The sequence below is a fragment of the Rouxiella sp. T17 genome (assembly GCF_036663475.1).
Classification (GTDB): Bacteria; Pseudomonadota; Gammaproteobacteria; order Enterobacterales; family Enterobacteriaceae; genus Rouxiella.
In genome coordinates this window covers 1-115343 of the sequence record NZ_JAWUEA010000030.1, presented here as the reverse complement: position 1 = coordinate 115343, position 115343 = coordinate 1, and the positions used below count along the sequence as shown (strand labels likewise).

Annotated in this window: 84 protein-coding genes and 1 riboswitch (1 of these 85 running past the window's edge); of the genes, 24 read left to right on the top strand and 60 right to left on the bottom strand. The window is 52.7% G+C overall.

The annotated features are described in order from the left end of the window. From SC206_RS10920 to alkA, 3 genes are all read right to left on the bottom strand, one after another. Positions 1-32: the 5' portion of a cytochrome ubiquinol oxidase subunit I gene (locus SC206_RS10920; RefSeq protein WP_332737078.1), read on the bottom strand. The gene continues 1387 nt to the left of window position 1, outside the view; only the first 32 of its 1419 coding nucleotides appear in the window; the start codon lies at positions 30-32; its stop codon lies beyond the left edge, outside the window. 193 nt (positions 33-225) lie between these two features. Beyond that, entirely contained in the window at positions 226-693 is a 468-nt protein-coding gene (locus SC206_RS10915) for a DUF2946 domain-containing protein (protein ID WP_332737076.1), read from the bottom strand. 202 nt (positions 694-895) lie between these two features. Beyond that, positions 896-1729: a DNA-3-methyladenine glycosylase 2 gene (gene alkA / locus SC206_RS10910; protein ID WP_332737074.1), complete on the bottom strand. Its 834-nt coding sequence runs from the start codon at positions 1727-1729 to the stop codon at positions 896-898. A 390-nt stretch (positions 1730-2119) separates the two neighbouring features. Between alkA and SC206_RS10905 the strand changes: the two genes are divergently transcribed. The 3 genes from SC206_RS10905 (at position 2120) to yegD (ending at position 5223) form a co-directional block, all read left to right on the top strand. Continuing rightward, positions 2120-2383, top strand: a complete 264-nt coding sequence (locus tag SC206_RS10905; RefSeq protein WP_332737072.1) for a helix-turn-helix transcriptional regulator — start codon at positions 2120-2122, stop codon at positions 2381-2383. After that, positions 2380-3714 (top strand): type II toxin-antitoxin system HipA family toxin, encoded by a 1335-nt coding sequence (locus SC206_RS10900; RefSeq protein WP_332737070.1) that lies wholly within the window; start codon positions 2380-2382, stop codon positions 3712-3714. The genes SC206_RS10905 and SC206_RS10900 overlap by 4 nt, the downstream gene beginning before the upstream one ends. 156 nt (positions 3715-3870) lie before the next feature. After that, positions 3871-5223, top strand: coding sequence for a molecular chaperone (gene yegD, locus SC206_RS10895; protein ID WP_332737068.1), 1353 nt, complete (start codon positions 3871-3873; stop codon positions 5221-5223). 433 nt (positions 5224-5656) lie between these two features. On the opposite strand, the gene SC206_RS10890 is transcribed toward yegD, so the two are convergent. Next, positions 5657-6613: an aldo/keto reductase gene (locus tag SC206_RS10890; protein ID WP_332737142.1), complete on the bottom strand. Its 957-nt coding sequence runs from the start codon at positions 6611-6613 to the stop codon at positions 5657-5659. Positions 6614-6914: 301 nt separating this feature from the next. On the opposite strand from SC206_RS10890, the gene mdtD reads away from it, so the two are divergent. The 10 genes from mdtD (at position 6915) to SC206_RS10840 (ending at position 19013) form a co-directional block, all read left to right on the top strand. Next, positions 6915-8369 carry a multidrug transporter subunit MdtD gene (gene mdtD / locus SC206_RS10885; protein WP_332737064.1) on the top strand — a complete coding sequence of 485 codons (1455 nt, stop codon included), beginning with the start codon at positions 6915-6917 and terminating at the stop codon, positions 8367-8369. Then, on the top strand, positions 8366-9757 hold the full coding sequence (gene baeS / locus SC206_RS10880; RefSeq protein ID WP_332737062.1) for a two-component system sensor histidine kinase BaeS: 1392 nt from the start codon (positions 8366-8368) through the stop codon (positions 9755-9757). Before mdtD ends, baeS begins: the two co-directional genes overlap by 4 nt. Then, positions 9757-10500 (top strand): two-component system response regulator BaeR, encoded by a 744-nt coding sequence (gene baeR / locus SC206_RS10875; protein WP_332737060.1) that lies wholly within the window; start codon positions 9757-9759, stop codon positions 10498-10500. Before baeS ends, baeR begins: the two co-directional genes overlap by 1 nt. A 118-nt stretch (positions 10501-10618) precedes the next feature. Continuing rightward, positions 10619-10978, top strand: coding sequence for a YegP family protein (locus tag SC206_RS10870; RefSeq protein WP_332737058.1), 360 nt, complete (start codon positions 10619-10621; stop codon positions 10976-10978). A gap of 300 nt (positions 10979-11278) precedes the next feature. Next, positions 11279-12670 carry a prephenate-dependent tRNA uridine(34) hydroxylase TrhP gene (trhP, locus tag SC206_RS10865; RefSeq protein ID WP_332737056.1) on the top strand — a complete coding sequence of 464 codons (1392 nt, stop codon included), beginning with the start codon at positions 11279-11281 and terminating at the stop codon, positions 12668-12670. A 567-nt stretch (positions 12671-13237) separates the two neighbouring features. Further along, positions 13238-14137: a lipid kinase YegS gene (yegS, locus tag SC206_RS10860; protein WP_332737054.1), complete on the top strand. Its 900-nt coding sequence runs from the start codon at positions 13238-13240 to the stop codon at positions 14135-14137. A 203-nt stretch (positions 14138-14340) separates the two neighbouring features. Continuing rightward, complete coding sequence (gene manD, locus SC206_RS10855; protein WP_332737052.1) at positions 14341-15555, top strand: D-mannonate dehydratase ManD; 1215 nt, start codon at positions 14341-14343, stop codon at positions 15553-15555. Positions 15556-15590: 35 nt separating this feature from the next. Further along, the gene (locus SC206_RS10850) at positions 15591-16610 is read left to right on the top strand and encodes a Zn-dependent oxidoreductase (protein WP_332737140.1); all 1020 of its coding nucleotides are present in this window, start codon (positions 15591-15593) and stop codon (positions 16608-16610) included. A gap of 237 nt (positions 16611-16847) precedes the next feature. After that, complete coding sequence (locus tag SC206_RS10845) at positions 16848-18137, top strand: MFS transporter (RefSeq protein WP_332737050.1); 1290 nt, start codon at positions 16848-16850, stop codon at positions 18135-18137. Between the two features lie 189 nt (positions 18138-18326). After that, positions 18327-19013, top strand: coding sequence for a GntR family transcriptional regulator (locus SC206_RS10840; RefSeq protein ID WP_332737048.1), 687 nt, complete (start codon positions 18327-18329; stop codon positions 19011-19013). A 22-nt stretch (positions 19014-19035) separates the two neighbouring features. On the opposite strand, the gene thiD is transcribed toward SC206_RS10840, so the two are convergent. The 11 genes from thiD to SC206_RS10785 all read right to left on the bottom strand — a co-directional run bounded on the left by thiD (position 19036) and on the right by SC206_RS10785 (position 43108). Continuing rightward, positions 19036-19854, bottom strand: coding sequence for a bifunctional hydroxymethylpyrimidine kinase/phosphomethylpyrimidine kinase (gene thiD, locus SC206_RS10835; RefSeq protein WP_332737046.1), 819 nt, complete (start codon positions 19852-19854; stop codon positions 19036-19038). Further along, on the bottom strand, positions 19854-20672 hold the full coding sequence (thiM, locus tag SC206_RS10830; RefSeq protein WP_332737044.1) for a hydroxyethylthiazole kinase: 819 nt from the start codon (positions 20670-20672) through the stop codon (positions 19854-19856). Before thiM ends, thiD begins: the two co-directional genes overlap by 1 nt. A gap of 34 nt (positions 20673-20706) precedes the next feature. Next, positions 20707-20803, bottom strand: a riboswitch (TPP riboswitch). 157 nt (positions 20804-20960) lie between these two features. After that, positions 20961-22208, bottom strand: coding sequence for an ATP-grasp domain-containing protein (locus tag SC206_RS10825; protein WP_332737042.1), 1248 nt, complete (start codon positions 22206-22208; stop codon positions 20961-20963). A 525-nt stretch (positions 22209-22733) separates the two neighbouring features. Then, the gene (locus SC206_RS10820) at positions 22734-23960 is read right to left on the bottom strand and encodes an HlyD family type I secretion periplasmic adaptor subunit (protein WP_332737040.1); all 1227 of its coding nucleotides are present in this window, start codon (positions 23958-23960) and stop codon (positions 22734-22736) included. Then, complete coding sequence (locus tag SC206_RS10815) at positions 23957-26140, bottom strand: type I secretion system permease/ATPase (protein WP_332737038.1); 2184 nt, start codon at positions 26138-26140, stop codon at positions 23957-23959. The genes SC206_RS10820 and SC206_RS10815 overlap by 4 nt, the downstream gene beginning before the upstream one ends. Further along, positions 26137-27588 carry a TolC family outer membrane protein gene (locus SC206_RS10810; RefSeq protein WP_332737037.1) on the bottom strand — a complete coding sequence of 484 codons (1452 nt, stop codon included), beginning with the start codon at positions 27586-27588 and terminating at the stop codon, positions 26137-26139. The genes SC206_RS10815 and SC206_RS10810 overlap by 4 nt, the downstream gene beginning before the upstream one ends. Before the next feature lie 76 nt (positions 27589-27664). Then, a complete protein-coding gene (locus tag SC206_RS10805; protein ID WP_332737035.1) occupies positions 27665-38413 on the bottom strand; it encodes an Ig-like domain-containing protein in 10749 nt (3582 codons plus the stop codon). Between the two features lie 1107 nt (positions 38414-39520). Beyond that, positions 39521-40669 carry an acetylornithine deacetylase gene (argE, locus tag SC206_RS10800; protein ID WP_332737033.1) on the bottom strand — a complete coding sequence of 383 codons (1149 nt, stop codon included), beginning with the start codon at positions 40667-40669 and terminating at the stop codon, positions 39521-39523. Next, on the bottom strand, positions 40662-41336 hold the full coding sequence (locus SC206_RS10795) for a DUF1028 domain-containing protein (RefSeq protein WP_332737031.1): 675 nt from the start codon (positions 41334-41336) through the stop codon (positions 40662-40664). Before SC206_RS10795 ends, argE begins: the two co-directional genes overlap by 8 nt. Beyond that, entirely contained in the window at positions 41333-41803 is a 471-nt protein-coding gene (locus SC206_RS10790) for a RidA family protein (RefSeq protein ID WP_332737029.1), read from the bottom strand. The genes SC206_RS10795 and SC206_RS10790 overlap by 4 nt, the downstream gene beginning before the upstream one ends. A 27-nt stretch (positions 41804-41830) precedes the next feature. Continuing rightward, entirely contained in the window at positions 41831-43108 is a 1278-nt protein-coding gene (locus SC206_RS10785) for a flavin-containing monooxygenase (protein ID WP_332737027.1), read from the bottom strand. A gap of 267 nt (positions 43109-43375) precedes the next feature. Between SC206_RS10785 and SC206_RS10780 the strand changes: the two genes are divergently transcribed. Further along, on the top strand, positions 43376-43816 hold the full coding sequence (locus tag SC206_RS10780) for a GNAT family N-acetyltransferase (protein WP_332737025.1): 441 nt from the start codon (positions 43376-43378) through the stop codon (positions 43814-43816). Positions 43817-43921: 105 nt separating this feature from the next. On the opposite strand, the gene otnC is transcribed toward SC206_RS10780, so the two are convergent. From otnC to guaB, 4 genes are all read right to left on the bottom strand, one after another. Continuing rightward, complete coding sequence (otnC, locus tag SC206_RS10775; protein WP_332737023.1) at positions 43922-44560, bottom strand: 3-oxo-tetronate 4-phosphate decarboxylase; 639 nt, start codon at positions 44558-44560, stop codon at positions 43922-43924. A 29-nt stretch (positions 44561-44589) separates the two neighbouring features. Then, the gene (locus SC206_RS10770; protein WP_332737021.1) at positions 44590-45357 is read right to left on the bottom strand and encodes a DeoR/GlpR family DNA-binding transcription regulator; all 768 of its coding nucleotides are present in this window, start codon (positions 45355-45357) and stop codon (positions 44590-44592) included. A gap of 377 nt (positions 45358-45734) precedes the next feature. Continuing rightward, complete coding sequence (guaA, locus tag SC206_RS10765) at positions 45735-47312, bottom strand: glutamine-hydrolyzing GMP synthase (protein ID WP_332737019.1); 1578 nt, start codon at positions 47310-47312, stop codon at positions 45735-45737. A 303-nt stretch (positions 47313-47615) separates the two neighbouring features. Continuing rightward, a complete protein-coding gene (guaB, locus tag SC206_RS10760) occupies positions 47616-49082 on the bottom strand; it encodes an IMP dehydrogenase (protein ID WP_332737017.1) in 1467 nt (488 codons plus the stop codon). Positions 49083-49264: 182 nt separating this feature from the next. Here guaB and xseA point away from each other — a divergent pair, with 182 nt between their 5' ends. Further along, on the top strand, positions 49265-50641 hold the full coding sequence (xseA, locus tag SC206_RS10755) for an exodeoxyribonuclease VII large subunit (RefSeq protein ID WP_332737015.1): 1377 nt from the start codon (positions 49265-49267) through the stop codon (positions 50639-50641). A gap of 112 nt (positions 50642-50753) precedes the next feature. On the opposite strand, the gene katE is transcribed toward xseA, so the two are convergent. The 12 genes from katE to SC206_RS10695 form a co-directional block, all read right to left on the bottom strand. Further along, on the bottom strand, positions 50754-53012 hold the full coding sequence (gene katE / locus SC206_RS10750; RefSeq protein WP_332737013.1) for a catalase HPII: 2259 nt from the start codon (positions 53010-53012) through the stop codon (positions 50754-50756). 251 nt (positions 53013-53263) lie between these two features. Then, positions 53264-54745, bottom strand: a complete 1482-nt coding sequence (der, locus tag SC206_RS10745) for a ribosome biogenesis GTPase Der (RefSeq protein WP_332737011.1) — start codon at positions 54743-54745, stop codon at positions 53264-53266. A 227-nt stretch (positions 54746-54972) separates the two neighbouring features. Beyond that, positions 54973-56154, bottom strand: a complete 1182-nt coding sequence (gene bamB / locus SC206_RS10740) for an outer membrane protein assembly factor BamB (protein WP_332737009.1) — start codon at positions 56152-56154, stop codon at positions 54973-54975. Positions 56155-56165: 11 nt separating this feature from the next. After that, positions 56166-56786, bottom strand: coding sequence for a YfgM family protein (locus SC206_RS10735; RefSeq protein WP_332737007.1), 621 nt, complete (start codon positions 56784-56786; stop codon positions 56166-56168). Between the two features lie 13 nt (positions 56787-56799). Next, a complete protein-coding gene (gene hisS, locus SC206_RS10730) occupies positions 56800-58086 on the bottom strand; it encodes a histidine--tRNA ligase (RefSeq protein ID WP_442976069.1) in 1287 nt (428 codons plus the stop codon). Positions 58087-58235: 149 nt separating this feature from the next. Continuing rightward, positions 58236-59357: a flavodoxin-dependent (E)-4-hydroxy-3-methylbut-2-enyl-diphosphate synthase gene (gene ispG, locus SC206_RS10725; RefSeq protein WP_332737005.1), complete on the bottom strand. Its 1122-nt coding sequence runs from the start codon at positions 59355-59357 to the stop codon at positions 58236-58238. 119 nt (positions 59358-59476) lie between these two features. Further along, complete coding sequence (gene rodZ / locus SC206_RS10720) at positions 59477-60463, bottom strand: cytoskeleton protein RodZ (RefSeq protein ID WP_332737003.1); 987 nt, start codon at positions 60461-60463, stop codon at positions 59477-59479. Further along, positions 60453-61211 carry a type IV pilus biogenesis/stability protein PilW gene (gene pilW / locus SC206_RS10715; RefSeq protein ID WP_332737001.1) on the bottom strand — a complete coding sequence of 253 codons (759 nt, stop codon included), beginning with the start codon at positions 61209-61211 and terminating at the stop codon, positions 60453-60455. The genes rodZ and pilW overlap by 11 nt, the downstream gene beginning before the upstream one ends. A gap of 174 nt (positions 61212-61385) precedes the next feature. Further along, positions 61386-62621, bottom strand: coding sequence for a bifunctional tRNA (adenosine(37)-C2)-methyltransferase TrmG/ribosomal RNA large subunit methyltransferase RlmN (locus SC206_RS10710; RefSeq protein WP_332736999.1), 1236 nt, complete (start codon positions 62619-62621; stop codon positions 61386-61388). A 244-nt stretch (positions 62622-62865) separates the two neighbouring features. Further along, positions 62866-63291: a nucleoside-diphosphate kinase gene (gene ndk, locus SC206_RS10705; RefSeq protein WP_017490187.1), complete on the bottom strand. Its 426-nt coding sequence runs from the start codon at positions 63289-63291 to the stop codon at positions 62866-62868. Positions 63292-63474: 183 nt separating this feature from the next. Continuing rightward, positions 63475-65838, bottom strand: coding sequence for a peptidoglycan glycosyltransferase PbpC (pbpC, locus tag SC206_RS10700; protein WP_332736991.1), 2364 nt, complete (start codon positions 65836-65838; stop codon positions 63475-63477). Between the two features lie 18 nt (positions 65839-65856). Continuing rightward, entirely contained in the window at positions 65857-70926 is a 5070-nt protein-coding gene (locus tag SC206_RS10695) for an alpha-2-macroglobulin family protein (protein WP_332736990.1), read from the bottom strand. 242 nt (positions 70927-71168) lie between these two features. On the opposite strand from SC206_RS10695, the gene SC206_RS10690 reads away from it, so the two are divergent. From SC206_RS10690 to SC206_RS10680, 3 genes are all read left to right on the top strand, one after another. Further along, positions 71169-71792: a helix-turn-helix transcriptional regulator gene (locus tag SC206_RS10690; protein ID WP_442976075.1), complete on the top strand. Its 624-nt coding sequence runs from the start codon at positions 71169-71171 to the stop codon at positions 71790-71792. 13 nt (positions 71793-71805) lie between these two features. Further along, on the top strand, positions 71806-72771 hold the full coding sequence (locus SC206_RS10685) for a threo-3-hydroxy-L-aspartate ammonia-lyase (RefSeq protein WP_332736987.1): 966 nt from the start codon (positions 71806-71808) through the stop codon (positions 72769-72771). A gap of 87 nt (positions 72772-72858) precedes the next feature. Further along, complete coding sequence (locus tag SC206_RS10680) at positions 72859-74031, top strand: alanine racemase (RefSeq protein WP_442976074.1); 1173 nt, start codon at positions 72859-72861, stop codon at positions 74029-74031. Positions 74032-74116: 85 nt separating this feature from the next. Here SC206_RS10680 and sseB read toward each other — a convergent pair whose 3' ends face one another. The 5 genes from sseB to trmJ all read right to left on the bottom strand — a co-directional run bounded on the left by sseB (position 74117) and on the right by trmJ (position 79225). Further along, entirely contained in the window at positions 74117-74974 is an 858-nt protein-coding gene (gene sseB, locus SC206_RS10675) for an enhanced serine sensitivity protein SseB (protein WP_332736983.1), read from the bottom strand. Positions 74975-74993: 19 nt separating this feature from the next. After that, positions 74994-76301: an aminopeptidase PepB gene (gene pepB, locus SC206_RS10670; RefSeq protein WP_332736982.1), complete on the bottom strand. Its 1308-nt coding sequence runs from the start codon at positions 76299-76301 to the stop codon at positions 74994-74996. Between the two features lie 27 nt (positions 76302-76328). Beyond that, entirely contained in the window at positions 76329-77495 is a 1167-nt protein-coding gene (locus SC206_RS10665) for an IscS subfamily cysteine desulfurase (RefSeq protein ID WP_332736980.1), read from the bottom strand. Positions 77496-77770: 275 nt separating this feature from the next. Then, positions 77771-78265: a Fe-S cluster assembly transcriptional regulator IscR gene (gene iscR / locus SC206_RS10660; RefSeq protein ID WP_045049306.1), complete on the bottom strand. Its 495-nt coding sequence runs from the start codon at positions 78263-78265 to the stop codon at positions 77771-77773. A gap of 204 nt (positions 78266-78469) precedes the next feature. Next, positions 78470-79225: a tRNA (cytosine(32)/uridine(32)-2'-O)-methyltransferase TrmJ gene (gene trmJ, locus SC206_RS10655; protein ID WP_332736977.1), complete on the bottom strand. Its 756-nt coding sequence runs from the start codon at positions 79223-79225 to the stop codon at positions 78470-78472. A 208-nt stretch (positions 79226-79433) separates the two neighbouring features. Here trmJ and suhB point away from each other — a divergent pair, with 208 nt between their 5' ends. Continuing rightward, a complete protein-coding gene (suhB, locus tag SC206_RS10650) occupies positions 79434-80237 on the top strand; it encodes an inositol-1-monophosphatase (RefSeq protein ID WP_332736975.1) in 804 nt (267 codons plus the stop codon). A gap of 148 nt (positions 80238-80385) precedes the next feature. Here suhB and SC206_RS10645 read toward each other — a convergent pair whose 3' ends face one another. From SC206_RS10645 to SC206_RS10635, 3 genes are all read right to left on the bottom strand, one after another. Further along, on the bottom strand, positions 80386-81453 hold the full coding sequence (locus tag SC206_RS10645; protein ID WP_332736974.1) for an acyltransferase family protein: 1068 nt from the start codon (positions 81451-81453) through the stop codon (positions 80386-80388). 329 nt (positions 81454-81782) lie between these two features. Continuing rightward, complete coding sequence (locus SC206_RS10640; RefSeq protein WP_332736973.1) at positions 81783-82835, bottom strand: nickel/cobalt transporter; 1053 nt, start codon at positions 82833-82835, stop codon at positions 81783-81785. Continuing rightward, positions 82826-83431: a DUF1007 family protein gene (locus tag SC206_RS10635; protein ID WP_332737136.1), complete on the bottom strand. Its 606-nt coding sequence runs from the start codon at positions 83429-83431 to the stop codon at positions 82826-82828. The genes SC206_RS10640 and SC206_RS10635 overlap by 10 nt, the downstream gene beginning before the upstream one ends. Positions 83432-83678: 247 nt before the next feature. Here SC206_RS10635 and csiE point away from each other — a divergent pair, with 247 nt between their 5' ends. Further along, positions 83679-84959: a stationary phase inducible protein CsiE gene (gene csiE, locus SC206_RS10630; protein WP_332736972.1), complete on the top strand. Its 1281-nt coding sequence runs from the start codon at positions 83679-83681 to the stop codon at positions 84957-84959. A 401-nt stretch (positions 84960-85360) separates the two neighbouring features. Here csiE and glyA read toward each other — a convergent pair whose 3' ends face one another. From glyA to SC206_RS10550, 16 genes are all read right to left on the bottom strand, one after another. Next, positions 85361-86614, bottom strand: coding sequence for a serine hydroxymethyltransferase (glyA, locus tag SC206_RS10625; RefSeq protein WP_332736970.1), 1254 nt, complete (start codon positions 86612-86614; stop codon positions 85361-85363). A gap of 302 nt (positions 86615-86916) precedes the next feature. Continuing rightward, the gene (glnB, locus tag SC206_RS10620; RefSeq protein WP_009638933.1) at positions 86917-87255 is read right to left on the bottom strand and encodes a nitrogen regulatory protein P-II; all 339 of its coding nucleotides are present in this window, start codon (positions 87253-87255) and stop codon (positions 86917-86919) included. Positions 87256-87410: 155 nt separating this feature from the next. Beyond that, complete coding sequence (gene glrR / locus SC206_RS10615; protein ID WP_332736966.1) at positions 87411-88751, bottom strand: two-component system response regulator GlrR; 1341 nt, start codon at positions 88749-88751, stop codon at positions 87411-87413. Between the two features lie 51 nt (positions 88752-88802). Next, positions 88803-89438 carry a two-component system QseEF-associated lipoprotein QseG gene (gene qseG / locus SC206_RS10610; protein ID WP_332736964.1) on the bottom strand — a complete coding sequence of 212 codons (636 nt, stop codon included), beginning with the start codon at positions 89436-89438 and terminating at the stop codon, positions 88803-88805. Between the two features lie 150 nt (positions 89439-89588). Next, positions 89589-91031 (bottom strand): sensor histidine kinase, encoded by a 1443-nt coding sequence (locus SC206_RS10605; RefSeq protein ID WP_332736962.1) that lies wholly within the window; start codon positions 91029-91031, stop codon positions 89589-89591. A 629-nt stretch (positions 91032-91660) separates the two neighbouring features. After that, on the bottom strand, positions 91661-93607 hold the full coding sequence (mrdA, locus tag SC206_RS10600; RefSeq protein ID WP_332736960.1) for a penicillin-binding protein 2: 1947 nt from the start codon (positions 93605-93607) through the stop codon (positions 91661-91663). A gap of 241 nt (positions 93608-93848) precedes the next feature. Next, positions 93849-94214 (bottom strand): hypothetical protein, encoded by a 366-nt coding sequence (locus SC206_RS10595; RefSeq protein ID WP_332736957.1) that lies wholly within the window; start codon positions 94212-94214, stop codon positions 93849-93851. Between the two features lie 249 nt (positions 94215-94463). Continuing rightward, positions 94464-95582 carry a mandelate racemase/muconate lactonizing enzyme family protein gene (locus tag SC206_RS10590; protein ID WP_332736955.1) on the bottom strand — a complete coding sequence of 373 codons (1119 nt, stop codon included), beginning with the start codon at positions 95580-95582 and terminating at the stop codon, positions 94464-94466. A gap of 47 nt (positions 95583-95629) precedes the next feature. Then, positions 95630-96424, bottom strand: coding sequence for a GntR family transcriptional regulator (locus SC206_RS10585; protein ID WP_332736954.1), 795 nt, complete (start codon positions 96422-96424; stop codon positions 95630-95632). A gap of 50 nt (positions 96425-96474) precedes the next feature. Beyond that, positions 96475-97857 carry a dihydroorotase gene (locus SC206_RS10580; protein ID WP_332736953.1) on the bottom strand — a complete coding sequence of 461 codons (1383 nt, stop codon included), beginning with the start codon at positions 97855-97857 and terminating at the stop codon, positions 96475-96477. Further along, complete coding sequence (locus SC206_RS10575) at positions 97857-98792, bottom strand: ABC transporter substrate-binding protein (protein WP_332736951.1); 936 nt, start codon at positions 98790-98792, stop codon at positions 97857-97859. The genes SC206_RS10580 and SC206_RS10575 overlap by 1 nt, the downstream gene beginning before the upstream one ends. Then, entirely contained in the window at positions 98785-99864 is a 1080-nt protein-coding gene (locus tag SC206_RS10570) for an alpha-hydroxy acid oxidase (protein WP_332736949.1), read from the bottom strand. The genes SC206_RS10575 and SC206_RS10570 overlap by 8 nt, the downstream gene beginning before the upstream one ends. Next, positions 99851-101365 (bottom strand): amino acid ABC transporter permease/ATP-binding protein, encoded by a 1515-nt coding sequence (locus SC206_RS10565; protein ID WP_332736947.1) that lies wholly within the window; start codon positions 101363-101365, stop codon positions 99851-99853. Before SC206_RS10565 ends, SC206_RS10570 begins: the two co-directional genes overlap by 14 nt. 116 nt (positions 101366-101481) lie before the next feature. Next, positions 101482-102375 (bottom strand): transporter substrate-binding domain-containing protein, encoded by an 894-nt coding sequence (locus SC206_RS10560; RefSeq protein ID WP_332736945.1) that lies wholly within the window; start codon positions 102373-102375, stop codon positions 101482-101484. 179 nt (positions 102376-102554) lie between these two features. Continuing rightward, on the bottom strand, positions 102555-102953 hold the full coding sequence (locus tag SC206_RS10555) for a RidA family protein (protein ID WP_332736943.1): 399 nt from the start codon (positions 102951-102953) through the stop codon (positions 102555-102557). Positions 102954-104066: 1113 nt separating this feature from the next. Beyond that, positions 104067-104912 carry a VOC family protein gene (locus SC206_RS10550; RefSeq protein ID WP_332736941.1) on the bottom strand — a complete coding sequence of 282 codons (846 nt, stop codon included), beginning with the start codon at positions 104910-104912 and terminating at the stop codon, positions 104067-104069. A gap of 406 nt (positions 104913-105318) precedes the next feature. Between SC206_RS10550 and SC206_RS10545 the strand changes: the two genes are divergently transcribed. The 4 genes from SC206_RS10545 to SC206_RS10530 all read left to right on the top strand — a co-directional run bounded on the left by SC206_RS10545 (position 105319) and on the right by SC206_RS10530 (position 109625). After that, positions 105319-106602 carry an L-lactate MFS transporter gene (locus SC206_RS10545; protein WP_442976065.1) on the top strand — a complete coding sequence of 428 codons (1284 nt, stop codon included), beginning with the start codon at positions 105319-105321 and terminating at the stop codon, positions 106600-106602. A 164-nt stretch (positions 106603-106766) separates the two neighbouring features. Then, a complete protein-coding gene (locus SC206_RS10540; RefSeq protein WP_332736940.1) occupies positions 106767-107021 on the top strand; it encodes a hypothetical protein in 255 nt (84 codons plus the stop codon). A gap of 471 nt (positions 107022-107492) precedes the next feature. After that, a complete protein-coding gene (locus SC206_RS10535; RefSeq protein WP_332736938.1) occupies positions 107493-108788 on the top strand; it encodes an HAAAP family serine/threonine permease in 1296 nt (431 codons plus the stop codon). 567 nt (positions 108789-109355) lie between these two features. Next, on the top strand, positions 109356-109625 hold the full coding sequence (locus tag SC206_RS10530) for a hypothetical protein (RefSeq protein ID WP_332736936.1): 270 nt from the start codon (positions 109356-109358) through the stop codon (positions 109623-109625). 136 nt (positions 109626-109761) lie between these two features. Here SC206_RS10530 and SC206_RS10525 read toward each other — a convergent pair whose 3' ends face one another. The 5 genes from SC206_RS10525 to SC206_RS10505 all read right to left on the bottom strand — a co-directional run bounded on the left by SC206_RS10525 (position 109762) and on the right by SC206_RS10505 (position 115050). Beyond that, positions 109762-110826 (bottom strand): DUF1615 domain-containing protein, encoded by a 1065-nt coding sequence (locus SC206_RS10525; protein WP_332737133.1) that lies wholly within the window; start codon positions 110824-110826, stop codon positions 109762-109764. 207 nt (positions 110827-111033) lie between these two features. Further along, positions 111034-112002 carry a WD40 repeat domain-containing protein gene (locus SC206_RS10520; RefSeq protein WP_332736934.1) on the bottom strand — a complete coding sequence of 323 codons (969 nt, stop codon included), beginning with the start codon at positions 112000-112002 and terminating at the stop codon, positions 111034-111036. Between the two features lie 130 nt (positions 112003-112132). Beyond that, on the bottom strand, positions 112133-113548 hold the full coding sequence (locus SC206_RS10515) for a heavy metal sensor histidine kinase (RefSeq protein WP_332736933.1): 1416 nt from the start codon (positions 113546-113548) through the stop codon (positions 112133-112135). Beyond that, positions 113545-114219, bottom strand: coding sequence for a heavy metal response regulator transcription factor (locus SC206_RS10510; RefSeq protein ID WP_332736931.1), 675 nt, complete (start codon positions 114217-114219; stop codon positions 113545-113547). Before SC206_RS10510 ends, SC206_RS10515 begins: the two co-directional genes overlap by 4 nt. A gap of 63 nt (positions 114220-114282) precedes the next feature. After that, positions 114283-115050 carry an alpha/beta hydrolase gene (locus SC206_RS10505; RefSeq protein ID WP_332736929.1) on the bottom strand — a complete coding sequence of 256 codons (768 nt, stop codon included), beginning with the start codon at positions 115048-115050 and terminating at the stop codon, positions 114283-114285. Between the last annotated feature and the right edge of the window lie 293 nt (positions 115051-115343).

Genomic DNA, 115343 nt, shown 5'->3' with positions numbered 1-115343 from the left:
CTTGCAAGATCCAGTGCAGTTAAGCCAAACATGGCATTACCTCAGATTGCATAGAAAGTTTCATAAGACAGACAGTCAGTTTGTTCAAAAAAAAGTCGCACCAGTTTCGGCACAAATAGCGCCTTCACTCTTTGACTAAAATTAAAAATAAAGTTACTGCTTTGTAAAATCCTGGTGTGGAAATCCACGATATAGCACGATGTCTGTATGTATAAACGCAGGTGATCAATTAAAAGGTGGTGCGCGGGGTTGAAACTCCGACTGCTTAATAAAGTCAAACAGCGGAAAATCGAAATATTCTCTGGATATAAAAGCGCTAAAGATACCCGGCCATTGAAGCAATGAATCATCAAGGTTGATAGCAACCAACTGATCGATGATTCCGCAATAAGAACAGGATAAATCTTCATGCACCGAGACATCATTCGCCGACGCGTTCAGCTGCATTTGCATGTGGCCAAGTTGGTCTGAGATTGATGACTGATGGTCTTTCATGCCCGTTGCAGCCACGCGATTTTCAGCCGAGTCAAATCCCGCTACAGAGCCCGTCATGACTGACGAATTCTCGGCGCCCAGAGTCGAGTGTTCAGGCGATCGCGAGATGGCCGGAGCAAACAACACTATCAGGATCGCGAAGATACCCCACCACGCAGGCGAGAAACTTCGAGAGGAATTGATCTGGATTAAAGACACGTTCAACCTAATGCTGTAGAGACAATTTCGATTCGCATGAATTGTACGTGTATTTCTTTAGAAAGTTAAAAAACTTTCGGCCACTTTGTGCGGTTTTTTGATTTCAAATCCTATTAATGTAAATAGGATTTCATTTATTTAATATATTTATCCTTGCGGATACTGTGGGATAACATTTGTTATCATTAAATTTAACAAATGATTATTTTAGTTTCCAATTCGCATTATTCCAAATAAGTAACGTTGCGTAACTTCTCCAGGGTTTCCATATTTTCGCGTAACGATTAATTGTCGCGGGTGTCATATTTGGAAACCTTTGCTTAATTAAATAGTCGCTATGTAAAAAGATATCCCTTTCGCCCCATGCGCGCATGGCGATGTAGTTGGCCGTCCACGCGCCGATGCCCGGCATGGCGATCAGCTGCTTAATCCCCTCCCCCGTATCTTGAATGCTATATAACGGCAGCTCGCCATCGCGCACGGCTCGCGCCACGTTGATCAGACACGCCGCGCGTTTGGCCTGCACGCCGATGGCGCGTAAATCGTCGACGTTTAATGTGGCGATACGAGCAGGCGTCGGAAACAGCCGCGTAAGCTCGGCGAAGGGCGTGTTAATGGGCTCGCCCCAACGCTCGGCCAGTCGGGCGCAAAACGTTGCCGCCATCTTGACGCTAACCAGCTGGCCCAGAATTGCCCTGACGGTGAGCTCAAAACTGTCGATAGCACCAGGCAGCCGTAATCCCGCCGACTCACCCACCAGCGGCCCCAGCGTTTCTGCTATCTGCTGCGGATCGGCGTCTAAATCGAGCAGGTTCCTGACGCGTTTAATAACTGCGTCGCGATGAATATCCAAAGAGGGAGAAAGCACGAGCGCGACAACATTTTGCTCGGGTAGAGGCTGCCACGTCAGCCAGCCGGTCACGATTTCATTTTCAATCGAAAGTGACAGAGTGCGGCGATACGTCACAGTCCCGTTTTCGTGATGCTCAAAATGCTCGATACCCGCCAGCGCCCTCGCCCCTAAAAAGGGGGTCATCTACGTCCAGTCATAAGGCGCTGTATAAGGAAGAAAATAAGAGCAAGTATTAGAAGGAGAATGCTGAATGTTCTGCACCGACGCGATCCTTTTCAATGTAAGCCACTATTGTGCAGCGGCTAGTCTAAAACCTAGCGAATCAATCCGTTCAAAAAGCTTCTTAACTTTAGCAGAAGAGCCTAGTAGTAGAAGAGGACGGTAGTTGAAGTGGACGGTAATAGAAGAACACTGCGACAAAAGCCTATTAATGCAGCGGCCTAAGGCGCTGGAATGAGAGAGTTGTGCTCGAAATTTCAATTTGTTTAATAAATAAACAAACACCTTTCCTTTATGTATCTCACAAGTTACATTTAAGCGATTATTCTGTTTTATGTATCCTAGGAGCTACATTTGACAACGCTATTCGATGTTGCCACTTTAGTTAAAAATGCTCGCCGTGAAGCTGGATTATCCCAGGCAGAATTGGCGGCAAAAGCGGGAATTTCCCGCGTTACAGTAGCTCGCATGGAAACTTTAGCCAAAGGAGACATGAGCGTATCGATACTTATTCGCCTGCTCGAAGCGACCGGTTACGACCTTAAAGCCGTAAAAAATGGGCATGTACGCACGCTCGAAGACATCCTTGAAGAGCAGCGCAAAGGCGATGAATTGTGAAATTAGACGTTCAAGTCTTGGGAAAAAAAGTCGCATCATTATTTCGCGAACGCGACGAATATGTCCTGCAATATTTACCAGAAGCCACCAAGCACGATTTTATCAGCCTGACTATGCCCGTTCGTGAAAAAGCATGGCGATGGCCGAGAGATTTGCATCCTTTTTTTCGCCAGAACCTGCCGGAAGGCTATTTGCTTGGCGTCATTCGCGAAGAGTTTGGCCCGTTATTAGATGGTACCGATCTATCACTCTTAGCTGTTATCGGTGGCAACGGGATTGGACGAGTAACGATTACACCTCAAGACGCCACTCTTGGTTCGGAACATGAACCTTTGCAAATCAGTGAGCTACTGAAAGGCCATAATTCGACACTGCATTTTGAGTCTTTGGTCCGACGTTATGCTCGCTCAGCCATATCAGGCGTGGTACCAAAATTTATTGCACCTTCAGAACAGGATTTGCCTTTAGTAGGTAAACCTACAATCAGAACCCGCCAGCATATTATCAAAGGTTCAGACGACCTTACCCCCTTCTTAGGTTTTAACGAGTTTTATACTCTACGCGTACTCGAAAGACTGAATGTCACACCCGTTGCAAAGAGCCTTATGTCGGAAGATGGACGTATCCTTGTGGTCGATCGTTTTGACGTCGACGATGATGGGCAGCCTTTATTTGGTTTAGAAGACTCTTGTGGTTTATTAGGTTTGCCGCCTCACGAAAAATATGCTCCAACCATGGAAAAAGTATTAAACGCTACTAAAGTATATCTTCCAAGCACTGTAATCAGAGAGCAATCTGAAGCTTTAGGCTGGTTAATTTTAACTAATTTTATTGTCCGCAATGCTGATTGTCATGCTAAAAATATTGCCTTGTTCTATTCCACATTGGCAGATGTTGCCTATACTCCCGCTTTTGATTTGGTAACGACTCAGGCCTATCCGCGTTTTTCACAAAATTCGCCCGCTTTGTCCATAGAAGGTAGACAAACTTGGGTGGCCAGAAAATCTTTGGAGCGCTTCTTCAATGGTCGATTAGGAATAACGCCAAGACGTTTCAGCGAAATGTTAGAAATGTTGTGCGAATCCGCCGTCGAGACAGGTAAAGAGATGGTCGAAGCTTCGAAAAATGAGCCGCAATGGCGAGATCTTACCAAACATATGCTTCATGCCTGGAATGACGGAATAAACTCACTGCGTAACAGTAAATTTCAACAAGAAGCTTGCGGGATTAAAGCGTTGATAGAAAATGCAGAGTTTTCAGGTATCCGCGTATTAGTGAAGGATAAAACCCATTATGGACGCTCCGAGTTATTAGGCACTCGGCGAAAATAATAGGCTCATTCACTGCGACAAAAGCCTATTAATGCAGCGGCCTAAGGCGCTGGAATGAGAGAGTTGTGCTAATTTCCGGCGCTCGAGAGCTGAGTTCTTGCCTGCTGGCGGTGAGTCCGGTAAAGTCGCCCCCCTTCTTTGGCATGGGGAACCGTGATGTTTATTGGATTTGACTACGGAACGGCGAACTGCTCCGTTGCCGTGATGCGTGACAACAACGCAGAACTTTTAGCACTGGAAAATGGCGGTGCCTATCTTCCTTCCATGCTGTGTGCGCCAACGCGTGAAGCAGTAAGTGAATGCTTACACCGTTTCTGGCAAGTGCCGACCGGCAGCGACGACAACCAGCAATTGCTGCGTCGCAGCATTAATTTCAATCGCGAAGAAGACATTCAGGTTAACACGCACAGCGTTAACTTTGGCCTCTCTGCGCTTGCGACCTATATGGAAGACCCGGAAGACGTCTACTTCGTGCGTTCACCGAAGTCGTTTTTGGGTGCCAACGGCCTGAAACCCCAGCAGATTGCCCTGTTTGAAGACTTGGTTTGCGCCATGATGTTCCACATCAAACGCCAGGCCGAATCGGTAATCGAGCAGACGATTGAACAAACCGTGATTGGTCGTCCGATTAACTTCCAGGGGATGGGCGGCGAAGAGGCCAACCGTCAGGCACAGGGAATTCTTGAACGTGCGGCGGCGCGCGCCGGATTCCGCGACGTCGCCTTCCAGTTCGAGCCGGTGGCGGCAGGTCTGGACTTTGAAGCAACCTTAACGGAAGACAAAACGGTGCTGGTGGTGGATATCGGCGGCGGTACGACTGACTGCTCAGTGTTGCTGATGGGTCCAAGCTGGCGTGACAAGGCCGAGCGCCAAAACAGCCTGCTGGGCCACAGTGGCTGCCGCGTGGGCGGTAACGATCTCGACATCATGACCGCGTTCAAACAGCTGACGCCACAGTTTGGCATGGGTAGCGAAACACAAAAAGGCATCGCGATGCCTTCCCTGCCGTTCTGGAATGCCGTAGCAACCAACGACGTGCCCGCGCAGCAAGATTTCTACAGCGTGGCGAATGGCCGCATGCTGCGTGACATGATTCGCGACGCGGCTAATCCGGATCAGGTTAAGCGCCTGCTTAAGGTTCAACAGCAGCGTTTGAGCTATCGTTTAGTGCGCGCCGCCGAAGAGAGCAAGATTGCGCTTTCCGAGCGCCAGAGCGTGTCGGCCGCGCTGGACTTTATCGAAGCCGGTTTGGCGGAAGAGATAAGCCAGCAGCAGCTCAGCGACGCTATCTCCCAGCCGCTGGAACGTATTCAGGAGCAGGTTAACATCGCGCTTGCGAGCAGCGAAATCAAACCAGACGTGATTTACCTGACCGGCGGCAGCGCGCGTTCTCCTCTGTTGCGCAGCGCTTTGCAGGCACAGCTGCCGGGTATTCCACTGGTCGGTGGCAATGATTTCGGCTCCGTCACCGCCGGACTGGCGCGCTGGGCCCAAACCCTGTACCGCTAATTGCTGTTTAAAGGCTCATATTTTTATGAGCCTTTCTTGTTTATCAAGCCCGATAAATTCAAATACTTATAAAACGCTCATCTATCCAAGCACACATTGACCTCATCATCATTCTGTATAGAATTCGTACAAGACTATTAATTTGTGAGCAGGAAAAAAAGGACGTTGCTAAAGGTTGATACTGCTACCCGACACATTACTCCTTCCGACGGTAATATTTTCATAGATTTGGGGTTTCCCACTGAGCAGGCAACGATACTTTTGGCTGAGTCAAAAAAGCAAATTGCCAACTTATCTTCAAAGAAATTTTTGTCATAAGCTTAATAAATTAAAAATTTTGCCATAAAAAAGCGCCAAACTTTCGTCGGCGCTTTTTACTGTTTTAACACTTAATAATCATGATGCTAAATGATAATGCTAAAGAAAGAACAGCTTACTTATAGGCGCTTGCTTGATTAAGAGTTTCGATATCTTGCGGGTCAAGCTTGAGCTGGGTGGCAAGTGACAGCTCTTTAAGCTGGTCCAGCGAGGTGGCGCTGACGATAGGCGCAGTGATGCCCGGACGTGCGATAAGCCAGGCCAGTGAAACCTGAGTTGGAGAAGCGCGATGCTTCTCGGCTACGTCGTCCAGCGCCTTGAGAATTTTATGGCCGCGATCGTTGAGATATTTCTCCACCACGCCCGCGCCGCGCTTGCTCTTGCTGGCGTCTTCCTTGCTGCGATACTTGCCCGACAGGAACCCGCTCGCCAGTGAATAATAGTTAATGACCCCGAGACCATTTTCCGTAATCACCTTCTCCAAACCTGACTCATAATCCTGACGATCGTAGAGATTATATTCCGGTTGCAGCGTTTCATAGCGCGCGATGCCCTGCTCTTTCGAGACGTTTAGCGCCTCTTGTAGACGGGTCGCGCTATAGTTTGACGCGCCGATTGCCCGCACTTTCCCTTCTTTGACTAACTGATCGAAGGTGGCGAGTGTATCGGCCAGCGGCGTATCTTCGTCGTCTTTATGTGCCTGATAAAGGTCGATATAATCCGTTTGCAAACGCTTGAGCGAGTTTTCTACCGACTGGCGGATATAGGTTGGCGACAGGCCTTTTTGCCCTTCACCCATTTCCATGCCGACCTTGGTCGCCAGAATGATTTTGTCGCGCTTGCCGCTTTTCTTCAGCCAGTTACCGATGATGGTTTCCGACTCCCCGCCTTTATTTCCTTCGGCCCAGCGCGAATAAACGTCTGCCGTGTCGATGAAATTAAGCTGGTGCTCCAATAGCGCATCGAGGACGCTGAAAGAGGTAGATTGGTCGATAGTCCAGCCGAACACGTTGCCGCCAAACGTCAGCGCGGGAACCTCAATACCGGAACGACCCAATTCTCTTTTACTCATCATGCTCTCCTTTTTCTGATGATTCACTTTGAATGAAGAATTTGCCTTGGCTGCAAATTGCACTGTTAACCTTAGCACTTCAGCGCCGGAACATTCAGTCATCGTCACGGCTATTAATTGTCACAGAATGAAAAGGACTCCTTATTTCCTCCATTATTTTGCTCGGCAGTTTAGGTAGACTGAACGACGATGACCGTATGATTTCTGTGCGTCAAACTTAAAATGTTTACTATCATTACGTTATGACATTACGTTATGAACGAACACGCATTAGGTTACAAAAAGCAGGTAACAGGAATCGATGACCGAGGAAACAGGCACCACCCTACCCATCTCCGTGCGCTGGCAATTGTGGATCGTTGCTTTCGGCTTCTTTATGCAGTCTCTGGACACCACCATCGTCAACACCGCGCTGCCTTCGATGGCCGCCAGTTTGGGTGTCAATCCGCTGCAAATGCACAGCGTGGTGGTCGCCTACGTGCTGACCGTCGCCGTGATGCTGCCCGCCAGCGGCTGGCTGGCCGATAAGATTGGCGTAAAATGGGTGTTTTTCTCCGCTATTATTCTGTTCACGCTCGGTTCGCTGCTCTGCGCGCAGTCGACGACCTTGCAACAGCTGGTGATGTCGCGCGTGGTGCAGGGGATCGGCGGCGCGATGATGGTGCCCGTCGGACGTTTAACGGTGTTGAAAATCGTGCCGCGCAGCGAATATATGGCCGCCATGACCTTCGTGACGCTGCCCGGCCAGATTGGGCCGCTGATGGGTCCCGCGCTCGGCGGCTTTCTGGTGCAATACGCCAGCTGGCACTGGATCTTCCTGATCAATCTTCCCGTCGGCCTTGCGGGCGCGATCGCCACGATCATGCTGATGCCCAACTATAAAATGCAGACTCGCCGTTTCGACATCAGCGGCTTTTTCATGCTGGCGGTGTGTATGGCGTCACTGACGCTGGCGCTCGACGGCAGCAAAGGGCTTGGGCTGTCGAATCCTATGCTGGTGGGGCTGGTGATCGCCGGTTTTGCGGCCCTCGGCGGCTATTGGTTGCACGCGCGCGGCAATTTATCGGCGCTGTTTTCGCTGCGCCTGTTTCACACTAAGACCTTTTCCCTTGGCCTGACCGGCAGTTTTCTAGGCCGTATCGGCAGCGGCATGCTGCCCTTTATGACCCCCGTTTTTCTCCAGCTCGGCCTCGGATTTTCACCTTTTCATGCGGGGTTGATGATGATCCCGATGGTGCTCGGCAGCATGGGTATGAAGCGAATCGTGGTGCGGCTGGTCAATAAACTCGGCTATCGGCGGGCGCTGGTGAGCGCCACGCTGCTGCTGTCGGTAATCACGGTATGCATGCCGCTGGTCGCCATTTACGGCGCTTACTGGATGATTCCGGTGGTGCTGTTTTTCCAGGGCATGGTCAATTCCCTGCGCTTCTCGTCGATGAATACGTTGACGCTGAAAGATCTGCCGCCACGCCTTGCGAGCAGCGGAAACAGTTTATTGTCGATGATTATGCAGCTTTCAATGAGCTTGGGCGTGAGCGTGGCGGGTATCCTGATTGGCCTGTTTGCCCATCAGCAGGTCGAACCGGGCACGCCGATGATGCACAGCGCCTTCATTTACTGCTATCTGTGCATGTCAGTCATTATTGCCCTTCCGGCCGCCATTTTTGCGCGCGTGCCCGATGAATCCCGAACCAACGCCCTGGCCGATCGCCGTCATAACGCGGCCGCCTCTTCTGACCCTGCGAGCAAAACATGAAACCCGGTATTACCGCCAAGCTGTTTCTGGCTATCTTTCTGACCTGTAGTCTGGTGATGGTCACCATGAACTGGGGCGTTCGCATGAGTTTCGAACGCGGATTTATCGACTACATTCGCCACGGCAACGAGCAGCGGGTGGAGATGATCGCCGACTATCTCGAGCAGCAGTACGGCATGCACGGAAACTGGGATTTTCTTAAAAATAACGATCGCGCCGTCTATCAGATGATGCACAGTTTCGACCAGAACGATGGCACCAGTCAGGTGCTGCCGCCGCTGGGTTGGCGCACTAAATTCTGGATCCTTGATGCCGCCGATCAGCGCGTTGCCGGTTCCGAATCGGATATTCCGCCCGACCTGATCCACAGCGGCCGCAAGCTGACGTATCAGGGTCAGTTTGTCGGCTCCGTCGTCTCTACGCCCGCCGAAAGGTTGACGCGCAACGCCGATATCAATTTCGATCAACAGCAGCGCCAAACCAGCTGGATAATTATGGGCTTCACCACGCTACTGGCCGCTGCGGTAACCTGGCTGCTATCGCGGGGTATGTTAGCGCCGGTTAAACGACTGGTTAAAGGTACCCACCAGCTGGCGGCGGGGGATTTTAGCAGCCGCGTGAAAGTAGATACCCAAGACGAGCTCGGCAAGCTGGCGCAGGATTTTAACCAGCTGGCGATCACGCTCGAGAAAAACGAGCAGATGCGGCGCGCGTTTATGGCCGATATTTCCCACGAGCTGCGCACCCCGCTGGCCGTGCTGCGCGGCGAACTGGAGGCGATACAGGACGGCGTGCGTAAAATGTCGATGGAGTCGCTGTCGTCGCTGCAATCAGAGGTGGCGATTTTAACCAAGCTGGTCGACGACCTGTATCAGCTGTCGCTTTCAGACGCGGGCGCGTTGGCCTATCGCAAGGAAGAGACCGACGCCGTGCATCTCATTCAGCTGGCGGAGGCGGGTTTTCGCGAGCGTTTTCACGGCAAGCAGCTGCGCATTATCAGCGATTTACCCGAAAAAGCGCCAATTTTTGGCGACCCGCACCGTTTATCGCAGCTGTTTAACAATTTGCTGGAAAACAGCCTGCGCTATACTGATTCAGGCGGTAAATTGGAAATTATTGCCAACCGTCGCGACAAGTTTCTGGAAATCTTTTTCCAGGACAGCGCGCCGGGACTTAATGAAGAACAGTTGCAGCGGATTTTTGAACGCTTTTATCGCACCGAAGGCTCACGCAACCGCGCCAGCGGCGGCTCGGGACTCGGACTGGCGATTTGCCAAAATATCGCCGAGGCGCACGGCGGCAAAATCAGCGCTGAACATTCGCCAACCGGCGGCGTGAGAATGACGCTGCTATTGCCGCTTTCACTTCCTATCGGACAAAGAATCTAATGAATACATTCGTGACAAGTGACGCCACTGCGGACGCTTTTGCAGATAAGAAACCGCTTAAAATTCTGATAGTTGAAGATGAGCCCAAGCTCGGCCAGCTGCTGGTCGACTATTTACAGGCGGCGGGATACGCGACGGAATGGCTGACCAACGGTAACGACGTGGTGCCTTTGGTACACAGCAATCCGCCGACCATGATTTTGCTCGATTTAATGTTACCGGGCAGCAGCGGCCTGAATATCTGTCGTGAAATCCGCCAGTTTTCAGACATTCCGATCATGATGGTGACCGCAAAAACCGAAGAGATCGATCGCCTGCTTGGGCTGGAAATTGGCGCGGATGATTACATCTGCAAGCCTTACAGCCCGCGAGAAGTCGTCGCGCGGGTAAAAACGATTTTGCGTCGTTGCCATCGTCCTAACGAACCGCTGGCGGAAGGCGTCGGATTGCACATCGACGAGGGCTGCTTTCAGGCCCATTATCAGGGCATCGAGCTGGATTTAACGCCCGCCGAATTCCGTTTGTTAAAAACGCTGTCGATCAAACCGGGCTTCGTTTTTACCCGCGAAGCGCTGCTCAATAATCTCTATGACGACTACCGCGTAGTGACCGACAGAACCATCGACAGCCACATCAAAAATTTGCGCCGCAAGCTGGAATCGATCGACGGCGACAAGGCGTTTATCCGCGCGGTTTACGGCGTTGGCTATCGTTGGGAAGCCGAGCCGAGCCGTTTGACCTAAGGTCTGTCGATGCTGTCACAAAATGCACTGAAAATTAATGATAATGCCCCTTTATTCAGGATGAAATCTGCCCTTTAGCTAAACTAAAAGGTGGATTATTTCTCACTGGAGACAAGGTATGGCAACGGGTCATTATTTTCTTCATAAAGCGAAAAATGGACAATTTCACTTCAACCTGACGGCCGGTAATGGAGAGGTTATTCTTAACAGCGAAATGTACGCCAGCAAGGCGTCTGCCGAAAATGGCATCACTTCGGTACAGAATAATGCTACCGACGAAGGACAGTATGAGATAAAAGCGGGCAAAAACGGCCAGCACTATTTTATACTTAGAGCGAAAAACAATCAGGTTATCGGCGTAAGCGAGATGTATACGGCGGTAAGCTCCGTGCAGAAAGGCATTCAGTCAGTGGTTAAAAATGGCCCCAGCAAGGACATTCGCGACCTGACGCACGCCGACGCACTGAGTCGAATTTGACAGAGATTCTTTTTATTGTCGTCACTACCGTTTCGCGTTTAAGACAATACGGCGCTGTGTTTTACAGTCACTGATTTTTTAAACGGCTGGCAGCGCCCTTCTCTTTTTTTCAATATTCACATACTACTCACACACTTTTTTCACACTCTCCTCCGTAAACTTCCCCTCCAAAAATTGATTTACATCAACTCTCCTCGCAGTTGTACTTTTTTCATTAACAATCGTCGCTACAATTCGGCCTTTCTGTCAGAAAGCGAGCTCTGACGCCTCCCTGTTCCTCCTGCTGAATTAAATAAAACTATGGCGATGACCCCTGAATTACTCTCTCCTGCCGGCACGCTCAAAAATATGCGTTACGCTTTTGCCTACGGCGCCGACGCGGTGTACGCCGGTCAGCCGCGTTACAGCCTGCGGGTGAGAAATAATGAATTTACCCCTGAGAATCTGGCAATCGGCATTAATGAGGCGCACGCGCTCGGCAAGAAATTTTACGTGGTGGTTAATATTGCGCCGCATAACGCCAAGCTGAAAACCTTTTTAAAGGATCTCGAGCCGATCGTTGCGATGGGGCCGGACGCGCTGATCATGTCAGATCCGGGCCTGATCATGCTGGTCCGCGAGGCCTTTCCGCACATCGACATTCACCTGTCGGTGCAGGCCAACGCGGTAAACTGGGCGACGGTAAAGTTTTGGCAGCAGGCCGGGCTGAGCCGGGTGATTTTGTCGCGCGAGCTGTCGCTGGAAGAGATTGCTGAAATTCGCCAGCAGGTTCCCGAGATGGAGCTTGAAGTGTTCGTTCACGGCGCGCTGTGCATGGCCTATTCGGGGCGCTGTTTGTTGTCGGGTTACATTAATCGTCGGGATCCGAATCAGGGCACCTGCACCAACGCCTGTCGCTGGCAATATAATGTGCAGGAGGCGAAAGAAGACGCGCTCGGCAATATTGTGCATCAGCATCAACCTGAAACCGCGCTCGTCATGGCGGAAAAAAGTGCCGCGACGCTAGAAGAAAGCTCGACGACCGAGAAACTGTTTATGCTGGAAGAAGCGCAGCGACCGGGGGAATATATGAGCGCCTCCGAAGACGAGCACGGCACCTATATCATGAATTCCAAGGATTTGCGGGCAGTTGAACATGTCGCCAGTCTGACGCGTTTGGGCGTGCATTCTTTGAAAATCGAGGGCCGAACAAAATCCTTCTATTATTGCGCCCGCACGGCGCAGGTTTATCGGCGCGCAATCGACGACGCCGTGGCGGGTAAAGCTTTTGATTCATCCTTAATGTCTACGCTGGAAGGTCTCGCGCACCGCGGCTATACCAGTGGCTTTTTGCGCCGTCATCAGCCTCAGGCCACGCAAAACTATGATTACGGATTTTCAGTCAGCGACAGTCAGCAGTTTGCCGGAGAATTTACCGGCCAGCGCGGCAGCGGCAATAACGAAGGCTGGGCCGAAGTCGATGTGAAAAACCGTTTCTGCGTCGGCGACAGTATTGAAATCATGACGCCAGAAGGCAACGTCTCCTTTTTAATCGAGCAAATGCATAATAAGAAAGGTCAGGAGATTGAGGTCGCGCCCGGCAACGGCCATTTTATCTATTTACCGATCCCGCTTAATATTTTTTTAAACTTTGCCATTCTGTTACGCAATCTTGTTAATACTTCAACGCGTACCAAACACGATAATTCGTAAACAATAGTAAAACGCGTAAACCATACTTATAATTAAATCAATAAATACCGGGTAAAATCGTTATTTATTGATTTTTTAAATGCAAAAATCAGAATGCGATCACATCTCGGCTAACGGCTTTTGGTTATTATATTTTCCGCAGCAAGAACAGAATGTAAAACAATCGTATAATTGCAGGCCACCACCTCTTAGCCAGCTCAAACACCCTGAGCTGGCACCGTTTTCGACTTATCCATTATTTATTAAAAAAATTTATTCAAAACCCCCTCTCGCTTATTAACTTGTATAAAACGTCATAGGCAAACGCAATTGTTGAACGTTATTATAAAAATAGCTTTACCCCTCCGTTATTAATCCATTTTAAAGACTACGCTGTTAATTTAATCCCGCTAAAATATCGCCCTAATCTGAAAATTAATTTATCACATCGAAAACGGTGTCTATTAATGCAGCAAGTTGCTCGCTAATTATTAAGCAGGCTAATCTTTACCTGAAAATTCTTATGGCTATTGCCCCTGCAAATCAACTATTTTATAACTAATGGCAGTCTTACTCATGGAGGGTGCAATGAAAGCTACAGCACAGGCATTGCTTATTTTAAATGGCAAAGGCGCAAGTAATGAAGAATTGCGCGAGGCCGTTTATGACATGCGTGCCGAAGGGGTCGATCTCGCGGTTCGCGTCACGTGGGAATATGGCGACGCGGCTCGTTACGTCGCCGAAGCGCTGGAACTCGGCGTAGAAACGGTGATTGCGGGCGGCGGCGATGGCACTATAAATGAAGTAGCCGCCGCGCTGGTCAGCTCTGGTCAGGCCTCTCTGCCCGCGCTGGGCATTTTACCGCTCGGCACCGCCAACGATTTCGCCACCAGTTGCAGCATTCCGCTCGACATGAGCTCGGCCCTGAAGCTGGCGATTCATGGCCGTGCGGCCGAAATTGATATCGCCTGCGTCAACGACACACGCTACTTTATCAATATGGCGACCGGCGGCTTCGGAACGCGGATCACCACCGAAACGCCTGAAAAACTCAAATCTGCGCTCGGCGGCGTCTCCTATTTTATCCACGGCCTGTTGCGCATGGACACGTTGAAAGCCGATCGCTGCCACATCACCGGCCCCGACTTTAACTGGGACGGCGAGGCGCTGGTTATCGGCATCGGTAATGGTCGCCAGGCGGGCGGCGGTCAGGAAATCTGTCCAGACGCGATGATCAATGACGGATTATTGCAGCTACGTTTACTGACTTCCGAAGAGCTGCTGCCGTCATTTTTACGCAGCCTGCTGGAAGGCGAAGAGAATAAAAATATCATTTCGACCTCTCTGCCGTGGCTCGAAATCACCGCGCCGCACGACATGACTTTTAATCTCGACGGCGAGCCGCTGACCGGCACGCGCTTTCGCATCGACGTTCTGCCCAAGGCGCTGCAATGCCGCCTGCCGCCAAACTGTACGCTGCTGGGGTAATCCCCGGCAGTTTTTCAATCGCCGCTTCCCGCCTATTCTCTTCCCGCACGTTGCCCTATTCTTCGCTTTGCTTAATAACATCTGCATAACAAACTGTGATCTCTTCCCGCAAAATTCGATCTGCATACTTGTATGGTAGTTGGGTTAGGGCGTATTTTTTCAGCAATGCACAACGCCGTATCTCTGCAAAAAGGTCATCGCTGATGAAAATTGTAAAAGCCGAAGTCTTTATTACCTGCCCGGGCCGGAACTTTGTCACCCTAAAAATCACCACTGACGAAGGGCTGACCGGATTGGGCGATGCCACGCTAAACGGCCGTGAATTGCCGGTCGCCTCTTATCTGAAAGATCACGTTTGCCCGCAGCTGATTGGACGCGACGCGCATCAGATTGAAGATATCTGGCAATTTTTCTACAAGGGCGCGTACTGGCGTCGCGGACCGGTGACCATGTCGGCCATCTCGGCGGTGGATATGGCGCTGTGGGATATTAAAGCCAAGGCCGCAAATATGCCGCTTTATCAACTGCTTGGCGGCGCATCGCGCACCGGCGTGATGGTTTACTGTCACACCACCGGCCATTCGATTGACGAAGTGCTGGAAGATTACGCGCGCCATAAAGAGCAAGGTTTCAAGGCGATTCGCGTTCAGTGTGGCGTGCCGGGCATGAAAACCAGCTACGGCGTAACGAAAGGCAAAGGGCTGGCCTATGAGCCAGCGACCAAGGGCAACTGGCCGGAAGAACAGCTGTGGTCGACCGAAAAATATCTCGATTTCACCCCAAAACTGTTTGAGGCGGTGCGTGATAAATTCGGCTTTGACGAACATATTCTCCACGACATGCATCACCGTTTGACGCCTATCGAAGCCGCGCGTTTCGGTAAAAGTGTTGAGGATTATCGCCTGTTCTGGATGGAAGATCCGACCCCAGCCGAGAATCAGGAATGTTTCCGTTTAATCCGTCAGCACACGGTCACGCCGATTGCCGTCGGCGAGGTTTTCAACAGTATTTGGGACTGCAAACAGCTGATCGAAGAGCAGCTTATCGACTACATTCGCACCACCATTACTCACGCGGGCGGGATTACCGGCATGCGCCGTATCGCCGACTTTGCTTCGCTATATCAAGTACGTACGGGTTCACACGGCCCATCGGATCTGTCGCCGGTGTGCATGGCCGCCGCGCTGCATTTCGACCTGTGGGTGCCGAACTTTGGCGTGCAGGAATATATGGGCTATTCCGAGCAGATGCTGGAAGTGTTCCCACATAACTGGACCTTCGACAACGGATATATGCACCCAGGCGAAAAACCGGGTCTTGGCATCGACTTTGATGAAAAACTGGCGGCGAAATATCCGTATGAACCGGCCTATCTTCCGGTTGCTCGCCTCGAAGACGGCACACTCTGGAGCTGGTAATCATGACGACGACAACCGCAACGCCGACAAAAACTATGAAAAGCATTGTCATTCAACAGCCTGGCAAACTGGTGATTGAAACCCGTCCGCTGCTGCAACCTGCGGCGGGCGAAATCCGTGTAAAAGTCAGCTACGCCGGGATTTGCGGCTCTGACGTACACATTTATCACGGTCATAATCCGTTCGCCAAATATCCTCGGGTAATCGGTCACGAATTTTTCGGCTATATCGATGCAGTAGGTGAAGGCGTCGACGCGGCGCGGATCGGCGAGCGCGTCGTTATCGATCCCGTGGTCAGTTGCGGTCACTGTTATCCGTGCTCCGTTGGCCGGCCAAACGTGTGCAGCGAGCTGAAAGTGATCGGCGTGCATCGCGACGGCGGCTTCAGCGATTACGCGGTGGCTCCGGCGAGCAACGCCTACGTGGTGCCCGAGGCCATTCCCGACCAGCTTGCCAGCATGGTTGAACCTTTCACCATCGCGGCCAACATTACCGCCTTTTTGAAACCGACGCCGCAGGATACCGCGCTGATTTATGGCGCTGGGCCGATGGGCTTGACCGTAATTCAGGTACTGAAAGGCGTTTATGGCGTGCAAAACGTGATTGTTACCGATCGCATTGAAGAACGGCTACAGATGGCGCGTGAAAACGGCGCTGACAGAACGCTCAATAATCAGCAGCAATCCGTGGCGGAGCAGCTTGCCGCTGAAAATATTCGCCCGACGCTGGTGATTGACGCGGCCTGTCATCCGTCAATTTTGCAGGAAGCGATTAACGTCGCCTCCCCCGCCGGACGTATCGGCATGATGGGATTCTCGGGCGATGCCAGCAGCATTACTCAGCAGAGTATTACCAGCAAAGAGCTGTCGCTGTTTTCGTCACGCCTGAATAGCCATCGTTTTCCGCAGGTTATCGAGTGGATGGCCGAAGGCAAAATTCAGCCGGAGAAGCTGGTGACGCACTGCATGTCTGGCGAAGAAGTTGAAGCAGCGATGACGCTATTTGAGAAAGATCAGCGCGCCTGCTGCAAAGTTTTACTTAAGTTTGGAACATAGAAGTTTATGTAGATTACGCGGGCAGGAAAATAAATCGTCTGTCCGCTGTTTTTAATAAAATAAGTTCAAATGATCGCAAGCCAATAGCCTCACCAATAAAAATTATAATTTTTAACTATTTTTCTGAAAGATAACTCTTTAACACCGTAATAAATGCTTAGGTAAAAGATAACCTAAAAATTTATTACCACAACCTCTCACGCGTCACGATTAAAATAACACCATGTGGAGCTGCTCATGTTTAAGAATCTACGCTGGGTCATCGTATTCCTGCTGTGTCTGGTTTACATGATAAATTACCTCGACCGCGTTGCGCTGTCGATTACTGTTCCGATGATAGAAAAAGAGTTGACCATTAATCCCGAGCAGTTCGGGATGATATTTGGCAGCTTCTTCTTTGGCTATGCCATCTTTAACTTTATCGGCGGATTGGCGGTCGATAAATTCGGGCCGACCGTGGTCATGGGTATTGCCGTAACGATGTGGTCAATATTCTGCGGCATGACGGCGATGGCCACCGGCTTTTATTCGATGCTTATTCTGCGCGTGCTGTTTGGTATGGCGGAAGGTCCGATTTGCGCCTCGGCCAACAAGATGGTCAACGGCTGGTTTCCGAAGAAACAGGCCGCGACGGCGATGGGGCTGCTCAGCGCAGGCTCGCCTCTCGGCGGTGCGGTAGCGGGTCCGATTGTGGGCTATCTGGCAATCTCCTTCGGCTGGCGTCCGGCTTTTATGATTATCGCCGCTATCGGTATTGTCTGGATGGTGGTGTGGTTCTTTATCGCCTCGGATAATCCAGAAAAAAGTAAGCGTGTCACTGAACAAGAACGTCTTTTGGTTAATCAATTGAAGAGCGAGAAGATTAATGAAGAGGAAGATTTAACTCAGGCGCCGCATTCGCTGGGCTATTATCTGCGTCAGCCGATTATATTGGTCACCGCCTTCGCCTTCTTCTGCTACAACTATATTCTGTTCTTCTTCCTGAGCTGGTTCCCAGCCTATTTGGTTCAGGCGCACGGGCTGAATATTAAAGAGATGAGTTTGACGACGGTTATTCCGTGGATTGTCGGCTTCGTGGGTCTGGCATTAGGCGGGATTATTTCCGACCGCATCTTTAAATTTACCGGCCGCCTGTTGTTGTCGCGTAAAATTGTCCTGGTCGTTAGTTTACTTGCCGCCGCCGTGTGCGTCGCGTTGGCCGGTGTGGTGACCAGCGTAGTACCGGCCGTATTGTTGATGTCAGTCTCAATCTTCTTCCTTTATACCACCGGCGCTATTTATTGGGCGATTATTCAAGACGTGGTCCATAAATCAAAAGTCGGCAGCGCCAGCGGATTTATTCATCTGATCGGCAGCGTGTCGGGAATTATCGGCCCGATTGTCACCGGCTTTATTGTGCAGAATACCGGCCATTTCGACAGCGCCTTTATTCTGGCGGGCGGTGTTGCCGCGCTGGGCGCTATTCTGGTGTTCTTCGTGGTCAAGCCACCAAAACATCAGCCGGACGCGCGCGCGTTGCATCACTGATTGCTGAATGGAGAACTGATTGCGGAAAAGTTGATGAGTGAAATCTCACGGTAAAGAGCACATTAAATCGGGGTGCAGGATTGCCCCGATTTATCACTTTCCTGCCCTTGGCCATTTATTCCATCGCAAAACCTGTTGGAAACTCATGCTATTATGGTGTTATTACATTCTCAGAACATAGCTTTCGCCATGCCAGAATCTTATGAGTTAAACGGTAATCTTCCGGTCAATCAGCAGATTTATCGCACCCTGCGTCAGGACATCGTGGCCTGTATTATTCCTCCCGGCGCGTTTTTGTCTGAAAAGGATATTTCAGCCCGCTTCAACGTTTCGCGCCAACCCGTTCGTGAAGCCTTTATCAAGCTGGCCGAAGCGGGATTAGTGCAGGTGTTGCCGCAGCGCGGGACATTTGTAATGAAAATTTCCGCCAAACGCGTGGCCGACGGGCGTTTTATTCGCGAAGCGCTTGAAACCGCCGTCGTTCGACGCGCTGCCAGCGTGGTGACTGATCGCGATTTAGCGTTGCTCGCGCACAACTTGCAGCGTCAGGAATTGGCCGCCAAAAGCCAGCAGGCGCAGGAATTTCTCCAGCTGGATGATGAATTCCATCGCCTGATTGCCGAGATTATCGACTGCCGTTTAGCCTGGGAAACGATCGAGAATATCAAGGCGACGATGGACCGCGTGCGCTTCTTCTCGTTAAGCAAAGTTTCGCCGCCAGAGAATTTAATTGCCCAGCATTACACCATTTTTGCGGCGCTGAAGGCGCGCGATCCCGATGCCGCCGAGCAGGCACTACGCGCGCATTTGCAGGAGATGATTTTCTCGATCACCCCTATCGCCCAGCAAAACAGCGAATGGTTTGAAAACGACTAGGGCTTTTCAAACGAATAGAAAGTTACCACCAGCGATGAAAATGATGCACGGGGCCGATGCCCTCACCCACTTCCAGCGAGTCGGCCTGCTGCAACGCCTGTTGTAGATACGCTTTCGCCTCGCGAACCGTCTCAATCCAATTTGCCTGACGAGGACGAATCGCCGCCAGCGCCGCGCTCAGCGTGCAGCCCGTGCCGTGGGTATTTTTGGTTGCCACGCGAGGTGCCGTAAATCGCTCGCGATAGTCGGCGGTCATTAACCAATCCGGACTTTCGCTGTCACTCAAATGGCCCCCCTTCATTAATACCGCCTCGCAGCCCATCGCCAGCAACGCCTCGCCCTGACGGCACATTTCGCGCTCGTCGGTCGCCATCTCGCAGTTCAGCAACGCGGCGGCTTCGGGCAGGTTTGGCGTAATCATCGACACCTGCGGCAGCAGCCAATGTCGCAGTGCCTCGACGGCGTCGGGCGTCAGCAGCGGATCGCCGCTTTTCGCCAGCATGACCGTATCGAGCACCACGAATGCCGGCCCCTTGTGCAGCTTGCGATAGTGACGCAGCCTTTCAGCCACCACCTCTACCACCTGCGTATTTGCCAGCATGCCGATTTTTGCGCTATCAATGCGCACATCACTCAGCACTGAGTCGAGCTGCGCGCCAACAAAATCTGGTTCGATATTATAAACCGACTGCACGCCACGGGTATTTTGCGCCACCAGCGCCGTAATGACGCTGGTGCCGTAGGCTTCGAGTGCCGAAAAGGTTTTCAAATCGGCCTGAATGCCCGCCCCGCCGCTAGGATCGGTGCCTGCGATTGTCAACACATTGATTCTCTTACTCATTATGCGCCTCCGTTTGCATTTTCATTCGCAAGTGATTCCGCGCCGATCAGGTAAAGATGGTCAAGGAAAGCTGGCGTGAAGCTGCCGGGCCCTTTGGCTTCGCGACTGGCTAATTCCCCCGCGCAGGACATCACGCGGCAGGCGGCGGCAACGTTATCGACTCGCTCACCTTTTAAGGAAGTAAACGCCGCAACCACTGCCGAAAGCGCGCAACCCGTGCCGACCACGCGTGTCATCAGCGCGTCGCCGCCCGGTACCGCCCAGCTTTTTTCGCCGTCGGTGATGTAATCTACTTCGCCGGTTACGGCGATAACCGCGCCCGTTTGACGCGCCAAGGCTTCGGCGGCGGGTAACGCGGCCAGTGAAGTGTCGCCGCTGTCTACGCCACGACCTGAAGCAGCAAGGCCGCTCAACGCCATGATTTCAGAGGCGTTTCCGCGAATGGCCGCCGGTTTTAGCTTAATAATTTGGTGGCAGAATTCCGTGCGCCAGCCGAGTGCGCCGACGGCGACCGGGTCAAGCACCCACGATTTATTGGCTTCGTTTGCCGCGTGAATGGCGGCAAGCATCGATTCGGCGCGTGCAGAAGTGAGCGTGCCGACATTGACCAGCAGCGCGTTGGCGATGGCGCTAAACTGCGCGGCTTCACGGGAATCAATCACCATCGCGGGCGACGCACCGAGCGCCAGCAGCACGTTGGCGGTGATCGATTGCACCACGTCGTTGGTCATGCAGTGAACTAAAGGTGAGGTTTGGCGAAACTGCGTGAGAGTGTCGGCGGCCAGGCGGCCCGGAAAAACAGGAGGTCGAGTCATCATAAAATTCCCAACCGGCGATCAAGAAGGGGTACCGGTCGAGATACCACGACTTCCCTACGCTGGCATTATCCAGATCAGGTTATACGGGTATTTCTCAGCCTTCACAAAGAAGGGCACCCCGAGTCGATAAGCAATTTAACAAATCTTGCGCCAGCTTACGGGAAGCGGCTTGTTGATACAAGCCTTAGCCAGCGTACTTGACCGGTACGCTATTTATCTATTTATCTATTTATCTATTTATCTATTTATCTATTTATCTATTTATCTATTTATCTATTTATCTATTTATTACAGATTTTCTGATTCCCATTTCCTGTATAACTCATAGGAATTTTGAATGTCATCCTTATTATCGCCTGTAATAAAGAACGCAGCTGGGCAAGATGTGACATCGATAGTCGGACTCAGTAGTGTGTTGTTGGCTATTTTCATAATGACACTCACAAATCCAGGAAGTGTATTAAGGAACCCTTTGAATTCGGCATGTGAAAAGGGTTTTCGCTGAGAGGCGATACTATGAATGCAACGTAATAGTTTTGACTGTGTATATTGCTCCACGGCTAGACCAAATAAGTCTGGACGGGTATACGCGAACCTCATGAGTTCCAACTGATCGCTGCCCGTAGCAAGGCGAATGGCTTTCGGATTAGCCGCACCGGAAACGCGCGCTCCTATTTCAATAAGCGTTGCTCCATCCTCAGCTAAAATTAGCTCGGTATGGCCAGCCCCTTTAACGATTCCGACGGCATCTAACGCTTTTAAGGTATATTCTATAGCGCGTGTTGTATCTAATGAACAAGGGTCACACAGCTCATCAAAGTCATAGAGATTTCTGCCAGAAATAAGCTTTTTTGATACTTTCCATACATCGGTGACTTTATGCTTACCTCCAAGACTCGCTGTATTAACAACAAATTCTGTCCCTTCAATAAACCTTTGTATCAGTGCATTATCATTATGGGAATGTAAGCAATTTTGCTTACCCGTAATTTTCAGGGTTGCCTCTTCAACGTCTGTTTCTGACGTGCATATATATACATCATCTGAACCACCACTATCAGGAGGCTTAACGACAACCTTGCCCTCTCCATATTGCTTAAACCAATCTTTAAGTTCTTCGGCATCATGACTAAGAAACTGCTTCGTCGTTCGTAATCCTGCAAGTTCTACCGCTTGATTCATCAAAAATTTATTTCGACGGAGCGCCGTCGTTGCGGGATCGTTGCCTTCTAAACTTAACGCCCATGCAATCCACTCACTCAGCGCGACAGCACATTCACGACCAGGAATAACAGCTATTGGGTTATGAGTTGCAATTTGTCTCAAGTTTTCATCTTCAAGCCCGTTACTCCAACGGTAGCAAGCCTTATAGCGGTGCTTGTTGAAACTAGGGTTGGACAAAACATTAATAGCACTGTCGGACTCGATATGAATAAGGTCGAAATGCTCCTCGATTTCATTACTCACCCAGGCTCCTACTGATATAGCATTCACAATCGCTACTACCGGCTTTTGATTTTCTGTTTTTATTTCCATTATGAATACATCTCTTAACGTAGAGGGTAAGTTGAACCCGTTTTTTTCTTTTTAATGAAAAATAAGCGAAGGAAATTAACCACTCAAATACAACCCTGTGAAAATACTTATATTTAAACATAGCGTCAATATAAAACTTTTTATTTTAAAAGAGTGTACAGCGCATTGCGGATATTTAGATAAAAACGGTGAATGTATTATACTGACATTATATTAATTTATTATTAATAGTATAAATATACTCTTCCCAATCAATTAACTTTAAACATAGTGAAGATTAATTTCATATATTTACCTATATCGTTACCTATATTATTACTGATCTCATTACTTATCTCATTACTTATATCGTTACTTACCAATGTAGTTATTATGAAAACCACCTTCTACTGACAGTAAATAATTGTGTTTTTTATCTCCCTACTGACGCTAAAAAATTCTGATTTAGCAGACGGTTACGATTTTTGCCGCCGCTTTCAAATGAAAACGGCGGCAAAGAGAGGGTTGATGAAATGAAAGTGGTGATTAACGTTCGCGGAGGGCTTCTTTGGCGCGGTTAAACGGTTTGATCAGATAATCCATCACCGATTTCTCGCCGGTTTTAATGTCAACCGTCGACACCATACCCGGGCTTATCGAGAAGCGTTTGCCCGCTTTATTCTGCACGTAGTCGTTATCCGTGCGGATAAAGACGCGATAATAGTAGATTTCCGGTTTTACCTCGTCTTGAATAGTGTCGGGAGAAATCCCTTCAACGACGCCGTTCATACCGCCGTAAATGGCATAATCGTAGGCGGAGATTTTCACTACCGCGCGCTGGCCCGGATGAATAAAGGCGATATCACGCGGCGAAAGGCGCGCCTCTATTAACAGGCGATCGTTGAGCGGCACAATGTTCATCAGCTCGCCGTTTGGAGGAATGACCCCGCCGACGGTCGAAACTTTGATATTTTTCACAATGCCGCGCATCGGCGAACGAATAGTCGAACGCGTTACCGTGTCTTCGCGCCCTTTCACCACCTGAGACATACTCGCGGCTTCGGCGTTGGCCTTCGCCAGCTCCTCGCGCGCCTGCACATAATATTGTGAGCGCATGTCGGTCAGCTTAAGCTCCAAATCTGACTTATCTCGCTGTAAACGCAATACTTCTACGCTACTGGCGGCACCCGTTTTTGCCAGACGCTGGGTGATGGCAAGTTCGCGATTGGCTAATGCCAAAGACTCTTTAAACTGCGCCGTGGCATCGTTCAGCTGGGCGCGACGTGCTTTATACAGCCGCGTTTCAGAGGCGATAAGTTCGGGAAAGGCGTTCAGCTCCGCCGGAAAAGTCAGCTGCTGGTCATTAACCTCGGCATTCAAACGCGACGCCGCCGCCAGCGCCGCACGATAGCGCGCCGCACTTTCGCCTACGTTGGACTGCGAGCGTGTGGCGTCGAGGCGCGCCACGATTTGCCCGGCCTCGACTTGATCGCCTTCGTGTACTTTCAGCTCGGTTAAAATTCCGCCTTCCAACGATTGCAGTACCTGATCGCGCGAGCTTGGAATAACCTTGCCGGTGCCGGTCGAGACTTCGTCGAGCATGCCGAACCAGGCCCAAACCAGCGCCACCAATAGCAGAAATGCGCTAATGACGATTAAACGCACCGCGCCGGAATAGTGCGTTTCGGAGCGCAACTCGCCGAGCAGATCGTCGGACGAATCAACTTCAGCCGCTGTAACCAGCCGCAGATTGGCAGACAATTGCTTGCTCATGATCTCACCTCCGGCTGAGTTCCGTTGGCACGCGCGCCGGGGAGCGCATTTTCTTTCGGACTGTCCATCACCAGCTGCCCTTCTTTCAGCACCAGTATGCGATCAACCAGCGCGAGGATCGCCGCGCGGTGCGTCGCCACCACCAGCGTGCGGCCATTCAGCCACTGGCCGAGACGCTCGATAAACTCTTTTTCGGTGTGATCGTCGAGGGAAGAGGTCGGCTCGTCGAGCAGCACGATGTTCGGGTCACGCAGCAGCATGCGCGCCAGCAGCAGCGACTGGCGCTGTCCGCCGGATAATCCCACGCCGCCTTCCATAATCGGATGGTCGAGGCCAAGCTCGAGACGACGAATAAAATCGGCCCCGCCACTGACGGTCAGCGCACCGAAAATCGCCTCATCGGTCGCGTGCGCCGCGCCCAGCGTGAGATTTTCACGCAGCGTGCCGTGGAACAGGCGAGCATTTTGAGTCAGCAAACCGACGTTGCGACGCACGTCGGCGAGGTCGATGTGCGGCAGGCTAAGGTTATCCAGCCGCAGTTCGCCGCCGATTAAATCCATGCCGCCGGCCATCGCCTGAAGCATGGTCGATTTGCCGGACCCGTTGCGTCCCAGCAGGGCAATGCGCTCGCCGGGCTTGATAATCAGGCTTTTAATCTTCAGCGCAATGGTCAGCGAATCGGCGTTATAGCGGAACATGGCGTCAGTAAACTGATAGTGGCCAAACAGCACCGGACAGTGAATTCGCGTCTCGTCCTTGCTGTTTTCCACCGGCAGATTCATCAGCGCATCGAGGCTGATTTTCGCCGCTTTCACCTGCTGCCAGCGCGCCAGCACGCCGCAAAGCGTCGCCATCGGCGCAATCATTCGCGAAGAAAGTAACGACGCCGCAACAATCGCACCCGTCGAGATATCGCCGTTAATCACCATCGGCGCGCCCACCACGATTACCGTGGCATACACCAAACCCTGCACCGTCACGCCCCAGCTTATCAGCGAGTGCATGACCTTACGCATTTGCACGCCAGACTGCGCGGTAATGCGAATGTAGCTGTTCCACTGTTGCAGAAAACGGTCTTCCGCCTGCATCAGCTTGATATCTTCCAGCCCCTGCACGCTTTCAACCAGCACCGCATTGCGCAGCGTGGACTCTTTCAACGCCTGCTGAGCGAGTTTCGCCAGTTTCTTCTGGCTGAAAATACCCGGCAGCACCATTAGTAATACGGCGACCGGCGCTATCCACGCCAGCTGCGGCGCAATAATCGCCATCACCAGCAGGAACAGCAGGAAGAACGGCATGTCGACGATCGCCGAAACGGTGGTCGAGGTGACCATCTCACGGATCGCTTCCAGCTCGCGCAGCTGCGAGATAAAGGTGCCCGTTGAACGCGGCACCGCGCTGTTTCTCAGGCGCAACGCATGGCCGAAAACGCGATCGGAGACGCGCATGTCGGCGCGCTTGCCGAGCAAGTCGGTGACGTGATCGCGCCCGACGCGCAGGATATAAGTGAAGATTACCGAAATAATCACCCCACCGTAGAGCACGTAAAGCGTGGGGTAAGACTGGGCCGGAATCACCCGATCGTAAACCTGCATCGAGAAGATGATCCCGGCGAGCGCCAGCAGGTTGATCAGGAAGGATCCGAGCATCACGTAGCTGTAAGGTCGCAGATCCCGCAGCACCAGACGACGCAGCCAGTCGGGCCGCACGGCGGTGAGATAGCGATCGACGCGGCTGTCTTTGGCGGCGGTTACCGGTCGCAGCGCGGCGGCAAAGCTTATCGCGGGCAGCAAGGTTTCCAGCGCAATCGGCGTCGGCTGTTCTTCGCCGGCAAAATGCACCCGCACGTCATCCGCGCCGTCAAAGCTGGTGATCACGCCGACCTGCCCGTCGTCCAGTTCTACCGCCAGCGGCAGTCGCCAGTGGGTAATCTCCCAGTTATTGTCGTGATAAAGCTGCAGCGATAATCCGGCCTGTCGCGCCAAATGACGCAGCGCCTTGTCGCGCGGCTGGTTGCCCTGCCATTCGCTGCTCGCCATGATCATGCCCGGCGAGCAAGGCAGCCGATAATGGGTCGCAATCAGAATGATCGCCGTCGCCCAGCCGTTTAACGGCAGATTTTCCCCTTCGGCGCTGTCAGGCTGATTTTCGGGAACGTCGGGAATTTGGAGTTGGGTCATGGCTGGATCTCCACGGACTGGATCCGCTGATTATTCAGAGCAAACGCGGACCGCAGCTGCCCGGTGCTGTAAAGGCAATCGAGTTGCAGTGAGCGTAACTGGCTGATGGTTTGCTGGAGAGTAAATCGGGTTTGAAACACTTCCTGCTCGGCGTTGAGCACGTCAAGTAATGGACGGGTGCCGAGTTGCAGGTATTGATCCTGATAGAGTTCCTGCGTTTTCTCGCCTAATTTCTGCTGTCTTGACTGAATCGCGAGGCTGAGTGCCAGACTTTGTGATTCGTTTTGTGATTCGCTTAGCTGCTGGCGTGCTTTGAGACGCGCCGAATTTACCGCCGCGTTGGCCGCGCCCACCGCATTGGCGGCGGCGTCGCGACTGGCGGTGGTTCCGCCGCCCTGATACAGCGGCATTTCAGCTTTTACAAACGCCGAATACTGGGTGCGATCCAGCTCGGCGCTGCCGGAATAGTTGTCGTTGAGATAATGCGTAACCTGCGGTTCAAGCGAAATAGTCGGCAACAGCTGCGCGTTGGCGTTATCGAGCTTGGCCTGCGCCTGATTGGCCTGCGCATAGGCGGCAAGCACCGCCGGATTCAGCTTGTCATCGGCGACGCCAACCTGACAAGAACGCAACAGTTTGTCGGGGAAAGCATCGTTGACTTTTTTAACCATCGGCCAGCCGAGCAGGGTCGCCAGCGTGGCACGCCAGCGATCGAGATTGGCCTGATACTGGGTCAGCGTGGCGCGCGCGCCTTCTATACGGGCATCGGTTTGGGTGGCATCGGAAAGTGACGCCGCGCCTTCGTCATTACGCTGGCGCGCTAAATCGCCAATCTTGCTGAGCGCCGTCAGCTGCTGCTGGGCAATTTTCACCAGCTGCTGATAACCCTGAACTTCAACGATCGCGGCGGCGGTATCGTGGGCGACGGTGTCGATGCTAACCAACACGTTGGCCTGCTGTTGCGCTACGCCTGCCTCGGCGGAACGCACGGAGCTGCTGACTTTGCCAAAGTCATACAGCATCTGCGAAACGGAGAGCACAAACGAGGGGCTAAAACCTTTTTCGACGTAGGCGTTGCTGTAGCCGTTATTCATCCCTGCGCTGATTTGCGGATAATATTTGGCTTTCGCCACGTCGACCTGATTAGTTTGTTCGAGCATGTTACTGATGGCTTCGGCAATGTCTGGATGCCATTGAACCGCGCGCTGAACCGCCTGATTAAGCGTTAAGGAGTCAGGCACGTTGGCTAATGCGGGGGCGGAAACTTCACCGGTTAATGACGGTAGATCCTGCTGTTGCGCCAGTCCTGAAGTGGTAATGTGCGCCGTGGTGATAAGGCTATCACTGGCTGCAACGGTCTGAGAAGAATAAAAAAAAGCGATGCCAGCACACAATACGCTGAGCTTGGTAAAACGGCGGTATGTTGCGCCTGATTGCATCAAATCCATCGATAATCCACCAGTCAATTAGAGAAAGGGGCGCATCCCTGCGCCCATAAAGCATCCCTGCGACATCTAACACATTTTACGCCGTGGTAGTTTGGTGCGGTTGTTGCAGCAGTTCCTCCAGTGATGCGTTAACGCCTTCCAGCGTAACCAGTTGAGTGCTGCTGAACGCCGTTCCGGTTCCGTCACGGTCAATCGAAAGAACGGTATTGCCATCCGTAGTATGGTTCACACTGACGAAATCATTAACATTACTTGTAGAATCATTCCAGCCAATCAGCAACTCGCTAACATCGATTTTGTCACCTTGCGCAACATTAAAGTCCGTCCAGGTGTCATGACCGTTGCCGCCCGTTGCATCGGCCGTCGCCAGCAGGTGATAAACCAGCGTATCTGCGCCCGCACCCGCCGTGATGGTGTCGTCGTAGGCACCGCCGGAAAGTGTCTCTGCCGCCGCAGTACCGGTGACAGTCGGATGCAGCTCGATGGTGAACGAGTTCTGCGTGATAGTGCCGTCGGTTGCCGCCAGCGAGTAGCTGAACACCTCTTTATGCGTGATGCTTTGTGCACTGACATCCGCATTAAGGCTATAGGTGTAGGCACCGTTGGCCGCTATCGACAGCACGCCGTAATCGCCGGCAACCGTGGTGGTTCCCGTGCTGCTGACGGTGGTTTCGGCCCCGCTTTCATTAAAGATGCTTAAGGTTCCGGTGTGCGTTTCAGTAGAGTCGCCGTAGATACTGCCGCTGGCGTCACTCGTGGTCTCCGTGCTTTCGGCAAACAGGCTGTTGGTGGTAAGCAGCGTGGTTGCCGCGCCGTCACTCAGGTTGACGGTCAAGGTGGACGAGGTCACCACACCTGCTGCATCCGTCACCGAGTAAGTGAAGGTTTCAGAGGCTGGCAGCGTGTCAATATCCAGCCCGCCTTTCAGCGTGTAGGTGTATTGACCATGCGAGTCGACGGTTAACGTTCCGTACGTCGTGTTGAACGTCGTATTGCCATTTGCCGCCACGGCGCCGCCATCAACACTGGTTATTGCCGTATTGGCTGGAACCACGCCCGTATCGGAACTGGTGTCATTCTCCAGCAGGTTACCGGTGACGGTCGCTGCGACAGTAACGGCCAGCGTGGTGACATCCGAGGTTGTACGGATAGTGGTCACTGGCAGCACGCTGACGTTCAGGTTCGACGCCAGTACCACGGCATAGTTACCTGTTCCGAGAGGATTCAAGGCGATGGTCTGCCCCGTATGTGCACCAAGGGAGAGTATGCCCGCAAAGTAGTTAGGTACGCTCTGAACCAGTGCCCAGCTACCATCGGCCTGCTGCTCATACACGTTTAAGGAGTAGTTAACGAGTAATCCGAGTACGCCGCCCAGTGTCGCATTGACCGATACTTCGCGTGTATCATCTTCACCCACGCTGAACAGGTACGCATTATTAGTGCCTATGACGGTAGCAGACAGCAGATTACCCAATCCGACGGTGACCAATGCCACATTCGTTTCACTGGTCAGTGGATTGTTGACCGACGCCAGCGTGGTGGTGTAATCCACCTCATTGACATCGGCGACAGCAACGATCTGAATCGCACTCCCCACCGTAGCTGCTGGCGACACGTTGCCCGCAAGGTCGGTCTGGGTGACCGAAAGCTGAGCGCCCGTGGTCTGCGGCGTAGTCAGGGTTACCGTGAAGCCGCCACCGGCACCGGCCGTACCTGTACCGATAATCGCGCCACCCGCGTCTCTCACGGTGATGGTTGAGTTCGCCTCGCCCGTCCCCGTCAACGTGGTGCCCGCAGTGTTAACCGCCAGATCGACTACCGCCGCCGGCGCGATGGTATCGACGGTAATCGCAACAGGCGTGGTTGCCGCACTGACATTACCGGCTGCATCGGTCGTCGTGACGCTAAGTGAATGCGCGCCGTCGGTCAATGCTGTTGGCGTAAAGCTCCACGCGCCCGCCGCATCCGCAACTACCGTTCCCAGAACGGTCGCGCCGTCTAGAATGGTAACCAGCGCGTTGGCCGCCGCCGTACCGGCGAGGGTCGGCGTATTGTCATCGGTAAACGCACCCGTTAACAATGCGCCAGTCGTGGTTCCAACGTTATCGGTGATGGTCAGACCCGTTACCGGAGCGGGTGCGATGGTATCAACGGTAAAGGTGAACGAAGCGGCCGGGCTGACGTTGCCCGCCGTATCGGTCGCCGTGACGTTCAGGGTATGCAGCCCTTCCGCCAGCGTGGTTGAGGTGAAGCTCCACGCGCCCGTTCCACTTGCCGTCACCGTACCCAGCACGGTGGTGCCGTCCAGAATGGTAACGCGACTGCCCGCTTCTGCCGTACCTGTCAGCAGCGGCGTGCTGTCATTGGTCAAGCTGTTGTTGGCAATCGCCGTGACGACGGTCGCGTTGTTGTTGCTGGCCGTGAAGGTCACTGGCACTGGCGCGGTGGTATCAATATTTACGGTCGAGGTGGTTGCGCCACTCACGTTGCCTGCCGCATCGGTTACGGTCACCGTCAGCGGATGTGCGCCGTCGGCCAGCACGCCCGTAGTCAGGCTCCAGATACCGTTGGCATCGGCTGTCGCAGTGCCAACCGCCGCACCGTTTTCAGTGATGGTGATGGTGCTGTTGGCCTCGGCCACGCCGCTCAGAGTTGGCGTTGAATCGCCCGTCGTGCCGCCGTTTGCTACCACCGTATTGGCAACATCATTGGTGACAACCAGCGTCGATGCCGTTGGTGCGATGGTATCTACGGTAATTGGGAAGTTGGTCGCCGCGCTGACGTTACCTGCGGCATCGGTCACGGTAACGCTCAGCGTATGAAGACCATTGTCGAGCGCCGCCGTGGTAAAGTTCCACGCCCCGCCCGCTCCAGCAACGAAAGTTCCCAGCACCGTTGTACCGTCATAGATAGTGACGATATTGCCCGCCGCCGTCGCCGTTCCTGCCAGCGTTGGCGTGGTGTCATTGGTGCTTGCACCGCTGGCCAGAATACCGGTGATCGGAGCGACGTCGTCGGTAACGGTCAGATCGGTAATCGGCGCCACGGCTGCCGTGATGACGGTTAAGGTCAGCGTAGCCGCAGGACTCACGTTACCCGCAGCATCCGTTGCCGTGACGCTAAAGGTGTGCGCGCCATCGCCAAGCGTCGCCGGGTTGTAACTCCAGGTGCCGGTTGAACTTGCCGTTACTGTCGCCACCTGCAGGCCATCTTGCAGAATAGTGACGGTACTGCCAATTTCAGCCGTACCCGTCAGCGCCGGTGTGCTGTCGTTGGTGCTGCCGTTGTCGGCGATAGGAACGGCAACCGTGCCGTTATTATTGCTGGCTGCGATAGTCACCGCACCCGGTGCGACGGTATCGATAGTGATTGTCGTCGTGCCGGACGCCACGCTCACGTTGCCCGCGGCATCGGTCGCCGTGGCGGTGAGAGTATGCGGACCTTCGCCGAGCGCAGCATTAAAGCTCCACACTCCGCCCGTCGCCGTGACAGTACCGATCACGTTGCCGCCGTCCAGAATGGTCACTGTCGCACCGTCTTCCGCAACACCGCTCAGCAGCGGCGTGACATCATTGGTAGAACCGCCATTTGGAATGATGACTGGGGCTGCGCCGTCATCGTTGCTGACCACCAGCGTAACCGCGACAGGTGCCGTGATATCGACGGTAAAGTTCAACGTTGCCGATGGTGCGCTCACGTTGCCCGCCAGATCAGTCACTGTCACGCTGAGCGCGTGCGCGCCCTGGCTAAGAGGATCTGTATTGAATGCCCACGCACCGGTCGTTGCATCCGCCACAACCGTTCCAATGGCGGTCGCTCCATCGTAAATAGTGACGGTTGCGCCCGTTTCGGCGGTTCCGCTCACCAGCGGCGTATCGTCGTTGGTGCTGCTGCCTTCGGTGATGGCTACAGGCGTTGCCGCATCGTCGTTGGTGACCAGAAGGTCAATCGCTGCATCAGGTACGACGGTATCAATGGTAAGGGTGATAGGTCCGGTATCGGTGATATTTCCTGTTGTATCCGTGGTGGTAATAGCGAAGGTATGATCGCCATCGGCCAGCGCAGTCGGAGTGTAACTCCACTGGTTATCGGCACCCACAGTAACGGTAGCTACGGTAGCGCCATCAATGATGACAGCGATGGAACTCCCCGCCGTAGACAGCCCGCTCAGTACCGGCGTGTTGTCGTTGGTGCTGTCGCCGTCGGCCAGCGCAACCAGCGTGGTGCCTGCATCGTCGGTGATTTGCAGGGTAGAGGTCGCGGGTGGAATACCGGCTTCGATATCCAGAGTAAACGGCGTTGCCGTGCTCACGTTACCGGCGAGATCAGTGACGATAATGCTGAAGTCATGCAGACCGTTGCCAAGTGCGACAGGCGTGATAGTCCAGGTAAGATCATCTCCCACCAGCGCGGTGCCCAGCAGCGTGTCACCTTCGTAAACGCTGACCGTGGCTCCGGCTTCCGCCGTGCCCGAGAAGGTTGGCGTGTTGTCATCGGTAATCGCATTGTTCAGCAATGGACCTTGCGTGTCGCCAACATCGTCGGTGACGACCAAGCCAGCCACTGGACCCGGTGCTGCAGCATCGACCGTGATGGTGTAGGCTGCAGACTGCGCGCTCTCATTACCGGCTGCATCCACCGCCGAAACGGTAAAGGCGACGGGCGTGTCATTCGCCAGCGTGCCGGTTTGGAAGACCCAATCCCCGGCCGCCGAAACCGCCGCCGTACCAACCTGTACGCCATCCTGATAAATATTGATTGTCGTGCCCGCAACGCCTGTACCTACCAGCTCTGGCGTAGCGTCATTCGTCAATCCGCCATTGGCGATAACCGCCAGCGAACTGCCGTCGTTGTTGTAAACCGCGAAATCACCGACATCGATAACGGCAGGCGGTGTGAGATCGACGGTGAAACCAACCGTGGTTGCCGCACTGACATTACCGGCTTCGTCGGTAACCGTAATCGACAGATTATAGGTTCCCTCTGCCAGCGCATCCGGCGTAAAGCTCCATGCGCCCGTGGTGGCATCGGCAGTGACAGTACCAAATGGCGTGCCGTCAGCAGCGTTCACCAGCGTGATGGTGCTGCCAGGTTCCGCGGTGCCACTGATAACCGGCGTAGCATCGTTGGTCAGGCCGCCATTGGTGATGGTGACCGGAGCATCGCCTTCATCATTTTGCACCAGCAAGCCTGCGACCGGTTCAGGTGCAGTGGAATCCACAGTAAGGGTGATAGTTGGCGAATTCTCGCTAACGTTGCCTGCTAAATCGGTAACGGTGGCGTAGAACCCGTGCGTATCATCAGTCAAGGTTGGTGATTGGAAGGTCCAGGTGCCGTCCTCAATAGCGACAGTCGTGCCGACAATCTGCCCGTCTTCGTTATAAATGGTGACGGTGCTTCCCGCTTCCGCCGCGCCGCTCAACAACGGCGTGTTGTCGTTGGTCGTTGCAGCATCGGCGAGGTCAGTTGCCGGATCCACATTATTGTTGCTGATCGTGATGGTGGTAGCATCTGGCGCGGTAGCATCAACCGTAAAGGTGATGGTGGCCGCATCGCTGACATTACCGGCAGCGTCTACGGCCTGCACGGTCAGATTGTAGGTGCCATCGTCCAGTTCGGTGGTCAGCGTGACCGTGAACTGTCCGTTATCGCCGACCGTCGCGGTGCCCACAACATCGGTACCGTTCAGGACGTTAATAATGCTGCCCGGCGCGCCCGTGCCTGAAATCAGCGGCGTGCTGTCGTTGGTGAAGGTGCCATCGGCATTCACGACAACCGCCGTGCCGTTATCGGCGCTGACCGCCAGCGCAGCCGGCGCATCCGGAGCTACCGTATCGATTTCTACATTAATGACGGCTGGCGCACTGATATTACCGGCCGGATCGGTGGCAGTAACATTCAGCGCGTGCAGACCATCGGCCAATAGCGCAGCATCTGGAACGGTGAAGGTCCAGATCCCTGTATCACCAACGACGACGGTTCCAAGTGGGGCCGCGGTCAAATCTGCACCATCGTAAATCGTGATAGTGCTGCCCGCTTCGGCGGTTCCGCTGATGACAGGCGTTGGGTCGTTGGTTAAACCGCCATCCGGAATAGCCACCGGATCGGCAGTCAGATTATTGCTCAACGCGAGATCTGCTACGACTGGCGGGACGGTGTCTACGGTGAGCGTAATTGGCGTACTCACGTCGCTGACGTTACCGGCTTCATCCGTAACAGTGGCAGTGAAGGTGTAGGTGCCGTCGGTCAGCGTTGGCGTGTAGCTCCAGTTACCGTCTGCGTCGGAAGTGACCGTGTCCAGCAGCACGCCGTCTTCAAGAATCGAAACGACGCTGTTGGCCTCGGCGGTGCCTTGCAGCAACGGCGTGTTGTCGTTGGTGGCGCCGCCATCAGCAATGCCCACTGGCGCAGCGCCGTCGTCGTTGCTGAAGGTTAAACCGGCCGGCGCGTCAGGTGCCACAGTATCGACATCGAAAGTGATCGCTGCTGAAGCAGGACTTTCGTTACCCGCCAGATCCACCGCTGTCGCCGTCAGAACGTGCGTGCCTTCTCCCAATACCGGCAAGGTAAAGCTCCAGCTGCCGTCGGCTCCGACTGTTGTCGTTCCAAGCGGAGCATCGCCATCAAACACGTTGATTGTCGTGCCCGCTTCGGCGCTTCCTGCGCCGCCGCTCAAGACCGGCGTGCTGTCATTGGTGGTCGTGCCGTCGAGAATAGGCACCAGCGTGCTGCCCTCGTTATCGTTAAGCAGCACAGCATCTGGCGCAGTTGGAGCCACGGTATCGATAGTCAGATTAATCGGTTCGGATGCTACGCTGCTATTACCCGCCGGATCGGTGACCGTCGTAGTAATAGTGTGCGCACCTTCATCTAACGGCGCGGCAGGTGTAAACGTCCAGTTGCCATCGGCATCGACAGGCGCAGTGCCTACAGCGACCGGATCGCCATCAACAAATACGCTAACCGTGCTGCCAGGTTCGGCCGTGCCGCTCAATACCGGCGTAGTGTCATTGGTCGCGCCGGTGGTTACGGCCACGGCAGGATCCACCGCGTCACTGGTAATGATGATATTTGCTGCGGCATCCGGCGAGGTAATATCCACCGTAAAGGTAGTAGGATCACTGGCTGGGCTGACATTACCGGCAGGGTCTGTCACGGTAGTCGTGATACTGTGATTGCCTTCGCCAAGCGCTGGCGTATTGAAACTCCAGGTGCCGTCATCGCCCGCCGTGGTCGTACCCAATACCGTGGTGCCGTCCAAAATAGTCACCGTGCTGCCTGCTTCTGCAGTACCTGTCACCACTGGGCTAACGTCATTGGTTGCCACACCGCCTGTCAGCGCAGTACCTGCATCATTGCTGATGACCACGCCATCGGCCGCCGCTGGCGGAGTTAAATCGATATTAATGACAATGGGATCAGCCGCCGGGCTGACGTTGCCCGCCGCATCGCTGACCGAGGTGGTGACCGTGTGATCGCCTTCGTCCAGCGCTGGCAGCGCGTAACTCCAGTTACCGTCAGCATCGACAGTTACCGTGGTCGGCGTGCCGCCATCGACAGTAATCGTCACCGTGCTGCCTACTTCCGCCCAGCCCGTCAGAATTGGCGTGGTGTCATTGGTAGAACCGGTAGTAATTGGCACCAGCGTGCCGGTCTGATCGTCATTGAAGACCAGACTGACGGCTGCCGCAGGAGGTTGAGTATCGACGGTGAAGGTGATCGGATCGGAGGCCGGACCGGTATTCCCGGCCGCATCGGTAACAGTTGTCGTCAGGCTATGATCGCCTTCGGTCAACACTGGCGCGGTAAAGGTCCAGTTGCCGTCTGCATCGACCGGCGCGGTGCCAATTACCGTAGTGCCGTCCAGAACGTTGACTGTTGTGCCCGGCTCGGCGGTACCGCTCAGCACAGGCGTCGTGTCATTGGTCGCGCCGCCCGCTTCAACGGGAACTGGCGTACCGGTAGTATCATTGCTCAGCACCACGTCGCCCGCTGCATCTGGCACAAGGGTATCGATAGTGATGGTGATATTGCCGGAATCGGCAGCGTTACCCGCCGCATCTGTCGCGGTAGCGTGGAAGATATAAATGCCATCTGGCAACGCATCAGGGGTAAATTGCCACTGTCCGGTGGCATCTGCCGTTACGGTACCCAGCACATCATCGCCGTTGTAAATCACGACGGTGTTATTGGCACCTGTCAGCCCGCTCAGCGTCGGCGTGCTGTCTTTGGATGACGCGCCATCGTCCAGCAGGACCAGCGTGCTGCCGGTATCATCGGTGATTTGCAGCGAGCTGGTTGCCGGCGGCAAATCTGCATCGACGGTAAAGGTAAAGGCATCGGTGGCCGCGCTCACGTTACCCGCAGCGTCGGTTACCGTCACAGTAATGCTGTGATCGCCATTGCTTAGCCCGGTCGGCGTGAAGGTCCAGTTGCCATCCGCATCTGCCGGAACCGTGCCGAGAAGCGTGGTGCCGTCGTAAACATTGACCGTCGAGTTGGCTTCAGCCTGACCACTCAGCGTTGGCGTGCTGTCGTCAGTGGTATCGCCCGAGGCCAGCGCGCCGACGACATCACCGACATTGTCGGTCACGGTCAGGCCGGTTGCCGCCACAGGCACTGTAGTATCAACAGTAAAGGTAATCGGATCGGAAGGTGTGCTGACATTGCCCGCCTGATCGGTCACTGTCGTGGTAATGCTGTGATCGCCTTCGTTAAGCGTAGGCGTGGTGAAGCTCCAGGTGCCATCGTCGCCAACAACCACGGTGCCCAGCTGGGTGTCGCCATCGGAAATGGTTACCGTGGTGCCCGGCTCGGCAGTACCCGTCAGGACTGGCGTGTCGTCATTGGTCGCACCACCGGCAACCACTGGCACATAGGTGCTGCCTTCGTCATTATTCAGCACCAGATCGGCCGCAGCGTCCGGCACTAAAGTGTCGATAGTGATGGAAATATTGCCGGAGTCGGTGACGTTACCGTCGCCATCTGTTGTGGTCGCGTGGAAGACATAGGTGCCGTCTGCCAGCGCGGTGGTGTCGTATTGCCATTGACCATTAGCGTCCGAGGTGACAGTAGCCAGCTCGACATCGCCATTGTAAATCACTACGGTCGCATTGGCCGCCGTCAGGCCGCTCAGTGTTGGCGTGTTGTCGCGGGTATAATCACCGTCGTTCAATAACACCAGCGTGCTGCCAGTATCGTCAGTGACTTCCAGCGTCAGCGTTGCCGGTGGCAGCGCGGCATCGATATTCACGATGAAAGCGTCGGATGCCGGGCTGACATTGCCTGCAGCATCGGTAACCGTCGTGGTAATGCTGTGCGGACCGTTAGTCAGCGCGTCAGAGGTGAAAGTCCAGTTACCCGCGGTATCGACAATAGTGCTGCCCAACAGGGTGTCGCCATCGTAGAAGCTCACCGTGGTTCCGGCTTCGGCCTGACCCGTAAACACCAGCGTGTTGTCATCGGTTTCTGCGCCGGAAGCTAAAGGTCCTGCTAATCCGCCTTCATCCGCCGTAACGACAAGGCCGGTCACCGCATCAGGTGCGACCGTGTCGACAGTAAAGGTAATGGTCGTTGCAGGGCTCACGTTGCCCGCGGCATCGGTCGCAGTAATGCTTAAAGTATGGCTGCCTTCGCCAAGCGTCGGACTGGTAAAGCTCCAGGTTCCGTCGGCCCCGACAACCACAGTGCCCAGCACGGTGTCGCCATCGGTCAGCGTCACGGTGCTGCCGACTTCTGCGGTACCGGAAATCACCGGCGTATTGTCATTGGTTGCGCCGTTTGGCGTGACCTGCAAGGCGACTGCGCCTTCATTATTGATGACGGAAAGATCGCCAATGGCGTCAGGTGCAAGGGAGTCAACGGTGAAGGTAACAGGATCGGTCGCCGTGCTGGTATTGCCTGCGGCATCGGTTACGGTGACAGTGAGGCTGTGCTCGCCATCGGCCAAAACGTCCGTGGTGAAGGTCCAGGTGCCATCCGCGCCGACAGTTGCCGTGCCGAGAAGCGTGCTGCCGTCGTAGATATTGACCGTGCTGCCCGCTTCCGCCGTACCGCTTAAGGTTGGCGTGTTGTCGTCAGTGGTGGTGCCCGTAACGATAGCGCCCTGCACGGCACCGACATCATCGGTAATCAGCAGGTTTGCGACAGGAGCCGGAGGGGTCGTATCATCGCCGCCGCCGCCGTTATCACCACCGCCATTGTCACCGCCGCCATTGTCACCGCCGCCGTTATCACCACCGCCATTGTCGCCGCCGCCGTTATCACCACCGCCGTTGTCGCCGCCGCCGTTATTACCACCGCCGTTGTCGCCGCCGCCGTTATTACCACCGCCATTGTTACCGCCGCCGTTATCTCCGCCGCCGTTGTTATCCCCACCGCCGTTATTATTATTGTCGTCGTCAGAGCCGCCGCCGCCGTTGGAACTACCAATAATCGCGGCCGCTCCGCCTAAAAGTGCGGCACCTGCGGCAAGACCGATAATTGCGTTGTCGCTTAGGCCATCTTCAGCCAACAGTGCGTCGGTGCTATCAATAGAGACGTAATGGAAGCCTTCTGTACCGGGATCTTCTACCCACCACAGTGCGCCTTGACTGTCTTGCAATACTAAATCGCTTTCGCCATTCGGGCCGTAAAAGTTATGAATAACCAGTGTTTCGCTACTCTTTGTGGTGACGACTAAATCATTACCGTTGCGTGTGAAAGTCTTAATATCTGATTGATTAAGATTAAGTTTTACTAAACTAGGAGCGGTCAGATTAACTTGGTTGCCGCTAAGTTCGGAAGCAATTGTTCCACCCTTTGGCGTGACAGAGATATTATTCATATTATCGTTTTCCCGCGTAGATATTGACATCCATAAAAACGCCCGGCATCCGTAGATTCCGGTTTTTAATAGCGAATAATCCCGTAGATTATTCACTCCATCTCTTGAACGGTCTCAGGAAAATAATGATGAAACCGTATTGAATCTTTTAAGCCGCCAAGTTAATAACCCGCTGTTATTATTTGTTGTCATTGCAACGGAGTATCACGTCATAAAGGGAAAACCCTTTTTATAGCTGAATAATTTTTTCAATCTGGTGGAGGAATAAATGCCAACATCATCAGTAGGAAGCTGACGAAGCCGTAAGTTTCAGTCGATTTGTTACTTTGAGTGACCATTCACTCATCAAGTAATCTACTCATGAAATCATTAAAAACGGCGGTATCACTTAACAAATTAACTTAAGGCTAACTTATAACTTACACTTTGCAAGACACACTAACGCATAATTTACACTTTGAAAAATAGGCAACGTCAATCCATAAACCACAAATCAATCGCCTAAACCAATCAAAGCAGAAGGGAATGTTTTCTTCGTGGCGGCAAACGCCAGAAAATCTTCAGAAAAAACGTTCTTACCTTTTTAGCTGGTAAATTTAAATAGAATTAACAAGCTGATTTACCTCGATAAAAAATTAGCACCTTGCTGCGTGAGAACTATTTCCGTCTTGAAAAAGGCCTTTTTGTAGAACATTAAGAGAAGAGAGGAAAATTGACAAAATAAAGTTTCGTCAAGAAACTATTCATTTCTTAATGTTTTAAATTAGCTTATACATCACAAAAATTTCATACTTAATATGAGACTTAACTCATGCTGAATCGTTAAGTATGGCAGGCATATTCAAGACAAGGTATAGTCGCCACTTCTCTTTATTAGATAAATTAATGACATAGCAAAAAAGCGTTTATTTCGCGACGAGAAAGAAATTTCATGAATATATTGAGGGTGATCATCATCACAAATTGAATAAAAGGGGCTGCGCACTATTATCGCCCAGTAAAAACCCCTTTTATGTGAAAGGATAATTTTTGCTATTTTTTCGTGACGGGGACTAAGCCTTCATAACAAGGAACGGATAAGCTGTCTGCAAATAATCGGCATCTGTATTAAGCTTTCATCCACAGGCGCAGGTTTTCCAGCATTAACTGACAACGTTGCAACTGATCGCAACTAACAAACTCATCCGCTTTATGCCCCTGATCCATGCTGCCAGGTCCACACACCAGCGTCGCGACGCCCGCTTCATCAAACAAACCGCCTTCCGTTCCAAAAGCCACGGTTGAAAATTCATTACTGCCACACCACTCTGCCAACCAGCCCGCAAATTCAGACTGCGGATCGGTCAGCAAACCCGGATAGCGACTAAGCGGAGTAAAAGTGATGGCGCTACTTTCGGCGCGCTGTTTCATGTGCGGCAATAAATAGTCGTCGGCATAGCGCTGTAATTCGGTTATCACCGAATCGACCTGCTCCTCAGGCAAGTGGCGAATTTCAAAATCAAACTGGCAATCCTGCGGCACGATATTTAACGCAGCACCGCCGTGAATCGTGCCCACTTGCAGCGTGCTGTAGGGCGGATCAAAACGGGCATCCTGCTTTTCCGCCAGCACCTCTCCCAGCGCAGAAAGCTTGTTAATTAGCCGCGCGGCGTATTCGATAGCATTGACGCCGCGTGGCGCATAGGCGGAGTGACAGGCGTGACCCTGCACCTGACAGCGCATCGCCAGCTTGCCTTTATGACCATAAACTGGCCGCATTTCCGTAGGCTCGCCAATGATACACAGCGCAGGTTTTTCAGGCGAAGCCTTGAGAAAATCGACTACACTCCGCACGCCAAGGCAGCCGACCTCTTCATCATAAGAGAACGCCAAATGCAGCGGCATCCGCAGCGGCTGGGCCAAGAAATCGGGCACGGCGGCCAGCACGCAGGCGATAAAGCCTTTCATGTCGGCACTGCCACGACCGTAGTAACGCCCATCATGCTCAGTTAATTCAAAGGGGGGAAACGTCCACCGCTGGCCGTCGACGGGTACCACGTCGGTATGTCCGGAAAGCATGACGCCGCCGTTACCCACTGGCCCAAAGCGTGCATAAAGGTTGGCTTTTCTGCCGCTATCATCATGAAAGAGCTGGCTTTCGATCCCTAACTCCGTCAAGTGTCGGCGAATAAAATCAATCAATGCCAAATTGGATTCGCGGCTGGTGGTATCAAAGGCCAGCAGTTTTTCCAGCAGCTCGCGCACTCCTTTACTCATCGCCCGGCACGCCATAACTTGGCGCATCGCGTGGGTCGAGTGCGCGAGTGATGTAAGCCTCCATCTGTGGCTCATAGGCCAGCCACAGCGCGTTTAGCTCGTCGATGGGATTATTTTCACTCCAATCGACGCGTAAATCGACGATTGGCCAGCTGTGATCGCCAACGATTTTCAGCGCCGCTGAATGTACGGGTCCCGCTTCGCCACCTTTGACCATTGCCGCCTGCATCGCCGCCATCAAACGTTGGGCTAAAGAACCCGACGTGTTTTCAAAGGCACTGACCATTGCAGTAATAACCGATTGATCCGCCAGCATATTACCGGCGGCGACGCAGCCTTCGCCCTGCACGGTATGATAAATGCCCAGCGTTTTCTCACCGCTGAACACGGCGCTTTCACCCAGAAGATTAATCACCGAGACCTGACGGTATTCGCTGAAGACGTTGCCCGCCAAGGCCTGTTGCAAGGCGCTTTGCGGGTCGTTGCCATTATTCAGCGCGGCTAAAATCGTTTGGCCGAGCGCGGGCAGAGTAATATTCTGGCTGGAAACCGCGCCAACGCCCGGCAACAACCACGGGCAGCGCGCGCCCACGGCGATGCTCGATGAACTCAGCGCAATGCCAAGCTGTCCCGTTTCTGCACAGCGGGCGGCGATGGAAAAGGTCATACGCGCTCCTTCGCAGCAGAATTGCTTAATAAATCATTATTAGAATCAGCAACATAGTCATCCGGGATCACGGCAATAATATCGATTTCCATCAGCCACTGCGGCTGCGCCAACGCCGAAACCACAATGCCGGTCGAAATTGGAAACACGCCTTTCAGCCATTTTCCGACTTCCTGATAAACCGGCTCGCGGTAACGCGGATCGATAATATAGGTGGTGGTTTTGACGATGTGTGACAGATCACTGCCCGCCTCGAGCAGCAGCTGTTTGGCATTTTTCATCGCCTGTTCAGCCTGCGCGCGCGGGTCGCCGAGCCCAACCAGATTCCCCTCAAAATCGGTCCCGACCTGACCCCGAACGTAAACGGTATTTCCAGCACGCACGGCCTGACACAGGTCATTGTCCAGCGTCTGATTCGGGTAAGTCTCTTTGGTATTAAACATGCGAATACGGGTATGCGTCGGCATCGGGTAAATCCTCGTCGAAAAAGCGGGTTAGATTTCACTCTGGCGCGGATCGGCTTCGCGATAGGCACCGTATTGGCGTTGCGTAGCGATGTGATCGGCGATGTATTTTGCGTCGTGCCACACGCCCCAGATAAAGGTTGAGCCGCGACGCGACAACCACGGCAGGCCGAGGAAATAAACGCCCGACTCGCTGGAAACGCCGCGCTGGTGGCGAGGCTTGCCCTTTTCGTCGAAGGCCGCAACCTGCAACCAGCTGTAATCTGCGACGTAACCCGTGGCCCAGATAATCGAGGTGATGCCCGCGTCGGCAAAATTCAGCGCCAGCGTGGGGTGGGTCATGCACTCAGGATCCGGCAAGAAATGACGCGCTTCCGGCTCTTCGGGTAGCGATAAACCGTTGCGCGCGACGTAGGCGTCGGCGGCATCGAGCAATGAAAGATAGTTTTCATCGCCGCGATTAACGTTATCAGTCAGATCGGGCTGGAAGGTCACCACGCCATCGGTGAAATCTTGGGTCAGGCCGACCAGATTTACGCCCTGCTTCGCCAAACGACGGAAATCGACGGTATGACCGCCCCGCGCCCCGCTCACGGCAATGGTTACGTGCTCTTTGCCCGGCTGGCTGGCCGCCGCGTCCCAGAGACCCAACACGCCAAGCCACCAGCAGAAATCTCGATTACGGTACGCGCGCGGCGGACGATCGTGAGGTCCGACAGAAAGATAGACTTTTTTGCCCGCGCGTTGCAGTTCATCGGCAATTTGCACGCCCGACGAACCTGCGCCGACCACCAGCACGCCGCCTTCTGGCAACTGCTGCGGATTTCGGTACTGCGCGGAGTGGATCTGCAATACCGCCTCATCGTTTGGCGCAATGGCCGGGATAACCGGACGCTGGAACGGGCCGGTCGAGGCGACAATTCGATGGGCTTCAATCAGACCTTCAGAGGTTTCGATACGAAAACCCGGGCGGCCTTCGTTGCGCGTCACCCGCAATACTTCAACGCCTGTGCGGATCGGCGCGTCATATTTTTGTGCGTAATCGGTAAAATATTCGGCGACCTGATCTTTTGGCACAAAGCCGTCCGGGCCGACGTGTTTAAATTCCATGCCAGGAAAACGGTCGTGCCACGCCGGACCGTTGGCGACCAACGAATCCCAGCGGCCGGTAATCCACGCTTCGGCGATGCGATTTTTTTCAAGCACCAGATGAGGAATGCCCAGCGTGGTCAAGTGTTCGCTCATGGCAACGCCCGCCTGCCCGGCTCCCACTACCAGCGTATCGATTATTGTTACTTGCTCTGTCATGTCTGCGTCCTATGAATGGCGGAATTGAGAAAAAACTCACCGCCTCGTGGGACCCAGCCTATTGAACCGCTCTGAGTTGGTAAAATATTATAAATCTTGTGACTGAGCATAAAATTATGATGCTCTGCCGGCCGGAAGTTGCTTGACCGATTTTGCTGGCGCGCAAACTTCCTCACCCGCTCGTTAAACTTTTAGCAAAAACGCGTTACCCTACATACTGAACATGCTGATTTTTGCCGAGCGCATTATTGTTGCAAGGAGCTCACGTTGCCTATTCAGATCCGCCCTTATCAGGAAGCCGACCGGCCTTTTTTACGTACCCTTTATTTGGCGTCTCGGAAAGCCGCCTGGACTTGGCTCGACAGCAGCGAGTGGAAACTGGAAGATTTTGATCGCGCGGTCATCGGAGAAAAGATTATTGTGGCCGAACGTGACGGGAAAATAGTAGGTTTTGCGTCGATTGAGCTGCACGAGAACTTTCTGCACAACTTATTTATTGACCCAGAATTTCAGGGTCAGGGCGTGGGAAGTCATTTAATTGGCGTGGTGGAGCAAAACTTTACCCGCACCGGCGCCCTGAAATGCTTGACCAAAAATGAAAAATCTATCGCCTTTTACCAGCATCGCGGCTGGGAAATTATCGCCTCGGGTGAAAGCCCCAAAGGCGAGTACTATCTGTTTCACTTTAAGGTGACGCGTAAAAAATAGCCTGAAATCAGGTTTTCAGGCTGACTGAGATCTGAGCTCAACCTGAGTGAAACCTGAGTAAAGTCTGAGTAAAGTCTGAGTAAAACCTGATTTTTACTTTATCGGCTACCAGCGCGTGCCAAACACCTGCGCCAGCTCGTCGAGACTTTCTTGCGACAGCGGCGCAGGCTTTTCAGATAATAATCCCCACAGCCGCGCCGTCTCTTCCAACTCTTCGAGCGCAAAACTGGCTTTTGAAACCGAGCTCTCCCACACGACCGGCCCTAGCCTTTCAAGCATGACGCCGCGCACCCGATTTGCCAGCGCCGCGACCTGCTCGGCGACTTCCGGCGCGCCCGGTCGACAATAGTTAATCAACGGAATTTTGCCGACTTTCATCACCTGATAAGGGGTAATCGGCGGCAGAATCGTCTCCTGACTCCACACGCCCGCCAACGTTAGCGCCACCAACGCCGTAGAATGCGTATGTAAAACGGCGCCCACGCCTGGATTATTGTCGTAAACCTGTCGATGAAGCAGCAACGTTTTGGAAGGCTTATCGCCCGACAGCCACTCGCCGCTGAGGCTTACCTTGGCGATAGCGGCCGGATCGAGACGCCCTAAACAGGCGTCAGTCGGCGTAATCAACCAGCCGTCGTCAAGTTTGGCGCTGATATTGCCCGCGCTGCCCACGATATATCCTCGCGCAAACAGGCTGGCGCCCGTTTCGCAAATCTCTTCACGAATACTGCTTTCTGCTGACATGAATGCTCCCGAGATTGATGTGAATGTTGTTAAACATCGACAATATGCAGCTTGATGGACCGGTCGCGAATGGCGCTCCTGTCTTCATCAGGCAATAACGAGTCGGTGATAATCTCCTGCAAATCAGCGAGCGGGAAGATTTTGTATTTCCCATATTTCCCGTATTTACTGCTGTCGCTGATTAAAATATTGCGCCTTGCCACGCTGAGTACGGCCTGTTTGACGATGGCTTTGCCTTCATAAGGCGTCGAGACGCCGTGGCGTAAATCCCACGAGCTGCTGCTGATAAAGGCGACGTCTATGTTTAACGATTTCAAAAATGCCGCCGCACAGATGCCCACCGTCGAATAGTTGCGTTTATCGACCTCGCCCCCGACGTGAAACAGGCTGATCTGGGGTTTATCCATCAGGTATTGCGAGATGGAAAAATCGTTAGTGATCACGGTGAGATTAAAATTGGCGGCCAAACAGCGGGCAATTTCAAAGGTGGTGGTTCCGGCATCGAGATAAACCACCAGCCCATCTTCTACACAACGCGCGGCGTACCGACCCAACGCCATTTTACGACCGTGGTGCAGCTGGGCTTTATCCTGATAGGTAAGCTCCTGCCGCAAGGCCTCACTCAGCCGCACTCCGCCGCTAACGCGCGTTATCTTGCCCTCTTTCTCCAGCTCCTCGACGTCACGACGAATCGTCATGTGAGAAACACTCATCAGTCGGGCAAGATCGTTGATAGCCGCGACCTGCTTCTCATGGACATAGCGAAAAATATAGTCGCGCCTTTCGGTCGGTAACATAGCGTTCTCATCGTTAAAAAATGGTGGGGTGTACACGCACCCTAACAGGATGAAAAGCATGCTTCACATTATATTTAACGATAATTCACATTTATAGGGGAGAGATCACAGAGTGCGTGGAAGGGAAACGAAGGGGTAGTTATATTATTTTTATGTTTTTCAATAAATTAAAATAATAAGCTTGAAAATATAATTCACATAAATCTGTTAACCATGAACACCAAAGCACAATAATTCACACCTCAATGACTCTTAATCAATGTTATCCCGGTCAATCACATGATGTTTAATTTATCAATTTCGAGTAGAAAAAAAGCCCCCTGTTTTCACAGAGGGCCTGATTTGTTAGCGGCATAAGCCATTAACTACTCGCGAAATTATTCCCACTCGATAGTCGCAGGCGGTTTGCCCGAGATATCGTAAACAACGCGGGAAATGCCGTCGACTTCGTTGATGATGCGGTTTGAGCAGCGGCCAAGGAAATCGTATGGCAGGTGTGCCCAATGTGCGGTCATAAAGTCGATGGTTTCCACTGCGCGCAGTGAAACAACCCAGTCGTATTTACGGCCATCGCCCATCACGCCTACCGAACGAACCGGCAGGAAGACGGTGAACGCCTGGCTGACTTTGTTGTAAAGATCGGCTTTGTGCAGCTCTTCGATGAAGATAGCATCGGCGCGACGCAGCAGGTCGCAGTACTCTTTCTTCACTTCGCCCAGCACGCGCACGCCCAAACCTGGACCCGGGAACGGGTGACGGTAAAGCATGTCGTACGGCAGGCCCAGTTCCAGACCGATTTTACGCACTTCGTCTTTGAACAGCTCTTTCAGCGGCTCGACCAGACCCAGCTTCATCTCTTTCGGCAGGCCGCCCACGTTGTGGTGAGATTTAATAACGTGTGCTTTACCGGTCGCAGAAGCGGCTGATTCGATTACGTCTGGGTAGATTGTACCCTGCGCCAACCATTTCACGGCGTCTTGCTTGCAGGCTTCTTCATCAAAGACTTCAACAAATACGCGGCCAATGATTTTACGCTTGGCTTCTGGATCGTTTTCGCCCGCCAGCGCGGTCAGGAAGCGATTTTCAGCGGCAACGTGAACAATGTTCAGACCAAAACGGTCACCGAACATTTCCAGTACCTGATCGGCTTCGTTCAAACGCAGCAGGCCGTTATCGACGAACACGCAGGTCAGACGATCGCCAATGGCGCGGTGCAGCAGCATCGCGGTGACAGACGAGTCAACGCCGCCAGACAGGCCGAGGATCACGTGATCGTCGCCAATCTGCACTTTCAGACGCTCAATCGCATCTTCGATGATTTTAGCCGGAGTCCACAGCGCTTCACATTCACAGATATCAATGATGAAGCGTTCCAGCATGCGCAGGCCCTGACGGGTGTGCGTCACTTCCGGGTGGAACTGTACGCCGTAGAAGCGTTTTTCTTCGTTGGCCATAATGGCAAACGGGCAGCTTTCCGTGCTGGCAACGGTAACAAAGTCGGCAGGAATGGCAGTGACTTTATCGCCATGGCTCATCCACACGTCAAGCAGCGGCTTATTGTTGGCGCTCAGTGCGTCTTCAATGTCGCGAACCAGCGCGCTGTTGGTCTGCACTTCAACCTGTGCATAGCCAAATTCACGCTCGTTTGAGCCTTCAACGTGACCCCCCAACTGCATTGCCATGGTCTGCATGCCGTAGCACACGCCCAGAACAGGCACGCCGGCTTCGAACACATACTGCGGTGCGCGTGGGCTGTTATGTTCGGTGGTGCTTTCCGGGCCGCCAGACAGGATGATGCCGTTCGGATTGAATTCACGGATTTGAGCTTCGGTCACATCCCAAGCCCAGAGTTCGCAATACACACCGAGTTCACGAACGCGACGTGCTACCAGCTGAGTATACTGGGAACCGAAATCAAGGATAAGAATGCGATGCTTATGAATATTTTCACTCATGCGGGTGATTTTCCAGAGCGTTAAAGTTTTAAAGAAAGTAACTAAGAAACTGATAACCCGGCCTAAACCGGGTTTAACACAGGCTCGATTCAATCGATTAATCAACTCGATCTAATCAATCAACTCGATTCAATCAATCAACTCGATCTAATCAACTCGATCTAATCAACTCGATTAAGGAGTCAGCGAGCTAAGGTGAGACAAGGCGGAATCGGACGCAAAAGCGCAGTTTACATGAGTAAATGAGCATTTTAAGTCCGGTTTCAACGCAGTATCACCGACGCGCAGCAACTCCGAAAAATATTAAGAACCCATGCGATAGTTTGGCGACTCTTTGGTAATAGTGACGTCGTGGACGTGACTTTCCTGAATACCGGCACCGCTGATGCGAACAAATTCAGCCTTGGTGCGAAGATCCTGGATAGTAGCACAGCCGGTCAGACCCATACACGAACGCAGGCCGCCCATCTGCTGATGCACGATCTCTTTCAGGCGGCCTTTATAGGCAACGCGACCTTCGATACCTTCCGGTACCAGTTTGTCGGCGGCGTTATCGCTCTGGAAGTAACGGTCTGAAGAGCCTTTGGACATCGCGCCCAGTGAACCCATGCCGCGGTAAGATTTGAATGCACGACCTTGATACAGTTCGATTTCGCCCGGAGACTCTTCGGTACCTGCCAGCATGCCGCCAACCATCACGCAGCTTGCGCCCGCGGCGATGGCTTTGGCGATGTCGCCGGAGAAACGAATCCCGCCGTCAGCGATGACCGGAATACCGGTGCCTTCGAGAGCTTCAACCGCGTCGGAAACAGCGGTGATCTGTGGTACGCCAACGCCGGTAACCATACGCGTGGTACAGATTGAACCCGGGCCGATACCGACTTTAACCGCGCTCACGCCTGCGTCTGCCAACGCTTTCGCGCCTTCGCCGGTAGCAACGTTGCCGCCGATGATTTGCAGGTCAGGGTATTTTTGACGGGTAGCACGAATACGTCCGAGAACGCCTTCTGAGTGGCCGTGTGAGGAGTCAATCAGCAGCACGTCAACGCCGGCCGCGACCAGCGCATCGATACGCTCTTCGTTACCCGCACCCGCGCCAACCGCAGCGCCGACACGCAGGCTACCGTTTTCGTCTTTACAGGCGTTAGGTTTACGCTCTGCTTTCTGGAAATCTTTAACGGTGATCATACCGATCAGGTGGAACTGGCTATCAACAACCAGCGCCTTTTCAACGCGTTTTTCGTGCATTTTCTGCAGGACAACTTCGCGCGCTTCGCCTTCTTTCACAGTAACCAGACGCTCTTTCGGGGTCATTACTGCGGTAACAGGCTGCTCCAGATCGGTAACAAAACGCACGTCACGACCGGTAATGATACCGACCAGCTCGTTCGCTTCAGTCACGACAGGATAACCGGCAAAGCCGTTGATTTCGGTGAGTTCTTTAACCTGACGCAGGGTGGTAGAAGGCGTCACGGTTTTAGGATCGGCAACAACGCCGCTCTCATGTTTTTTCACGCGACGGACTTCTTCAGCCTGACGTTCGATAGACATGTTTTTATGGATGAAACCCATCCCGCCTTCTTGCGCCAGGGCAATAGCCAGGTTCGCTTCGGTAACGGTATCCATGGCTGCAGAGAGCATAGGAATGTTCAGACGGATTTTAGCGGTCAGCTGCGTGCCCAAATCGGCAGTATTCGGCAGCACTGTGGAATGAGCTGGTACAAGGAGGACGTCGTCAAACGTTAGAGCTTCTTTCTTTAAACGTAGCATGGGCAATATCTCACCAAGATGGTATGCGGAGAAAAGATAAAATATTGCAGCGAGAGTATACAGGCACTTAATCGTTTGCTCTAGTACTATTTCACATTTCTGATAAAAACTTCTTGATTACCTCGAATCTGCCTGTAGTATCGATTGATTAACCCTCTGTTTTTAAATTCGATCCGGGTCACATGCCGCTACCTTCTTCGCCCCCAATTTTTACTGTCAGCCGCCTAAATCAGACGGTGCGCGAAATGCTGGAAAACGAGATGGGTCAGATCTGGCTCTCCGGCGAAATCTCCAACTTCTCGCAACCCTCTTCCGGCCACTGGTATTTCACGCTCAAAGATGCCCGTTCGCAGGTCAAATGCGCGATGTTCCGCAACAGTAATCGTCGCACCACTTTCCGTCCGCAAAACGGTCAGCAGGTTCTGGTGCGCGCTTCCGTTACCTTGTATGAGCCGCGCGGTGACTATCAGCTGATAGCCGAAAGCATGCAGCCTGCGGGCGACGGCCTGTTGCAACAGCAGTTTGAGATGCTCAAGCAAATGCTGTCGGCGGAAGGGTTGTTTGATGCCGAACACAAGCAGCCGCTGCCTGCGCCCGCCAAATGTGTTGGCGTGATTACCTCTGCCAGCGGCGCGGCTTTGCACGATATTTTACAGGTGCTCAAGCGCCGCGACCCTTCCCTGCCGGTGGTGATTTATCCGACGGCGGTTCAGGGCGTTGATGCGCCGTCGCAAATTGTTCGCGCGATTACCTTGGCCAACCAGCGAAAAGAGTGTGACGTGCTGATTGTCGGGCGCGGCGGCGGTTCGCTGGAAGATTTATCGAGTTTTAACGATGAACGCGTAGCGCGGGCGATTTTCGCCAGCCATCTGCCTATCGTCAGCGCCGTCGGCCATGAAACCGACGTCACGATTGCCGATTTTGTTGCCGATTTACGCGCGCCAACGCCGTCCGCCGCCGCTGAATTGATCAGCCGCAACCAGCTTGAATTGCTGCGCCAGATTCAGTCGCAGCAGCAGCGGCTGGAAATGGCGATGGACTATTATCTGGCGCAGATGGCGCAACGTTTCACCCGATTAAACCATCGGCTTCAGCAGCAGCATCCGCATTTACGTCTCGCGCGTCAGCAAACCGCGCTTTTCAAGCTGCGCAGTCGTCTTGACGAAGCAATGCAAAATCATTTGCGACGCCTGTTGCGCCGCACGCAGAGCCTGCAACATCGCCTGAGCCAGCATCAGCCGCAGCGTCGGGTTCATCAGATGCAGCAGCGGGTGCAAAAACTGCAATACCGGTTGCAGCAGGCGATGTCAGCCCGGCTTGGCGAGAGTCGTCAGCGTTTCGGCACGGCCTGTACCCAGCTTGAGGCGGTAAGTCCGCTGGCAACGCTGGCGCGTGGTTATAGCGTGACCACCACGCCGAAAGGTGAATTGCTGAAAAATACCCAGCAGCTTACAGAAGGCGATCGTCTCAAAACGCGCCTTGCCAACGGCTGGGTTGAAAGTGAGGTGGTGCAGATCACGCCGTGGGAAAGTAAACCTAAAACGCGCCGAAAGGCCTGATCCTCCTCTTCCCCGACACTTATAAAAACGCCAATAAAAAAGCCCTCTGATGAGTTAATCACCGAGGGCTTTTTACTGTTTACCTGTTTACCTTCTTAACTTAAGCAGACAATTAAGCAGGCACTTCCTGCGCGGCGGCCTCTCGTGACCAGACGCGGTGTTTCTTCAACGCTTCGACAAAGTTGTCGGTCAACAGGTTCGCGTCGTCTTCGACCAGCACGCCTTCATCCGGCGTTGGCAGCGGCAGAGACTGATAAAGTTCCAACGCGTCGCCCTGTAAACCTATTGCTTTCAGGTGTTTAAACGCCTGCAGCAGATAGTTTTTAGCGTTGCCGTTTTTCTTCAGCACGGCAATACTGTCGGCGCCGGTTGGCACGATAACCGCATCGACGGTCACCGACGGATTGCCTTCGATGGTGCCATCAACTTTCAGCGCGTTGCCCTGCAAGGTTTTAACATTGCCAAGGTGCGGCGCAAAAAGCTTGGTATGCACGCCTAACGCATTGAGCTCGGTGACAATTTTCTCTACTGAATCGCCACACACGCCATCGGCCACCAGCAGCGCGACCTGACGTGATTTCACCGGATGGATTTTATTGGCGTACAGGCTCAGCGCCTCGTCACTGTCGAGACCGCTAACCGCATCGGGAACCGGATGCGCCAGCTGTTCCTGAGTCAGCTCGATGCCCAGATTTTTCGCCACTTTGCTGGCTAACTCTTTATCGATATAGGTAAGCTGGTCGACCGTGCGTTCGCGGATCCACGGGCGCACCACTTTGCCTAATTCGAAGCTAAACGCTCCCACGATGTGCGCCTGCTCCGTCGCCGTCTGACTCTGCCAGAATAGGCGTGGATGCGAATAATAGTCGGCAAAGGTTTCGCTGCGACGACGAATTTTCTCGCCGCTTAACGCCTGTGGCTGAGTCGCAAATCCGCCGTTGGCCGCCGCCGGTGGCGTTTCACGCGGCCAGTTATTGTTCAGCGAGTTTGGCTCATAGTTTGGCGCGCCAGAAATGCTCATGCGATGCATGCCGTCGCGCTGATGGTTGTGGAACGGGCAAACCGGTTTGTTAATCGGGATTTCATGGAAATTCGGCCCGCCAAGACGGCTGATTTGCGTGTCCAGATAGGAGAACAGGCGGCCTTGCAGCAGCGGATCGTCAGAGAAATCCAGCCCTGGCACGATATTGCCCGGACAGAAAGCGACCTGCTCCGTCTCGCTGAAATAGTTGTCCGGATTGCGATCCAACACCATTTTACCGACGATTTGCACCGGCACCAGCGACTCGGGGATCAGCTTCGTGGCGTCCAGAATATCGAAATCAAATTTCTCTTCGTCTTCTTCGGGAATGATTTGCAGGCCCAACTCGTACTCTGGGTAATCGCCTGCTTCAATCGATTCCCACAGTTCGCGACGATGGAAATCGGGATCACGGCCGGTCAGCGCCTGCGCTTCGTCCCAAATTAATGACGCCGCGCCGCAGGTTGGTTTCCAGTGGAAGCGCACAAAGTGGCTCTTGCCTTCGGCGTTAATCATTTTATAACTGTGGATGCCAAAACCTTCCATCATGCGATAACTGCGCGGAATACCGCGATCGGACATCGCCCACATCACGTTGTGCAGCGTTTCGGGTTGCAGCGAAACATAGTCCCAGAAGGTATCGTGCGCGCTCTGCCCCTGAGGGATTTCATTGTGCGGCTCGGGTTTTACCGCGTGGACGAAATCGGGGAATTTGATCGCATCCTGAATGAAGAACACCGGCGTGTTGTTGCCCACGAGGTCGAAATTGCCTTCCTGGGTATAAAACTTGGTGGCGAATCCGCGAATATCTCTGACCGAGTCAGCAGAACCGCGTGAACCCTGCACCGTCGAAAAGCGCACGAAAACGGGCGTCTTCAGGCTTGGATCAACCAGAAAACCCGCCTTGGTCAAGGTTTCAAGCGACTGATAAGCTTGGAAATAGCCGTGAGCCGCCGCGCCGCGCGCATGTACTACCCTTTCAGGGATACGCTCGTGGTCAAAATGGGTAATTTTTTCACGCAGAATAAAGTCTTCGAGCAGCGTGGAGCCGCGAACGCCTGCTTTCAGGGAATTCTGGTTATCGGAAATACGAATGCCCTGATCGGTGCGCAGCGCCTGATTTTCCGGATAATCGCGGTAAGGTTCTAACTGTTCCAGCTTGTCATTGGTGACCGACGGATTTTTATCCGAGCCGGGCGCGGTAGGCTCTGCGCCGGGCGGGCTCACCTCGTTTTGAGGTTTAAGCGGTGCACCTGGAGGTGACGTATCGTCCAAATGCGGTTTTACAGAATCTGTCTTATGTTCTGAAACGTGCTTCTTGCCCTGTACGTTTTCATTATTATCTGACATTCACGACACTCCTCAAATGGATCATTAAAAACGAGTAACCCAAAAATTATAGTCCCTATAACCTGTATTGTTACTTAACTCGGGCCAAGTGAAGAATAATTAACCAATAATGAGTAAACGTGCTGGAGTAAGAGGTGAAAAGGCAAAAAAAAACTGCATCGCGCAGGTTCAGACCAGAGGCCGAAATGCGGGATGCAGCTTTATTTTAAGGCGCCGATTTATGTGAAAGCGACGCGTTAATGTTTTTGAATTTACTTCTTCTTCAGGTGCGACATCAGGCGTTTACGTTTACGCATCTGGTTTGGCGTTAACGGGTTACGCTTGCCTTCAAACGGGTTCTCACCCTCTTTGAATTGAATGCGGATTGGCGTACCCATAATTTCTAATGAACGACGGAAATAGTTCATCAGATAACGCTTATAGGAGTCGGCCAGATCTTTAACCTGATTACCGTGGATAACCACGATCGGTGGGTTATAACCCCCTGCGTGTGCATATTTCAGCTTCACACGACGGCCATTAACCAGTGGCGGCTGGTGATCGTCAGCGGCCATTTGCATGATACGGGTCAGCAGCGAGGTGCCCACACGTTTCGTTGCGCAGTTATAGGCTTCGTTAACTGATTCGAACAGGTTACCTACACCGCTGCCATGAAGCGCAGAGATGAAGTGAATGCGGGCGAAGTCGATAAAGCCAAGACGCATATCAAGGCTGTCTTTCACCTGATCGCGCTGCTCTTGAGACATGCCGTCCCACTTGTTCACCACGATCACCAGCGAACGGCCGCTGTTGAGGATAAAGCCTAGCAGCGAGAGGTCCTGATCTGAAATCCCTTCACGGGCGTCGATCACCAGCATCACCACGTTGGCATCTTCGATAGCCTGCAACGTTTTGATTACCGAGAACTTCTCGACGGTTTCAGTCACTTTTCCGCGCTTACGTACACCGGCGGTGTCGATCAGCACGTATTCGCGCTCGTCACGGACCATCGGGATGTAAATGCTGTCACGGGTGGTGCCCGGCATGTCGTAAACGACCACGCGGTCTTCGCCGAGAATACGGTTGGTTAAGGTCGATTTACCCACGTTAGGGCGACCCACGATGGCCAGTTTGATAGGCAAAGTGGTTGGGTCGAAATCGTCTTCAACGTCTTCAGGAATGGCGTCTTCGTCGCCCAGTTGCTCTGCCCAATAGGCCGCGTTGGCCTCTTCTTCGGTCAGCTCGACTTCTTCCGGTTTTTCACCGACGAAAGGCACCAGCACGTGTTCGATAAGTTGCGTCACGCCACGGCCGTGGGATGCCGCGATAGCGTACACCTCGCCAAGACCCAGCGAGTAGAAATCGGCGGTCGCGCTGTCTGCGTCAAGACCGTCGGTTTTGTTGGCAACCAGGAAGGTCGCTTTCTGACGGCTACGCAAGTGCTGAGCAATGCCCTGATCGGCAGGCATCACGCCCGCGCGAGCATCGACCATGAACAGCACGATGTCTGCTTCTTCGATAGCCAGCAACGACTGACCCGCCATGCGGGTTTCAACGCCGTCTTCGGTACCGTCGATACCACCGGTATCAACGATAATAAATTCGTTACCCTCGATCTCGGCACGACCATACTTGCGGTCACGCGTTAGCCCGGGGAAATCCGCCACCAACGCATCACGCGTCTTGGTCAAACGGTTAAATAAGGTGGATTTACCCACATTCGGGCGCCCAACTAGCGCGACGACAGGTATCATTTTTGGAGCCTCATTTTTTTACAACCAACAAATTGCTCATGACCCGAAGGTGCAGACAACCCATCGCTGTAATGCAAATCATTAAAATTCAATTTCTTACAACAGAAAAGGATAACCATTCTTGCTGTTTTTAGAATACGAAACGGCCCCTGAGCAATTCAGGAGCCGTTTAATGGCGGAGCTATTATACCCGTATCTTAAATGAATTGGGGATATAACCTAAAGTATTACCTTTTGAAGGCGTAAACTTCACCATCTTTGGACTGAATGACCAGTTTGTCGCTGGCCACAACTGGCGCGCTTAGCAGGCCGGATGAGTCAACTTTCTGCTGGGCAACAAAGCGTCCATCATTGGTATTCAACCAATGCATGTAACCTTCCGCATCGCCGACCACGATAAAGCCGTTGTACAGCACCGGCGCAGTCAGATTGCGGTGAAGCAATTCGCTTTGCGTCCAGATAGTGACGCCGCCCTGAGTATTCAGTGCCATCACGCGATCATTCTGGTCGACCAGGTAAATACGGTCGCCTTCAACCTGAATGTTGTTCACGGAGCCGACTTCGCGTTTCCACATAATCTGGCCGGAACGCAGGTCCATTGCCACCAGATTGCCGTTATAAGCGATGGTGTAAATCACGCCGTTAGCAATAACTGGAGTCGTATCAACGTCGCTCAGGCGATCGATTTCCGTTGCGCCGCTTGGCTCGGAAATACGCTGCTGCCAAATCATCTGGCCTTCTTTCATCAGCACTGCGCTGACGCGGCCGTTATCGCCACCGACAATCGCGGCACCAAAGGCTGTCGCTGGCGCAGACTCACCGCGCAGGGAAAGCGTTGGCATATCAAGGTTGGCGCTCCATGCAATGGTGCCATCTTTCTGATTCAACGCCTGCAGGATGCCGTTACCGGTGTGGATCAAGACCAGACCGTCGCTGACCACAGGACGGGAAATTGCTTCGCCCGCCACCTTGGTCTGCCATGCCTGAGTCCCGTCAGCGGTGTTCAACGAGTAAACCACGGCTTTTTCGCTGCCGATATACAGGTTTGAACCATCAACGGTCACGCCGCCAGAAAGCTGCGCAGAGATGTTGCTGGAGAAGAAGCCCGGGTTTTCGGACAGGTCGACTTTCCATTTCTCTTTACCGTTATCGGCATCAAGCGCCTTCACGATACCAAAACGGTCGGCGGCATAAATAGTGTTGTCTTTCCAGGCCGGATGCAGGTGAGAGTAATAGTCGCCTACGCCGTCACCGACAGAAGTGCTCCACACTTCGGTTGGTGTGAACTGATTTTCAACTTTTGGCAGTGGAGACATTTTAACCACGTCTTCTTCACCGCTAAACAGTGAACAGCCACTCAGCAGGGCAACCGAGACGACGCCCACCAAGAGTGTTTTACGCAAGTGCATCGGGGTTCCCCTTAGCTGGATAAATTATTCAATTTCATACGCAGCATAGTTTGCAGCGTTTGAGATGGCTTGGAATCAAGGCCTTTACTGTATGCATCCCTGGCTCCCTTGGTGTCGCCCTTCGCGAGAAGAATGTCACCACGAACCTCTTGTTGCATCGCCATCCAGCCGTCACCCTTCACGTTGTCGAGGGTTTTCAGCGCGTCGTCCAGCTTGTTTTCCTGCAGCTGAACGCGAGCCAGACGGTAGTTAACCAGTGAAACCAGATTGTCGTCTTTGGAAAGTTGGCTTGCCTGAGTCAGCTGTTTTTCGGCATTGGTGAAATCTTTTGCCTGAACAAAATGATCGGCCAGCTCAAGCGCGGCAAATACGCCGTAGCTGTTGCTGTTGTTCTGCGCAAACTGCTCTAATTTAGCGACGCCGTCGGCTTTGTTGTCCGTCAAGGCGCTGCTAGCCTGCTGATAAGAAGCCGAAGCCTCTGTCAGCGCAGTATTTTCATGCGTCTGCCAGTAACGCCATCCACCCAGGGCAGCAATACCCAGCACGACACCAACGGCCAGCGCTTTACCATTTTCGGCAAAGAAGCGGCGGACGGCATCAACCTGTTCGTTTTCAGTGGTATAGACTTCCACGTGGTCCTTCTCCTTAACCTAACATCGAGGCCAGACGCGCAGCCAATTCGCTTTGCGCCAGCGTTTCTTGCTCACCACTTTGCAGATTTTTAACTACTACCTGCTGAGCCGCGACTTCATCCTCACCTAAAACCAGAGCGATACGCGCTCCCCATTTGTCGGCACGCGTAAACTGCTTCTTGAAATTGCCGCCGCCGTAGTTAGTCATCACTTTCAGCGCAGGCAGCTCGTCACGTAACTTTTCAGCCAGCAACATTGCCGCGCCCTGCGTACCCGCAGAGGAAATCACGTAGGCATCAACGGTAGCAGGCGCCTTGAACTCTGGGTTAACGGCCTGAACCAGCAGCACCAGACGCTCGAGACCCATCGCAAAACCGACAGCCGGCGTTGCACGACCGCCGAGTTGTTCAACCAGACCGTCATAACGACCGCCGGCACACACGGTACCCTGCGCGCCCAGACTGGCGGTTACCCACTCGAACACAGTGCGATTGTAATAATCCAAACCGCGCACCAGACGCTGATTAACCGTATATGGGATACCTGCAAGGCTTAAAAGTTCACACAGACCCGCAAAGTGTTCGCGCGATTCGTCGTCGAGGTAATCGGCCAGCGCCGGTGCGTCGTTCAGCAAAGCCTGAACTTCTGGATTTTTGGAGTCCAAAACGCGCAGCGGATTGCTGTACATGCGGCGTTTGCAATCTTCGTCGAGGCTTTCTTTATGCTGTTCAAGGAAGGCGACCAGCGCATCACGATAGTTGGCGCGTGCTTCGAGGGAACCGATAGAGTTCAGCTCGAGCGAGACGTGCTCGGCGATGCCCAGCTCACGCCACCAGCGGGCGGTCAGCAGGATAAGCTCGGCGTCAACGTCGGGGCCATTCAGGCCAAAGACTTCGACACCCAGCTGATTGAATTGGCGATAACGGCCTTTTTGCGGACGCTCGTAGCGGAACATCGGGCCGATGTACCACAAACGCTGTTCCTGATTGTACAGCAGACCATGTTCGATACCGGCGCGAACGCAGCCAGCCGTGCCTTCTGGACGCAGCGTCATGCTTTCGCCGTTGCGGTCTTCGAAGGTATACATCTCTTTTTCAACGACGTCGGTGACTTCACCGATCGCGCGTTTGAACAACGGGGTCTGCTCTACAATCGGCATGCGAATTTCGCTGTAGCCGTAGGTTGCTAAAACCTGTTTGAGCGAGCCTTCAATACGCTGCCAGAGTGCAGTGTCTGCGGGCAGATAATCGTTCATGCCGCGGATAGCCTGCAATTTTTTTACACCGTCAGTCTTTGCCACATCAATTCTCTATCATTTTTATAAAAATGAACCCGATTATAGGTGTTTTGCATCCCGTGGTTCAATGCGGATACCTCAACACTTGCTATCGGGTTCAGTTTAATTCGGCCCAAAGGGCAGGCGCGCCGCCAATCCGGCGCGAGCGTAGGTTACTTTTCGAGATGATTGATAACGATACGATTACTCTTGTCCATCACGGCCGCTTTGGCACGGATTTTGGCTTCAAGCTGATCGATCATTAATTCGTTATCGAATCGTTCTCTCTGGCGCACGCCGTCTTCGTAAAAACCGCTCTTGTTATGACCGCCGGTAACACCCATGGTGGAGACCAGCGCTTCACCCGGACCATTCACCACGCAGCCGATAATCGAGATATCCATCGGGGTAATGATGTCTTCAAGGCGCTCTTCAAGCGCATTGACGGTGCCGATGACGTCGAATTCCTGACGCGAACAGGTTGGGCAGGCGATGAAGTTGATTCCGCGCGCGCGAATTCGCAGCGACTTGAGGATATCAAAGCCAACCTTCACTTCTTCAACCGGATCGGCCGCCAGCGAGATACGCAGCGTATCGCCGATACCTTCGGAGAGCAGCAAACCGAGACCGATGGCCGATTTAACCGAGCCCGCGCGCAGGCCACCCGCTTCGGTGATGCCGAGATGCAGCGGCTGGACAATTTGCTTGGCCAACAGGCGATAAGATTCAACCGCGAGGAAGACGTCGGAGGCCTTAACGCTGACTTTGAACTGATCGAAGTTAAGCCTGTCGAGAATATCGACGTGACGCATAGCAGATTCGAACAGCGCTTCAGGCGTAGGTTCGCCATATTTTTCCTGGAGATCTTTTTCCAGCGAGCCGCCGTTAACGCCAATTCGAATAGGAATATTTTTGTCGCGCGCACAGTCAACGACCGAGCGAATACGCGATTCATTACCGATGTTGCCCGGATTGATACGCAGGCAGTCAACGCCGTATTCGGCCACTTGCAGCGCGATACGGTAGTCGAAGTGAATATCCGCCACCAGAGGAACGTTCACCTGCTGTTTAATAAGCTTGAAAGCTTCAGCGGCGTCCATCGTCGGTACGGAAACACGAACAATGTCGACACCCACGCGCTCAAGAGCTTTGATCTGAGCGACGGTTGCAGCGACATCGGTGGTGCGGGTGTTGGTCATTGATTGCACCGCGATTGGTGCACCATCACCGACAGGCACCTTGCCGACGTAAATCCGGGTTGATTTGCGACGGGTAATGGGTGCTTGGTTATGCATGTAGGCTCTTCTCCATTGTTACCAGTGTCTTACCCTACCAAAAAAAGTTGAAGTCACAGCAAATGCTGCAACCTCAACGAGTATGGCCGATCTTTAGGGCTTAGCTTAAAGCTGCCTACTTACTGGGCAGCCAGAGTCAGACGAGCAACACGGCTTGATTTTACAAAACGACTTAGATCGACAGGCTTGCCCTGATACTGGATATCAACTGCGCCAGGCGCGCCGATTTTCAGTTTATAAGGCGCCGTACCTTTCAGACTCAATGTTTCTCCGCCCTTCTTGATGCCGCTGAACAATGTTTTGCCCGTGGCGTCGTCAATCTGCAACCAGCAGTCTGACTTGAAGGTCATGCTAACCGCGTTGGCATCGGCCGTGGTGCTGGCCTGTGCATCGCCGGTTGGCAAGGTAGAAGATGGGGTCTCAGCCGTCGGCTGGCTGGTAGATACCGCAGCGGATGGCTGATTTTGCGCAGTGGCCGCGTTGGACGCGGTATCAGGCGAAGTATTCAGCGGCACCGAATTTTGCGCCTGAGGAGCAGCAGCGTTGCCAGAGGCATCGGCTGGCGCTTCAGTTTGCGCAGCGGTTGATGAAGAAGCATCACCATTGCCTAAAGGAATTGACTGACCTTCGGCGTTATCTTGATTCAGCTGTGCAGAAGATTGATCCGCCATCGTGGCAATCTCTTCCTGCTGCGCCTGATGGTTTTGCCACCACCATGCACCGGTCAGGCCGATAACCACAAATACCACAAGCCAGGTGAAGCCCATCAGCCAGCCATCGCGTTTTTTGCGAGACTTGCGTAATGAAACGCCCTGCATTGATGCCACTTTCGGCACATTGATTGGCGCCTGTTTGCCAATTAACGCGCTGAGTTCCTCTTCAGGAATGTGGACCAGTTTTGCGTATGAACGGATATAACCACGCAGGAAAGTCGGCGCCAAATCGGTCGGCGTGCTTCCTTCTTCAATTTGTCGAATAGTTGAAAGCTTCAGGCACAGGCGTTCCGCCACGGTCTGATGGCTAAGTCCCAACTGTTCACGCGCTTGACGCAGGCGCTCGCCCGCAGTCACTTTAGTACTTCTATCTTGAGAGGCTTCAGTATTCATTAGCTAAGAATTGCTGGTACTGTTGGGATTGTGGAAAATTCCGCGCGAGCTGCTTGCCGTAACGTTGAACATTGTCCGGATTGCTGGCTGCCGCGAAACGAATTTGTAACATAAGACTGTCAGCGCTGGCTGGCAGAACATGTTGATATACATCGAGTAAAAGCTGCGCCTCGGCGCGATTTCCGGCCTTGAACGCTTTATTGGCTTCATCAATCAAAGGTGCCCCCTTGTCGGGATCGTTTTTCAACGCCCGGCTCAGCAATGCTTTGGCCTCATCATTCTGATTAGCCTTTAAAAAACAGTAGCCCCCACTTTCGAGACTGTCAGCAACCGGACCAGAATCCGGCAGACTGGCTGCGAGGCTAAACTGCTGTTGTGACGGTACATACTGCCCTAAACTACACAAAAACGCACCGTAATTATTCAGGACAGTTCCATTTTGCGGGGCAAGCTTCAAGGCTTGCTGGTAGCGGCTTTGAGCGGCGTCGTTATTGCCGTTTTTCTGTTCGAATAACGCCATGCCGAGCTGATTGCGATAATCTTGCGGTGAGGAATTTACCGCCTGTTGAAGATTGGTTTTAGCGGCAGACATATTACCCTGCGCCAAATAGTCCATTCCGAGCTGGAGCTGCGTTTGCGGTGCGCCCGATGCGGCGTCGACCGGCGGTTGCTTTGAGCTTGAACAGCTTGCCAACAGGCACACTGCCACACTTGCTGCGAAAAACCCTTTCCACTGCATTATCGCCATATTTAAATCCTTTTACCCTTTGACCGATAAGAAGACCAACGCTAGCTAGCTCGTTAAACAATACACCATATTTGACGCGGCAACAGGCGATAAGTGACGGAAATACTCCGCGTTATCGCCGCTGTTACCGCGTTCAATCGCCTTGGCTTTAGCCCAATTTAGCCCAATAGAGGATTAAACGGATTGAACCGCGATGGCGTCACCGGCCATCTTTTTCTTCAGCGTACGCTTGGTACGGTCGATAACATCGCCCGCCAACTGACCACAGGCGGCGTCGATATCATCGCCACGGGTTTTACGCACAATGACAGTAAAACCGTAATCCATCAATACCTTGGAGAAGCGGTCGATACGGCTGTTCGAGCTGCGGCCATACGGCGCGCCCGGGAACGGGTTCCATGGGATCAGGTTGATCTTGCACGGCGTATCTTTCAGCTTTTCGGCCAGTTCGTGCGCGTGTTCGGTGCCGTCATTGATGTGATCCAGCATGACGTACTCGACGGTAACGCGGCCCTGATTGGCGTTGGATTTACCCAAATAGCGATTCACCGAAGCCAGGAAGGTGTCGATGTTATATTTGCGGTTTATCGGCACAATTTCATCACGAATGGCGTCGTTTGGTGCGTGCAGGGAAATAGCCAGCGCGACGTCAATCATGTCGCCGAGCTTGTCCAGCGCAGGCACCACGCCAGAGGTGGAAAGGGTTACGCGACGCTTGGACAGGCCAAAACCGAAATCGTCGAGCATGATTTCCATCGCCGGAACCACGTTGTTCAGATTCAGCAGCGGCTCGCCCATGCCCATCATGACCACGTTGGTAATAGGACGCGTACCGGCAATTTTCGCGGCGCCGATAATTTTCGCCGCGCGCCAAACCTGACCGATAATTTCTGAAACGCGCAGGTTGCGGTTAAAGCCCTGTTGCGCGGTGGAGCAGAAAGTACACTCCAGCGCACAGCCAACCTGAGAGGAAACGCACAGCGTTGCGCGGTCGCCATCGGGAATATAAACCGTTTCAACCTGCTGATTGCCAACCTGAATAGCCCATTTAATGGTGCCATCTGCAGAACGTTGCTCAACGGCAACTTCCGGCGCACGGATTTCGGCAACGCTTGCCAGCTTGTTACGCAGCGTTTTATTGATATCGGTCATATCCTCGAAATCATCGCTGCAGTAATGGTACATCCACTTCATAACCTGATCCGCACGGAACGGTTTTTCACCCATTTTGAGGAAAAACTCGCGCATCTGCTTGCGGTTCAGGTCCAGAAGGTTGATTTTGGCGCTCACCGGTGCGGCAGACTTTTCAGCCAGTTCGGCTTTCGCTGCGTTTTCGGCACGGATGACGTTGAGGGAGTCAATCTCGGTCGAACTCAGGACCGGGATATCTAATTCGATAGTATTGGACATGTTTTACATTGGCCTCGTTGTTACACGTTATGGCTCGAAGGAAGTGCGGGCCTGATGGAGCTGCCCACGAAAGCTTATTGCTCAAACCACTACATTAAAAAATTGCGCCCCAGCAGCAGAGCTTTTGGGGCGCAACATTGTACAAATTTTAAGGCGAGGTAGCTATGAATGAAACACCGTTAGCACAAATTTATTGTATCCAGAGGTGATTCACTCGGCCTTTTCGCCTAATTTCAACTTCTTATTAACGTGCGCAGATTTCGCTTTCGTCGAAGAAGTAAGCGATTTCGCGCTGTGCTGATTCTACTGCGTCTGAACCGTGAACGGCGTTAGCAGTGAAGCTGTCAGCGTAGTCTGCACGCAGAGTACCTGCCAGAGCGTTATCTGGGTTGGTTGCGCCCATGATGTCACGGTTACGCTGAACGGCATTTTCGCCTTCCAGAACCTGAACAACGACTGGACCAGAAGTCATGAACTCTACCAGACCGTCGAAGAATGGACGGCCTTTGTGCTCAGCGTAGAAGCCTTCAGCTTTTTCTTTGCTCAGACGGATCATTTTAGACGCGATGATCTGGAAGCCAGCACGTTCGAAACGCGCAGTGATAGCGCCGATGTCGTTGTTAGCTACGGAGTTTGGCTTGATGATAGAGAAAGTACGTTCGATAGTCATAAAAAAACCTCTGTCTGACTTAAGTGGGGCCGGTTAATTTCAAATGTTAACGCTGCCGGAAAATGGCGCCGATTATAGGGGGCTAAGTAACGCTTGCCTACAGGAATAACAACATTTGATTAAAAAAATGTGTCACTGATTCACTTTGCAGGCCATAAGCCCCATTTTCAATACAGAATTTGCCTAATCAAGGCTGAAATCGAGCGTGCTAACCTGCGCGCTTTCATCCAACACGCTGAGCTGATACTGGCCCGGCTGGCTGAGCGTCGTTTTGAAGGTCTGGTTTGATCCCTGACTTTCAATCTGTTCGCCATTAAGAAACCACCAGCGCTGCCCTACTCCGCCCTGCGACTCCACCTGCAAATCGAGACTGCGCTGTCCGGGCAGCGGTTTTAAAATTGCATGCTGACGGATACCCAGCAGCAGCAACGGCTGCACCGCCGATGTATTCAATGGCGGACAAAGCGCATCAGGCGCAGGTAATCGCTGGCTGCGGCGCTCACCCGGCGGTAACCACGGCTCAAGCGGCGTAGGCCACAGCGCAATGTGTGTTGGATGCGCATCGGGACAGGTGGCCGCGACCTGTTTGCCGGCAGAGTTTTCCCAGAGCGTCAGCAGGCTTCCCGCCTGCGACTCTTGCCCGGGCGCGGTAAGCGTGGGTGGCAAGGTGCCGTCCAGCGTCCAGCTTTGCCGCTGTTGACGACAGTTACTGTTGCCTGACGCCAAAGGCTGCCCCGCGGGCCAGCACAGCGTTGCGATGCCAACCGCCGCCGGTCGAGGGTCGCTCACCTGCATCTGGCGACTATAACGTCGCGAGGTGACAAGCAGATTATTCACCTGATTGAGAATGGGCACCGCCGTCGCGTAGCCAAACTGTCCGGCGACCGGTGTAGCGTCTGGCCTGCCGACCCAAACGCCGATGATATATCCCGGATTCACCCCCATTGCCCACGCATCTCGATAGCCGTAACTGGTGCCGGTTTTCCAGGCTAACGGCACGCTGGCTGGCCGCGTGTCGTCGGGCTGCGGGAGAGCCTGTCCACCGAGAATGCGGCGAATGATCCACGCCGCGCCCGGCGACATCAGCCTTCGCTGGGTCAGCTTTTGTTGGGGCTCAAAACGTAATTTCGCGACGTTTCCGCCCCGCGCGAAGGCGCTGTAAGCCTCGGTTAGCTGGTCAAGCCGCGAGCCGGTACCGCCTAAAATTACCGCCAAATTAGGGTCGCTATTAGCCGGAAATCGTAGCGTAATACCCGCGTTGCGCAGATTGGCCGTAAAACGCTTTGGCCCGTAGGCATCTAAAAGCTGCACCGCTGGCAGATTGAGCGACCTCACCAGCGCTTCGCTGGCACTCACCGGCCCATGAAAACCGGTATCAAAATTTCCGGGCCGATAATCTCCAAAACGCCTCGGCACGTCTTGCAGCAAAGACTCGGCGGCAATCAGGCCGTCGTCCAGCGCCAAGCCATACAACAGCGGCTTAAGCGTCGAGCCGGGCGATCGCCAGGCGCTTATCGTATCGACCTGCCCAAAACGGCTGTCATCGTTAAAATCTACTGAACCGACATAGGCTTTCACCGCCATCGTGGCGCTGTCGACCACCAAAACGCCCACCGACGTTTTGGCTGGCAGCTGGTTTTTCCAATTGGCTGTCAGTGCCTCAAGCTGGCGCTGTAACGCTGCATCCAGCGTCGTGGTCACCACCGGACGCGTTTTTTTGCTGGTTAATCTTCTTGCCAGTAGCGGCGCTAACTGCGGAACCTGACGCGGCGCGAGCCAGATTGCCTCCTGACGAATTTCGTCGACTCTTTTTTGCGGCCAAACGCGATATTCCGCGATACGCGCCAGCACTTTGTCTCTGGCCGCTTTCGCGCGATCCGGAAAGCGATCGGGGCGCAAACGGCTCGGAGCCTGCGGTAACACGGCCAGCAGTGCGGCCTCGCCGGGCGTAAGTTCCGACGGGGGTTTGCCGAGATAGGTCCAGCTTGCCGCTGCAATGCCCTGCAAAGTGCCGCCAAAAGGCGCGCGATTCAGGTAGATTTCAAGGATCTGTTTTTTCGACAGCGTCCATTCAAGCTGAAAGGTGCGCGCAATCTGCCGCAGTTTGCCGAGAAAAGTGCGCGGATGCGGATCGATTAGCCGCGCCACCTGCATTGATAGCGTGCTGCCTCCCGAAACAATGCTGCCGCCGCGTAAATCCTGCCACGCGGCGCGCAGCAGTGAAAAAGGATTGACCCCCGGATGATGCCAGAATCCGCGGTCTTCGTAGGTCAGTAGTGCCTGCAAATAGTAGGGCGAAACCTGTTCCAACGTTACCGGATAACGCCACACGCCGTCGGCATCGGCGTAGCGCCACAGCGGCGTGCCATCTTCGGCCGTCACGACGCGCGCCACCGGCAGCTCGGTTATGGGTAGCGGCCAAATCCGGTTCGCCGTCCACAGCAGCCCGATAAAAGCGAGGATCAGCACAAGCATTGTTCTTGCCCTGCGCTTCCATCGGCCTGCTGTTTTTCCTTCGCCTTCTTTTACTTCCAAGGCTGCTTTCATTGCCCAATCGCCACGGTGTTAGCGAATATTCAGCTGTTCAGGCGTTGCGCCCGTCGCGCGCCAAGCTGGCACATACATCGACTCGACCTGTGGCGCCGGAACGGCATAGCTGCCCGGCGTGACAGCCCGTGCCAAATAGAGCAGCGAAACGTGGCGATAACCATCGACATTCACCGCCGCCACATAGCGATCGTCGCGGAACTCCTGATGCTGGATATCCGCCTGCTGCATGTCGCCCATCATTTCGGTAAGGTTTGTTGCCGCTTCACCAAGACTGGCGCTACTTTCCGCCAGATTTTGATTCTCCAACTCAAGACCGGCGGGCAGTAAATCTACTACCAGCGCGTCAGGCACGTGAGCATCGCTCCACACGTCGAGATGTACCACGACAAGGTCGCCGCTTTTGAGGTCGGCGAGCGACAGCGTTTTGCCGTCCATGCCAAAGTAGTTACGTTTAATGTGTAGCACATTGCCGCTTTCGGCAGGCGCTTGACGAGGATACCCCGTGATATCGAAACGAGTGTAGATCGCCGCGTCGCCACTGTTTTTTATGATGACGGGCTGTTGCAGCCGAGCCGCGTCAAAACTGCGGGTCAGTGCAGCGGTGCCGGTAATGGGCTGCTGCTCACCCTCGAAGCTGGCCTGCCACGGCGTTTCAGCACTGCCAATCAGGCTACGGCCTGCCATAAATAGCGCGTTACTTTCCTGAGTAGACAACCAGCGCTGACCATTGAGACTTTCCGAAAGCGACAGCAGCAAGCGGTCCCGCGCTTCGGGCTGCAGGCCGTTTTCAGTCAACAACGACAGCATGAGCGCGTTGTCGCGCAGCGGGCTGCCGTAGTCCTCGAGCCAGTAATTCTTCTCCGAGCGCGTTTTATTTAATCCTTCATTAATTGCTGTGTCGGCGCGCGGCATATCGCCCATCATTTTCAAGGCAATACCTAACTGTACCAACGGCAGCCCAGACTGCGCATTCTGTCGTTTTTCGTACAGTTGGCGCAGCGCACCCAACGGTGCCTGCTGCTGTCCGGCGAGCACTAACCCGGCGTAAGCCTGCACGGCAAAACGCGTACTGTCGGGTTGCGTACTGTAACGAACATCAATCTGATTTTGATCTTGAAGATAACGCTGCAAACGCTGGTTGGCCTTTTTGAGGCCCTCTTCCGACACGCTGTAACCTTGCTGCGCGGCGCGAGTCAGGAAATCGGTCGCATAGGCCGTCAACCAATACTCCTCGGGACTCTCTTTGCTCCACAGACCAAAACCGCCGCTCTCTTTTTGCATCGCGAAAATTCGCTCTATACCGATATCAATACTGTGACGACGCGCCTCGTCTGATGAGGTTTTAATGCCCATCGCGGTGAGCTGGGCGCGGCTGGTATAAAGTGACGGATAAAGCCCGCTGATGGTTTGCTCCAGACAGCCGTATGGATAAGCCAGCAACTCGCTGATATAACGCGCTAAATTTAGCGGCGGCTTGCTGCTTAGCTGTAAACGCCCCTGCAACGTTTCGGTTACTAGCTGCGCGTTGGCGTCAGCGGGCAATTGCCACTGTTCCTGTGGATGAATAACGGTGGCAAAATTACGGGTCAAAGCCGGGAACGCAGGCCTGACGCCGAGTGTCCAACTGCGTTGATAATCCGGGAATTTTTCATCGGGTAATTGCAAACCGCTGACGGTGAGATTGACCTCTCCGGTACCAAAACCTTCTAGTGCTTTAACCGGAATCGATAAGGTTTTACGTTCTCCCTGATTCAACGTCACGCTTTGTTCGGCAGGCGCGCCGTCGAGCTGGATGCGATCCGTAGCCGTTAACGCAAGTTTGAGCGTTTGAGTCGCGCCTGAAAGATTGGTCACATCAAGCGCCAGCGTGGCATGGTCGCCGTTGGCCATAAAGCGCGGAATAGCCAAATCGGCGATCACCGGCGCGGCCACGACCACTTTCGTGTCGGCGCTGCCGAAATCTTCGTCGCTCCAGCCTTGCGCCATCACGCGCAGCTCGCCGTTAAAATCGGGAATTGGAATCTGTACTTCCCCTTCCCCGTTATCGTCGAGCGTCACGCGCTTCGCCTGCTGCGCCACAATAGTGACTTCGGTAACAGGTTTCTGCCCCCCGCGCGAAAGCGGATCTTCGTCGCCATCGCCGCCAAAACTCAGGCTGGCAAGACGCCCTTTGCCTTCAATAAGGTGACCATAAACATCATACTGATCAACACCGTAGCGCTTGCGACCCAAGAACGCTTCGTAAGGATCGGGCGTTTTAAAATTGGTTATCGACAGCACGCCCGCATCGACGGCAGACAGCAGCAGGTTTATCTGATGCGGCGTAGGCTTGCCCGCAACACCCGCTTTGACTTTCACCGTCAGCAGCTGATTCGGACGAATTTTTTGCGGTGCATCAAGCTGTAAACTGAGTTTGCGGCCTTCGCTCACCAGCGGCAAATGCAGCAGCCCGACGGCGCGCTTTGGTGTGGATTGCTGTTTCTTGTCACCCGGACGCAGCACCAGCGCGCTGAAGTAGAGATCATGACGACGCCATTCGTTGTTGATTGGCACCTGCACATCCACTCCCGCCTCCGGCACGTCAATCGCCTGCCACCAGAGTGGGCCGTCGCTGGATTCCACCAGTAAATAACCTTTACCCGCCGCCGGTGCCTGAATGTGAATATTGGCTTTATCGCCTGGTTGATAGGCGGGTTTGTCGAGCTTGAGTTTGACCTGATCAGGACGCACTGCATCAGTGCCGTCGGTGTTGTCTTGCCAGCTGTAACCGGCCCAGAATCGCACGCTGCTCACCTGATGCGTTTGCGGGTCTTCTACCTCAAGACGATACGCGCCCCACTCTACCGGGAAGGCAACTTTTGCCGAGCCATCGGCTGGAATATCAATCTGTTGACGCGCAAGGACTAAATCTTTTTTATCATATAGCGATTGCCAGCCGTCGCTTTCGGACCACTGCCAGTAATAGTCACGACGCTCACGAACCAAACGCGCTTCAAGGCCTTTGGCCGCCTGCTTTTGTCCCGCTGCATTGGCGGCAATAACGTCGAATTCAGCCTGAGTGTTTTCAGTCACTACGGCCTGAGATTGGGTTTTATCAGTCCGATAGTCATAGATTTCCTGCTTGGCAAACAGCGGTCGAATACCGGGCAATACCTCGGCTGGCCACACGGCCTGCTCAACTCTTCGGGTGACCGGACGCCCGCCCGACTCCAGCAAACTGGCCTGTAAAATCACCTGCAACGGCGAGTGAACGTCCTGCCAGCTATTTTCAATGCTGACTTCGCCCGTGCCTTCCGCGTCCAGCGTTTGATCAACATCGCTTAACGTACGCGATAAATTTTCTTCATTTACCTTACCGAATTCATAACCTGCCAGCGCAGGCACCGCGTCACGCAGAGGTCGCAGATAAACCTGCCCCTGAAGACGATTACCCGCTGCGGGCGCGCCATAAAGGTAGCGTCCCTTAACGTTGAAAGTGACAGCCGAATCCATTGGCAGCGGTTTTAGACTGTTAACCAGATCTAACGCCATACGTTCGGGCAGAAAATCTTCAACCTGAAAAGCGTAATAACGCAGCTGGTTATCGCCAAGATTAAAACTGACTTTCCATTCACCCGTCGGCCCGCCTTCAGGAATGGCGTACTGGTATTGATAAAGGCCGTTTTCGGGTTGCCACATAAAGGTGCGCGCAACCTGCCCATCAGGCTTTATAAGCTGAGTTTTAACGGGCTGCGCCGCGACCGGTTTACCGTCGGCATCGCGTAACAGAGCATTTAACAGCAGTGTTTCACCCGGGCGATATAAATCGCGGGGACCAAAGGCAAACAGCGTTTTGCTGTAACCCTGCGGCCCTGAAATATCAAATTCGGCGAGATCCAGCGCGGCTTCATTGAGATTAAGAAGCGTAGTTTCTCCGCCATGACGAGCCAACAGCAGCACCGCTTTTGGATCTTTGACGAATTTGGCGTGGCCCTGCGCGTCCGATTTACCTTCTGCAAGCGAACGGCCTTTTTCGTCAAGCAGCTGCAAATCGATATCTGCCAAAGGCGTGCCCGCTTCTAATCCCTGCGTATAGACGTCAACCTGCTGACTAAAACTGTGCAGCGAAACGCCGATGTCGCTCAGCGTGAACAGGGTCGCCGGATTGGTGTAGCTGTAATGTCCGGCCTCCTGCATGACCGCCAGATAAACGCCCGGTTGTTTAAGCTTTTCAATTCCGCCGAGCGGCAACAGCAAATGTTCGCGTGTATTAAGCTGCGGATTCAAGGCAAAGCGGCCGGTATAAACCAGCTCCGCGCGTTTTGATAGCGTCTCGGACTCATAAGATGAAAGCGCGCTACGCGATTGCCAATCGGCAAGAAATTCTGGCAGTGATTCGTTTTTAATGCGGAAGAAATTGACGTCAACGTTATTCACGTTCAAGGCGATCACCGGCAACCCTTCGGCGAAACGGGTCGGCAATAAGGAACCTTTGCTGGCAAAACCTACGCTAGGTTCAATATTGCGCGTGGTAAGGGTTTTCTGCTGATCGCTGCCAAGCTGTGCGCCGTTAATGGCTTTAAGGCCTGCATCGACCGTGACCACCAGCTTACGTTCGGGCAAAAGATGGCGAAAACGCAGCTCGGTCATGCTGCTGGAAAGCTCCCATGCGCCGTCGGGCGTGCCGGTTTTGGTGTCGACAAGATGGGTCAACGCGGCAAAATTCTGGTCAGGATCCAGCGGAATAGAGAACGTCAGCACCAGCGCGCTCGCGCCATCAAGCTGGAGTTCTGAAGCATCAAGCAGCGCAAGAGGCTGTCCCGCACTTTTACTGGCTAATTCGGCGCGACGTTGACTATCAACCGTTGGCGCTGGTTGGGTTTGACTCTCGACAGACTGGGTTTGACTCGCTGAAGACTGGGCCAGCTGTGCAGGAGCGGTCGGTTTTACATTAGTTTTTTCAGCAGCTTGAGCAGGAGGAACACGCGGTGGCTCGTGCGGTTTAGGGTCATCGCAGCCGCTCAAAGATAAGATAACGGTAAGCAAAGCCACGGATTGCAGGCGTTTTATCCACCGGCCACTTTTCAAGCGTAATTCCTCGCGCATACCCATTCTCCCTGTCGCTGTTTTTTAACTGCTTTCGCCGCACGCCAATGAACATGCGCCAACACTTATCGTAATACAACCACATATATTGAAAAATTGCGTTACTGCAAGACGTAAAATTACACCAGTCGACATTTTTTTCCAGACTCTCTGGAATGCATCTCGCAAATAAACATACTCAGTGCGACTTATTGACCATTTGTATAAATATAGATAAATTGTCAACCATGAAAACGAAGCTTATAAAACACTCAACCCGTCAGGTTCTTGTGGACCAGCTCGAGCAAATAGCCAAAGGCATCGGCGAAACTTTTGCGCCATTTTGTGAAGTGGTGGTGCATGACTTAACCGACCCTAAACAGGCTATTTTGTCGATAAACAATAACTTATCAGGTCGCTCCGTGGGAGAACCCGCGACCGAGCTGGGCATGGCGCGCATTGCCGACCCTGATTATCCGCAGGTTATTGCCAATTACAGCAACCGATTTGCCGACGGACGCCGCGCAAAAAGTACCTCTATTGGTATCAAGGATGAAAACGGAAAATACGTTGCAGCGCTTTGTCTGAATGTAGATCTCAATCTTTTCGGACAGATGCAATCTATGCTGGCGCAGTTTTGTCAGACGGGTAAGGTGGAAATCCAGGAAACGCTAGACCCGGCAAACGCCGAGGTAATCCGGGAATATATTGATAAATTCTCTGCCAGCAGACTGCGTGCTCCGCAGGCGTTAAAAGCCACGGAACGCCGAGCGTTACTCAATGAACTCAAGCTGGCAGGCTATCTGGATATGCGGAAAGCGATGCCGATCATTGCCCAGCATCTTGGCGTTTCACGCGCCACGTTGTACAACGATATTAAAAGTTAACAGGGGAAAAATAATGATTTTGCCGACCTATGATGATGTTGTTGCCGCAGCCAAAAGAATTGAAGGCTTTGCCCATAAAACGCCGGTGATGCAATCAACGATTTTAAACAATGCACTTGGCGCCGAGATTTTTTTCAAATGCGAAAACCTGCAACGCATGGGCGCATTCAAGTTTCGCGGCGCATTCAACGCCTTGGCGCAGCTTGACGAGGCACAGCGTAAACGTGGCGTGATTGCTTTTTCTTCCGGAAACCACGCACAGGGCATCGCGCTTTCGGCTTCATTATTAGGCATTCCGGCCACTATCGTCATGCCGCTGGATGCCCCTAAAGCCAAGCGCGCCGCAACGGAAGGCTACGGCGCAAAAGTCGTCGAATATGACCGTTACACGCAAGACCGTGAAGCCATTACCCATGAACTCGCAGAAAAGTTTGGCTACGCGGTAGTTCCCGCTTACGACTATGCACCTGTTATTGCGGGTCAGGGAACGGCGGTAAAAGAGTTAATAGAAGAAGTGGGCGATCTGGATGCGCTTTTTGCGCCTTTGGGGGGCGGAGGATTACTGGCGGGTTCGGCGCTGGCCGCACGCGCGCTTTCACCTGGCTGTAAAGTTTACGGCGTTGAACCCGAGGCCGGAAATGACGGCCAGCAGTCGTTTCGTACGGGCGCTATCGTTAAAATCAACACGCCAAAAACTATCGCTGATGGCGCACAAACGCCCTCTCTCGGCCACCTTAATTTCCCGATTATTCAACGTGATGTCACCGATATTTATACGGCAACCGACCAGCAGCTCATTGCAGAAATGGCGTTTTTCGCCTCGCGGATGAAGCTGGTAGTCGAACCGACTGGTTGCTTAGGTTTAGCGGCAGTGCGGGCCAACGCCGAATCGCTGCGCGGGAAACGTATTGGCATCGTAATAAGCGGCGGCAACGTTGACCTTGAGAATTACAGCCGCCTGTTGGCCAGCGCATTTTAAACATTCGAATGAATAAAAACTGATGTTTGAAACGTCAGTCTATTAAAAAATTATAAAACTTAGCGAGCCACCAGCATGATCAAGAATATGACCGATAGCGCGACCCATAATAGTCAGGCGTCCACTGCCAATATTCACCATAAAGAGACGCCTTTTCTGCTGCTTAATCGCGACCAACTTGAACGTAACGTCGCCCGTTTACGTCAGCACACTGACCGTTTTGGCGTGCCGCTGCGCCCGCATCTTAAAACCGTTAAATCGGTTGAAGCCGCGCGACTCATTTTGACTGAAGGTCACGGCCCTGCGACCGTTTCGACGTTAAAAGAGGCAGAAGTCTTCTCTGCCGCAGGATGCAAAGATCTGATTTATGCCGTCGGCATTGCGCCACAAAAACTGCCGCGCGTCGCCGCTTTATTAAAGGCTGGCACCGATATCAGCATCATTCTTGATAGCCTTGAGCAGGCTCACGCCGTTGCGAGTTTTTCTCGTGAAGCAGGCGTCAAGATCCCCGCATTGATTGAAATCGACAGCGACGGCCATCGCAGCGGCGTGATCCCAGGAGATAACCTGCTGATTGAAATTGGCAAGGTTTTGCATAATGAAGGGGCCGAACTGCGCGGCATTATTACCCATGCCGGTGAGTCTTATCACTGCAAAAGTTTGCAGGAACATCAGGCGATGGCCGAAAAAGAGCGCGCCGCCGCCGTTGCCTGTGCCGAAGCATTACTCGCCGCCGGTTTACCAAGCCCCGTCGTCAGCGTGGGTTCTACGCCTACCGCGCATTTTAGCCAGAATCTCGACGGCGTGACGGAAGTCCGCGCTGGCGTATTTACCCTGTTTGATCTAGTCATGACGGGTGCGGGCGTTTGCCAAACTTCAGATATCGCGCTGTCGGTAGTTGCTACCGTTATCGGCCATCAGCGCCAAAAAGGCTGGATTATGGTCGATGCTGGCTGGATGGCGATGTCACGAGATCGCGGCACGGCGGCGCAGGCTGTCGATCAACGTTATGGCATTGTCTGCGATATGGCGGGTAATACGCTGGGCGATTTAATCATGGTCGACGTGAATCAGGAGCACGGAATTTTGGCGCTGCGCCCGGGAAGTCAGCAAAACCTGCCCGATTTACCTTACGGCAGCCGCGTGCGGATTTTGCCAAACCACGCCTGCGCGACGGTCAGCCAGCACGGCGAATTTTCAGTGGTGCGAGATGGCAGTGAAGAGATTGAAGCCGTTTGGCCGATTATCCACGGCTGGTAATCGCGAGCTAAAAAAAGGGCCGCAAACGCGACCCTTGGCAGGCTTCAAGACAGGCTAACCGTTAAATGAATAGTCTAGTTACTCGTCAAGCTTTGCCCGAAGAGGGAATAATGTTTCGCAGCCAACTGCCCCATTTGCGCTGATAAAAAGGCTGGGTGTGACTTACCAGATAATGGCTAAGCCCCCTTTCCTTCTCATTGACCACGCAAAAGTCGACCGGTTTATCGTCGGGTGAGGTTTCGCTAGCAACATTACCCGCTTCACGGATTAGCGCATCAACTTCTGATTCGCTGCCGTCGGCTTCGATTCCAACCAGCAAATTTGGCTCAGGATCGACGCTTTTATCATGAATCAGCGCTAAAAAGGCGCGGCGAACCGGCTTTTTCTGGCTAAACAGTGTCGTAAGCGCATCGACCATCGCCGACGGATACTCTTCTGGCTGACCAATCAGCAGCTGGCTTTCGGCATCGAGAACCAGCTCGGTCGGAGCAGCCAGCCCGCCGGTATTAAGCAGCAGCGTGATTTCGCTCGGATAAAACTCTTTGCCATACTCCGATTTCGGGTTAAGGAACAGCTCTTCACCCTGCGTCATTTCAAACAAAACACGTGCCGGAAGCGCAACAAAAGACTGCTCATCTTCGCTTTCTCCGGCAGCGGCGCGTTCGAGCACCTCAACCGAAGAGAAGAAAGGAATGATTGAACTGCCGTCCTGTTTTTCCCAGTGCAGCAGGTTTAACTCGCTGCCCGCGATTTTTTCAGCGCCTGTAGCGTCTTGCCCAGCAAACTGTTGCCCAGCATCGCCTAGCACCCAAACCGTTGACTCTAAAAGAGTTTGGTAGAAAGCCGGGCGATAGGCAGCCTGCGTGACCGAAAGCTTGAGCAAACGCTCAAGCTCGTTTTCATCCGCTGATGGAGCTGCAGGAATATCGTGCGGAACGCTCATCTAATCGTGTTTCCTTGGCTTACTTAGCTTTTGCTAACAATAGGTTAGCCACGGTGCGCACACCCAGACCGGTTGCGCCCGCCGCCCACTGGCCCGACGCGCTTTTGCGATAGGTCGCCGAGCAGTCAATGTGCAGCCAGCCTTTTTTGTATTCCGACACGAAATGCGACAGGAAAGCCGCTGCCGTGCTGGCGCCCGCGCCGTTTGCCGGCCCGGCGATATTATTAAGATCGGCAAAGTTTGACGGCAGCTGACTGCGGTGGAATTCGGCCAGCGGCAGACGCCAGAAAGGCTCGTGTTCTTCGCTCGCACTGGCAAGCAGCTCGTTGGCAAGCGCGTCATCGAAGCTCAACAGCGCGTGGTAATCGTTGCCCAACGCCATTTTTGCCGCGCCGGTCAGGGTTGCCGCATCGATAAGCAGGGTCGGATTGTGTTTTGATGCGTCGATCAGGCCATCGGCCAGAACCAGACGGCCTTCGGCGTCGGTGTTCATGACTTCAACCGTTTTGCCGTTGCGATAAGTAATAATATCGCCAAGTTTGAAAGCGTTACCGCTCACCATGTTATCGGCACAGCACAGGTAAAGTTTGACGCGTTTGTCCAAACCGCCCGCCACGGCCAGCGCCAAAGCACCGGTCAGGGTTGCCGCGCCGCCCATGTCGGCTTTCATGGAATCCATCGAGCCGCTTGGTTTCAGGCTATAACCGCCGGTGTCAAAGGTGATGCCCTTGCCCACCAGGCAGGCAAACACGGGTGCATCTGGATTGCCGGTTGGGTTGAAGTCTAGAGAGAGCATGACTGGCGGGCGATCGGAACCGCGGCCCACGGTATAAAGGCCGTTGTACTCTTTTTCACGCAGCTCTTCGCCTTTAGTGATGCGATAGCTAATGGCGTCGCCGTATTCGCACAACAAATCTACCGCGCTGCGGGCCAGTTTTTCAGGGCTCAGATCTTCAGCAGGTTTATTAATGGTGTCGCGCACCCAGTCGATGATTTTCAGGCGCTGTTGCAGTTTTTCTGAATCGGTGTCAGAAAGCTCGGCCCACTCGACGCTGCGGCTGCCTTTCGGGCTGCGGAAACCCTGCCAAAAGGCCCAGCTGGTTTCTAAATCCCAGCCTTCGCCGGAAAGCTGCAACTTTTTGATGCCCTGCCCTTCGATACGGCGGGCGGCGCGGGAAATAGAGGTCAGCTTATCGTCAGCTGAAAAATGAATCGTGATGCCCGCGCTGTCAGTGCTTAACAGGGCCTTCTCGCCCCAACGGGCGTCAGCCGGTTGTGAAGAGAGCAGGATAGGCATGATATCGGTAGTCGTGGCTTCGGTCGTCATTACAACACTCCTGATTATTCTTAATCTTCAATGATTTGCGTTAGAAAGTTCACGTAGACGGGTTATTGATTTACCGACAAGCGAAATACTGTAATCGATCTCTTCTTCCGTTGTGAAACGCCCAACGGAGAAACGGATAGAACTGTGCGCCAGCTCATCATTCAGCCCAAGCGCTTTCAAGACATAAGAAGGCTCAAGGCTGGCCGAGGTGCAGGCCGAACCTGAAGAGACGGCCAGATCCTTTAAGGTCATGATGAGAGATTCGCCGTCAACGTCGGCAAAACTGACATTAAGGATGTTTGGCGCGGTTTGGTCGGCGCTTCCGTTAAGGCACACCTTGCTGATTTTGCGGATACCCTGCCAGAGACGGTCACGCAGCGCAGTCAGCCGCGCCGCTTCTTCAACCATTTCTAACTTCGCGATGCGATAAGCTTCGCCCATGCCCACAATTTGATGCACGGGCAAAGTGCCGGAACGCATTCCGCGCTCGTGACCGCCGCCGTGGATCTGCGCGTCGACCCGCACGCGCGGTTTTCGGCTGACATACAGAGCACCAATGCCTTTCGGGCCATAAATCTTATGCGCCGAAAACGACATCAAATCAACTTTCAGCTCCGCCAAATCGACCGGGATCTTACCCACGCTTTGCGTAGCATCGACGTGGAACAAGATGTCACGGCTGCGGCAAAGCTCGCCGATGGCAGCAATATCCTGAATCACGCCAATCTCGTTATTCACGTGCATGATGGAAACCAGCACCGTGTCGTCGCGCAGCGCCTGTTCAATTTGCTGCAATTCAATCAGGCCGTTTGTCTGCGGATTAAGGTAAGTCACCTCGAATCCTTCGCGTTCGAGCTGCTCGCAGGTATCCAGCACCGCCTTATGCTCGGTAGTGCTGGTAATAATATGCCGACCCTTTTGCTGGTTGGCGAGCGCCGCGCCTTTGATGGCCAGATTATCGGATTCTGTCGCACCGGAGGTAAAGACGATTTCACGCGGATCGGCATTAATCAGCTCGGCAATATTGTTGCGCGCGACGTCAACCGCCTCTTCCGCCTGCCAGCCGTAACGGTGGGAACGGGAAGCCGGATTGCCGAAAGTACCGTCCAGCGTTAAACACTGCATCATCTTTTCGGCTACGCGTGGGTCGACCGGCGTAGTGGCCGAATAATCGAGATAAATCGGTAATTTCATGGCAAATAGCTCCGTACTGCGCGTTCGTTTTCGAACGGACTGATACATTATTAAATTATGTTAATTATGAGGGGACAAATAAATACTTTCGGATATTAATTACAGGGACAGTTTAAAACGGCTTTGCTGCTGGATAAAAGGGAAATCATGCCAATCGCGGCTAGAGAGCAGAAAATGCAAAAACCGGGCGACAACACTGCAATGACGTGAGTCTTTGCACTTGTCTAACCCGGTTCTTAACGCAAAACGAACGTTGCGTGTGAAATCAGCTTCGCTTACGCGCGCAGATTAATATTAATCGTTTCTTGCGGACGACCATTTGGCATGCGACGCAGATCGCTGTTCTGACGGTCGGCAACTTCCAGCACGTCCTGGTTATTCACCAGCTCACCAATGGTGATGTCGTTCAGGAAGCCGCTGATGCGTTCGCTCAGATCACGCCAAAGGGTGTGAGTTAAGCAACGTTCGCCGCCCTGACAACCTTCTTTACCCTGACAACGGGTCGCATCGACAGACTCGTCAACAGCAGTAATTACCGCGCCAACAGAGATTTCGATGGCGTCACGACCTAACAGATAACCGCCGCCCGGACCACGAACGCTGGCAACCAGCTCGTGTTTGCGAAGGCGGGAGAACAGCTGCTCCAAATACGAAAGAGAGATGCCCTGACGTTCAGAGATGTCGGCTAAAGGCACTGGGCCTTCTTGGGAATGCAGTGCTACGTCAAGCATAGCAGTAACAGCATAACGACCTTTAGATGTCAGTCTCATAACATGATTACCTGTCAGTGAATTTCAAAAAAATCAATGGGGGGACAACATGAAAATGAGTCTGACATTCCCGACTGTTTTAGTCAACTATTTAACCTAGTAATTTACTCAAGTATTACATGCGCTATTTTTAAGGGTATTTTCACTCCCCAAAATTCGCATGTAACACTTTGATAAATAACCATATAACGCTAAGGAAAATGCTTATTCCTTATCGTTTTCCGGCTTCTCGCTGGTGGATTTCTCAACAGAAGAAAGGATGCCGCGCAAAATATTCAGCTCTTGAGCCTCTGGATGTGCACGCGTAAACAGGCGACGCAGCCTGCTCATAATCTGTCCGGGATGCTGTTTTCGAATGAAACCGACCTTCAGCAATACCTCTTCGAGATGCAGATAAAAACGCTCCAGATCTTCGATTAGCGGATAAGGCGCTTCTTCTTCTTGTTCAGTTGCCGGCTTGGCCGCTTCCTGTTGCGCAAGCCAGGCGACGCGAACTTCATAGGCGATTAACTGCACGGCCATCGCCAGATTCAGCGAGCTATATTCAGGATTGGCAGGAATGCAGACGTGATAGTTGCACTTTTGCAGCTCTTCATTGGTTAAACCCACGCGTTCACGGCCAAATACCAAGGCAACCGGAGCCGAAGTTGACGTTTTCGCGGAGAGTTCGCCACATTCGCGAGGCTCAAGCATCGGCCACGGCAAAGTACGGGAACGCGCGCTGGTGCCGATCACCAGACTGCAACCCGCCAGCGCTTCGTCGAGAGTATCGACAATTGTGGCGTTACCAATGACATCGCTGGCACCGGCAGACATTGAAATTGCCTGCGAATCAGGTTTAACGAGCGGATTAACCAGATAAAGGCTGGATAAGCCCATGGTTTTCATAGCGCGGGCGGTGGAGCCCATATTCCCGGTGTGGGAGGTTTCGACCAGGACAATGCGAATATTGTGTAGCATACAAACTCTAAGCGTTGCGGAAAATCGCAACAGTTTACCACAAACCAGCGCCACGTCATGAGTTAGCGGGCCGTTACGCCATACATTACGACACTGGTTACAACACTGGTTACAACACGGCACATCCCAAAGTCGTTGGCGTTTGGTTGAACTGTTGCTATACTGCGCGCCGTTTCCCGTTCTTTAACATCCTAGTTGGAAGATATCCATGCATCCGATGCTCACCATCGCCGTGCGCGCTGCGCGCAAGGCCGGTAACCTTATTGCCAAACATTACGAAACGCCAGATTCTGTAGAAGCAACTCAGAAAGGCACCAACGATTTCGTTACTAACGTAGACCGCGATGCAGAAAGCATGATCGTCGACGTTATTCGCAAGTCTTACCCAAAACACACTATCATCGGCGAAGAATGTGGTGAGTTGGAAGGTGAAGAGAAAGACGTACAATGGATTATCGACCCACTGGATGGCACCGCTAACTTCGTAAAACGTTTCCCTCATTTCGCAGTATCTATCGCTGTGCGCATTAAAGGCCGCACCGAAGTTGCCGTGGTTTATGACCCAATGCGTAACGAACTGTTCACCGCTACCCGTGGTCAGGGCGCGCAGCTGAACGGCTACCGTCTGCGCGGCACCACCGCGAAAGATCTCGACGGCACCATTTTGGCGACCGGCTTCCCGTTCAAAGTTAAACAGCACGCAACCAGCTACATCAAAGTTGTGGGCAAACTGTTCACCGAATGTGCAGACTTCCGTCGCACCGGTTCAGCCGCGCTGGACCTGGCTTACGTTGCCGCTGGCCGCGTTGATGGTTTCTTTGAAATCGGTTTGAAGCCTTGGGATTTCGCCGGTGGCGAGCTGCTGGTTCGTGAATCAGGCGGCGTAGTGACTGACTTCGTTGGCGGTCACAACCATTACTCTTCTGGTAACGTGGTTGCCGGAAACCCACGCGTAGTTAAGGGTATCCTTAACGCAATGCGTGACGAGCTGCATGACGCGCTGAAGCGTTAATCAGCCTGCAATAAGATCTGTGTAATGATAATAAGATCTGTGTAATAAATTGAAGGACGCCGAGGCGTCCTTTTTTTATGCCTGCTGTTTGGCTGCATGCTGATAAAAATGACGTAATCACGCGTTGTTAGAGGCTTTCAACTCGCTATCAGGCTTTGTTCAGTTCGGCTGGCACCTGAACGATGCTGGCGGTTTTGAAAATGAGCTTCTTTTCTATCAGCCTGTAAGCGACTTCTCCGACGACTATCGCGATAAAGAAGGTCGCCATGGCTAACCAGAGTAACGTTAAGTTGCTTAAACCGGCGGATCTCACCACGATGGCGTAAGCCGTGGTTAAAAAGGTGTGGGTTAAATACAATGAATAGGATGAGTTACCAATTTCCAATATCGGTCCGCTGACTTTTTTGGCCGAGAAGAGATATAAAAATAATACCGTTGCCGTCAGATAATGCAGGTATTCGGCATAATCGCCCAGCTCTCTGTTTTCTAGTGCAATAACGCCAACTAGCCATAAAATTAGCGCCAACATGACTCTTCTTGCGGCTTTAATACGCATAAAGGCCAGAATGCTGTGTTGATGATGAAAGATAAACATGCCGACGACAAACAATAAAATAATATGACCAGAAAAAAAAGATTGCGCGGAGGGAGACGTCATAAAGGCAGAGAGGAAATTTAATACCGTAAAGAATATCGCTAAAATGTAAATACCGAACTTACGATGCTGACCCAATAAAATAAGCAGCGCAAAGGCGAGATAATAAAAGCCTTCATAAATTAGCGTCCAACCCTGTCGAAGAATCGGGTCAATGACGTCACCATCAAAAGAAATATACGGAATGAGCAGGTAAGAGGTGATGATTTTGTCGATAGAGTAATGTATGCCTCGCTGGAACACGCCGAACGCCCATAACGTAACGTTGACACTGGTCCAGACAAAATAAATAGGATAAATTCTCACGGCTCTTTTTAATAAAAACATCTTGGCATTTTCAATACCGCCAGCTTTGTTATGCGTAGTCATTGACATAATATAGCCGCTGATAATGAAGAACACGCCTACCCCTACCTGCCCTATCAATTCGATATTATGAAGAAAGACGTTACCAAAACCTCCGATATCTCTAAACGCGGTAAAGCTTGAGACAGTATGCGCCATGACGACGGTGAGCGCGGCTATCCCGCGAAGATATTGTATATTCTGATTAGTCTTCAATATCGTTACCCCATGATATTTTGCTGTGTGTAAAGAAAGACAAATGAACGTAATATCTGCGTGCGGAATTGCTTTTTATTTATGACTACGGATTTACAATCATTGATTTATGAATATCGACTTATGACTATCGATTTATAATTAAAAGTTAAAAAAATAATAATCAGATAAAAAATTTAGATATTAGAATTCATCGCTCTGGTAACAGAGAAATAAAAATCAATAACCTTATAGTTTTTACCGACGCTCTATTTATAAACAAAACTACTGTAAAACGAAAGCGCTGAATGCTGCCAGCCAGCGCTTTAAGACTTATGCCACCCTTATCGTTATTGTCCGAAAGGCCCCATTCCACCGCCGAACCCCGACGCGCTGGTTTGATAAAGCACGATGCCCGCGGCAATAAGAATAAGCCCACCGCTGAATGCCAGTAACGTCCAGCTTAATTGCCATCCCTTCGACGACGGTCGATTAGCGCTAAGTTTTACCGCCCATTCACGGCTATAAAATACTAAAAATCCGATTAGTGACACTGTTAATGAGGTGCCTAGCGCCATCACAAGGGCCGATATTACGCCCCAACTATAAACGCCAATCACCTTTGAAAATAGCAGCACCATAATGGCGCCGGAACACGGGCGTAACCCCATCGCCAATACGACCGCAGCCTGGGTTCGCCATCCGCCGCCCGCTTGTAGCTGGCTTGCATTTGGCACATGCTGATGACCACAACCACAGTTCGCGTCATGCTGGTGCGCAGCGCTAATAGGCTGCAACCCCTTGATTTTTAATGCCGAACTTTTGCGAAGCGACGTCAGCTGTTTTATGCCCTGACGCAGCGCTCGCCAGCACAGAATAATTCCGAGCAGCATGACCAGCGCAAAACTGCCCTTCTCCATCCAGAAACTGCTTTGATGCAGCTGCCGCGAGGAGAGTTGCAGCACGCCGAGCACCAGCGTGACCAGAAATACCGCCATCAGCCCCTGCACCACGGCGGAGGCAAAGGTGAGTCGCAGACTGGTTTTCAGTTTTGAGGGATGCGTCGCGAGATAGGTGGTAATCACCACTTTGCCGTGGCCGGGACCGACCGCGTGGATCACGCCATAAAGCAGGCTAAATAAGGTCAGGCTCAGTCCGGCTTTTGCGGGATGAGTTTTTACCTGCTGTAGGATTTCGGCCAGCTGCATATGCAGCGATCGCTGCCAGATAATGCTGTTTAATAAGATTTGCGGCCAGAAGTGCCAGAAAGCTACTGCGCCAAACGCTAATAACAGTAAAAAAATGATCAGCGGCCAAAGCGTGGCAAGAGCTGATTTTGGCGTTGTTGCGCGCGGCGCGAGCTCATTTTTTAATGGCTTAAATTTCAAAAAGTTCACTGACATTGCAACGTTACCTTTTGTGCAAATTGCTGCCCAAGATCCATCTCTTCCGGCGGCGCATCGGCCTTGTCCAACGACAGCGCATAAGCCTGCATCGAGGCATTCGGCTTCGGCGTAAATAATGACAGCGCGCAGGCTGGCGTCGCTTCGGCGGGCAGGTGCAGCGCCCGATCGCTTTTGTACGTCATATCAACGAAATAACTCGGATCATAGGTAGAAAAAATGATGGGTTTACCGGCCAGCGGTGCAGGCTGTGCAAGTGGAATAACAAACTCCAGCACGGCTTTGTTGCCGTTACGCGAAAGCTGATATTCGCTGGGCAGGCGCATATAACGCAGCGGTTTGCCGTCGCGATAAACATTAGTGAAATAGTGTTGCGCCATGACCCGCGCCATCACTTCTGCGGCCAATTTTTTCCAGATTTCACTGCCCGCCCCCGCACTACCGGCATCGTAAAGCAAGTCGGCGGAGGTAATTTCATCCATGGTCCAGACCATTTTCAGGGCGAGCAAATTTTTCTGCTGCATCACCAGCGTGGTTTGCATGTCGATAAAGCTGTGCGGATGAGCCAACGCAGGCGCGGAGAGAGCCATCAGCATTAATAACGCGGCGTTAAGTGATTTTTTCGAGCGCAATATTAGTTGTTTCAAATGAAGTCCGTAGCCCAATCGTGCAAACACTTGTTATAAAGTAACATCTTAAATCAATTCAAATATAGCGGCGAGAATAAATAACTGTGATCGCAGTTGGAAGCTCGCGCAAAACCCTGATGAGCAGTGCGTTTTCACAGCAATGATTTGCTATGCTAATGAAGAATTTTCAAATCTAGCGAACCCAGAAGGTGATATGAGCCTGGACACCTCCTCCGTGCCTGAGCTCTCCGCTCAACAACGTCGCTGTAACCTATTGTTGATGCTGTACAGTCCGTCAAAGACTCTTCAGCTGGAGAAAGTTGGTGAAATCAACGGCGTAGATCTGCCAACGACGCAAAAAGATTTGGCGCACCTTGCCGCCGAGATTCAGCGCCTGCATCGGCTGGAAATAGCCACGACCCGCGAACAGGCTTTTGAGCTACAAGGCGCGGTGCTCGACCAGAGAATTTGTCTGATTAACGGCCTGCGGCGCGCCATTCGCAGCAGCCCCGATTTTCTGCACCATCATTTCATGCCTCATTTGGAACAAAAACTCAGCCAGACTGTCGATTTCGACCATCAACTTTATTGCAGTCAGTTTCCCCTGCTCATCGAGCGGCTGGCCGAACTTTTGAATCGTGAATTCAGCCCGCGCGACGAACAGTTTTTACAGGTTTATCTGCAATTTTGCCTGTGGCAGGACATCACGCCGACGCAGCTGGAGTTCAGCCCAACCCAGCTACGCTGGCTGCGTAACAAGCCCGAATTTATTGCCGCCGAGCTAATTTTCAATAAATTACAGACCCTGAAAAGCGTGAATCTTGCAGAGTGCGAACGCGATTTCTTTGCTTTGCTGCTGACGATGATTAAAAACTACAGCTACGACAGCTCGGGTTCTGCCGAAGATCTCAAGTTAATGGCGCAAATCGAAACGCTGGTCGCCAATTTTCAAGACGTGTCGGGCATGACTTTTAGCAGTTATGAAGGGTTAATCAGCCAGCTGTTTGCTCATCTTGGACCCGCGATCGAGCGCTGTCGGTTCGATATTATTGTCGACAGCCAGATGCAGGATGAGGTAAATCACATGTATCCGCGTCTGATGCGCACCACGCGGGATGCTTTGCAAGATATTGAAAAAGCCTATGAAATCGCATTTCCCGGCGAAGAAGTCGGCTTGGTCGCGGTAATTTTTGGCGCGTGGCTGATGCAGGGCAACGCGTTGCAGGAGAAGCAGATTTTGCTATTGACCGACAATAATCCGCCGCTCGAAGAAGCCGTTGAGCAACACATTCGTGAAGCGACATTAATGCCGTTAAATATCAAATATCAGACGCTCGACGAATTCCACCAGCACGGCGCGCCGAGCGGCGTTGCGATGATAGTCACGCCTTACGCCACGCTAACAACCGATGCCGATCCGCTGGTGATTTATGCCCAGCTGCCCCTTTCGAAGGACGAAAGAAAGAGAATTCGCTCATTACTCGAAGCGCAGTGATTTGTAGTCTGCGTTATATGACATGACGCAAATTTTTATGATCTCCTGCCTCATAAACTGCGTGCTCATTCATGAAAAGAGCCGAAAAAAATGCCCCACAGAATCGCTCAAGATCAACGTCATAAAAACTATCTCGCGCGCGTAATGCAACGGCGTTTGCATCCTGAAACGTCGCCCTCTTCACTTCCGGTCCGACAGTTTTCCAATACTTCATCAACACCACAAAGTCTGAATAGCGCGGCTTCAGGCTCACAACCTGTAAATTCGGCTGTGACGTCGCCTCGGCTTGGTGAGAATGTTGGCAAGACGACCCAGCATTAACTGTAGATAATAGAAGACCCGACAATAGACGAAAAAAAACCACGCGCTGAGGCGTGGTTTTTTCAGCTATCAAAGCCGGATTATGCGTATACAGGGTAGCGTGCGCAGATTTCCAGAACTTTTTGCTTAACGCGTTCGATGGTTGCTTCGTCGTTGACGTTATCAAGCACGTCGCAGATCCAGCCAGCCAGTTCACGAACGTCAGCTTCATTGAAGCCGCGACGGGTCACTGCCGGAGTACCGATACGCACGCCAGAAGTCACGAACGGGCTCTTCGGATCGTTAGGTACGCTGTTTTTGTTCACGGTGATGTTGGCGCGACCCAGAGCGGCGTCGGCTTCTTTACCGGTCAGGCCTTTGTCAACCAGGTCCATCAGGAACAGGTGGTTGTGCGTGCCGCCAGAAACCACTTTGTAACCGCGCTCAAGCACGACGTCAACCATCGCTTTCGCATTGATAGCAACCTGCTGCTGGTAAGCCTTGAACTCAGGTTCCATGGCTTCTTTCAGCGCAACGGCTTTACCGGCGATCACGTGCATCAATGGACCACCCTGACCACCCGGGAATACCGCGGAGTTCAGTTTTTTGTACAGGTCTTCGTCGCCGCCTTTCGCCAGAATCAGACCACCGCGTGGACCTGCCAGCGTCTTGTGCGTCGTGGTAGTCACGATGTGTGCGTGTGGAACCGGGTTAGCGTAAACGCCTGCCGCAACCAGACCGGCTACGTGAGCCATGTCGACGAAGAACCATGCGTCGATGCTGTCTGCGATTTCGCGCATTTTAGCCCAATCAACCACGCCGGAGAACGCGGAGAAGCCGCCGATGATCATTTTTGGCTTGTGCAGTTGAGCCTGACGCGCCAGATCGTCGTAATCGATTTTGCCGGTTTCGTCGATGCCGTAAGGCACCACGTTGTACAGTTTACCCGACAGGTTAACGGGAGAACCGTGAGTCAGGTGGCCGCCGTGCGCCAAGTTCATACCCAGAATGGTGTCGCCCGGTTGCAGCAAAGCAGTGTAAACCGCGAAGTTAGCCTGTGAACCAGAGTGTGGTTGAACGTTTGCATAGTCGGCACCAAACAGCTCTTTAGCACGGTCGATCGCCAATTGTTCAACGATATCAACGTACTCGCAGCCGCCGTAGTAGCGCTTGCCAGGATAGCCTTCAGCATATTTGTTAGTCAGCTGAGAACCCTGAGCCTGCATAACGCGCGGGCTGGTGTAGTTCTCTGACGCAATCAGCTCGATATGCTCTTCCTGACGTACAACTTCCTGCTCCATGGCCTGCCACAGCTCGGCATCATAATCGGCAAGGTTCATTTCACGCTTTAACATCTGCTTCTCCTGACTCAACAAACTTAAATAAACGCCCCTGATGGGTTCTGGGGCACAGTGTAAACTGTTTGCCCCCCCTTGGCATAGTCTCGAAAGCAGGTTTTTAAGCAAACGTTTGGCATCACGTGGCACAAGGCTTTGATCTACTATGACCTACGCCGTTTTAAGCAGGTTTTGTTAATTTTTAGAGGTGAATATTTCAGCTTTGCGAGTGAGAGCACAAAAGGGAAAATCGGGGAATAAAAAGGGAGGGGATGGACAAAAAAGGGACGGGCCGGTAAAAACCAGCCCGCAAAGAGGGATTAGATTGCCTCTTCATCCTCTTCACCGGTACGAATTCGCACCACGCGCGCCACGTCGAAGACAAAGATTTTGCCGTCGCCGATTTTGCCGGTTTGTGCCGTCGTCATGATAGTTTCTACACAGGTATCCACGATATCGTCAGCGACCACGATTTCGATTTTTACTTTCGGCAGGAAATCCACCATGTATTCCGCGCCACGGTACAGCTCGGTATGGCCTTTCTGACGACCAAAGCCTTTAACTTCGGTAACGGTCATCCCGGTGATGCCAACTTCAGCCAGTGCTTCACGCACGTCATCCAGCTTGAAGGGTTTGATAATTGCGTCGATCTTTTTCATGGCAGGCCCTTTTTATCGTCTGTTTGCCCACGCTTTACAGCGGCAGCGGCAAGATTAATTTTTAGCTTTTAGGTGCTCGCGGCACCGGCAGGCGCATAAAGTATCACATCCGCCTCTCTCGTAAAATCAACCGACAGGGAGAGGTCACTATTTAATTAAGGCTCTTTAAAATCATTGGCCTCGAGTTCGTGCCTTGAAAGGAGCTTGTAAAACTCGGTGCGATTGCGGCCAGCGATGCGTGCTGCCTGCGTCACATTGCCGCGGGTAATCTGTAAAAGTTTACGCAAATAGTGCAGCTCGAAAGTGTTACGCGCTTCAACGAAGGTCGGCAGCGCCGTATTTTCGCCCTCAAGCGCCTGTTCGACCAGCGCCTCGCTGATAACCGGCGCGGAGGTCAGCGCCACGCACTGTTCGATGACGTTAACCAGCTGCCTCACGTTGCCCGGCCAGCTCGCCGCCATCAGCCGCTTCATGGCATCGGTTGAAAAACTGCGCACGAAAGGCTTATGTCGCAGCGCCGCTTCGCGCAGCAGATGATTGGCCAGCAGCGGAATATCTTCCGATCGTTCGTTTAACGCTGGCAGCTTGAGATTGACCACGTTGAGCCGATAAAACAGATCTTCGCGAAATTCGCCCTTCGCCATCGCCTTGGGTAAATCGCGATGGGTAGCGGAAATTATCCGCACGTTGACGTCAATATCGTGATTACTGCCGAGCGGCCTTACCTTGCGCTCCTGTAAGACACGCAGCAATTTCACCTGCAAAGAGAGCGGCATATCGCCGATTTCGTCGAGAAACAGCGTACCGCCATCGGCGGCCTGAAACAGCCCTTCCCGACTGCTCACCGCGCCCGTAAAAGCGCCTTTGGCATGACCAAACAGCTCGGATTCCAGCAGCTGCTCGGGCAATGCGCCACAGTTAATCGCAATAAAAGCCTGCTTGCCGCGCGGGCTGGTGCGATGAATCGCCTGCGCTAACACCTCTTTGCCCGTGCCACTTTGCCCGTTAATCAGCAGGCTAACGTCAGACTGCGCCACCATTTTGGCCTGCTCGAGCAACCGCAGCATAAGTGGACTGCGGGTTACAATCTGCTCGCGCCAGCTTTCATCGCCAGCAGGCGCGGACTGGGCCAGCGCGTCGTCGATGGCTTTATAGAGCGCGTCGCGGTCGACCGGCTTGGTTAAAAAGCCGAAAACGCCCTGCTGCGTTGCTGCTACAGCGTCGGGAATCGAGCCGTGCGCGGTTAGTATAATTACCGGCATGCCGGGTTGATGCTTTTGAATCTCGGCGAACAGCGCCATGCCGTCCATTTCGTCCATTCGCAAGTCACTGAGCACGAGGTCAATACGCTCGCGGCGCAGCAGCTTCAACGCCTCTTCTCCACTTGCGGCCGTGGTGACCTGAAAACCTTCGCTTGAAAGGCGCATGCCCAGCAGCTTTAACAGGCTGGGATCGTCGTCCACCAGCAGCAGGCTGGCGTTTCTCCGTGCGGTCATGTTACTCCCGTCGCCCTTGGCTGACCCTTGTCATTTTGATAGCGAATTGAATCACTTGGTATCTTGATCGTGAATATCGGGCGCGTCGCTTTGCATCTGTTTGCGCGACGACAGCTGGCGTTCAATGTCGGTCAGATTCTCCAGCTTGCGGCGCGTGTCGTCGAGACTGCTTTGCAGCGCCTGCTGTTGGCTCGTCATCTCTTGCAGCTTCGCTTCGTTGGCTGCCTGCATACGAGCATTGCGCGCTTTCTCATCTTCAAGCGTCACCTGCAAGGTTTGTCGCTCGCGCCACAGCTGCAATAAAGGACGAATCGACCCCGGCATCTGGCCTCGGTAATCGTTAACGTTTTTCAGCAACTCTCTACGCTGAGCCAAATTTGGATCGGTAGACGCCACCAGAATGCTCTGTTTAAACACGTTCGCCCAGCCTGAAGAATCAATCTGCGTGGCCTGATAGCTCGCCTGCGCGTTGTCCATTCGATCGGCGCAGTCCATCGCCCGCAGCCAGTAGAGCGAATTATCGAGCGTCGCGCTGTCGTCCAGCGCCCACAGCGTTTCGCAGGGCGCAATATGGAAGTCGATCACCTTGCTGGCCGGGATCACATCTTCTTCAACCTTCTGTTGCGCCTTGTCTTTTTGCTGTCCCGCACAGCTCGCGAGCAGCAGAGGCATTACGGCTGCCGACATGAACAGCAGCGTTTTTCCCTTCAATCCTGTTTTGCACGAGCTTAGGGATGAACTTATGGATGAACGTATGGATCGAATACGAAAGCTGTTGTAACGAAGAGCAAGGCCAACGCGGCCTATAAAGAGTAATACTGGGTGCATGATTTTATTTTACTCAGCTAAGTTTGCGCCGATAGCGGGCAGCTCAATGCGAAAACAGACGTCGGCGTAGTCCACCTCAACCAGTTTCAGCTCGCCCTCCATACGCTTGATACAATCTTTGGCGATACTCAGTCCCAGCCCGCTGCCCTTGACAGCGCCTTTGCGCAGTTGGCTTCCCTGAAAGAAAGGCTCGAAAATCATCGCCCGCTCGCTCGCCGGAATAGGCGTGCCGCTGTTGGCGACGTCAATAATAGTTAGCGGCCCTTTCTGCCAGCTGTGAAGCCAAATGTTACCGGATTCGGCCCCGTAGTGCACCGCATTGGAGTAGAGATTGTCCAGCACCCGCACCAAAAGCACCGATTCTGCCCAGCACGCTGGCGCTTCGGCCTTTATCTCAGTATGGATCAACTTACTTCGCGCCGTCAGACTATGTGCCGCCGCCACGCTGTGAAGAATTTCCGGCAGGTTAACCTGCTCTTTGTCGGTCGGCACGTCGGCCAGCCTGCGGTTGTAGTCAAGCAGCTGTTCGATCAGCGTTTGCAGATGACGGCTGCTGGTATTCAGTATCGCCACGACCTCTTGTTGGTCGGCGGTGAGCGGCCCTGCGACCTCATCGCGCAGCAACTCGGTGCCTTCGCGCATGCTTGCCAGCGGCGTTTTCAACTCATGGGAAATATGGCGTAAAAACTCGTGACGCTGCGATTCAAACCATGCCAGCCGTTCGCTCAGCCAGTTAATACGTTTTGCCAGCGCGCGAATTTCTCTCGGCCCGCGAAATTTAGCCACGCTGCCCGGCGCACGGCCTTCGCCAAGCCGATTGATCATTCTTTCGACCCCTTTGACCGGGCCGATAATCATGCGAGTAAACAGCACCACCAGCATGCCGCTAAGCAGAAACAGTACCAGCGCCTGCCAGCCGAAAAACTTGCCGCGATCGGCGATGGCGCGCTGCAACTGCTGACCACGAGAGTAGATCACATCGCGGGTCACTTGCACCATCTCAGCGTTGGAACGTGAAAATTCTTCGAGCTGGCGCGAAGATTCGGGTTCTGGACTGTTATTTTCACAGCGAAAGGAGGAGAGTTCGGTCAGCAGGTCACGCAGATTTTGATAATAGCGGCCATCGGGCAGCACCGAGGCGTGGGCATCGAGCATCTGGGAATACTGGCGACGCTGGCTTTGATAAAGCGTCGAAAGCGTAGGATCGTCGAGCACGCAATATTGCCGATAACTGCGTTCCATTTCGAGCGCGATGCTGGTCATGGATTCACTGCGGCGGGCGTCGACAATAGTCGTGCGATTGATTTCGGCGGCCTGACGACTGAGATGATTCAGGCTTTCATAAGCCTGATAGGCCAGCACCAGCAACGGCAGCAGCACCAGCAAAAAGGCCATCAGGACCAGCTGTCTCAGCGATCCGGGAAACAAACGCCACTTTTTCAAGGAAATCATCTCGCTCTCATTGGGTTGTTTGATGCTAACCGAGGCGGATGTGGAAGAAAAGAAGAGAACTTTGTGACGCAGGGTGATGCGATGAACAGAAGGTGGCGCGATGAAGCTGAGGGTTGCCCTGTAGAGAGCTTAACGCCGGTCTACAGGGCAGAATAGGTGGTGCCTCACTCAACGTGTCGTTCGATGCTTGATAAGATTGCCGAGGCAACGATATCGGTTTGGGTGAACGATAGGCACCTTTTCTATGGCGTCATTCGAATGTTATGAGCGCAAATACGGTAAACCGCAAAGGCATTAATAACCGGGTGAATGAGCAACCGAGGAGAATATAGCAGGAAACGTGCCAACATTTAAAGATATTTTATAACTTGCTGTTACAGAAAGGATAAAAATATTTTGAGTGTGGTCACTAGTCTAACTAAGGCCATAATTTATGGTTATAAATCCGCCACTTAGTCTCTAAATTGAGACAGATTGCGAGCCTAATTTAATAGTCTTTATATTTCAGTAAGTTAAATGTCGCCGATTAGCGACATTAAGAATACTCCCTGTCGCCGAACCGAGACACCCCATATTTTGGCTTCTCGGACGGCGATATTTTCAGGCGGGAATTTTCCAGATTCTCAGGATCAGTGCTCGCTATAGCCTTCGGTGCCCGGCGTTAACGAGGTGAGCTGGCAGGCCGGGCTGCTCTTGTTTTTATCGTCCTGACAGTCTGTAGCATCGTCTTTGACGAAAATATGGTCAAGAATCGCTCGCATGGTTGGACCTGCCACCACGCCGTCGCCGCCGCCGTTTTCAAGAATTAAGGCGACCGCCACCGTTGGATGATCAAACGGCGCAAAGGCGGTATAGAAGATGTGGTCACGCAGGCGCACCGGCGTCATTTTGGCATTATAGTTTTGGTTTTCGCGCAGGCTAAATACCTGCGAGGTCCCTGATTTAGCTGCAATTTTATAAGGCGCCGTGTGGAACAGCTTGTAGCCCGTGCCGTTTGGCGCGTTCGCCATGCCAAACATCGCGTTTTTAACGATGTTCCAGTAAGGCGATTTAGGGTCGGCAATCTGCTCGGTTGGCGGCATCTTGTAAGGCGTGATCACCTTGCCAAGCTGCATCGAATCAAGCAGGTGCGGCGGCATGATCTTGCCGTTATTAATCAGAATGGTCATCGCCTTCACCATCTGGATAGGCGTCGCAATCCAATAACCCTGACCGATGCCGACAGAAACGGTATCACCTTGATACCACTCTTTTTTATGCACCTTCATCTTCCACTCGCGGCTTGGAAGATTGCCGTAATACTGTTCGTCGAGATCGATGCCCGTTGATTTACCGTAACCGAATTTACCGAGCCATTCATGGATGCGGTCAATACCCATCTCATAGGCGACCTGATAGAAGAAAGTATCCGCCGACTCTTCAATCGCCTTGGTGACGTTGAGATAGCCGTGGCCGGTTTTCATCCAGTCGCGGTAATGACGCTCGGTGCCCGGCAGCGTCCAGGTTGGCGCGCCAAAGAAGGTGGTCTGCGGCGTAATCACGCCAGCAAACAGCGCCGAGATCGACATATAAGGTTTAATCGTTGAAGCCGGCGGATAAAGGCCCTGCGTCACGCGGTTAATCAGCGGCAAATCCGGGTTTTTCAGCAACGCGCTGTAAGCTTTGCCGGAAATACCGTTTACAAAAGGATTCGGATCATAGCTCGGGCTGGAAACCATCGCCCGCACCGAGTTGTCGCGCGGATCAAGCACGACTACCGCGCCGCGCTGGCCTTTTAACAGCTGCTCGATGTACTGCTGCAAGCCGAGATCCAGCGTCAGCTTGATGTTCTGCCCGGCCTGCGGCGGCGTTTCGGTAAGCAGACGCACGACGTGTCCGTGGTTATCGACCTCAACTTCCTGATAGCCCGTGCGTCCGTGCAGCTCTTTTTCGTAATACTTTTCAATGCCCTGCTTGCCGATATCGTGGTCAGCAGCGTAGTTTTCCGCCTCGCCGTCGGCTGAAAGCTGCTTGTCGTCGCGGTCGTTGATTTTCGACACGTAGCCCACAACGTGCGCCAATTCGGCACCGTAAGGGTAACGGCGCTGCTGATAGCTGCTGATTGACACGCCCGGGAAATTAAATTGATTCACAGAAAAACGCGCCACTTCCTCATCGGTCAGGGCCAGTTTTAAGGGGATCTGCGCAAAACGACGGCCGTGATACATCGCGTCTTTAAAATCGGCCAAATCTTCCGGCGTCAGGTCGACGATCGGCGTCAGCGCTTTCAACGTCGCAGGCAAATCCGCAACTTTGCCCGGGATCACCTGAATCTGGTAGAGCGTAATATTCTGCGCCAGCACTACGCCGTTGCGGTCCATGATCAGCCCGCGACTCGGGGCGATGGGCAGCATTTTGATGTCATTCTGGTTTGAACGCGTTTGATAAAACGAGTGCATGCCGACCTGTAGGTGGTACAGGTTGAATACCAGCACGCCAAACATCAAGAAGACAAAAATAAAGGCGATAACAGCACGACGGACAAAAAGCGTAGCCTCAGCCGAATGGTCGCGGATTTCTTCGTTCAATAGGGCCATTACCGGGCGATTACCTTTCTTGTCAGCGGTCAGAATTTAAGCAAATGCGGGGGTGCAGAAAGGGCGCAAGGATAACGCTTCTTATTGAGGACGACCATAAGAAGTGTGCTAATGAATTCACAGGAGTGTTTCTATTTATGTATAAGTGCTAAATATGTCGAAGTGTTGAAAACGGGCGGGGACAATTGAGAATAACAGGCAAGGCCTCAAGCCGGAAAATAAGGTTGAGGCGCGTGATTATTTAATTTGCGTCTAATTTCACGCAGTCAGCGTAGATATAACCTTCTGTTTCGTTGGCAATGACGAAACTGTTTTGCACGTGAATATACATCAGGTTATGGGCTGTTCCAGCCTTCATTGGCTGATTATTCTGGCCGATAATATCGGTAAGTTCAGGACTGGTAATGCTTTTATTGGCATCGGGGAACACGGTAAACGAATTACCCGCGTCCGTCACTTTTGCCTCTTTGTTCAACACTTCGGCTGAATCATCGCCGTCAGGCCGCTGAATGCTGTGGGTTAGAACACACTTGTAATGCGTTTCTGCGAATGCTGTGAAGCTAGAAAAAGTCAGTAATACCGCAATGAAAGCGACGAGCCTGGCCATTGAAAAATCCCAACTAAGAAAAGTAGGCCACATCCTAACACTTGCCAATATTATAGAAAGTAGGCAACAAAGAAATAGTCACAAATAACGATTTTACCGAGGAGTAAACATTCGCGTGTTATCACGCAATAATAAAAGCCTGTTTCTCCATTAAACAAAAAAACCCGTCTACAACGTGACGGGTAGCAATAAGCCAATATACACAAACATTAAATCTAAAAAACGACGTTATTTAGTGCGAACAATGAATTACGCCGTTTTAACTAAAAACTTTTCGATGATCTCCATTCGCGGTTCAACGCCCAATCCCGGGCCTGAAGGCAGGAAGGCGTAACCATCGACAATTTTGACCGGTTCTTTGGCTAATGAACGGCTAATTTCGCCCGGCTCGACGCAATATTCCATCACTAGCGCGTTTTCGATGGCGCAGAGGAAATGCAGCGACGCGGCAGTATTAATATCGGTAGTGAAATTATGATTACAGACCTTACGCCCGCGGCTGTGCGCGTATTGGGCAATCTGCATCGCCTGCGTGAAGCCGGTGCGCGTAACGTCGATTTGCACGATGTCAATTTGACCTTCGTCAATCAAGCGCTGGAATCCGACCACCGTACACTCTTCTTCACCCGCCGCGATGTGCTGCGAGCAGGCCTGCGACACCTTGCCGTATCCGGCGTAATCATCCGGGTGCAGCGGCTCTTCAATCCAGAACAGATTAAACGGCTCAAACAGCTGGGCGCGACGAATCGTGGTTTTGGCATCCCACGCTAAACCGACGTCGAGCATGAAATCGACGTCATCGCCAATCGCCTGACGAATCGCCTCGACGTATTGCACGTCGCGCTTTTCGTCCAGCCCAAACGGTTCCCAACCAAATTTAACGCCGGTGTGGCCGGTATCTACCGCGTGACGAGCGCGCGCGACGGTATCTTCAATGCTGAACTGGAACATATTCGACGAATAAACCCGCATCCGGTCACGCATTGCGCCGCCGAGCAGCTCGACGATCGGCTTATCCAGCGCCTTGCCTTTGATATCCCAGAGCGCGATATCAATGCCCGCCATCGCCTGAATTACCGCGCCGTTACGGCCATAATAGATGGTCGCACGGTGCATTTTGGCCCACAAACGGCTGGTTTCCAGCGGATTTTCGCCGATCAGCAGCGATTTCAGCCCTGTCACCATGGTGTGCGAATACGGTGCTTCGATGATGGCCTTGGTGACATACGGACTGCCATCGACCTCGCCCCAGCCCACTACGCCCGCGTCGGTGGTAATTTTAATCAGCAGCGCATCCTGTGAACTGTCGGTACGTGCTTCAATGTTTGGCAGCCGCAAATAAAACGCTTCTACATCAATAATTTTCATAACCCGCCCTGCCCTTAAAAGTTTTATTCTCTTTATAAGCCCGCTTTTCAGGCTGTTTGCGAAGCCGCTCGACGTCGTTCGGCAATAATTTTTTGATAGTCCACGTCCAGCGCCTGAACGCGGACGTGCAATTCAATTTCACGCAGCATTTGATTGATGTCTCCGGCGGCGAAAACCCGCACCAGCTGGCGATGTTCTTCGATAATCGCCTCCATCGATTTGCCCATGGTCGATAAACCGAAAATCACCGTGAGCTGGCGGGCGATCGATTCCCAGAGCTTGCTCAACACCGGATTGTTGGCGAAGCTGCACAGCACGCGGTGAAATTCGGTATCCGCCGAGGCAAAACCGTACACGTCGCCGCGCTGCTGCATCAGCACCAACTCTTCAACGCTGGCATTCAGCCGCGCAATTTGCGCGCTGCCATTGTGGCCAAGCTCAATCGCCCGCTGGCAGGCCAACGTTTCGAGCGGAATGCGCACGTCGATAATCTGCTCGAGCCGCTGCTGGGAAATATCCATCAGCCGAATCCCTTTGTAAGGTTCGCTCGACACGATGCCCTGACTTTCAAGAATGCGCAGCGCCTCGCGAATCGGCACGCGACTCATGCCGAGACGCTGCACTAAATCCGGCTCCGAAATTCTGTCGCCCGGCAAAATCAGCCCGCGCGAGGCCGCAGAAAGAATGGCATCTACCGCGTGATCGACCAGCGTTCTGGGTCTCGCCGGCTGCCAGGCGTTATCGGCCTGTTCCGCCTGCTGAGTGATTGGCGCTGTCTCGAGGTCCGTTTTTGCTACGGCCTGTTTTCCCTGCGTTTTTTTCATCATTTGTTTCGTTACCATGATGGATCCCAACGCCCTCTCCGAGCGCCTAACTGTATGTTTGGTAGCTGTTATTGATGCGCCGCGCGGGTAATAAATTGCCCAAAGCCCGGCGCGACCTGAATTTTTCCGTCTTGATAAACCGGCACGCCGCGAATCAGCGTCATCACGACCTTGCCCTGACAGTGCAGCCCTTCAAAGGCGCTCCATTTGCCAAGCCCGTGAAACGCCGCGCCCTTGACCGTCCAGCCTTCATTTGGATTATAAAACGCCAGATCGGCATCAGATCCAATCGAAATGGTGCCTTTTCGTGGATACAAACCGAAAGTTTTCGCCGGACCCGTGGCCGTCATGCGCGCAAATTCGCTGAGCGACAGCCCACGTTTCACATGACCTTCGCTAAAGAACATCGGCCCAAGCGTTTCAACGCCCGTCAGCCCCATGCCCGCTTCCCAAATGGATTCCAGCCCCGCCGCCTTCTGCTCGGGCAAATATGGGCAGTGATCGGAGGCCAACATATCGACGTCGCCCGCCAGCACCACCGACCACAGCGCGTCGACGACCGGACGCGGACGAATCGGCGGGCCGCAGCGAGCGTTTGGCCCAATGCGCACCAAATCTTCCTCATCGAGAATCAGATAATGCGGGCAGGTTTCGAAAGAGACTCGCGCCGTGCTGCGTGCATTGACGATGTTCTGCGCCGCGCGCGCCGAGCTGACGTGCACAATATGACAGCGCGCGCCGGTCTCTTGCGCCAGCGTCAGCACGCGATTCACGGCTTCAACCTCGGCGATTTCCGGTCCGGCCAGCGCGTGGGCGCGAATATCTTTACGTCCGGCGCGGCGCAACTCGCTTCCCGCACCGATCAAAATATCGTGATTTTCGGAGTGAATGCCGATCAGCCCGTCGAACTTACGCAGCGTTTGCATCGCGCGCAGCAGCCCGTCGTCGTCCAGCCGTGGCAAGCCTTTCAAATCTGTGGCTTCGCCGTTTGGCGCGCCGCTGCATAAAAAAGCTTTGAAAGCGATGGCACCGGCGGCGTCGAGATCCGCCAGTTGGTGCACGTTTTCGCCGTCCAGCCCTGCCCACATGGCAAAATCGACGGCGACGTTTTCGGCCAGCAGCCCGCGTTTCCAGTTGAAGTTTTCCAGCGTGGTGGCCGGTGGCAGTGAATGCGGCATCTCGACAATCGTTGTGACGCCCGCCGCCGCCGCGCCCTGCGTGCCTTCGCGCAGCTCCTGCTCAGGAAAATCGTGCGAGCCGGTGAAATGAGTGTGAACGTCAATCGCGCCGGGCATGACGATAAGCCCGCTGGCGTCGATCACGTTGTCAGCCGCAGGAAGTGCGCAGCCGGGGGCAAAAATGCCGACGATTTTTCCACCGTCGATCGCCAGCTCGGCGCGCAATTCGCCACTTTCGGTGACCAATATTCCACCCATGATTAACGTCTCCATTACACTCTCCCGTCAGTGAGGCTGCTTTCGACTAAAACTTCGTAAGGCGCTGGCTGCGACAACCATCCGGCCTGCTGCAAAATAGTTGAAAAATGCGCAAAATCGGCTTCTGCGATTTCCGTAGAAGAAGCAAAAATCTGCGCCTGCTGATAACCCCGCACGGCTTCGACCAACCCGTTAAACGGATAATCGGCATAGTAAGGGGCGATCAGTTCGCTGACCTGTTCGGCGGGCGTCGCGTGTAACCATGCCAACGCGTGACCGATCGCGCGGCTAAAGGCTTGAAAAGCCGGACGATCGGCGGCAATCATTTCTGGTCGCGCAATATAGGCGCTCCACGGCACGGGCCCGGTCAGTGGCGACAAACTCTGCACCAGTGCCAGCTCGCCATTGGCGACGGCGGGCGCAAGCGCGTGCAACGAATGCAGCGCGTAATCAATTTCACCGGCCGCGACCGCCGCGAAATCCTGTTGCTGATTGCCGCTCCCGGCAATCAGCGTAATTTCGCTTTCATTAATATCGTGCTGTTCGAGCAGCCAGCGAAAACAGAGGCTCGCCGTGCCGACATTGCCGACATCAATGACTTTTTTGCCGCGCAGGTTGGCGACGGTAAATTCCGCTTCGGGTTGTGCAGACGCCAGCGACCACGGATTCCCGGCCACGGCGGCGCAAAAGCAGACCAACGCCGGTCCGCCATCCTGATGATTTTTCATGATGACCATCGGGCCACCAATGGTCAGGTCGGCTTCACCGGCGATCACGGCGGGAACCTGGCCGCCCTGAATGGTGTGGCCGCCAGACTGCGCGGTGGTAAATTCGATTTCTACGCCTTCGCGAGCAAAAAAACCCAGGCTTTCGGCGACAAAATGCGCGCAGTAATAGACGCGCGCCTCGCTGGCATCGCCCTGATTCATCACAAGAACCGACTTATTCATCACTGACTCCAAAACTATTGGCGCGAGAGGCAAGAAATTCCGCGTTTAACTCGTTGATATCGTTAATGCCGCACCAGCTGCTCAGCGCGGTGATTTCATTGATCAAGCCGCCGAGCAGCGCGTCGACCGCCTGTTCACCACCGGCGGCCAGCGCCGTGATAACCGGGCGAACCAGCACCGAAAGATGGGCTCCCAAACACTGGGCGACCAGCACGTCCGCGCCGCTGCGAATGCCGCCGTCGATAGCCAGCAAGCCGTTGAAATGTTGACGAATAACAGGCAGCTGCTGCGCCGGCGTGACCCAGCGCGCGCTTTGGCGCAGGCCGATATTTGAGACCATCAGCGCCTCACAGCCCACTTTTTGCGCCTCTTCGGCATCAAGCGGATGCAGCACGCCTTTGACCATCACGGGCAGATGGCGCGTTTTCGCGTGGGCCAACACCTCGGCCAGTTCGCGCCACGACCAGGCAGGAAACGCGGGTAACGGATGCACGCCCGCCGCCGTCGAACCAATGGTTTTCCAACCGCGCCGCACCAGCTCGTCGCCAATCGAAAAACCGCCGGGCTGGAGACCTTTAACCGGATGCACCGGCGCCAACAGGGTTAAAATCAGTCCCTGCGCGCCACAGTCGGCGGCGTGGTCGAGCAGCGCAATAATTCGCTCGACGGGACCCGCCGCGCGCAGCTGCAACCAGCAATCATCGTGCTCGGCGCAAATTTCAGCCAGCGGCGTGACAGTCTCTTCAGAGATAAATAGCGGCAAACCAAGGCGCTGGCAGACTCGTGCAATCGGCAGCAGGCCCTGCGGATGAAAGACTTTATCGCCCGCAAAAGCACCGACCGCCAGAGGAGCAGACCAGCGACGGCCAAACGGCTGGCTGCCAATGTTCAGGCTCTGTCCGCCGCGCATCACACGCGGCACTAAACGAAACTGTTGCAGCGCGGCGGCGTTGGCATCTTCCTCGCCGGGCGGCAGATCTTTCGGCTGCCCCAGCATGTAGCGATAGAGCGCCTCGCCGAGCCTTTCCCGCGCCTCGATGGCATGCGGCAGCGGGCTGTCACTCATTTTCATGATTCAGCTCCTGTTGCAAAAAGGCGGAGAAAGCAGGGGTTCTTGGCTGTTGCAGAATTTCCGGTCCGCCCTCTTCAACCAGCACGCCGTCTTGCAGGAACACAATACGGTCGGCGACGGTCGCGGCAAAGGCGATGTCATGCGTACTTATCAGCAAGGTCATACCGGTTTTGGAAAGCGAACGAATGGTTTGATTCACTTCGCGCACCAGCTCGGGATCCAGCGCCGAAGTGGGTTCGTCGAACAGTAAAATGCGCGGCTCGGCGGCCAGTGCGCGGGCAATGCCGACGCGCTGCTGTTGTCCGCCAGACAGTTCGTGCGGCAGCGCCACCTCAAAATTCTCCAGCCCCACCAGCTTCAACGCACGTTTAGCTTTCGCCTGCGCCAGCTCTTTCGGCATCCCCTGCACCAGCAGCGGAATGCTCATGGTATTTTGCAGCGCGGTCATGTGATCGAAGAGTGCAAAGTGTTGAAAAACAATGCCAATTCCCGAGGCGGCGCGGTTGCTCGGCAGCAGGCGTTCGGCCAGCACTTTGCCCTGTCCATCGCAGCCCATCACGTGCCCTTCGGTATCAATCGTGCCACCAGCGCGCGGCGTCAGCGCCAAAATCGATTTCAGCAGCGTACTTTTTCCCGAACCGGAACGCCCCAGCAGCACTACCACTTCGCCACGGCGCACTTTTAGCGTCAGGCCTTTCAGCACGGCTTTTCCGGCGTATTCCACGCAAAGATTGTCGACATCCAGCACTACGGCGGCGTTTTTGCTGTCCCATTGCTGTTTCGGCATCTGCGCCTGCGTCTCTTCGATAGGCACTTCGACGGCATTTTTGACCAGCCGCGCGCGACGTGCCCGCTCTTCGAGATTGAAATGCTTTTCGAGCCAGTACTGCAAACCGGCCAGCCCCGACGACATAATCATATAAATGCCGCCCGACGCCACCAGCACCGGAATAAACAGAAAGTTTTGAGAAACGATGGTCTGTCCGCGCATGGTGAGCTCATTGACCCCCACCACGGAGGCCAGCGAGGTCGATTTCAGCAGCCCGACGGCCTCATTGCCAAGCGTCGGCAAAATGGCGCGCAGCGCCTGAGGGATCACCACGTGGATCATCTCTTTCGTACGCGAGAAGCCGAAAGCCTGCGCGGCGGTGCGCTGGTTGCGGTCGGTGGCGGCGATACCACCGCGAATAATTTCGGCACAGAACGCCGTTTCGTTAATCATCATCGCCAGCATGGCGCTGGCAAAAGGGCTAAAACGCAGCCCGAACTGTGGCAGGACGTTGTATAACAGAATCAGCTGCAACAGCACCGGCGTGCCGCGCAGAATATAGATATAAACCTGTACCGGAACGCGAATCAGGGCATGGCGCGAGGTGCTGGCAAGGGCCAGAAAAAAGCCAATGATGATCCCTCCGGTCAACGCACCGACAAGCAGTTCGACGGCGATTACCGCGCCCTGCCAAAGATATGGCAGCGTGAGGTATTGGAAAAAATCTTGCATATCGTCGACTCCTGGCGGTCAGACTGGGTGTTCAGTTGCTGTCTAAAATATAAAAATAAGACAAAAAAGGGGTAAATCAGGAGACGGCGACGCGTTGCCGTCTCCCCGAGCGGACGCTAGCCTTTATCTACCGCAGGACGTTCAGCGCTGCTACCCTGACCCCAATGGTCGAGCAATTTTTTCTGCGCGCCGCTTTCTTGAATAACTTTCATCGCGTCCAGCACGGCGCTACGCATTACCGTGTTGTCTTTGGCGATCGGGAAGCCGACCATAATTGGCAAATCGACAGTGAACGAGGTTTCCAACGATCCGTCGGCTTTCGCCACTTCGTGCGCCGATCCCGCTTCAGTCAAATAGATGTCGGCACGATCGCTTTTGATCGCCTGAATGCTGTTGTCGGTGTTTTGCACCATCAGCATGTTGATTTCGGCCTTGCCCTCTTTTTTACAGATTGCATCTTGCGCAGGAATCAACGTCGCGGCCTCATAGGTGCCCGCTGCCGCCGCGACGGTTTTGCCACACAAATCGTCGACAGTTTTGATATTTTTTGGATTACCTTTTGCCACCAGCGAGCCGTCTTGTACCTGCACGGAAGCAACAAAGGCGATTTGTTTTAAACGCGCGTCGGTCACGTAGAGCATCGGGCCGATATCGGCGCGACCGTTGGTGATCGAAGTTAACAGCACGTTAAAGGAACCGTTTTGGTAAGTGTGGGTAAAGCCGAGGCAGCCGCCCAGGCGATCGAACAGAGAAGGATCCAGCCCTTCGATAACGGACGGATCTTTTGCCGATGGCGCTTCAAAACCTTTGGTGTAACCGCCCAGTCCGACAACAACTTTTTTGCCGACCAGAGAAGGATATTTGGCCTGTAAAGCCTTGCACTGCGCCATGCCGGCAAAATCTTTGGCCGATGGCGAGATACCGTCAGCCGCCTGCGCGGCAGAGAGTGAGGAGAGCATAATGCCGGTGAAGCCTGTCATCCAAACAGCAAGTCGCAATGCTTTTTTCATGATTAAGTTTCCCTGGTGCGGTCAAAGTTAAGGCTGAATGCCTGTCATTTTTATCGGTATTTTATGAAATGATTTTCTAAATCAGGTGCCACTGCTTTCTTATTGTTGTCGTGCTTTTCGTAAAATCTGGAAATCGGTAAATCGTTGAATCTGTTATTCAGTCATTCATTAATCAGGTATCAGGCATTACGCATTGCCGTTGCTTCCATCTCTACCAGCAGATCGGGGTGATTCAGCTTGATACCTACCGTCGCCCGGGCCGGATAAGGCGCAGAGAGCAGCTCGGCGTAAACTTCGTTCATGGCGGCAAACTGCGATAAATCGGTCAGATAAATGGTGACGCGTACCAGATTGTCGAAGCTCATCTCGGCCTGTTTCAGCAGCGCTTCAATATTGGCCAACACCTGACGCGTTTGGGTCGCAATATCGTCTCCTACTATTTGCCCGTTATAAGGGTCGATCGCCACTTGCCCTGAAATAAACAGCATTGGCTCGGACAAAATTGCCGCCGACAACGGCGCCGGCCCCATTGGTCGGTCTTCAGTACCTAAACCCGGATAAGTAATCGCGGTTTTCATTGGTTAATTCCACAGCAAATCATCGTGCCCCTAATTTCGTATACGATCATACGAAAGTCAACGCAGCTGATTATTTTGTGATCAGTGGTTTTAGAGAGTTATCGGAAAAGAAAAAAAGAACGAGGAAGTTAAAAATATACTATTTATTTCATAAATTTATAACGAGTTCAGCCTGTTTTAAGTTCATAAAAAATTGCACATAAATGCTTAAAATTTGGTTTAAAAGTGGCGATATTTTATCCATACGGATTTATTATCATACAAATGGAATTTGGCGGTAAAACAGGAGGATTTAAGAAAGGATTTATAACGAAGAAGGGGATAGAAAGGCAAAGAGGCCGCTTTTTCAGCCGCTTACACCTCATACAAAAGACTTATAGATGAGCCGTATTTTCTTTTTCTTATTAAGTCAGAATTTACGGCCCGTGACCGCTGAAGAGTTTCCGCCCTTTCTTTAGGTGCTGTAATTTCTTGAGAGATGGCCCTTGCCCTTAGATGATAAGAATCGGCCCTTGACCTCAGAAAGGAATCCGCCCTTTCTTTAGGGCTGTCATTGGCGGTCTCAGGGCGGCGCGGAACGAAGTTGAGAAAGACGTTTTTGGCTTTCGAGCGGAGTGATGGGAGCGCGAAGCGCCGCGACCTACGCCACGCGCCGGGGTAGCTGGAAAGATCTCATTTTTTTGCACGGATCTTATCGCGAGGGAAAAAGAGCGCGGAGTCCAGAGGCCCGCGCGAATGCGGGCCTTTGGTCGGTCTGGGCCGACGCCCAGTAAGCGAAGCGCATGCATTTGCATTTGCATTTGCATTTGCATTCGAATATGCATTTGAATTTAAAGGATAACTGAAAAGTTGCCTTTAGATTCCCAATCTAAAAGACCCAACAGATTTATTGCCCCGCCCCTATGCTAACCGTACCATTACCATTAGGCTTGACCTCCGCATCCCCGGAGTGTCCAAATAACGAGCAGCCGTTCAGAGCAAAACAGATCAACATTAAGAGTGATGCTTGGGTAATAGTACGCATTGGCAGAGTCCTCTCGAGTGTTTAATAAAACGCTGAGTTTTCTTTTCCGCTCACTAATCAGCGTCGGTTTCCTTTGACACTCTTTATTTTTACACCTCGGTAAAAGCTATCGTCAAGCCTAAACCGTGACCCACCGGCACAATAATCCTTTGCTCTTTCTCAATAAAATGAATATCTCCTCGCTGCAAGCTCTGACGTGCGGCCTCCAGTGAATGGGTCGCAAAGCCCAATCCGACCATTTTGGCCGATTGAATCCCCTCTTGCGGTGCGATCCCCCATTTATTGAGAGCTTTTTGCGGCGAGATAAAACGAACGCGAGCACGTCCGGCCAGCAAGCTAAGCTCGTCTTCATCTATTTGCTGCAAATTTTCCTGACCAAAGATTTCTGTATAAACCTGCGCGGCTTGCTGAATATCAGTGGCAGAAATGACGAATTCAGAAATATGAGAAACGGCATTCGGATGCGTCTGCCATTCTGCGCGCCAAACCAATTCGGGGGTCAGATGCTGACAGAAAAAGCTGCGGCCGTGCGGAATTCGGACGGCGGCGACGGGCACCGTTTTGAAACGGGCATTCGGCTCAGTGCCATCGTTTAAACGCACGGCGCGATAAAAGGCATTCGGCGAGGAATCTGCGAGCTGATTGTTGGCAAGATGCTGAAAGGTCTTTTCTGCGTCGGCACTCTTCCATACCAGACCATTTAATCCGAGCGGAGCCTGCCATAAATCCTTACGTTGCAAGGTATTAGCATCTTCATAGCCCAACAACTCAAGATAGTTATCGTTAAAAACTGCTAGATGATTACTGGACCCTAACGAGTGATGGCCGCGCGCCGTGAGGCTAAAACCGAGTCGGCGGAACAGCAGTTCGGAGGCGTTCAGCCCGTCGGCAACGTTAATAACGACGTGATCGAGATGAGGAACAATAGCGGACATAACGGGCTCTCTTTGAAGTTTTTTATTGGCAGCTTTCTCGTAGTGACTGCATGCAGGATAAAGAGAAGTCACCTTTTTCAGAACCAAGTTTTCCGCAAAACCATTGCCTGATTTGTGATAAACGATCGCTAAAAAGGCCTCATTCAAAATGGCAGTGACGAGAAGACAGAAATTAACATCGCTTTACGTGATGTAGATCAACTAAACCCACGCGCCGCAAGGGCTGCAAAGCAGTAATTAAGCCAAATTATCGCCTTTCCACAGGGGTATTAAGGTCATTCATACCCATATTTAGGCATTTCATTCCGCTCTCGCAGCATCTCATGCCTGAATCGGTTCACCTGACCCAATAGGATTTATCATAGCGCTAATTTAATTGAATCAGCCGCGCTCGGGAGAACCCGCTATGAGTGATAAATCTGGCTTTAAAATGTCTACCTTTGACGAGACGTCTAACAAGACGGTGACTTCTGCAACAGTAACCTCGACAAACCGCACCCGCTGGTTAACCCTGATTGGCACCATCATCACCATGTTTGCGCTCGGATCGGTCTATACCTGGAGCCTGTTCAACGGCCAGCTTTCGGCCAAGCTCGACGAACCTATCAGCCGCGTCGCGTTCTCTTTCGGTTTATTAAGTCTCGGATTGGCTATCGCCTCTTCCGTGGCGGGCAAATTGCAGGAACGGTTCGGCGTGAAAAAGGTCACCGTCGCAGCGGGCATTTTGATGGCGGTGGGCTTTTTCCTGACGGCACATTCAAATAATCTGATCATGCTTTACCTAAGTGCAGGCGTGTTGGTCGGCTTGGCGGACGGCGCGGGTTATTTGATGTCGCTTTCCAACTGCGTCAAATGGTTTCCAGAACGCAAAGGCGTCGTTTCCGCCTGTGCCATTGGCGCCTACGGTCTGGGGAGTCTCGGATTCAAATTCATTTGCGGCTATCTGTTAAGCATCACCACGCTCGAGCACACCTTTATTATCTGGGGCCTGCTGGCGATGACCATGATCATTATTGGCGGCCTGATGATGACCGACGCCCCGCAGCAGAAAACGAAAACTGTTAACAATCATTCGGAACAACCGCGCGATTTTAGCCTCGCCGAAGCGGTTCGCGTTCCACAATATTGGATGCTGGCGCTGATGTTTTTGACCGCCTGCATGAGCGGTTTATATGTTATCGGCGTGGCAAAAGATATTGGTCAGGGCCTGGTTCACCTTAGTGCGCTGACTGCGGCCAACGCCGTGACGGTCATTGCTATCGCCAACCTGAGTGGCCGTTTGGTGCTGGGCGTGCTGTCCGACAAAATGGCTCGCATCCGCGTAATCTCTTTAGCACAGGTCATTTCATTGGTCGGAATGAGCATTCTACTCTTCACCCATATGAACGAAGCCACCTTCTTTGCCTCCGTTGCCTGCATCGCGTTCAGCTTTGGTGGCACCATTACCGTCTATCCTTCGCTGGTCAGTGATTTCTTCGGACTTAACAACCTCACCAAGAACTATGGCCTGCTGTATCTCGGTTTCGGTATCGGCAGCGTATTAGGTTCGCTGATCGCCTCGTTGTTTGGTGGATTTGTAGTGACTTTCAGCCTCATCACAGTGTTATTAATCGTCTCTCTGGCGATTTCTGCCACGATTCGCCTACCGAATAAAGAAATTGAAGAGCAAAATACGCTCCAACATGTGTAGACCGTTGCTCATCACTCTTTCCAAATGACAAGCGGGAGCCATGGCTCCCGTTTTTTATTGCTATATTTCAACTATCTACACACAAAACTCTCTTGATTCTCAGCGTTGGATACCTATACCAAGGCGAGACAGCGTTTTCTTAAAGATTTGTGGACACATTTAACATGGTAAGCCGTAAAGTTTTCATCGCCGCGCTTCTGCTATCGAGCACAGCGTTCAGTATTCAGGCCGCAGAAATCCCGCTGGGTAATCTCTCTCAGCCTTGCGTTGAACATTCATCGTTCAATAATAAAGTGGGCCATCAGGATATGATTAATCCGCCCGGCAGCACGGCGCAGCAGTTAACGACTCACTGCCTGACCAGCATTCAGAGCAGCAACAGCAATAAGCTGTTCGGCACGGGTGACCTGCTCAAATAATCATCACCCCGAATTTCTCTGAATCAGTTTTCTATTGCTGATTCAGGGGCTTTACATGATTTCATTCAAGAACTCCGCCGTATTAATCCTCTCTATTGACGTCATTAATATCCTCTATATCAACATTCAGTTTCATAAAAATCCTTATTTATTCCTTAGTACGAAACTTGTCAATTTGAGTAAAAACCAGTTTATGCTACCCTGCTTTCGATTTTTTCAAGCATGAAGCACGGCTTATTACAATACGTAAATTGTTAGTTAAGCCAAATATTTAAATTAAGGCAGTATCTTTATCGCACAAGCAAGGAAACAGCCATATATTAAGCCAGAGGTGATCCTAATCACGGATATTCCTGCTTCTCATGAGTATTATCCCGCTATCCAAAATCTGTCTCATTGAGTGATGCCAGTTTTTAAATTGTGATTCAGTCTCTCGCACGAGATGACTTAATATTGTTCACCAGAGGTTTTATGAGTAATTCTCAAGTTGACGTACTTGCCACAGAACGCGCTGAAACAACGGGTGCATGGCGCAAAACAGATACAACATGGATGCTGGGGCTTTACGGCACGGCAATTGGCGCGGGCGTGTTGTTCTTGCCTATCAACGCCGGTATTGGTGGCCTTGTCCCACTGATTATTATGCTTATTCTTGCTTTTCCGATGACCTATTATGCCCACCGTGGTCTCACCCGCTTTGTGCTGTCCGGGAAGAATGCGGACCAGAATATTACCGGCGTCGTTGAAGAACATTTTGGTATCACGGCGGGTAAATTCATCACCCTGCTTTATTTCTTTGCTATTTTCCCTATCCTGCTGGTTTATAGCGTCGCCATTACCAATACTGTCGAAAGTTTCATCACTCACCAAATGCATATGCCCGCCCCGCCGCGCGCAATATTAGCGTTGGTGCTGATCGCCGCATTAATGACGTTGGTTCACTTCGGCGAACATCTTATTGTTAAGACAATGAGCATTCTGGTTTATCCATTTGTTATTGTCCTGATGGCCCTAGCGCTTTATCTTATTCCGCATTGGAACATGTCTATATTCGATAATGCTTCTGTCGCCACTAATGGCGCGGGAAAAGGAATGTTAATGACGCTGTGGCTGGTTATTCCAGTGATGGTTTTCTCATTCAACCATTCGCCGATTATCTCTTCCTTTGCCGTCGCGAAACGTCAGGAATATGGCGATGAGGCTGAAAAGAAATGCTCTAAGATTCTGACATTTAGTACGCTGATGATGGTTGTCACCGTGATGTTCTTTGTCTTTAGCTGCGTGTTGAGCCTGTCACCGGCCAATCTTGTCGAAGCTAAAACGCAGAACATTTCTATTCTGTCTTATCTCGCCAATCATTTCCAAACGCCGGTTATTGCTTATATCGCGCCTGTCATTGCCTTTATCGCCATTACTAAATCGTTCCTCGGCCACTATCTGGGCGCACGTGAAGGTTTTAACGGTATCGTGACCAAATCGCTGCGTAGCCGTGGAAAAACCATCAGCCTGGCAAAAATGAACCGTATTACCGCGGTCGTTATGCTGCTGGCAACATGGGCAGTAGCTACCTTGAATCCAAGCATTCTGGGTCTAATCGAAACGTTGGGTGGTCCGGTTATTGCGATGTTGCTCTTCCTGATGCCGATGTACGCGATCCGCAAAGTGCCTGCGATGAAAAAGTATAGCGGTCACATCAGCAATGTATTCATTGTAGCCGTCGGCCTTGTTGCCATGTCCGCAATCGTTTACAGCCTGCTGGATTGGTGATTATCGGCGCAAAATTCCTGATTATCCTGCGATAAAACTGACTACACGTCGAAAGACTTACTTTTACAGTGAGCCTTTTTTATTGGCCTATTTTTCTTAATCACCTGTTTTAGTCAGCGGACTGAGTACAAAAGGTTATTAAAAGAGCGCTTTACATATCGATTCTTAAACTTACCGGACGATGACAAAACCATACATAGGGTTTGGTATCTTAAATCCATCGAAAGAAGTGATGTCCCTGTGAATGAATGAGTACCGAAATCCAGTTTTCAGAAACTCAGTTTTTGGAAACTAGCAGTGTAGAAAGCTTGATGTGTAGATACCCTGATGTGTAAATACCCTGCTATGTAGAAACCCTGTTGTGTAGAAACCCTGTAGTACCCCTGTTATTTGCCCGCCTCTGAGCGGGCTTTTTTTTGCCTGAAATTCACCCTGATGATTGAAAATTCCGACCTTATCGCCGCGAAGGCCACATTTGAGTCAAGAAGTTTGCAGGAAAAGGCGCACACTCGTTTCTTCTTGGGTGAAATTGGGGTAGGGTTTGCCTGTTTTGAATAGGAGGCTGAAATGAGCGAAGAAAATTTATCCCAGAGAATCGATCAACTGGAACGTGTAAACCGTGAGCTGTTAGTTCAGGTATCGGCGATGCGCATTCTGTTTGGCAGCGTTGGCAACACCATGAACGCAAAGTTTGATAATAGCTTTACGTCAGGCGTGAAAACTTTTGTCGAGCGCGAAAAAGAGTCGCTGAATGCCAGCGAAATTGAAGATGCATCGAAGAAATTCCGTACCGACGTGCTGAACTGCGTGTCATCGCTGCTGCCTACCATTCTGTAAGCAGCAAGACGGAAAAAATACCCTGCACTTTGTAGCCTGTAGTTTGCAAAAAGTTGCAGGGTATTTTGAAAACGTCTTCGTTACTTAAATACGCTTTAAATCCGCACTAAACCCGCCTTAACCTCGGTTCATACTTTTAACCTCGATTCATACATTGCCGACGTCGTTCTTCTACGCGTTGTGCAAACCAGGCGGTGGTGAGATTACGGGTGATTTTCGGGCTATTAAGTTCGATGCCCGGCAACATCTCTCGCGGCATACGCTTGCCTGCCGTTTTATCTGCCAGCGCGAAAACTAATTTCCAGGTTGGCGTGTCTTCGAAATCTATCGACTCCCCGAGTTTCAAATCGCGTGAAATATTTGAATCACTGAGATCCAGCTTATTGCCTAGTTTCCGCACGGCCATTTCCGTTTTGCCAGGCGTGTCGCTGTAGCTCACTAAATCCCCGTCCAACGCGAGCGGTGCGCCGGTTAAACGCTTAACAGCCTGTTGAAAAGCGGCATTTCGGCTGGCGTAAAATCCGGCGTTATAATCGGCAAAACGATAGAGTGGCTCACTGTAGTGTGTCGGATAGCCCAGCAAATGAGCGATACCAAAATACATTCCGCCGCGACGGCTAAAGACTTCACGACGAATAGTTTGGTCAACGGGATAGGGATAACCGCGGGCTTTGGTTTCTGCAAAAGCGATACTGACCTGCATTGGGCCGCCGGTATGCACCGGATTTAGATTTCCGAAAAGCTTTTGGCCAAGCGGAACCATGCCGATGAAGTCATCGAAAATAGCACTGAGCTCTTTCTCGCTGCGCACATTATCAAGACGATCGCTGTAGGATTTGCCGTTTGGCGACTCGATTTTCAGCGCGGTATGAACCAGAAACGCCGGAATATGCACCTCGCCTGCACGGCGGTCGATCTCTTTCCAGGCAATTTTTCCTAGACCGGGCACGGGCGCATTGGCGTTAAAATTGGATTCCTGTTCGGTCACTGCCAACACGGCACAGATATTTTCCGCAGTCGGATCGATTTTTTGAGTGCTAAACGCGGTGGTGATATCTTGCGCCCAGCCCTGCTTGTCGGCCACTTTTGCAGGTAGACGAGACACAATTTCGGCGCGCACATCCTGAGGTTTCTTACCGTCGAGCGGCGCTTTTTGCGTGCTACAACCTGCAAGGAGTAATAAAAATCCGACCAGCGGTATAAATGTTTTTCTAAAAGACCGAGACGTGTTTAATGATAATTCTTTTGAAGAAGATCGTGAATTCGGTGCAGAAAAAGGGGGGTAAAAGTCATTGAGCGTCATCATTTCCCTGAATAATCGTCTATTTTTATCGATTATTCACAAAATCACGCTCAACGACAAAGCATTTATTTTACCTCATTGCCCCATTATGGGATAAGCAGAGGGTTAGGCCGCCTGTTCAGTGAAATAACTTAGCACCTCACAGCCTTTGCCTACTGAGGGCGTGGCAATCACTTTTCTTGCCGCAATATCAATAACACTGACCGTGCCGTCTTTTTCATTGGCAATTAACAATCTTTTATTATCAGGGCTAAAGCAGCCATCCATCGGCTTATTGCCTACGCTAAAACAGGCTATTTCATTTAGCTCGCCGTCAAATAACGTGGCGACGGGCTCTTGGTCGCCAATCACGATCAAGAGTTGTCCATTCTGACTAAAACGAACTATTTGTGCGCCCTTCTTATGCCCACGCAGTGGAATATGTCGGGTGATTTTATGACTGCTGCTGTCAATAATGACCAGCTCTGGCTTGTCGGCATTACTGGTAATAATAGAAGAACTTAGAGGTGATATTGCAATACCGTTTACCGCACCAGGCATCGATATATTATCGATAACTTTGCCGCTGCCGTTAGCTAATTCTACGACGGTGACGCTGGCATCTTCTTCATTATCGGTAAACAGCTTGTCACCTTCCGGCGTCACGCTAAGACGGTGCGTATTGGTTGATGGAACCTTGATAGTCTTGATGATTTTGTCGGTTTTAGGATCGATGACCACAATGGTCGCACTGTTTTCACAGCATAGATAAACGTTACCATCGTTGCCCAAGCGCGCGGTATGCGGCGATTCCAGCGGACTTAGCTCAATAAACTTACTGATTTCGCGGGTCTTCAAATCGATGACCGCAACCTGATGCTGCGGATGGGGATTATCGCCGTGAATGCCATCGCCGAAAATAGGCACATAGGCTTTGTGCAGCAGCGGAATCACCAATAGTTCGTGCGGATTAGGCGGAAAACCGGTTAAGGTTTTCTCGACGGCCAACGTCTCTGGATTTAAAAATAAAACCTTGCCGCCCTGTTTATCAATCGCAATCAGACCGTGGTGATGTGTAGTCTCTGATATCAACATGTCAGCTCCATCTATAAAAAACACTAAGAATATCTTTATCCATCATCGCCAAAGATGACAGTGACGTTAGTCTTAATATTAAGGTTAGCTGCTTAAATGGAATATCGCGATGACAAACGCGGGCCACCGCCTACTTATTGGGGAAGATAAGGCTAAATCGCGTCTGCCGATTTTCGCTGACCACAGAATATTGCCCCTGATGCAGCTGCATAATACTGCGTACAATAGAAAGCCCCAGTCCGCTAGCGTGTGCGTGGGTATTTCTAGAAGGATCAGCACGATAAAAGCGGTCGAATAATCTGTCTAAATGTTGAGGATTAATCGTCTGCCCTTGGTTGATGACAGTAATTTTAGTCCCTTGAGGATGAGCTGCACTTTCCAGAACAATCTCACTGCCCTCCTCCGCATAACGAATGGCATTAGCCAACAAATTTGCCAGTGCGCGGCGTAATAAATTGGCATCGGCCCAGATATTTCCCTCGCCATGCAATATTACCGACAGGCCGCGTTCTTCAGCCGGACCTTCGAAATATTCGCCCATTCGTTGAAACTCGTCGCCTATATTTAGCAAAGCGCGTTCGATAGCATGATCCGCGTGCTCGGCCCGGGCTAAAAACAGCATGTTATCGGTCATTTTGGACAGGCGCAGCAGCTCTTCAAAGTTAGATCCCAGCAGTTTTTCATAATAGTCTGTGCTGCGCTGCTGGCTCAGCGCCACCTCCGTTTGCCCAAGCAAATTGCCAATCGGCGTCCGCAAATCATGCGCCATATCCGCCGATACCTGACTCAGCTGGGTAAAACTTATCTCCAACCTGTCGAGCATCTGATTGAATCCGTCGATCAGCACGGTTAATTCGCGCGGCGATTTGCGGTTATCGATACGAGTCGACAAATTACGAATGCCAATCGAGGCCGTCTGCCCCGCTAAATGACGCAGCGGACTCAGTCCGCGACGCGCAATCCAAAAAGCCAGCAGTGCGGTCAACGCTGCGGCCGTCAGCGCCAGTAAAATAATTTGCTGGCGATAAATGGCTAGAATATGCGTGCGCTCGGTCATTAATCGCCCACTGATAATCTCCAGCGGTTGCGGGCCGTCGGACGTTTTTGCACTGGCCGAAACGGCAATAAAAGGCGTGTTGTCTCGCGCCATACTGTGCTGCACTGCGGCTAATGTCAGCTGGGCGTCAGCCGCCACGGGAGTGCTCACTGGCACGGGAGAATTCCCCGGATTCACTTCAATAAGCGGTGCTTGTCCGGGAAAACGCAGCACTAACAGCGCCTCGTGATTGCCTAACATATTGGCAAACAACTGCGGCTTGTTGTGGATGAGATTAAGGACATCTTCGTCACTCAGCAGGGTGCGAATTTGTTCAACCCGAGTCAGCAGCGCGCCATCGTCGCGAATACTGATCTGTTTTTCGAGTGTGCGATAGAGGGTAAATCCGGCCAGAGTAATAACAGCGAAAGTTAGCAACGCAAAAATGAGCGACAATCGGGTGGTGAGCGAAAGCCTGCCAAATGAAAACCACGGAGAGTGACGTTTCATGATTCATTTTCGCAGCGATAACCGACGCCGTGAACCGTATGGATCAGTTTTAGCGCGTAGGGATCGTCAATTTTTTGCCGCAACCGACGGACAGCGACGTCCACCACGTTGGTGTCGCTGTCGAAATTCATGTCCCAGACCCGCGAAGCGATTGCCGAACGTGACAACACCTGCCCCTCGTGCAACATAAAAAGATGCAGTAGATTAAATTCCTTATTGGTCAACGAGATACGCTGACCCGCGCGGATCACACGGCGTTTGGGAATATCCATCTGCAGATCGGCCAGTTCAAGAGTTTCTGCCTGCTTGACCTGCACCCCGCGACGTAAGGCTACGCGGATACGGGCCAGCAGCTCGGCAAATGAAAAAGGTTTAACCAGATAGTCATCGGCGCCGAGCTCTAAACCTTTTAGCTTATCTTCTAGCGTGCCGCGTGCAGTGAGAAACAAAACCGGCGTATTAAGCTGTTTATCCAGCCTTTTCATCACTTCCCATCCATCCATTTCGGGCATCATGACGTCGAGCAGAATCAAGTCGTAATGAAATTCCTGGGCGAGATGTAAACCGTCTACGCCGTTGACGGCAACATCCACCACGTAGCCCGCTTCGGTTAACCCGTTGCGCATGTAATCCCCCGCTTTAGGCTCATCTTCAATAACCAGAATTCTCACGGTAATCTCCTAAAGCCTTGGTGCGGGCGGATTGGCAGCAAATGACCACCCAAATTAACATAATTACAGCGCGTGTTGGGCGGCCTGTTCAATCAGTGCAGCGACCTCTTTTGGATGAGATTCATAAACCGAATGGCTTGCGCCGGCAATTTCGACTTTATGACTGTGCGCACGCGCGGCATACATTCTTTCGAGATCGGGATTAATAATTTTGTCCTGTTGCGCCACCATATACCAGCTCGGTTTTACCTTCCATGCAGGGTCCGGAATATTGGCCGTAAAGACGCTGGCGTTGGTCGGCATTTGGGCATGCGCCTCAAACTCGGCTTCTTTCAATGGCAAATCGGCAGCAAAATCGCTCGGGAAATTTTCCGGCTTGATGGTCAGATACCCATCTGCCGATTTGGCAAAAGGTCGCGCCGAATTAGGGAATTTTTTGCCGTTGCTGGCTTCGGTTTCCCCCGTATCCAAGGCGTGAGCTGCAATATAGACCAGCCCTGCTACATGCGAGTCGTTACCTGCTTCAGTAATTATCGCCCCGCCATAGCTGTGTCCGACCAGAATAGCCGGTCCTTTTTGCTCATCAAGAATACGTTTTGTTGCCGTGACGTCATCCGTAAATGAGGTCAGAGGCTCCTGCACCAGCGTCACGTTGTAGCCATCTTTAGTTAAAATATCGTAAACCGGACGCCAACCTGACCCACCAACAAAAGCACCATGCACCAGCACGATATTTTTAACCGGCGCGGCCAACGCAGGTGCTGCGACACCCGCCAGTAAAAGCGTAGTAATAGAAGAGACGATCAGGCGTTTTTTGTATGAGTTTTTCATGATTTTTCCTTAAAGGCGGTTGATTTTCAGGATGCGGCTGCACCATGAGGACCAAACTACGCTTAGGGGACCCACAGGGAGGTGACAAAATCATTACAAAATGATTACACCCGAAACGGTGATGAAGTTTTTTAGATTTGGAATCTAAAGGCAATTTTCTTTAGGTCAAAATCTTTTGGGTCAAAATCTTTTTAGGTCAAAATCTTTAAATTCAAGTGCATGCGCTTCGCTTACTGCGCTCGTTGAGGCTTAACCGAGCCTTGGCGGTTTTTAAATTCAAGTGCATGCGCTTC

What these genes read in the sequence shown, in the direction of transcription:
- pilW (WP_332737001.1), bottom strand. Translation starts at nt 61,211, where the DNA reads ATGGCGATAATGCAGTGGAAAGGGTTTTTCGCAGCAAGTGTGGCAGTG.
- SC206_RS10685 (WP_332736987.1), top strand. Translation starts at nt 71,806, where the DNA reads ATGATTTTGCCGACCTATGATGATGTTGTTGCCGCAGCCAAAAGAATT.
- SC206_RS10805 (WP_332737035.1), bottom strand. Translation starts at nt 38,413, where the DNA reads ATGAATAATATCTCTGTCACGCCAAAGGGTGGAACAATTGCTTCCGAA.
- SC206_RS10850 (WP_332737140.1), top strand. Translation starts at nt 15,591, where the DNA reads ATGAAAAGCATTGTCATTCAACAGCCTGGCAAACTGGTGATTGAAACC.
- guaB (WP_332737017.1), bottom strand. Translation starts at nt 49,082, where the DNA reads ATGCTACGTTTAAAGAAAGAAGCTCTAACGTTTGACGACGTCCTCCTT.
- SC206_RS10665 (WP_332736980.1), bottom strand. Translation starts at nt 77,495, where the DNA reads ATGAAATTACCGATTTATCTCGATTATTCGGCCACTACGCCGGTCGAC.
- csiE (WP_332736972.1), top strand. Translation starts at nt 83,679, where the DNA reads ATGAGCCTGGACACCTCCTCCGTGCCTGAGCTCTCCGCTCAACAACGT.
- SC206_RS10710 (WP_332736999.1), bottom strand. Translation starts at nt 62,621, where the DNA reads ATGTCCAATACTATCGAATTAGATATCCCGGTCCTGAGTTCGACCGAG.
- SC206_RS10640 (WP_332736973.1), bottom strand. Translation starts at nt 82,835, where the DNA reads ATGTCAGTGAACTTTTTGAAATTTAAGCCATTAAAAAATGAGCTCGCG.
- ispG (WP_332737005.1), bottom strand. Translation starts at nt 59,357, where the DNA reads ATGCATAACCAAGCACCCATTACCCGTCGCAAATCAACCCGGATTTAC.
- xseA (WP_332737015.1), top strand. Translation starts at nt 49,265, where the DNA reads ATGCCGCTACCTTCTTCGCCCCCAATTTTTACTGTCAGCCGCCTAAAT.
- SC206_RS10770 (WP_332737021.1), bottom strand. Translation starts at nt 45,357, where the DNA reads ATGTTACCGACCGAAAGGCGCGACTATATTTTTCGCTATGTCCATGAG.
- glyA (WP_332736970.1), bottom strand. Translation starts at nt 86,614, where the DNA reads ATGTTAAAGCGTGAAATGAACCTTGCCGATTATGATGCCGAGCTGTGG.
- bamB (WP_332737009.1), bottom strand. Translation starts at nt 56,154, where the DNA reads ATGCACTTGCGTAAAACACTCTTGGTGGGCGTCGTCTCGGTTGCCCTG.
- otnC (WP_332737023.1), bottom strand. Translation starts at nt 44,560, where the DNA reads ATGTCAGCAGAAAGCAGTATTCGTGAAGAGATTTGCGAAACGGGCGCC.
- SC206_RS10530 (WP_332736936.1), top strand. Translation starts at nt 109,356, where the DNA reads ATGAGCGAAGAAAATTTATCCCAGAGAATCGATCAACTGGAACGTGTA.
- SC206_RS10540 (WP_332736940.1), top strand. Translation starts at nt 106,767, where the DNA reads ATGGTAAGCCGTAAAGTTTTCATCGCCGCGCTTCTGCTATCGAGCACA.
- SC206_RS10585 (WP_332736954.1), bottom strand. Translation starts at nt 96,424, where the DNA reads ATGGTAACGAAACAAATGATGAAAAAAACGCAGGGAAAACAGGCCGTA.
- baeR (WP_332737060.1), top strand. Translation starts at nt 9,757, where the DNA reads ATGAATACATTCGTGACAAGTGACGCCACTGCGGACGCTTTTGCAGAT.
- yegS (WP_332737054.1), top strand. Translation starts at nt 13,238, where the DNA reads ATGAAAGCTACAGCACAGGCATTGCTTATTTTAAATGGCAAAGGCGCA.
- SC206_RS10505 (WP_332736929.1), bottom strand. Translation starts at nt 115,050, where the DNA reads ATGAAAAACTCATACAAAAAACGCCTGATCGTCTCTTCTATTACTACG.
- SC206_RS10845 (WP_332737050.1), top strand. Translation starts at nt 16,848, where the DNA reads ATGTTTAAGAATCTACGCTGGGTCATCGTATTCCTGCTGTGTCTGGTT.
- SC206_RS10840 (WP_332737048.1), top strand. Translation starts at nt 18,327, where the DNA reads ATGCCAGAATCTTATGAGTTAAACGGTAATCTTCCGGTCAATCAGCAG.
- SC206_RS10870 (WP_332737058.1), top strand. Translation starts at nt 10,619, where the DNA reads ATGGCAACGGGTCATTATTTTCTTCATAAAGCGAAAAATGGACAATTT.
- SC206_RS10695 (WP_332736990.1), bottom strand. Translation starts at nt 70,926, where the DNA reads ATGCGCGAGGAATTACGCTTGAAAAGTGGCCGGTGGATAAAACGCCTG.
- glnB (WP_009638933.1), bottom strand. Translation starts at nt 87,255, where the DNA reads ATGAAAAAGATCGACGCAATTATCAAACCCTTCAAGCTGGATGACGTG.
- SC206_RS10820 (WP_332737040.1), bottom strand. Translation starts at nt 23,960, where the DNA reads ATGAGCAAGCAATTGTCTGCCAATCTGCGGCTGGTTACAGCGGCTGAA.
- SC206_RS10570 (WP_332736949.1), bottom strand. Translation starts at nt 99,864, where the DNA reads ATGAAAATGAGTGACAGCCCGCTGCCGCATGCCATCGAGGCGCGGGAA.
- SC206_RS10825 (WP_332737042.1), bottom strand. Translation starts at nt 22,208, where the DNA reads ATGGAAATAAAAACAGAAAATCAAAAGCCGGTAGTAGCGATTGTGAAT.
- SC206_RS10595 (WP_332736957.1), bottom strand. Translation starts at nt 94,214, where the DNA reads ATGGCCAGGCTCGTCGCTTTCATTGCGGTATTACTGACTTTTTCTAGC.
- thiD (WP_332737046.1), bottom strand. Translation starts at nt 19,854, where the DNA reads ATGAGTAAGAGAATCAATGTGTTGACAATCGCAGGCACCGATCCTAGC.
- yegD (WP_332737068.1), top strand. Translation starts at nt 3,871, where the DNA reads ATGTTTATTGGATTTGACTACGGAACGGCGAACTGCTCCGTTGCCGTG.
- sseB (WP_332736983.1), bottom strand. Translation starts at nt 74,974, where the DNA reads ATGAGCGTTCCGCACGATATTCCTGCAGCTCCATCAGCGGATGAAAAC.
- guaA (WP_332737019.1), bottom strand. Translation starts at nt 47,312, where the DNA reads ATGAGTGAAAATATTCATAAGCATCGCATTCTTATCCTTGATTTCGGT.
- SC206_RS10535 (WP_332736938.1), top strand. Translation starts at nt 107,493, where the DNA reads ATGAGTAATTCTCAAGTTGACGTACTTGCCACAGAACGCGCTGAAACA.
- alkA (WP_332737074.1), bottom strand. Translation starts at nt 1,729, where the DNA reads ATGACCCCCTTTTTAGGGGCGAGGGCGCTGGCGGGTATCGAGCATTTT.
- glrR (WP_332736966.1), bottom strand. Translation starts at nt 88,751, where the DNA reads ATGACCGCACGGAGAAACGCCAGCCTGCTGCTGGTGGACGACGATCCC.
- SC206_RS10560 (WP_332736945.1), bottom strand. Translation starts at nt 102,375, where the DNA reads ATGAAAAAAGCATTGCGACTTGCTGTTTGGATGACAGGCTTCACCGGC.
- SC206_RS10605 (WP_332736962.1), bottom strand. Translation starts at nt 91,031, where the DNA reads ATGATTTCCTTGAAAAAGTGGCGTTTGTTTCCCGGATCGCTGAGACAG.
- SC206_RS10785 (WP_332737027.1), bottom strand. Translation starts at nt 43,108, where the DNA reads ATGACAGAGCAAGTAACAATAATCGATACGCTGGTAGTGGGAGCCGGG.
- iscR (WP_045049306.1), bottom strand. Translation starts at nt 78,265, where the DNA reads ATGAGACTGACATCTAAAGGTCGTTATGCTGTTACTGCTATGCTTGAC.
- manD (WP_332737052.1), top strand. Translation starts at nt 14,341, where the DNA reads ATGAAAATTGTAAAAGCCGAAGTCTTTATTACCTGCCCGGGCCGGAAC.
- SC206_RS10795 (WP_332737031.1), bottom strand. Translation starts at nt 41,336, where the DNA reads ATGACCTTTTCCATCGCCGCCCGCTGTGCAGAAACGGGACAGCTTGGC.
- suhB (WP_332736975.1), top strand. Translation starts at nt 79,434, where the DNA reads ATGCATCCGATGCTCACCATCGCCGTGCGCGCTGCGCGCAAGGCCGGT.
- SC206_RS10545 (WP_442976065.1), top strand. Translation starts at nt 105,319, where the DNA reads ATGAGTGATAAATCTGGCTTTAAAATGTCTACCTTTGACGAGACGTCT.
- SC206_RS10565 (WP_332736947.1), bottom strand. Translation starts at nt 101,365, where the DNA reads ATGCAAGATTTTTTCCAATACCTCACGCTGCCATATCTTTGGCAGGGC.
- SC206_RS10520 (WP_332736934.1), bottom strand. Translation starts at nt 112,002, where the DNA reads ATGTTGATATCAGAGACTACACATCACCACGGTCTGATTGCGATTGAT.
- thiM (WP_332737044.1), bottom strand. Translation starts at nt 20,672, where the DNA reads ATGATGACTCGACCTCCTGTTTTTCCGGGCCGCCTGGCCGCCGACACT.
- SC206_RS10555 (WP_332736943.1), bottom strand. Translation starts at nt 102,953, where the DNA reads ATGAAAACCGCGATTACTTATCCGGGTTTAGGTACTGAAGACCGACCA.
- der (WP_332737011.1), bottom strand. Translation starts at nt 54,745, where the DNA reads ATGATACCTGTCGTCGCGCTAGTTGGGCGCCCGAATGTGGGTAAATCC.
- mdtD (WP_332737064.1), top strand. Translation starts at nt 6,915, where the DNA reads ATGACCGAGGAAACAGGCACCACCCTACCCATCTCCGTGCGCTGGCAA.
- SC206_RS10575 (WP_332736951.1), bottom strand. Translation starts at nt 98,792, where the DNA reads ATGAATAAGTCGGTTCTTGTGATGAATCAGGGCGATGCCAGCGAGGCG.
- SC206_RS10790 (WP_332737029.1), bottom strand. Translation starts at nt 41,803, where the DNA reads ATGCCGACGCATACCCGTATTCGCATGTTTAATACCAAAGAGACTTAC.
- SC206_RS10680 (WP_442976074.1), top strand. Translation starts at nt 72,859, where the DNA reads ATGACCGATAGCGCGACCCATAATAGTCAGGCGTCCACTGCCAATATT.
- trmJ (WP_332736977.1), bottom strand. Translation starts at nt 79,225, where the DNA reads ATGCTACACAATATTCGCATTGTCCTGGTCGAAACCTCCCACACCGGG.
- katE (WP_332737013.1), bottom strand. Translation starts at nt 53,012, where the DNA reads ATGTCAGATAATAATGAAAACGTACAGGGCAAGAAGCACGTTTCAGAA.
- pbpC (WP_332736991.1), bottom strand. Translation starts at nt 65,838, where the DNA reads ATGAAAGCAGCCTTGGAAGTAAAAGAAGGCGAAGGAAAAACAGCAGGC.
- pepB (WP_332736982.1), bottom strand. Translation starts at nt 76,301, where the DNA reads ATGACGACCGAAGCCACGACTACCGATATCATGCCTATCCTGCTCTCT.
- qseG (WP_332736964.1), bottom strand. Translation starts at nt 89,438, where the DNA reads ATGTCGGCAGCCGTAATGCCTCTGCTGCTCGCGAGCTGTGCGGGACAG.
- SC206_RS10815 (WP_332737038.1), bottom strand. Translation starts at nt 26,140, where the DNA reads ATGACCCAACTCCAAATTCCCGACGTTCCCGAAAATCAGCCTGACAGC.
- SC206_RS10810 (WP_332737037.1), bottom strand. Translation starts at nt 27,588, where the DNA reads ATGGATTTGATGCAATCAGGCGCAACATACCGCCGTTTTACCAAGCTC.
- mrdA (WP_332736960.1), bottom strand. Translation starts at nt 93,607, where the DNA reads ATGGCCCTATTGAACGAAGAAATCCGCGACCATTCGGCTGAGGCTACG.
- SC206_RS10515 (WP_332736933.1), bottom strand. Translation starts at nt 113,548, where the DNA reads ATGAAACGTCACTCTCCGTGGTTTTCATTTGGCAGGCTTTCGCTCACC.
- SC206_RS10635 (WP_332737136.1), bottom strand. Translation starts at nt 83,431, where the DNA reads ATGCTGATGGCTCTCTCCGCGCCTGCGTTGGCTCATCCGCACAGCTTT.
- SC206_RS10550 (WP_332736941.1), bottom strand. Translation starts at nt 104,912, where the DNA reads ATGTCCGCTATTGTTCCTCATCTCGATCACGTCGTTATTAACGTTGCC.
- trhP (WP_332737056.1), top strand. Translation starts at nt 11,279, where the DNA reads ATGGCGATGACCCCTGAATTACTCTCTCCTGCCGGCACGCTCAAAAAT.
- SC206_RS10890 (WP_332737142.1), bottom strand. Translation starts at nt 6,613, where the DNA reads ATGAGTAAAAGAGAATTGGGTCGTTCCGGTATTGAGGTTCCCGCGCTG.
- rodZ (WP_332737003.1), bottom strand. Translation starts at nt 60,463, where the DNA reads ATGAATACTGAAGCCTCTCAAGATAGAAGTACTAAAGTGACTGCGGGC.
- SC206_RS10590 (WP_332736955.1), bottom strand. Translation starts at nt 95,582, where the DNA reads ATGAAAATTATTGATGTAGAAGCGTTTTATTTGCGGCTGCCAAACATT.
- SC206_RS10580 (WP_332736953.1), bottom strand. Translation starts at nt 97,857, where the DNA reads ATGGAGACGTTAATCATGGGTGGAATATTGGTCACCGAAAGTGGCGAA.
- baeS (WP_332737062.1), top strand. Translation starts at nt 8,366, where the DNA reads ATGAAACCCGGTATTACCGCCAAGCTGTTTCTGGCTATCTTTCTGACC.
- argE (WP_332737033.1), bottom strand. Translation starts at nt 40,669, where the DNA reads ATGAGTAAAGGAGTGCGCGAGCTGCTGGAAAAACTGCTGGCCTTTGAT.
- ndk (WP_017490187.1), bottom strand. Translation starts at nt 63,291, where the DNA reads ATGACTATCGAACGTACTTTCTCTATCATCAAGCCAAACTCCGTAGCT.